The 115,343-nt window shown below is 41.2% G+C and carries 93 protein-coding genes and 2 pseudogenes (1 of these 95 running past the window's edge); 57 read left to right on the top strand and 38 right to left on the bottom strand.

What is annotated here, in order from left to right:
• Nucleotides 1–430 carry the start of an acetate kinase gene (gene ackA / locus HNW13_RS13200; protein WP_192115949.1) on the bottom strand. 773 nt of this gene lie to the left of the window's left edge, so only the first 430 of its 1,203 coding nucleotides appear in the window; its start codon is at nucleotides 428–430; its stop codon lies off the left edge, out of view.
• A gap of 222 nt (nucleotides 431–652) precedes the next feature.
• Here ackA and yfbV point away from each other — a divergent pair, with 222 nt between their 5' ends.
• Nucleotides 653–1,096: a terminus macrodomain insulation protein YfbV gene (gene yfbV / locus HNW13_RS13195; protein WP_124730408.1), complete on the top strand. Its 444-nt coding sequence runs from the start codon at nucleotides 653–655 to the stop codon at nucleotides 1,094–1,096.
• 53 nt (nucleotides 1,097–1,149) lie between these two features.
• On the opposite strand, the gene pflA is transcribed toward yfbV, so the two are convergent.
• From pflA to HNW13_RS13175, 4 genes are all read right to left on the bottom strand, one after another.
• A complete protein-coding gene (gene pflA, locus HNW13_RS13190) occupies nucleotides 1,150–1,887 on the bottom strand; it encodes a pyruvate formate lyase 1-activating protein (RefSeq protein ID WP_101088044.1) in 738 nt (245 codons plus the stop codon).
• Nucleotides 1,888–1,965: 78 nt separating this feature from the next.
• Complete coding sequence (gene pflB, locus HNW13_RS13185; protein WP_101088045.1) at nucleotides 1,966–4,248, bottom strand: formate C-acetyltransferase; 2,283 nt, start codon at nucleotides 4,246–4,248, stop codon at nucleotides 1,966–1,968.
• A gap of 406 nt (nucleotides 4,249–4,654) precedes the next feature.
• Nucleotides 4,655–6,187 carry a DUF3360 family protein gene (locus HNW13_RS13180; RefSeq protein WP_162022783.1) on the bottom strand — a complete coding sequence of 511 codons (1,533 nt, stop codon included), beginning with the start codon at nucleotides 6,185–6,187 and terminating at the stop codon, nucleotides 4,655–4,657.
• A 651-nt stretch (nucleotides 6,188–6,838) separates the two neighbouring features.
• Nucleotides 6,839–9,712 carry a TonB-dependent receptor gene (locus HNW13_RS13175; RefSeq protein WP_101088049.1) on the bottom strand — a complete coding sequence of 958 codons (2,874 nt, stop codon included), beginning with the start codon at nucleotides 9,710–9,712 and terminating at the stop codon, nucleotides 6,839–6,841.
• A gap of 1,593 nt (nucleotides 9,713–11,305) precedes the next feature.
• Here HNW13_RS13175 and focA point away from each other — a divergent pair.
• Nucleotides 11,306–12,913 (top strand): formate transporter FocA, encoded by a 1,608-nt coding sequence (focA, locus tag HNW13_RS13170; RefSeq protein WP_243756298.1) that lies wholly within the window; start codon nucleotides 11,306–11,308, stop codon nucleotides 12,911–12,913.
• Between the two features lie 66 nt (nucleotides 12,914–12,979).
• On the opposite strand, the gene HNW13_RS13165 is transcribed toward focA, so the two are convergent.
• Together HNW13_RS13165 and cysK are read right to left on the bottom strand one after the other, a co-directional pair.
• A complete protein-coding gene (locus HNW13_RS13165) occupies nucleotides 12,980–13,873 on the bottom strand; it encodes a LysR substrate-binding domain-containing protein (protein WP_162022785.1) in 894 nt (297 codons plus the stop codon).
• Nucleotides 13,874–14,187: 314 nt separating this feature from the next.
• Complete coding sequence (gene cysK, locus HNW13_RS13160; RefSeq protein ID WP_101088056.1) at nucleotides 14,188–15,153, bottom strand: cysteine synthase A; 966 nt, start codon at nucleotides 15,151–15,153, stop codon at nucleotides 14,188–14,190.
• A gap of 385 nt (nucleotides 15,154–15,538) precedes the next feature.
• Here cysK and HNW13_RS13155 point away from each other — a divergent pair, with 385 nt between their 5' ends.
• Complete coding sequence (locus HNW13_RS13155; RefSeq protein ID WP_101088058.1) at nucleotides 15,539–16,660, top strand: beta-ketoacyl-ACP synthase III; 1,122 nt, start codon at nucleotides 15,539–15,541, stop codon at nucleotides 16,658–16,660.
• Between the two features lie 37 nt (nucleotides 16,661–16,697).
• The gene (locus HNW13_RS13150; RefSeq protein ID WP_174839635.1) at nucleotides 16,698–17,924 is read left to right on the top strand and encodes a response regulator; all 1,227 of its coding nucleotides are present in this window, start codon (nucleotides 16,698–16,700) and stop codon (nucleotides 17,922–17,924) included.
• Nucleotides 17,925–18,037: 113 nt separating this feature from the next.
• On the opposite strand, the gene HNW13_RS13145 is transcribed toward HNW13_RS13150, so the two are convergent.
• Both HNW13_RS13145 and cysZ read right to left on the bottom strand, forming a co-directional pair.
• Nucleotides 18,038–20,422 carry a DUF5916 domain-containing protein gene (locus tag HNW13_RS13145; RefSeq protein WP_243756297.1) on the bottom strand — a complete coding sequence of 795 codons (2,385 nt, stop codon included), beginning with the start codon at nucleotides 20,420–20,422 and terminating at the stop codon, nucleotides 18,038–18,040.
• 262 nt (nucleotides 20,423–20,684) lie between these two features.
• On the bottom strand, nucleotides 20,685–21,458 hold the full coding sequence (cysZ, locus tag HNW13_RS13140; protein WP_101088060.1) for a sulfate transporter CysZ: 774 nt from the start codon (nucleotides 21,456–21,458) through the stop codon (nucleotides 20,685–20,687).
• A 160-nt stretch (nucleotides 21,459–21,618) separates the two neighbouring features.
• Between cysZ and HNW13_RS13135 the strand changes: the two genes are divergently transcribed.
• From HNW13_RS13135 to HNW13_RS13100, 8 genes are all read left to right on the top strand, one after another.
• A complete protein-coding gene (locus HNW13_RS13135) occupies nucleotides 21,619–25,053 on the top strand; it encodes a chromosome segregation protein SMC (protein WP_192115947.1) in 3,435 nt (1,144 codons plus the stop codon).
• Between the two features lie 21 nt (nucleotides 25,054–25,074).
• Nucleotides 25,075–26,139, top strand: coding sequence for a cell division protein ZipA (zipA, locus tag HNW13_RS13130; RefSeq protein WP_192115946.1), 1,065 nt, complete (start codon nucleotides 25,075–25,077; stop codon nucleotides 26,137–26,139).
• 101 nt (nucleotides 26,140–26,240) lie between these two features.
• The gene (ligA, locus tag HNW13_RS13125) at nucleotides 26,241–28,253 is read left to right on the top strand and encodes an NAD-dependent DNA ligase LigA (protein ID WP_192115945.1); all 2,013 of its coding nucleotides are present in this window, start codon (nucleotides 26,241–26,243) and stop codon (nucleotides 28,251–28,253) included.
• 54 nt (nucleotides 28,254–28,307) lie between these two features.
• The gene (locus HNW13_RS13120) at nucleotides 28,308–28,829 is read left to right on the top strand and encodes a DUF2919 domain-containing protein (protein WP_101088068.1); all 522 of its coding nucleotides are present in this window, start codon (nucleotides 28,308–28,310) and stop codon (nucleotides 28,827–28,829) included.
• Nucleotides 28,830–28,985: 156 nt separating this feature from the next.
• Nucleotides 28,986–30,188: an HD-GYP domain-containing protein gene (locus tag HNW13_RS13115; RefSeq protein WP_192115944.1), complete on the top strand. Its 1,203-nt coding sequence runs from the start codon at nucleotides 28,986–28,988 to the stop codon at nucleotides 30,186–30,188.
• A 27-nt stretch (nucleotides 30,189–30,215) separates the two neighbouring features.
• Entirely contained in the window at nucleotides 30,216–31,022 is an 807-nt protein-coding gene (locus tag HNW13_RS13110; protein ID WP_192115943.1) for an SDR family oxidoreductase, read from the top strand.
• A 50-nt stretch (nucleotides 31,023–31,072) separates the two neighbouring features.
• Nucleotides 31,073–31,306, top strand: a complete 234-nt coding sequence (locus HNW13_RS13105) for an RNA-binding S4 domain-containing protein (RefSeq protein WP_101088074.1) — start codon at nucleotides 31,073–31,075, stop codon at nucleotides 31,304–31,306.
• Nucleotides 31,307–31,316: 10 nt separating this feature from the next.
• Nucleotides 31,317–31,703, top strand: a complete 387-nt coding sequence (locus HNW13_RS13100; protein WP_162022792.1) for a ribonuclease E inhibitor RraB — start codon at nucleotides 31,317–31,319, stop codon at nucleotides 31,701–31,703.
• Nucleotides 31,704–31,811: 108 nt separating this feature from the next.
• Here HNW13_RS13100 and HNW13_RS13095 read toward each other — a convergent pair whose 3' ends face one another.
• Nucleotides 31,812–32,015 carry a hypothetical protein gene (locus HNW13_RS13095; RefSeq protein WP_101088078.1) on the bottom strand — a complete coding sequence of 68 codons (204 nt, stop codon included), beginning with the start codon at nucleotides 32,013–32,015 and terminating at the stop codon, nucleotides 31,812–31,814.
• Between the two features lie 401 nt (nucleotides 32,016–32,416).
• Nucleotides 32,417–33,094 carry an SDR family NAD(P)-dependent oxidoreductase gene (locus tag HNW13_RS13090; protein ID WP_162022793.1) on the bottom strand — a complete coding sequence of 226 codons (678 nt, stop codon included), beginning with the start codon at nucleotides 33,092–33,094 and terminating at the stop codon, nucleotides 32,417–32,419.
• Between the two features lie 297 nt (nucleotides 33,095–33,391).
• Between HNW13_RS13090 and HNW13_RS13085 the strand changes: the two genes are divergently transcribed.
• From HNW13_RS13085 to HNW13_RS13070, 4 genes are all read left to right on the top strand, one after another.
• Nucleotides 33,392–34,153 (top strand): TSUP family transporter, encoded by a 762-nt coding sequence (locus tag HNW13_RS13085; protein WP_192115942.1) that lies wholly within the window; start codon nucleotides 33,392–33,394, stop codon nucleotides 34,151–34,153.
• Nucleotides 34,154–34,259: 106 nt separating this feature from the next.
• Nucleotides 34,260–35,588, top strand: a complete 1,329-nt coding sequence (sbcD, locus tag HNW13_RS13080; protein ID WP_192115941.1) for an exonuclease subunit SbcD — start codon at nucleotides 34,260–34,262, stop codon at nucleotides 35,586–35,588.
• Complete coding sequence (locus HNW13_RS13075; protein ID WP_192115940.1) at nucleotides 35,588–39,286, top strand: SbcC/MukB-like Walker B domain-containing protein; 3,699 nt, start codon at nucleotides 35,588–35,590, stop codon at nucleotides 39,284–39,286. Before sbcD ends, HNW13_RS13075 begins: the two co-directional genes overlap by 1 nt.
• 312 nt (nucleotides 39,287–39,598) lie before the next feature.
• Nucleotides 39,599–40,885: a peptidoglycan DD-metalloendopeptidase family protein gene (locus tag HNW13_RS13070; protein ID WP_101088090.1), complete on the top strand. Its 1,287-nt coding sequence runs from the start codon at nucleotides 39,599–39,601 to the stop codon at nucleotides 40,883–40,885.
• A gap of 127 nt (nucleotides 40,886–41,012) precedes the next feature.
• Here the strand turns inward: HNW13_RS13070 and HNW13_RS13065 are convergent, their stop codons facing one another.
• The gene (locus HNW13_RS13065; RefSeq protein ID WP_101088092.1) at nucleotides 41,013–42,284 is read right to left on the bottom strand and encodes an MFS transporter; all 1,272 of its coding nucleotides are present in this window, start codon (nucleotides 42,282–42,284) and stop codon (nucleotides 41,013–41,015) included.
• A 1,726-nt stretch (nucleotides 42,285–44,010) separates the two neighbouring features.
• Between HNW13_RS13065 and HNW13_RS13060 the strand changes: the two genes are divergently transcribed.
• Nucleotides 44,011–44,595: a carbonic anhydrase gene (locus tag HNW13_RS13060; protein WP_101088094.1), complete on the top strand. Its 585-nt coding sequence runs from the start codon at nucleotides 44,011–44,013 to the stop codon at nucleotides 44,593–44,595.
• 264 nt (nucleotides 44,596–44,859) lie between these two features.
• Here HNW13_RS13060 and HNW13_RS13055 read toward each other — a convergent pair whose 3' ends face one another.
• The 3 genes from HNW13_RS13055 to HNW13_RS13045 all read right to left on the bottom strand — a co-directional run bounded on the left by HNW13_RS13055 (nucleotide 44,860) and on the right by HNW13_RS13045 (nucleotide 47,535).
• On the bottom strand, nucleotides 44,860–45,462 hold the full coding sequence (locus HNW13_RS13055; RefSeq protein WP_243756294.1) for a YgjP-like metallopeptidase domain-containing protein: 603 nt from the start codon (nucleotides 45,460–45,462) through the stop codon (nucleotides 44,860–44,862).
• Between the two features lie 126 nt (nucleotides 45,463–45,588).
• Nucleotides 45,589–46,026 (bottom strand): DUF3010 family protein, encoded by a 438-nt coding sequence (locus HNW13_RS13050; RefSeq protein WP_101088096.1) that lies wholly within the window; start codon nucleotides 46,024–46,026, stop codon nucleotides 45,589–45,591.
• Nucleotides 46,027–46,179: 153 nt separating this feature from the next.
• Complete coding sequence (locus tag HNW13_RS13045; RefSeq protein WP_101088098.1) at nucleotides 46,180–47,535, bottom strand: DEAD/DEAH box helicase; 1,356 nt, start codon at nucleotides 47,533–47,535, stop codon at nucleotides 46,180–46,182.
• Nucleotides 47,536–47,718: 183 nt separating this feature from the next.
• Here HNW13_RS13045 and rssA point away from each other — a divergent pair, with 183 nt between their 5' ends.
• From rssA to nrdG, 3 genes are all read left to right on the top strand, one after another.
• Nucleotides 47,719–48,663 carry a patatin-like phospholipase RssA gene (gene rssA / locus HNW13_RS13040; protein WP_192115939.1) on the top strand — a complete coding sequence of 315 codons (945 nt, stop codon included), beginning with the start codon at nucleotides 47,719–47,721 and terminating at the stop codon, nucleotides 48,661–48,663.
• Nucleotides 48,664–49,358: 695 nt separating this feature from the next.
• On the top strand, nucleotides 49,359–51,476 hold the full coding sequence (nrdD, locus tag HNW13_RS13035) for an anaerobic ribonucleoside-triphosphate reductase (protein ID WP_101088102.1): 2,118 nt from the start codon (nucleotides 49,359–49,361) through the stop codon (nucleotides 51,474–51,476).
• Nucleotides 51,476–51,943 carry an anaerobic ribonucleoside-triphosphate reductase-activating protein gene (gene nrdG / locus HNW13_RS13030; RefSeq protein WP_192115938.1) on the top strand — a complete coding sequence of 156 codons (468 nt, stop codon included), beginning with the start codon at nucleotides 51,476–51,478 and terminating at the stop codon, nucleotides 51,941–51,943. Before nrdD ends, nrdG begins: the two co-directional genes overlap by 1 nt.
• A gap of 121 nt (nucleotides 51,944–52,064) precedes the next feature.
• Here the strand turns inward: nrdG and HNW13_RS13025 are convergent, their stop codons facing one another.
• The 4 genes and pseudogenes from HNW13_RS13025 to HNW13_RS13010 all read right to left on the bottom strand — a co-directional run.
• Nucleotides 52,065–53,303, bottom strand: coding sequence for an NADH:flavin oxidoreductase/NADH oxidase family protein (locus tag HNW13_RS13025; RefSeq protein WP_192115937.1), 1,239 nt, complete (start codon nucleotides 53,301–53,303; stop codon nucleotides 52,065–52,067).
• 206 nt (nucleotides 53,304–53,509) lie between these two features.
• A pseudogene (locus HNW13_RS13020) lies at nucleotides 53,510–54,316 on the bottom strand (TonB-dependent receptor); the annotation flags it as partial.
• Nucleotides 54,317–54,327: 11 nt separating this feature from the next.
• Nucleotides 54,328–55,359: an IS630 family transposase gene (locus tag HNW13_RS13015; protein WP_124013279.1), complete on the bottom strand. Its 1,032-nt coding sequence runs from the start codon at nucleotides 55,357–55,359 to the stop codon at nucleotides 54,328–54,330.
• 57 nt (nucleotides 55,360–55,416) lie between these two features.
• A pseudogene (locus HNW13_RS13010) lies at nucleotides 55,417–57,090 on the bottom strand (TonB-dependent receptor plug domain-containing protein); the annotation flags it as partial.
• 449 nt (nucleotides 57,091–57,539) lie between these two features.
• Here HNW13_RS13010 and HNW13_RS13005 point away from each other — a divergent pair.
• Genes HNW13_RS13005 through HNW13_RS12995 form a run of 3 tightly spaced genes read left to right on the top strand, consistent with a single transcriptional unit; the run spans nucleotide 57,540 to nucleotide 59,496 of the window.
• Nucleotides 57,540–57,896: a YibL family ribosome-associated protein gene (locus tag HNW13_RS13005; protein ID WP_059746680.1), complete on the top strand. Its 357-nt coding sequence runs from the start codon at nucleotides 57,540–57,542 to the stop codon at nucleotides 57,894–57,896.
• 37 nt (nucleotides 57,897–57,933) lie between these two features.
• The gene (gene ribA / locus HNW13_RS13000; protein WP_101088110.1) at nucleotides 57,934–58,542 is read left to right on the top strand and encodes a GTP cyclohydrolase II; all 609 of its coding nucleotides are present in this window, start codon (nucleotides 57,934–57,936) and stop codon (nucleotides 58,540–58,542) included.
• A gap of 21 nt (nucleotides 58,543–58,563) precedes the next feature.
• On the top strand, nucleotides 58,564–59,496 hold the full coding sequence (locus HNW13_RS12995) for a hypothetical protein (RefSeq protein ID WP_192115936.1): 933 nt from the start codon (nucleotides 58,564–58,566) through the stop codon (nucleotides 59,494–59,496).
• A 28-nt stretch (nucleotides 59,497–59,524) separates the two neighbouring features.
• On the opposite strand, the gene HNW13_RS12990 is transcribed toward HNW13_RS12995, so the two are convergent.
• From HNW13_RS12990 to suhB, 9 genes are all read right to left on the bottom strand, one after another.
• Nucleotides 59,525–59,917: a VF530 family protein gene (locus tag HNW13_RS12990; RefSeq protein ID WP_101088114.1), complete on the bottom strand. Its 393-nt coding sequence runs from the start codon at nucleotides 59,915–59,917 to the stop codon at nucleotides 59,525–59,527.
• Nucleotides 59,918–60,026: 109 nt separating this feature from the next.
• Complete coding sequence (locus HNW13_RS12985) at nucleotides 60,027–61,487, bottom strand: carbon starvation protein A (RefSeq protein ID WP_192115935.1); 1,461 nt, start codon at nucleotides 61,485–61,487, stop codon at nucleotides 60,027–60,029.
• 174 nt (nucleotides 61,488–61,661) lie between these two features.
• A complete protein-coding gene (gene btsR, locus HNW13_RS12980; protein ID WP_192115934.1) occupies nucleotides 61,662–62,372 on the bottom strand; it encodes a two-component system response regulator BtsR in 711 nt (236 codons plus the stop codon).
• Entirely contained in the window at nucleotides 62,369–64,045 is a 1,677-nt protein-coding gene (locus tag HNW13_RS12975) for a sensor histidine kinase (protein WP_162022805.1), read from the bottom strand. The genes btsR and HNW13_RS12975 overlap by 4 nt, the downstream gene beginning before the upstream one ends.
• A 402-nt stretch (nucleotides 64,046–64,447) precedes the next feature.
• Nucleotides 64,448–64,798: a replication protein RepA gene (locus HNW13_RS12970; RefSeq protein ID WP_101088122.1), complete on the bottom strand. Its 351-nt coding sequence runs from the start codon at nucleotides 64,796–64,798 to the stop codon at nucleotides 64,448–64,450.
• On the bottom strand, nucleotides 64,785–65,453 hold the full coding sequence (locus HNW13_RS12965) for an AAA family ATPase (protein ID WP_011637885.1): 669 nt from the start codon (nucleotides 65,451–65,453) through the stop codon (nucleotides 64,785–64,787). The genes HNW13_RS12970 and HNW13_RS12965 overlap by 14 nt, the downstream gene beginning before the upstream one ends.
• Before the next feature lie 102 nt (nucleotides 65,454–65,555).
• Nucleotides 65,556–65,858, bottom strand: a complete 303-nt coding sequence (locus HNW13_RS12960) for a PilZ domain-containing protein (protein WP_162022806.1) — start codon at nucleotides 65,856–65,858, stop codon at nucleotides 65,556–65,558.
• Nucleotides 65,859–66,153: 295 nt separating this feature from the next.
• Entirely contained in the window at nucleotides 66,154–66,558 is a 405-nt protein-coding gene (locus tag HNW13_RS12955; protein WP_041413049.1) for a phosphate-starvation-inducible PsiE family protein, read from the bottom strand.
• 291 nt (nucleotides 66,559–66,849) lie between these two features.
• Complete coding sequence (gene suhB / locus HNW13_RS12950; protein WP_011637882.1) at nucleotides 66,850–67,653, bottom strand: inositol-1-monophosphatase; 804 nt, start codon at nucleotides 67,651–67,653, stop codon at nucleotides 66,850–66,852.
• Between the two features lie 150 nt (nucleotides 67,654–67,803).
• Here suhB and trmJ point away from each other — a divergent pair, with 150 nt between their 5' ends.
• The 12 genes from trmJ (at nucleotide 67,804) to HNW13_RS12890 (ending at nucleotide 80,003) form a co-directional block, all read left to right on the top strand.
• Nucleotides 67,804–68,526 carry a tRNA (cytosine(32)/uridine(32)-2'-O)-methyltransferase TrmJ gene (gene trmJ, locus HNW13_RS12945; RefSeq protein WP_182744314.1) on the top strand — a complete coding sequence of 241 codons (723 nt, stop codon included), beginning with the start codon at nucleotides 67,804–67,806 and terminating at the stop codon, nucleotides 68,524–68,526.
• Nucleotides 68,527–68,544: 18 nt separating this feature from the next.
• Nucleotides 68,545–69,366, top strand: a complete 822-nt coding sequence (gene cysE / locus HNW13_RS12940) for a serine O-acetyltransferase (RefSeq protein ID WP_011637880.1) — start codon at nucleotides 68,545–68,547, stop codon at nucleotides 69,364–69,366.
• A gap of 232 nt (nucleotides 69,367–69,598) precedes the next feature.
• Complete coding sequence (gene iscR / locus HNW13_RS12935; protein WP_101088228.1) at nucleotides 69,599–70,060, top strand: Fe-S cluster assembly transcriptional regulator IscR; 462 nt, start codon at nucleotides 69,599–69,601, stop codon at nucleotides 70,058–70,060.
• A gap of 82 nt (nucleotides 70,061–70,142) precedes the next feature.
• Complete coding sequence (locus tag HNW13_RS12930; protein WP_101088128.1) at nucleotides 70,143–71,357, top strand: IscS subfamily cysteine desulfurase; 1,215 nt, start codon at nucleotides 70,143–70,145, stop codon at nucleotides 71,355–71,357.
• Between the two features lie 72 nt (nucleotides 71,358–71,429).
• Complete coding sequence (iscU, locus tag HNW13_RS12925; RefSeq protein WP_011637877.1) at nucleotides 71,430–71,813, top strand: Fe-S cluster assembly scaffold IscU; 384 nt, start codon at nucleotides 71,430–71,432, stop codon at nucleotides 71,811–71,813.
• Nucleotides 71,814–71,827: 14 nt separating this feature from the next.
• On the top strand, nucleotides 71,828–72,151 hold the full coding sequence (gene iscA, locus HNW13_RS12920) for an iron-sulfur cluster assembly protein IscA (RefSeq protein WP_011637876.1): 324 nt from the start codon (nucleotides 71,828–71,830) through the stop codon (nucleotides 72,149–72,151).
• A 56-nt stretch (nucleotides 72,152–72,207) separates the two neighbouring features.
• Nucleotides 72,208–72,732: a co-chaperone HscB gene (gene hscB / locus HNW13_RS12915; protein ID WP_101088130.1), complete on the top strand. Its 525-nt coding sequence runs from the start codon at nucleotides 72,208–72,210 to the stop codon at nucleotides 72,730–72,732.
• 72 nt (nucleotides 72,733–72,804) lie between these two features.
• The gene (gene hscA, locus HNW13_RS12910; RefSeq protein WP_192115933.1) at nucleotides 72,805–74,664 is read left to right on the top strand and encodes a Fe-S protein assembly chaperone HscA; all 1,860 of its coding nucleotides are present in this window, start codon (nucleotides 72,805–72,807) and stop codon (nucleotides 74,662–74,664) included.
• Nucleotides 74,665–74,672: 8 nt separating this feature from the next.
• Nucleotides 74,673–75,008, top strand: a complete 336-nt coding sequence (fdx, locus tag HNW13_RS12905; RefSeq protein ID WP_101088135.1) for an ISC system 2Fe-2S type ferredoxin — start codon at nucleotides 74,673–74,675, stop codon at nucleotides 75,006–75,008.
• A gap of 172 nt (nucleotides 75,009–75,180) precedes the next feature.
• Nucleotides 75,181–76,077 carry a 30S ribosomal protein S6--L-glutamate ligase gene (rimK, locus tag HNW13_RS12900; protein ID WP_101088137.1) on the top strand — a complete coding sequence of 299 codons (897 nt, stop codon included), beginning with the start codon at nucleotides 75,181–75,183 and terminating at the stop codon, nucleotides 76,075–76,077.
• A 164-nt stretch (nucleotides 76,078–76,241) separates the two neighbouring features.
• Nucleotides 76,242–76,673, top strand: coding sequence for a nucleoside-diphosphate kinase (gene ndk / locus HNW13_RS12895; RefSeq protein WP_041413046.1), 432 nt, complete (start codon nucleotides 76,242–76,244; stop codon nucleotides 76,671–76,673).
• Nucleotides 76,674–77,465: 792 nt separating this feature from the next.
• Complete coding sequence (locus HNW13_RS12890; RefSeq protein ID WP_192115932.1) at nucleotides 77,466–80,003, top strand: TonB-dependent receptor; 2,538 nt, start codon at nucleotides 77,466–77,468, stop codon at nucleotides 80,001–80,003.
• A 123-nt stretch (nucleotides 80,004–80,126) separates the two neighbouring features.
• On the opposite strand, the gene HNW13_RS12885 is transcribed toward HNW13_RS12890, so the two are convergent.
• On the bottom strand, nucleotides 80,127–80,609 hold the full coding sequence (locus HNW13_RS12885) for a TraR/DksA C4-type zinc finger protein (protein ID WP_101088141.1): 483 nt from the start codon (nucleotides 80,607–80,609) through the stop codon (nucleotides 80,127–80,129).
• 234 nt (nucleotides 80,610–80,843) lie between these two features.
• Entirely contained in the window at nucleotides 80,844–81,788 is a 945-nt protein-coding gene (gene dusC / locus HNW13_RS12880) for a tRNA dihydrouridine(16) synthase DusC (RefSeq protein WP_192115931.1), read from the bottom strand.
• Between the two features lie 327 nt (nucleotides 81,789–82,115).
• On the opposite strand from dusC, the gene HNW13_RS12875 reads away from it, so the two are divergent.
• The 7 genes from HNW13_RS12875 to HNW13_RS12845 all read left to right on the top strand — a co-directional run bounded on the left by HNW13_RS12875 (nucleotide 82,116) and on the right by HNW13_RS12845 (nucleotide 89,166).
• Entirely contained in the window at nucleotides 82,116–82,538 is a 423-nt protein-coding gene (locus tag HNW13_RS12875) for a hypothetical protein (protein WP_182751156.1), read from the top strand.
• Between the two features lie 100 nt (nucleotides 82,539–82,638).
• The gene (locus HNW13_RS12870; protein ID WP_192115930.1) at nucleotides 82,639–83,502 is read left to right on the top strand and encodes a DUF692 domain-containing protein; all 864 of its coding nucleotides are present in this window, start codon (nucleotides 82,639–82,641) and stop codon (nucleotides 83,500–83,502) included.
• Entirely contained in the window at nucleotides 83,502–84,263 is a 762-nt protein-coding gene (locus tag HNW13_RS12865; protein WP_192115929.1) for a putative DNA-binding domain-containing protein, read from the top strand. The genes HNW13_RS12870 and HNW13_RS12865 overlap by 1 nt, the downstream gene beginning before the upstream one ends.
• Nucleotides 84,264–84,641: 378 nt before the next feature.
• Complete coding sequence (locus HNW13_RS12860) at nucleotides 84,642–85,007, top strand: YbaN family protein (RefSeq protein ID WP_101088151.1); 366 nt, start codon at nucleotides 84,642–84,644, stop codon at nucleotides 85,005–85,007.
• Between the two features lie 134 nt (nucleotides 85,008–85,141).
• Nucleotides 85,142–85,693 carry an adenine phosphoribosyltransferase gene (gene apt, locus HNW13_RS12855; protein WP_101088153.1) on the top strand — a complete coding sequence of 184 codons (552 nt, stop codon included), beginning with the start codon at nucleotides 85,142–85,144 and terminating at the stop codon, nucleotides 85,691–85,693.
• A gap of 150 nt (nucleotides 85,694–85,843) precedes the next feature.
• The gene (gene dnaX / locus HNW13_RS12850) at nucleotides 85,844–88,690 is read left to right on the top strand and encodes a DNA polymerase III subunit gamma/tau (RefSeq protein WP_192115928.1); all 2,847 of its coding nucleotides are present in this window, start codon (nucleotides 85,844–85,846) and stop codon (nucleotides 88,688–88,690) included.
• A 143-nt stretch (nucleotides 88,691–88,833) separates the two neighbouring features.
• Nucleotides 88,834–89,166 carry a YbaB/EbfC family nucleoid-associated protein gene (locus HNW13_RS12845; protein WP_011637860.1) on the top strand — a complete coding sequence of 111 codons (333 nt, stop codon included), beginning with the start codon at nucleotides 88,834–88,836 and terminating at the stop codon, nucleotides 89,164–89,166.
• A gap of 60 nt (nucleotides 89,167–89,226) precedes the next feature.
• On the opposite strand, the gene HNW13_RS12840 is transcribed toward HNW13_RS12845, so the two are convergent.
• A complete protein-coding gene (locus HNW13_RS12840) occupies nucleotides 89,227–89,499 on the bottom strand; it encodes a hypothetical protein (protein WP_162022812.1) in 273 nt (90 codons plus the stop codon).
• A 213-nt stretch (nucleotides 89,500–89,712) separates the two neighbouring features.
• Between HNW13_RS12840 and HNW13_RS12835 the strand changes: the two genes are divergently transcribed.
• Nucleotides 89,713–90,597, top strand: a complete 885-nt coding sequence (locus HNW13_RS12835; RefSeq protein ID WP_192114092.1) for an IS1595 family transposase — start codon at nucleotides 89,713–89,715, stop codon at nucleotides 90,595–90,597.
• A gap of 124 nt (nucleotides 90,598–90,721) precedes the next feature.
• Here HNW13_RS12835 and HNW13_RS12830 read toward each other — a convergent pair whose 3' ends face one another.
• On the bottom strand, nucleotides 90,722–92,149 hold the full coding sequence (locus tag HNW13_RS12830) for an IS4 family transposase (protein ID WP_192114076.1): 1,428 nt from the start codon (nucleotides 92,147–92,149) through the stop codon (nucleotides 90,722–90,724).
• A 211-nt stretch (nucleotides 92,150–92,360) separates the two neighbouring features.
• Between HNW13_RS12830 and HNW13_RS12825 the strand changes: the two genes are divergently transcribed.
• Nucleotides 92,361–92,861, top strand: a complete 501-nt coding sequence (locus HNW13_RS12825; RefSeq protein ID WP_192115927.1) for a hypothetical protein — start codon at nucleotides 92,361–92,363, stop codon at nucleotides 92,859–92,861.
• Nucleotides 92,854–93,087, top strand: coding sequence for a helix-turn-helix transcriptional regulator (locus HNW13_RS12820; protein WP_101088159.1), 234 nt, complete (start codon nucleotides 92,854–92,856; stop codon nucleotides 93,085–93,087). The genes HNW13_RS12825 and HNW13_RS12820 overlap by 8 nt, the downstream gene beginning before the upstream one ends.
• 61 nt (nucleotides 93,088–93,148) lie before the next feature.
• Here HNW13_RS12820 and HNW13_RS12815 read toward each other — a convergent pair whose 3' ends face one another.
• Nucleotides 93,149–93,922 (bottom strand): GGDEF domain-containing protein, encoded by a 774-nt coding sequence (locus HNW13_RS12815; RefSeq protein ID WP_243756281.1) that lies wholly within the window; start codon nucleotides 93,920–93,922, stop codon nucleotides 93,149–93,151.
• 52 nt (nucleotides 93,923–93,974) lie between these two features.
• The gene (locus tag HNW13_RS12810; RefSeq protein ID WP_124011573.1) at nucleotides 93,975–94,724 is read right to left on the bottom strand and encodes an IS5 family transposase; all 750 of its coding nucleotides are present in this window, start codon (nucleotides 94,722–94,724) and stop codon (nucleotides 93,975–93,977) included.
• A gap of 688 nt (nucleotides 94,725–95,412) precedes the next feature.
• Here HNW13_RS12810 and recR point away from each other — a divergent pair.
• The 6 genes from recR to nadE all read left to right on the top strand — a co-directional run bounded on the left by recR (nucleotide 95,413) and on the right by nadE (nucleotide 102,763).
• Nucleotides 95,413–96,012, top strand: coding sequence for a recombination mediator RecR (gene recR / locus HNW13_RS12805; protein ID WP_011637008.1), 600 nt, complete (start codon nucleotides 95,413–95,415; stop codon nucleotides 96,010–96,012).
• 278 nt (nucleotides 96,013–96,290) lie between these two features.
• Nucleotides 96,291–98,204, top strand: coding sequence for a molecular chaperone HtpG (gene htpG / locus HNW13_RS12800; protein ID WP_101088165.1), 1,914 nt, complete (start codon nucleotides 96,291–96,293; stop codon nucleotides 98,202–98,204).
• Nucleotides 98,205–98,270: 66 nt separating this feature from the next.
• Entirely contained in the window at nucleotides 98,271–99,134 is an 864-nt protein-coding gene (locus HNW13_RS12795; protein WP_192115925.1) for a tetratricopeptide repeat protein, read from the top strand.
• Nucleotides 99,135–99,270: 136 nt separating this feature from the next.
• Nucleotides 99,271–99,915 carry an adenylate kinase gene (gene adk / locus HNW13_RS12790; protein WP_101088169.1) on the top strand — a complete coding sequence of 215 codons (645 nt, stop codon included), beginning with the start codon at nucleotides 99,271–99,273 and terminating at the stop codon, nucleotides 99,913–99,915.
• Nucleotides 99,916–100,511: 596 nt separating this feature from the next.
• Entirely contained in the window at nucleotides 100,512–101,816 is a 1,305-nt protein-coding gene (locus tag HNW13_RS12785; RefSeq protein ID WP_101088171.1) for an inosine/guanosine kinase, read from the top strand.
• Between the two features lie 116 nt (nucleotides 101,817–101,932).
• Nucleotides 101,933–102,763 carry an ammonia-dependent NAD(+) synthetase gene (gene nadE / locus HNW13_RS12780; RefSeq protein ID WP_101088172.1) on the top strand — a complete coding sequence of 277 codons (831 nt, stop codon included), beginning with the start codon at nucleotides 101,933–101,935 and terminating at the stop codon, nucleotides 102,761–102,763.
• Between the two features lie 4 nt (nucleotides 102,764–102,767).
• Here the strand turns inward: nadE and HNW13_RS12775 are convergent, their stop codons facing one another.
• Complete coding sequence (locus HNW13_RS12775) at nucleotides 102,768–103,334, bottom strand: hypothetical protein (RefSeq protein WP_243756279.1); 567 nt, start codon at nucleotides 103,332–103,334, stop codon at nucleotides 102,768–102,770.
• 102 nt (nucleotides 103,335–103,436) lie between these two features.
• Between HNW13_RS12775 and HNW13_RS12770 the strand changes: the two genes are divergently transcribed.
• Nucleotides 103,437–104,936, top strand: coding sequence for an alpha/beta fold hydrolase (locus tag HNW13_RS12770; protein ID WP_192115924.1), 1,500 nt, complete (start codon nucleotides 103,437–103,439; stop codon nucleotides 104,934–104,936).
• Here the strand turns inward: HNW13_RS12770 and HNW13_RS12765 are convergent.
• The gene (locus tag HNW13_RS12765; protein WP_243756277.1) at nucleotides 104,926–107,094 is read right to left on the bottom strand and encodes a diguanylate cyclase; all 2,169 of its coding nucleotides are present in this window, start codon (nucleotides 107,092–107,094) and stop codon (nucleotides 104,926–104,928) included. The genes HNW13_RS12770 and HNW13_RS12765 overlap by 11 nt on opposite strands.
• 359 nt (nucleotides 107,095–107,453) lie before the next feature.
• Here HNW13_RS12765 and HNW13_RS12760 point away from each other — a divergent pair, with 359 nt between their 5' ends.
• From HNW13_RS12760 to HNW13_RS12745, 4 genes are all read left to right on the top strand, one after another.
• Entirely contained in the window at nucleotides 107,454–107,720 is a 267-nt protein-coding gene (locus HNW13_RS12760; RefSeq protein ID WP_011637017.1) for a DUF4212 domain-containing protein, read from the top strand.
• An 11-nt stretch (nucleotides 107,721–107,731) separates the two neighbouring features.
• Complete coding sequence (locus HNW13_RS12755) at nucleotides 107,732–109,450, top strand: sodium:solute symporter family protein (RefSeq protein WP_101088178.1); 1,719 nt, start codon at nucleotides 107,732–107,734, stop codon at nucleotides 109,448–109,450.
• Nucleotides 109,451–109,581: 131 nt separating this feature from the next.
• The gene (locus HNW13_RS12750; protein ID WP_192115923.1) at nucleotides 109,582–111,429 is read left to right on the top strand and encodes a DUF294 nucleotidyltransferase-like domain-containing protein; all 1,848 of its coding nucleotides are present in this window, start codon (nucleotides 109,582–109,584) and stop codon (nucleotides 111,427–111,429) included.
• Nucleotides 111,429–112,118 (top strand): exonuclease domain-containing protein, encoded by a 690-nt coding sequence (locus tag HNW13_RS12745; protein WP_182745039.1) that lies wholly within the window; start codon nucleotides 111,429–111,431, stop codon nucleotides 112,116–112,118. The genes HNW13_RS12750 and HNW13_RS12745 overlap by 1 nt, the downstream gene beginning before the upstream one ends.
• A gap of 53 nt (nucleotides 112,119–112,171) precedes the next feature.
• On the opposite strand, the gene HNW13_RS12740 is transcribed toward HNW13_RS12745, so the two are convergent.
• A complete protein-coding gene (locus HNW13_RS12740; RefSeq protein ID WP_101088184.1) occupies nucleotides 112,172–113,254 on the bottom strand; it encodes a ketoacyl-ACP synthase III in 1,083 nt (360 codons plus the stop codon).
• 119 nt (nucleotides 113,255–113,373) lie between these two features.
• A complete protein-coding gene (locus tag HNW13_RS12735; RefSeq protein WP_101088186.1) occupies nucleotides 113,374–114,048 on the bottom strand; it encodes a GntR family transcriptional regulator in 675 nt (224 codons plus the stop codon).
• A gap of 201 nt (nucleotides 114,049–114,249) precedes the next feature.
• Here HNW13_RS12735 and gmhB point away from each other — a divergent pair, with 201 nt between their 5' ends.
• On the top strand, nucleotides 114,250–114,810 hold the full coding sequence (gene gmhB, locus HNW13_RS12730; protein WP_101088188.1) for a D-glycero-beta-D-manno-heptose 1,7-bisphosphate 7-phosphatase: 561 nt from the start codon (nucleotides 114,250–114,252) through the stop codon (nucleotides 114,808–114,810).
• Nucleotides 114,811–115,343: the final 533 nt, after the last annotated feature.

The raw sequence follows: 115,343 nt of genomic DNA, 5'->3' as shown, positions 1-115,343 counted from the left end.
CTTGTGGCAAGTTAGGAAAAGAGGCTATGGCGGCACGAATACCAATTAAATGCGCCGGATTATGCAGTGGTGCTAACGATGCACAATCTTCAATACCCTGAATGACATCCGGTGTAACAATAACCGAGTGGGTAAACTTTTCGCCACCATGGACGATACGGTGACCAACGGCTTTAATTTGTGCCGCAAGTTCTGGATGTTCTGCCAAGATGTTATTAACGATAAATTCTACCGCTTCGCGATGCGCAGTAAAGGCACCTAATTTGGCTTCATTCTTACCGCCATTAAATTTCCACTTAATGCGCGAATCTTCTAAACCAAAACATTCAGCTAATCCAGAAACTTTATCATCGCCTGATTGGGCATCAATGATGGCAAATTTTAATGATGAGCTACCGCAGTTGAGCACGAGTACTAATTTGTCTGACATGTTAACGCCTTTTAAGTCAATGAAACTAAATAAAATAGTAAAATTCCATTTTGATTAAGGTTTATGATGATTTATTCATAAACGCCATACTTCGGTGTTCTTTTTCTGATTTGCACTATAAGTTAAATCATTATAGTGGCCAATCGGCCAGTGCATTTTGGGCCTGACACTGTATTATGTTAACGTTACACTCATGTCCTAAGCAGTAAAGGTAGCCTTATATTGAACATGAATCTGGTTAAATTACTTGGCGATGGTCAACGTTATATGAAGACCTGGCCAATGGTTAGGCAACTGGGTTTTTATTTCCCAGAGTACCGCGTCGTTAAAGCAACTCAATTAGCGATAATTGCTATGCCTGTGTTGGCATTAGTCGTTGCGGCCAGCCAGCTTTATGTATTGGGCTGGGATTATTTACCACAGGCATTAACGATGCTGTTATTTTTTATCAGCTTGCCACTACAAGGCTTGTTATGGTTAGGTTGGCGAGCACGCCATCCACTGCCTTTATCGTTATTTGATTGGGGCAACCAACTCAGTGCAAAACTAACTGAGATGGGTATTTATTGTCAGCCATTAGGCGCTAGTGCCTGTTATTCAGATATGGCCGCTATTTTGAAACTGGCTTTTGAACGTTTAGATCAAAGTTACTGGGACGAATTATAATTCATCTTATGTATAAGCCGATGCTAATTTACATCTGTTTATTGTTATTGTGACTAAAATGTAGCGTTAATACCTCGGTCAACAAACACCTGCTGAATTCTCTGCATAATTTCTGTACTTGGCGGTGAAATATCTGCCAAAGTATACGTTTCGCCAAAAGCTTGCCATTTATGTTCCCCTAACGGGTGATAAGGCAATAATTCAACTTTTTCAACATTGCTCATCGGTTTAATGAACTCAGCTAATGCGATGGCTGATTCGACATCTTCAGTAAATCCAGCGACAACCACATAACGGATCCAGGTTTTAATATTTCGTTTGGTAAGATATTGCGCAAACTGTAGTGTTCGATGGTTACTGACTTTAGTCAGTTCGATGTGTTTGGCATCGTCCATTTGTTTGATATCCAGTAACACTAAGTCGGTATTGTCGAGCAACTCATCTATTACGGGTTCGTATTTACGCACAAAGCCGTTGGTGTCTAAGCAAGTGTGTATACCCTGACTTTTGCAGGCTTTAAACAGTTCGCTGACAAATTGAGCTTGTAAAATTGCTTCACCACCACTGGCTGTAATGCCACCACCGCTGGCGTCTAAAAAGGGTTGATATGAAATGACTTGGCTCATTATTTCATCAACAGAAACTTCCTTACCGCCATCTAGATCCCATGTATCACGATTATGACAATATTGGCAGCGCATAAGGCAACCTTGCATAAAAGCGATGTAGCGAATTCCTGGACCGTCAACGGTTCCGAATGATTCCACTGAATGTATGCGACCTAACGTCATTGTTGTTCCTTAAAATGGGTATAAAAAAGGCTGTATCGATAAGATGTTACACATCGATACAGCCAATTTTAGCAGAGACTACATACTTTTAGTAAATGTACGAGTAATCACGTCTTGCTGCTGCTCAGGGGTGAGCGCATTAAAGCGAACGGCATAACCCGATACACGAATAGTTAATTGTGGATATTTATCCGGATTAACAATCGCATCTTCTAACATTTCACGGTTCATCACGTTAACGTTTAAGTGTTGACCACCTTCACGGTTAGGCTTGCTTAGGAAGTAGCCATCCATCAATGACGCTAAGTTAGTACGACGACCCGTATCATCTTTACCTAATGCATTTGGCACGATAGAGAAAGTATAAGAAACACCATCTTGTGCGTGGGCAAAAGGCAGTTTAGCCACTGATGTTAATGAAGCAATTGCACCATTTTCATCACGACCATGCATTGGGTTAGCACCAGGCGCAAACGGAGCGCCTGAACGACGACCGTCAGGAGTGTTACCGGTTTTCTTACCATAAACCACGTTTGAAGTGATGGTTAAGATTGATTGTGTTGGAATGGCATTACGATACATTTTTTTAGTGCGAATTTTCGCCATAAAACGTTCAACTAAATCGCAAGCAATGTCATCTACACGAGCATCATTGTTACCAAATTTTGGATAGTCACCTTGAATGTCAAAATCAACCGCAATACCATTTTCATCGCGAATAGGCTTAACTTGAGCAAACTTAATCGCTGACAATGAATCGGCAGCAATTGACAAACCTGCAATACCACACGCCATTGTACGGCGCACATCGCGGTCATGTAATGCCATTAACGCAGACTCGTAAGAGTATTTGTCATGCATAAAGTGAATCGCGTTAAGCGCAGACACATACTGCGTTGCAAGCCAGTCCATTAATCCATCAAGACGTGACATAACATCATCAAACTCAAGTACATCAGCAGTGATTGGGTCCGCTTTTGGTGCAATTTGGGTTTTAAGCTTTTCGTCAACACCACCGTTAATGGCGTATAACATGGTTTTGGCTAAGTTAGCGCGAGCACCGAAGAACTGCATATGCTTACCCAAAATCATTGGGCTAACACAACAAGCAATGGCGTAATCGTCTGACTCGAAGTCAGGGCGCATTAAGTCATCGTTTTCGTATTGAATTGAGCTAGTGTCAATTGATACTTTGGCACAGTAACTTTTAAAACCTTGTGGCAATCTTGTAGACCATAACACGGTAATGTTTGGCTCTGGGCTTGGGCCCATGTTGTACAAGGTATGCAAGAAACGGAAGCTTGATTTAGTCACCAATGTGCGACCATCAAGACCCATACCAGCGATAGATTCAGTTGCCCAGATTGGATCGCCTGAGAATAGTTCATCGTATTCAGGTGTACGCAGGAAACGCACCATACGTAGTTTCATCACGAAATGGTCAACCATTTCTTGTGCTTGCTGCTCAGTAAGAACACCATTTTTAATGTCACGTTCAATATAAGCATCAATGAACGTTGAGGTACGACCCAGTGACATTGCCGCGCCATTTTGGCTTTTTACTGCAGCAAGGTAACCAAAGTAAGTCCATTGAATGGCTTCTTTAGCATTTTTGGCGGGTACAGAAATATCACAACCGTATTTAGCTGCCATCACTTTCATTTGGCCTAAAGCACGATGTTGCTCAGAAATCTCTTCACGTAATTGGATCACACTTGATAAGTCTTCACCAGCTTCAAACTGCGCTTGCAGTGAGCTGAATTGGGCAAACTTATCTTTCATTAGGTAATCGATACCGTACAAAGCAATACGGCGGTAGTCACCAATAATACGACCACGACCATAGGCATCAGGTAAACCTGTTAATATACCTGATTTACGGCAAGCCATAATTTCTGGGGTATAAACATCAAACACGCCTTGGTTATGGGTTTTGCGTAACTCAGAGTAAACGTAATTCACATCGCTGTTAAGTTCACGGCCATAAGCTTTACATGAACCTTCAACCATACGAATACCACCGTTGGGCAGCATGGCACGTTTTAATGGCGCTTCAGTTTGTAAACCAACGATAGTTTCAAGGTCTTTATTGATATAGCCAGCATCATGAGAGGTAATGGTTGAAACCATTTCTGTGTCGAAATCGACTGGAGCATGAGTTTGGTTCTCTTGCTTGATGCCTTCCATTACTTTGTCCCACAAAGTTAATGTTGCATCTGTTGCACCTGCTAAGAATGATTCATCACCCTCATATGGTGTGTAATTTTGTTGGATAAAGTCACGTACGTTAACTTCAGTTTTCCAATCGCCAGCTACGAAACCTTCCCACGCGTTGGCAAATAGTTCGGTTTTATCTGTCATTTACTTAACCCTCTGGTTGATTTTCTACGGATGTCATCACAATTAACACAAAGTGTTGGTATCCGTTGAGTGTTTACATTCTGTCGTCTAGGTAGATTCGCTAGACTGAGCCGTTTACATCTTCTGCGACATTGATGGCAGAAATGTTCCGCCTGGCTTGTGTAATGACGCTAATCGATATTGTTTCTGTTAATGATCTAATTGGTAAGACCAATTATCCATGGGTTAATAATAGCACAGCATAATGACGATATCGGCAGCTTTCGCTAACGGATGATCAAAAGTGTTAACTGGCTAACATATCTGTTTATAACTTGGAGTAGCCCGCGGCAATTTTTGGCAAATAAAAAGCGAAACCATTGCCGATCTCGCTTTTATATTGATGGTATTACCGAACATGACTAGATTATAGCAACGCTGGAATCCCTTCGATCATGCCTACTGCTAACATCGCCGCCAAACAAATCACAAAGGCTAGGCTTGGGATAACGATACGGTCTGCAAATGACAAGGTTTTAGGACGCTCTTTATCACCAATTAAGCCATTATTATCAAGTAACATGGTTAACGCCCAAGCTAATACTGGGTTGGCAACAAATGCAGCGAAAATACAGATACCTGCGGCTTGGCTACTCGTCGTGTCTTTAACCATCTGTAAACCTGCCTCTAATAACGGCAGGAATACGCCAACTAAAAGCGCAATCGACATAACAGGGCGCCACACCGTGATATCCATAGGATAACCAATGATAGCCACAATAATACACAAGCTACCGAGTAGGATAGCGCCAGCTGGAATAGGGCGTTTGGCAATAGCCGCTGGGATCATGTAAGTTCCCCATGATGAGGTAATATTACCGCCACCGACGGCAGTACCGACGATCTGTCTTACTGAGCAAGTTGTCATCGTGTCATCAACATCCATCAGTACTTTTTCAGCGCCTTTTGGATAATTTAATTCTTGGAAAATACGATGACCAAGAAAGTCTGGTGACCACATGGCAACAGCCAGAATTGCGAATGGTAATGATGCAATAAAATGAGCTGCATTTGGTAAGCCTAACTGCCAACCATGTTCAGTTGAACCCCACCAATAAACCGGATTGAGATTTGGGATGCCTGGAGCGGTAGTAAATTGTAAATCTAAGCCTGCGCCTAGGCCAAATGCCAGAGTAACTGCTGCAATAGAACACAATGGAATCGCTAACCAGCGTTTACCGTATTTGGCTAATGCTGCATAAATAATGACATTGATTAACAAGATGGTAAATGCAACATAACCGAGTGAATAGTCAAGACTGTGCTTGGCTTGCAGTCCTCCTGCCCAGTCAAATAACGAACCTATCTGACTTTTAGCTCCCATAAATCCTAAGAACACCAATAAACCGCCGGCCACACCGCTACTGGTGAGGTTAACCAGTTTCGAGCCCCCTTTGAAATAACTTAAAATCAAGCCAAATATACCAATGAGGATTGCTAACGCTAATGGATGAGCACCAGCGAGCGCGATGGTACCAATTAACGGGATCATTGGTCCATGGTTGCCGCCAAGGTTTGCTCTTGGATTAATAAAACCAGAGCTAATAATACAGAAGAGTAAAGCTGGGATGAGCATTTCTACACGGACAATCTGGATAGCAAATTCTGCCCCAAGATTGACGTGATCCCATTTTTCACTTAAACCTGCAGCCCAAGCTGCCATTACTGCAGAATACATCACAGTAATACCAATAGTTCCTGCGATGGCTGGGACTAAGTCTTCCCATTCAAAACGAAAATCACGTCCAGGAAGGTTGAGTCCCCAACGTTTGGGCTTCATTATCTTGAGTTCATTTTCTAGATAGGCATCGCGAGTGTCAAACTCGCTAGCAGGACGGTGAAGCTCGCTGTAGCTTGCTTCTTGAGCTTGTGTATCTGAATTACTGACTGTGTCTGACATAATTTCTCATTCTCCGAAAAGAACAGGTTAATCCATCAAATGATGAAGTTTGAGTGTGTTCCTTTGAAGTGATGGCTATGTCCGTAAGAGCAGCTTGCCGGTGAGCCGCAATGGCTCTTATCACTTTGCTCAGCTGCGATGCCTTTATTAGGGAAGCATTACAGTGATGTCCTTATTACGATCTTTTTTGGTAAGACCAATTTACCTTGTGGATTTTAGCATAGCGTTGAGATTGCATCACTTGGTATCAAGAAAGTTGATGTTTTGTTTACTAGAAGTGAGAGCTGGATAACAAGTTAACAGCAAAATTAGATCAGTAAATTTGCCTAATAACTCACCTCGTAAGCAATACTCATTTCAGAATATTGTGTCACATCAATATAATTGATACTGGGTATAATTATTATTCAATTATATTTAAGACTTGTCTACGGGATTATTAAGAATTATAGAGAAATGACCGCTGCAGTAGCTACCATGGTGGTTACAAAATAAATTGGTCGAGTGCTGGCTGAAGGAAAGTAAGATTGGCTTTGGTGGTTGATAATGTCAGTACTTGAGAAGCATGAAATTGATAAACATGAATGGATAAAAAAAACGGCATCCGAAGATGCCGTTGTATCAATAAACCTATCGCTTATAACGAATAGTTTAGAACTTATAAGAGGCTGTAGTATGGAAGAAGCGACCTACGTTGTCATAAGCTGAGCTTGTAGTATCAGTACCTGTATAACCGTATGGTAATTCACGGTTAAACACGTTATCGATACCAAACTTCAAACGAATACCTGAATCGAAGTTGTATGCAACTGCCATGTCGTTGATAAAGTAATCGTCAAATTCCATGTTGCTATTAGGATTCGCGTTTAAGGCTAATTCCTTATCAGTATAAAGGCTTACACCCTCAACATAGCGCGTTCTCCAGCTAACATCCCAGCTATCGATTGAGTAACTTAGGCTCCAGTTTGCTTGCCATTCAGCATAGCCTGCCGTGCCTGCAAGTTCTTCAAACGTATCTGGTTCATCCTGGAATGAAAAGTCTTTACGTTTTAATAGACGAGTCGCAATAAGGTTAGTGCGTACATCACCACTAAAGGCTTCAAAGTTATAACCAATATCAAAGTCGATACCAGCAGCTTCAAGAGATGCAATGTTTAACGAGAACTGTCTAATTTGAGTAATTTCGTGGCTAGTTGAATCACGAGTAATCAAACTACAGTATTCGTTATTCACACCAGATGGAGAATCAACACAACGGTCGATAATATCTTGGGCGCCAACAGCACTGATTGCATTTTCGATCTCGATATTCCAATAATCGGTAGTGATCGATAATCCATCAATAAAATCAGGTTGATAAACAATTCCTAACGTGAAACTTTTCGATTCTTCTGCTTTTAGCTCGCGATTACCACCACTTAATCCTTCAAGGGTTTTATCGTCGTAATCAGCGTCAAAACCAGCAGGGATCCCTAGCGCCGCACAGTTAGCCTGGCGTTGAGTTGGATCAGCTAGATCATTTAAGTTTTTAGCACGACAAGAGTCATCTACAGAGAAGAATGTTTGGCTTGCAGCACCATAAAGCTCACTGATGTTAGGTGCACGAATAGCTTCTGAGTATGTAGTACGAACGCGGATCTGATCATCAACTTCCCAGCTTAAGCCCGTTTTCCATGTTGTTGCATTACCAATGGTGCTGTAATCAGCAAAACGTATTGCAAGATCTAAGTCTAGCTGACGTACCATTGGTAAATCGGCTAGCAAAGGAAGCGTGATTTCAGCAAAAATTTCGCTTACATCAAAATCGCCTTTATCTTCGCCCAATGCATTGAAGAAAGTACCTGCTGCATTTGAAGGTTCAAATATCTCACTTTCTTCTTTACGGTATTCAACACCAGTAGAGAAGCCTGCATAACCGGCAGGTAATTCAAATAAACTAGAGTTAGTTAGTGAGCCACCTAATACGGTTTGCTTAATAATCGATGTACCAGTTGAAGCGGTATTAATATAGTTAATAGCATCTTGACTTGGCGCGCCAAAACCAAAAATGTTGACTGGCACACAGCCTGCATCTCTAGCTGACTGATCACGACATACTGCAATCCCGTTTTCTAATACAGAATCAAGGGCGTTGGTGTAATTGTCATAGATTAAGTTATTTTTATTAACGCGCTCTAAATCAGTTTGACCATAAATAGCATAGGCATCGTAATCCCAATCTTGGAATACTATACCTTCAAGACCGATAACATAACGTTGAGTTTCGCGAGTATCATCTTCAATACGCGCACCCAAGTCCGTCATAAAACGACGAATATTAAGTGTATCTAATGGCGCTGAATTACCGTCGCTATCTTTGTTTGCTTTCATTAAAGCAACCAGCTCAGGATTGATAAAAGCATTATCAATTTTGATATCGTTGACCGGGTTACCAAAGAAAAATGCCGGTTGGCCTTCATCTGTTGATTGGCTGTTAACGTATTTAGCTTCAAAATAAACGTTATGATTATCGTTAAGCTGGTAGTTTGCTTTAAAGTTAATATTGTAACGTTCGAATTCTGGTTGTAATTCGACAAACTGGTTTAAGTTAGTGACATCACAATTTGCACAACGAATACCATCAACATTTTGACCGCTATAAACATCGCTTAATGAGCCATCAGGATTAAAGCTTTTCCAACCATCTAAATTGAAGGTACCGGCATTACTAATCGTGTAGTGACCGGCGTTAGGAGTCCATATTTTGTCTGGATCTGATGGGTCATTGTTATCTTCAGTGCGGTTTTTATTTGCTAGGCTCGAAAAAGCAGTTGAAGTCTGATCGCGATCAAATGCTCTTAATTGCTCTTGAGCGCTGTATTCAACCGCAAAGGCAACATTACCATCACCTTGTGCAAAATCAGAACCATAAGATAATGAGAAACGGTCTTTATTGTGGCCACTATCGTCAGCCCAACCTTTGGTTGCTGATACATCTAAGCCATTAATATCTTTCTTTAAAATGAAGTTTACAACACCGGTTACCGCATCAGCACCGTAAATTGCAGATGCACCGCCGGTAATCACTTCTACTCTATCGATCCATACACTTGGAATGGTATTGACGTCGACTGAAGAAGTACCTGCAGAACTTGATACATGGCGTTTACCGTCCACTAACACGAGTGTTCTGGCGGTACCCATGCTTCTTAAATCGAGCAAGTTAAGACCCGAAGTACCAATAAAGCGGCCTGAGTTGGCAAGTGAGTAGGTGTTACCTAGTGCAGGTAATTGGTTTAGCGCTTCACCAATATTTGTTACACCAGTTGATAATAACTCGTCGCCAGTAATTACTGTAACCGGCGTTGGTGCAACAGCACCTTCACGAATAATACGTGAGCCTGTTACCGATATTCTTTCAACAGTTGATGCTGGATTAGCTTGATCTTCTGCTGCAAAGGTATTGAATGTGGTTGCTGCAGAAACAGCGACACCACTGATTAGCGCAAAGCGAATAGCTTTGGCTAAATGCGAATTAACTTGCATATTTTAACTCCCTAAAATGTTTTTTTATTATGGTGTAATCATTCAGATCATTTTTAATATAAAAATGAAACAAAGTTACACAGCTATCGATATAAGCACACCTAAATAAAAAAACAATATCAGGCCATCAGGTTGGTAATTAGCTGGGTATATACAATTAAGCTCATTTTGATTAACAATTTGATATCACAAGCGCCAATAAGTTGTAATAATGTAAGTATCAAGATTACAATGTTATTTCAAGTAGCTTGCGTTGTTAATAAATGGTTTTTAATATATTGGTTTGTTGTGTTGTTTGTGGCTGCCGAAATTTAATTTGTTAAAAAAATGTTCATAAATTATTTTTAATTTTTATATGAAAAATTATAACCTAGCGTTTTTTTTAGGTAAATTACCGATTTAACATATTATAACTTTTTTTCATGAGTTTAATTAATGTGGTTTTTACGTAAAAAAATCTAGGTTTTGACCTTCGTTGATAATAGATTATTATTCATTATTTGAATATTAATGATTTTTAAGTGATTTTTTATGCGCTTCGTTATTATGTTTAGCATGATGTTGATTGTCATAGATGATTGTCATAGATGAGTTTTTTATAAACAAAAAAGACTAGTAAGAAACATTGCAGATACTTTATCAATAAGCGCTATTCATAAGTACTATCCATAAGTACTATCCACAAGCACCATTAATATTGAACACTATCCATCATTTGTAATGGCTAATAAAATCCTAATTCACTACCGTAGGTTTTTATAATCACAAAATAAATCAGCAAATAACATCGATGATAAAGCCTCATGTAGATAGAACGCTGCGACATAAATTATGGCTACTGCCGTTTTTTATTGGCAAGTGTAGGCATATGATTATCTATCGTAATAGCGGAAACAGAGTAAATACCCATTATGATATCTTGCTCTTCATTAACGGTGAGCAGTATAGATAGACTTTGCACGGGTTACCGTTTTAGCTCAGTCAATAATAGTTAGGTCTAAGATTACAACGATGAACCTGCGACATTACTTTGGGGTAACTGCGGATTAAGTGTATAAAAGCTGACACGATACTGATTTAACAGACTCAACAGCCGCAAACATAATGGTTTACATTGCATCGCGAGATAACTACGAATAACCGTTACTGCACATCAGTGCTGACATCTACATTTACATCAATATCAGTATCAGTCCCAATACCAATACCAATACCAATACCAATACCAGTATCAGTGATCAATCCATCAACTCTTCCATTAACTCTTCCATCAACTTTACCATCGGTATCATTCTATTTTTTCAGATGTTGGTATTACGAATTGTGAATCAATATTATTGATGGTTGCCATCATTATTATCAAATTTTATTCTGATTATTTCAAAGGTAGTCTTATGTTTCGACAAGAAGGCCGCCATGAATAGTAGAGTGATAATACATGTCTCACTGTTCCTACAATATTTATGCTGCAGCCAAAGAATAACCATTAGTTTATTTGGAATGTAGTTTATGACTGCTTTAACAACAAAAACTTCAACAGTGCCGATACAGAGTGCTTACACACAAGACGCTGCGAATAGTGCAGTTATCAACATGTGCCAGCAAGCTGAACAATACGGGCAATCTAAAGTCATTAAGTCGCACCTTGAGTCATTCGGTTTAGCTATTTTTGCCGGTGCTTTTATTGCGTTGGCTTTTGTTTTTTATATTACGGTAACGACTGGAACAATTGGTCCTTGGGGGCAAGTGCGCTTTATTGGCGGTTTAGCGTTTAGCTTAGGGTTAATTCTAGTGGTTATTTGTGGGGGGGAACTTTTTACCAGCACAGTCTTAAGCAGTGTTGCATGGGCTCAAAAACGGGTTACTACTAGAGATTTATTGATGTGTTGGACTCGGGTCTATGTTGGCAATTTCATTGGCGCTATGTTGATGTTGTTGTTGATTTTAGGGGCTAAAATGCACCTGCTCAATGATGGTCAATGGGGCTTGAATGCATTAAATATTGCGCAACACAAAATACATCATGATTGGAGCCAAGCATTTATTTTGGGCATATTATGTAATGTTTTGGTGTGCCTAGGTGTCTGGATGACGTTTTCCAGTAAAGACGTACTAACCAAAGCCTTCTTACTGATGCTACCCGTTGCCATGTTTGTCAGCAGTGGTTTTGAACACAGTATCGCTAACTTGTTTATGGTGCCGCTGGGGATCATGTTGCAACAATTTGCATCGGCGGATTTCTTTAACGCTATTGGTGTACCCGCAAGCCAGTTTGCTGATATCACAATAATGCATTTTCTGTTTAATAATCTTATTCCTGTCACGTTAGGCAACATCGTCGGCGGTGCGTTATTTGTCGGTCTTGCTTATTTAATGATCGAACGATTAAAGCACTCTAATGCTAATCATACAGCGCCTATGGCGTTAGCCACGTTGGCATTAGCTGAATGTATTCCGGCGATTGACGCGCATATGTCAAACCAGGCTATTTCAAATCAGGCTATGTCAAACCAGGCTATGTCAAATAAGTCTGCTTCTAACCAGCCTAATTCAGATAAGCCAATACCTAACGTACCAATATCAAGTCGACCAATGGTCAGTCAATCGACCACAGATTTTTCTAAATCACATTCAGTATTAACCCAAATTCACCATGAATCTAACCTTACACCTTCGCTAAAAACGAATGGGAGAACTGCTATGCCTAAATCAATTATTAATCTTACTGTCAGTGAATTAATGCAAGCGACACCTTTTACATTATCACCAGAACTCTCTATTCATGAAGGACTGATGCAACTCACTGCTGCGCAAGAACGAGGAGCACCAGTTGTCGACAAACAAAATCGCTTATTAGGATTTGTATCTCAACAAGATTTATTAAGATGCTTATGGTCAGAAGAATATAACAAACACATTAACAGTCATGTTGCTGATTTAATGCAGACGCAAGTGATGACCGTATCTGGCAACGATAAAATTGCCGATCTTGTTGAGTTAATGGTTGTCGACAGAGAGAAGTTGTTTCCTGTTACCGCTAGCGGAATGTATACCGGTAGCCGCTTTATGAGTTATGAAGAACGTTTAAGACATGCTTCTGCGAATAAACCGAGTAGTTTTCCTGTTGTAAATGAGGGAATATTGCTTGGAGTTATTACTCGAGAACAGATAGCTACTAAAATTTGTTCGGTGATGGGATAGTCAACTCAATCGATAACGCCTTTCACAAGCCATCTAATGGTTAAGTAAAGGCGTTATCAAATACCATTAAAGCGTTTTACTCATGCGTCTTGCTTCATTTAGGACGCAATCACGAAGCGGATTATCACCCGCATCATTGCGCCATACAAAAGACAATTGACGCTGTAGGTTAAGCTGTGGTGTATCAATAATAACCAGCTTACCTTCAGCAACATCTTGCTCTACGGTAATATGGGGCAGGCAGCTTAAGTAAGACCCATTTCTGACCAATGCCTTTAACAGCAGTACATGTTCGTATTCTTTCCACACATTGAGTTTTTCAAGCACACCGTGGATAGCTCCTTCAAAAATGCGTCTGGTACCAGCACCTTGCTCTCTAAGCACCCATTTTGCTTGTTCCAATTGCGCTAAACTAATTTTTTCAGCATTGGCATAAGGGTGGTGCGGCGCGGCAACTACCACAAGATGATCATCAATCCACTTTTCTTGATGTAAGCGGCTATCGTCGTTACGCCCCTCAATAATACCAAGGTCATAGTCGTAGTTAATTAATCCTTCAACAACGTGTTCGGTGTTTTCAACCTCAAGATCAATCCTTAATTCTGGAAAATCATTATCAATTTTGCTGATTAAGTTTGGCAATAAATATTCTGCTGCAGTTTGGCTCGAACATAACTTAAATTGACCACTAATTATGTGTTGTTCGTGTAAGCCAAATTGAATTTGTTGTGCATCTTGAAGTAATTGGCGTGCTTTGGGCCTTAACCAATTGCCCCAATGGCTTAGGGTTAGTCGGTTGCCTTGTCTAATAAACAGCGGACGGTCTAGTAAATTCTCTAGCTGAGAAAGTGACATACTCACCGCTGATTGGGTCATCGATAGCTTTCTGGCAGCTGCGCTAACACTTTCAAGACTGGCCACAGCATCAAAAACGGTAATTTGTTTAAGCGAGTATTTCATATCAGCGTAATAGCTCCGTTTTATGAATCATTTAAGTATCAATAAAATTGATGTTTACTAGTGTTTACTTCAATAAGTAAAACGGAAGGCTGTTGCATAGGCAAGCGACTTATATCAACTTTGCAACTGAGGTTTAGTTTTTAGTATAAATAAATAAATATTTATCGAAATTAGACAAGGAGTTAGCAATATATGCGATGAGCATGATGCTTTTTAGTTGAACAACGTTTAGGCTTTATTATGGAGATGAAACAAAAAACCAGCCGAAGCTGGTTTTTATAATAGACAAATGTAGAGTCTATTCAAGCAATCTATTACTGTACGTTTTCGCTATCGCTAAACTCACCAGCAAATAACGCCGTTGATAAATAACGTTCAGCAGCTGAAGGCAATATAACCACAATAGTTTTATCAGCAAACTCTGGTAATGCAGCAATACGATTTGCAGCCACAACCGCGGCACCAGAAGAAATACCGACTAAGATACCTTCTTCTTTCATTAAACGACGAGCCATTTCAATAGACTCTTCGTTGGTTACCGCTTCAACGCGGTCAATAATAGATAAATCTAGGTTGCCTGGGATGAAACCTGCGCCAATACCTTGGATTTTGTGTGGACCTGGCTGAATTGGCTGGCCTGCTAATGCTTGCGCAATAACCGGAGAATCAACTGGCTCAACAGCAACAGAGGTAATGGTTTTGCCTTGTGCTTTTAAATAACGGCTTACACCTGTTAAGGTTCCGCCAGTACCAACACCGGCCACAAATACATCAACTTCACCATCGGTATCATTCCAGATTTCTGGACCAGTGGTTTTTTCGTGTATTTCAGGGTTAGCAGGATTATCAAATTGGCCAAGCACTAGGTATTTTTCAGGCGCAGATTGGCGAATTTCTTCAGCCTTATCAATGGCACCTTTCATACCTTTAGCGCCTTCTGTGAGCACTAAGTTTGCACCTAATGCTTTCAGTAGCTTACGACGCTCTAAGCTCATGGTATTTGGCATGGTTAAGGTTAATTTGTAACCACGTGCTGCAGCAACATAAGCAAGTGCAATACCGGTGTTACCTGATGTAGGTTCAATTAACTCGATATCTTTGGTGAGTATACCTTTCTTTTCAGCATCCCAAATCATGTTGGCGCCAATACGACACTTAACACTAAAGCTTGGGTTACGTGCTTCTATTTTTGCTAACACCTTACCGTTGCTAACGCGGTTTAAACGAACTAACGGTGTGTTGCCTAAAGTATATGAATTATCTTCGAAAATTTTGCTCATGGATTATTTGCTCCTATGGTTGCATCGTCTAATCATAATCTGCTCAGCAGGATTTAGAAGTGAAAGTTTGTTCTTCTTTATGCTTTTTAGTTATTAAGGGGTTTATTTTTATTCTAAAAACCCTATAGATGCTGCTATATTAGGCTTTTGGAGTCAATTGTCATCACTCAATGGTCTGACCATCAAACAAATTTAATTTAGTATGACGAGATTAAATCATAAAATACTAGAATAGCGTTAATCAGCAAAATGTTTCTCTGTCGTGCCACGCAATTGATCAGTAAGGTCGTCGATAAGCGATGTTAAAACCTTCAGTGATCCATATCGATGTATTTGGCGCTCAATGAACTTTCGCTAACTCATTCACTAAAAATGGTAGAGTAAAATGAATAAAGTTGTGATTTCAGGCAGTGGTTTATATACACCACCTTACAGTGTCTCTAACGACGAATTAGTTAATAGCTACAATAGTTATGTTGACCAGTTTAATCAACAGCATTCGGCCGAAATTGAGGCCGGGACCACGCTAGCGTTGGCATATTCGTCAAGTGAGTTTATCGAAAAAGCCTCTGGGATTAAAAGCCGTTATGTCATGGTAAAAGACGGTATTCTTGATACCAATATTATGATGCCATTAATTGCAGATAGACCTTCTGAGTCTTTGTCTATGCAAGCCGAGATGGGTATTGAAGCTGCGAACCAAGCATTACAACAAGCAAACTTAACGGCTGAAGATATCGATTTGGTTATTGTGGCGTGTGCTTATACCCAACGAGCTTACCCAGCTATTGCCATTGAAATCCAACAAGCTATGGGCACCAAGGGCTTTGCCTATGACATGTTAGTGGCATGTTCATCGGCTACGTTTGCGATTGTGAATGCCGTTAACGCTATTCGTGGCGGCACAGCTAATAGAGTGTTGGTCATTAATCCTGAGTTAACCTCGCCGCAAATCAACTTTCGCGATCGCGATAGCCATTTTATTTTTGGTGATGTTGCTACTGCAGTCGTGGTTGAACGCGAAGAGTTATCTACATCAAAACTTGCCTTTAACGTGTTGTCTACGCGCTGTGTAACCGAATATTCTAGTAATATTCGCAGTAACTTTGGCTTTGTTAATCGCTGCGACCCTGAAAATGCAACCACGGCAGATAAGCTGTTTCATCAGCAAGGTCGTAAAGTATTTAAAGAACTACTGCCGATGATTTACCAGCATTTGGACGCACAATTTACCGATGAACAAATAAAGCCTGAAGAATTTAAGCGCTTATGGCTTCATCAAGCCAATATAAACATGAATTTGTTTGTAGTGAAGAAGCTTCTTGGTGATAATGTTGAACCAACTCAAGCGCCTATTGTATTAGATGAGTATGCCAATACCGCTTCTGCGGGATCGGTTATTGCTTTTCATAAATTTAACCACGATTTTAAAACAGGTGATTTAGGCTTGTTGTGCTCATTTGGTGCAGGCTACTCTATCGGTAGTATCGTACTTGAAAAGTGTTAGATAGCTCGAGTACGAGACAATAATAAAGGTGACCATATTGCGAGTGTTGATTGTAGAAGATAGCACCACGGTATCGAAAATATTAAAACACATGATTGTTCAGGATCTTGGATACCATGTGGATATCGCACCTGATATGTCGAGTGCATTGGTTTTTTTAGAAAAAAATCAATATTTTGTAGTGGTTGCAGATTTAAATTTACCCGATGCTTCTGACGGCGATATTGTCAAGTTAGTGGCATCGTATTCGACTCCTTGTATCGTACTGACTAGTAATCTAGATGCTGCTCAACGTCGAGAAATCTTGAAACTCAGCATCGTTGACTATATCCCAAAAGATAAACGTCACAGTTATCAATATGTGGTCAAGTTAATTGACAGACTTTATCGCAATCAAGACGTTAAAGTATTGGTTGCAGATGATTCGCTGGTGAGTCGTAAGTTTGTAAAAATGCTACTTGAACAGCATTTGTTCAAAGTTATTGAAGCCAATGATGGTGAAGAAGCATTAGCCGTATTAGAGGCGCAGCCTGATATTCAGTTGCTTATTACTGATTACAACATGCCAAAGGTTGATGGTGTTGAACTTGTTTTGCGGGTACGTGAGCAGTTTAACCGTGAAGATATCGCTATCATTGGTTTGTCTAATGACAATGATGAAAGTTTGTCGGCAAAGTTTATTAAAAACGGCGCTAATGATTTTTTACAAAAACCGTTTGTGCATGAAGAGTTTCATTGTCGAGTGCTTAACACCCTTGATTCACTCGATATGATGCGTAATTTGTGGCGTAAAGCCAATCGTGATTATTTAACTAAAGCCTACACTCGGCGTTATTTTTTTGGTCAATACCAACAAAATGATTCGGAACAGAAACTGCTATCAGTGGCACTATTAGACATTGATTTTTTTAAAAAAATCAATGATACCTATGGCCATGATGTCGGCGATGAAGTGTTAATTGAATTTGTGCAACGCTTAGAAAACGCCTTTGGAGCTAACTTTACTGTAGCGCGTTTTGGTGGAGAAGAATTTGTTGTTGCTTTTAAAGGTTTAGATGCCATTAAAGCTAGCCTACTAGTGAATAAATTTCGGGAACAATGTGAAAGCAACCCGATAATGACCTCGGCAGGGGATTTGTCTGTTTCATTTAGTTGCGGCGTGTCTACCTTGAGTAATGAAACATTAGACCATGCACTGCAACGTGCCGATGAGTTGCTGTATAAAGCTAAAAATGCAGGTCGCAATAAGGTTGTTTCTCAGTAAGTTACTTCATCTGATGAGTTAGCTAATATAAGGCCGTTGATACTTGAGTATCAACGGCTTTTTTGCCTCGATGGCTGTCCCGACAAGGTTAATTGTAAACCTATTGGTTATGCCTAAAGCAGCCAAGCGTAACTGAGTTTCATGAAATAGGTTTTTTCGTCTTGGGTTAACGAGTCGATGTCATCATTAGCAATAAATGCGTCTGAATAACCGAGATAAAACACGCTTTGGGGATTAAGTTTATAGCCATAGAGCAATTCATTACCCATATCTTGATACAGTGTATTTGAACGTTGGTAACGATATAAGTCAGGGTCGCGCTCTATGCGAGTATACACACTGCTTAAGCGGATAAAACTGTTTAGCGTCAGCTGCCAATTGAGGCGCATATCACTGAGATTAGCGGTAAATAAACGACCATCATCGACGTCTAATGTCTGGTAGCGGTGTGATATATCAAGCACTAACGATTCCGTTAATTTCCATTCGATGCCCGGGTTCAACATGGTGATAGTTGCAGGCCTGTCATTAGCGAAATCAATGTCATCACCATAGTTCACATCTAGTTCTAATTTCAGCGATCCAATAGGAGTGAAGTTGGTGTAAAACCAACCTAAGGTTTCATTAAATTCACTAGTGTTATTCTCTATATCAATAATGCTCGGGTTGTGGCGTCTGCCCACTCGTTGTCGTTGCACTATCCCTGTGGCGATAAAACTTTGAAGTCCGCCGTCAAACTCGATATACATTTCTGCTTCTTGCTCAAGTCGTTCATTGTTTTGATTATGGGTAATGTCCCAATCGCCGCCGAGGTTAATTTTGCTGAAGAAATGATTGTCTGGATACCAAATGTAGCCACCGCCAGCGACAAATTTTGCGACATCAATTTTGTCGATAAAGCCAAGATCGGCACGGAAATCATCGCCTGTTGATTCATAGTGAGTACTGGCATACCAATTACGGCGTTCGTGTTGATAACTAACCGCGTACATGTTGTCGTTAAAATTATCGTCTTTATGGGTACGTAAAACGCGTTCGTTAATATTACAATCACCAAATTCGCATCGTTCAGATGGTTGTAAACAATCATCTGTATTGCAAAAGTTAGTGAATAAATCGTCCGGATAAGCTGTTTGTGAATGCGCATACTGTGCGGTGAAAGTATCTTGTTTCGTCGGTTGGTACTTTATATCAACACTGGCAACATAGTTATGATAATCATCCGCTTGTTTTAAGGTCACTAGGCCACCGATTGAAAACTCTCTGCTGGGGTCAAATCGATAACGAGCCGCCATGTTATGACTTTGCTGATCTAATATCGCCACATCAGAACTTAAATTGCCAGGGACTAAAAACTGGGTTTGAGTGTCATTGGCCGCCAATATTGCAACAGTATGGTTGTCGGTTTTGCTGGTCAATTTTAAACCATAATCTGGCGAGCTAATATTGCGGGTGTGTAGCAAATCTAATTGGGTATCAAAGTAATCTTTGTTATCTAAGAAAAAGGCGCGCTTTTCAGGAAAGAAGAGTGCAAATGTGTTGTTAACATCTAGCTGACCCGCATCGGCTTCCACTTGAGAGAAGTCTGGGTTAATGGTGGCGTTAAGTAAGGTAGTCGGTGTGATCCCCCAACGTAAATCTAATCCAACATCGACATTACTGTCATCTCTCCAAGGTTGGGCTTGTGTTACGTCTCGTTGCTGGCTTTGATTTGCCACAATAGAGGGCGTGAGTTGTAAGTCTTTACCCTGAGTTGCGCCGGCTAAACCCGATGCGATACCTAATTGGCATAACTGACATGACACGTTACGGTCGATTTTATGAGTGGATAAGCGATGGGTTTCATTGCGAGGATAAAAGCGAATAAGCTCAATGCCCCAAGTTTGAATTGGATTACTGTCATCAAAATTAAACAGTCTTAAGGGGAGTTGTACCTCAACTTGGAAACCGTTTTTGGTCAGTTTACCTTTGCTATACCAAATCCCGTCCCACGCATCACTTTCTTGGCCTGTGAGTTCATTTTCTATGGAATCACTTTGGACGCCATAAGGGTTAATAAAAAATTGGTAGGCTAAACGAGCATTATTGAAGGTATCCAGTTTAATACCCACCATGTCATCGCCCCAGGATTTGTCTCGATCACGTAGATTTGCCCTAATATTGTCCGGATTAGGATCGTGGGCAGTAAACGCAAAATATAGGCTGGTGTTCGACGCATAGACTTTAGCTGTGGTTGTCACTGGTGCAGCGGTATTCTCTCCAGGAGAGGTTTCATAACGCAGTATTACCTCGGTAGCATGTTGCCATGCAGGCTCGTTAAAGTCGCCATCAAGCTCAATATCTTCATTGATCGTCGGGATGTCGAGATGAAATTGCTGGCTCGACCCCGCAAACGCAGCAAAAGATAATAAACTGCTTAATATTACCAACGCTAACGTGAAGATAACGTCACAGGTGCGGGTTAATCGGTTGATTGGGGGTAAGCTGCTAGTTGGCATTAAGTCGTTGATCACTTTTACTCTTTTTTTATTTTTTGTTATTTGTCTTATTGTCGCAAAAAAGTCCTTAAAACGTAGGTCCGACTTGTACTAAAATCATCACTAAATTGTTACTGAATGTTAAATTAGCTTGCGTGAATGTAATAAAAAAGCCCGATAGTCGCTATCGGGCTTGTCTTGAGGCGCTGTAATCTAAGCTGGTCTCTGTTGGAGCATCCATGCATCCATGCATCCATGCATCTAAGCATTAATTCTCTACAGATTAATCTGGGGCAATACTGCTATTTTTGTAGGCGTCACGATATTTATCGACCCACATAGCGGTTGCACCACAAATGGCTACCGGCATAACGATAAAGTTTACAATCGGTATCATTGAAAACACTGTCACGGTAGCACCGAAGCTAAAACTAGATCCTTTAGTATTTTTGAGGGCGAACTTCATATCATCAAAAGGCACTTTATGATTATCAAATGGATAGTCACAATATTGAATTGCCATCATCCACGCAGTGAATAAAAACCATAAAATGGGCGCTGCAGTTTGGCCGATAATCGGCAACCAAAATAACACTAAAAACAATAATGCTCGTGGTAAATAGTATTTTAGCTTAATCCATTCTCGACCAAAAATTCGCGGCAAATCTTTGATCATATCGACTGAACCGCCGGTGTTTAAGCTTTTTCCGGTGAGATGCTGCTCGACTTTTTCGGCCAACAAACCATTAAACGGCGCTGCAATCCAGTTCATTACGGAACTGAATAAAAATGACATTACCACTAGCATTGTCAGTACGGCTAATGGCCATAATAAAAAATTCAACCAGCTTAGATATTCTGGGAGTTGTCCATCCATCCAGGTAAATAATGCTGTTAATTGTCCTAGTGCAAAATACATCGCTGAGGCGAATAAGACTAAATTGATCATCAGCGGTATAAAGACAAATGAGCGCAAACCCGGTTGTTTAATTAATTGAAACCCTTGGATAAAATAATTCACACCACTTTTCTTGGCGATTATTGAATTGGTAACCATTGAGACTGCCTATTTTGTGACTTATATTGTTGATTTTGACGAGCCAAGCACAATAAAACAAGTGATAAACTGTGTCAAAAGGATAAAAATCGTTACAAAAAGCTGCTCAATTGCTAAAGTGAGCTGCTTTTTCCTTTTAATGCGTACCTGAACTGGCAACATGAGATTAAAACAAATAAAACTTGCTGGATTTAAGTCGTTTGTAGACCCAACTAAAATCCCATTTGATAACGCCTTATCAGCGATTATTGGCCCTAACGGCTGCGGAAAATCCAATGTGATTGATGCCGTGCGCTGGGTGCTGGGCGAAAGTTCGGCAAAGCATTTGCGCGGTGATTCGATGACCGACGTTATTTTTAACGGCTCATCGGCACGCAAACCCATTTCTGTTGCGGGTGTCGAACTGGTATTCGAGAACATTCAGGGAAGGCTCACTGGACAATATGCCAGTTATCAAGAAATCTCGGTAAAGCGACAAGTTAACCGCGACAGTGAATCAAGTTATTTCCTTAATGGTCAAAAATGTCGTCGAAAAGACATAACCGACTTATTCATGGGTACGGGTCTTGGGCCGCGTAGTTATGCCATTATCGAGCAAGGTACTATTTCACGCTTAATCGAATCTAAACCTCAAGAATTAAGAGTGTTTATTGAAGAAGCTGCAGGCATTTCGCGTTATAAAGAACGTCGCCGTGAAACCGAAAACCGTATTCGTCATACCCGTGAAAACCTCGAACGTTTAAACGATATTCGAGTTGAACTCGGTGCTCAATTAGACAAATTATCGCAACAAGCAAAAGCTGCTCTGCAGTACCGCGAATTAAAAAATAGCGAACGAGAGTTGCATAGCCAACTATTAGTGATGCGCTATCAGCAATTGTTGCAGCAAACAGACAGACTTGATGCCGAAACGGCCGAAGGTGAGCTTAAATCTGAAGCGTTAGCCAAAACCGCACAGCAGGGCGACACCAGTGTTATTCAGCTGAAACAGCAATTGGCTGAGCTCAGTGATGCTGAACATAAGCTAGTAGAGCAATATTACCAAGCCGGTAATACCATGACCAAGCTTGAACAGCAGCTTGCTCATCAGCAGCAACAAGACTCTCAGTTACAGCAACAAATTCAAGTATTACAACAGCAAATCAAACAAGCTGACGATAATATTGTCAGCATGACCGATACTCATCAGCAATTGGTTGCGCAATTGGATACTCACCAACCCGCTTATGAACAGGCGAGTATTGTGCTTGAGCAAATCGATGAGCAAGTTTTTGCTATCGAAGAAGCGTGTGATGATCAGCAGCAACAAGTAACCCAATATGCTGAAATCTTAGCGACTCATAAAATGCAGTTGGCACTGAGCCAATCGACGCTCAGCCATCAACAGCAAAGTTTGGTTCAAAACGAACAGTACTTAGCTCAATTACAAACAGAGTTAGCTGTTTTAGCTCAGCAAGACAACCAACAGCAGTTGCACAACAGCACAGCAGAATTAGCTAATGTTGAACAACAACTAAATGATAAACAGCTGCAGTACAGTCAACTTGAGCTTTCCTTACTTGAGCAGCAACAAGCCGTCACTGAAGCGAGTGATGCTTATCAAATCCTTAAGCAAACTGTCACTCGTCATCATTCTCGATTGCAATTTATTGATGAGTTGCTGGCCGATCATACTCAAGATGATGGCCAACAATTATGGCAAGTTATTGAGGTTGTGCCTGGCTGGGAGAAAGCAGTCGATAAAGTGTTACAAGGCTTAAGTCAATTACCTGTTCTAGGGTTGGGGCAAACATCTTCATTGAGCGTTTCTCCGCCTACAGTGGGTTTTGAGCCACAGCATCAAGTGACCTATCCTGCTTTAACAACCCCAGTTAATTTAACGCCATGGTTACAACATGTTGTGTGGGCGTCCAGTCTCAGTGAAGCAAAAGAGTTATTACCAACATTGCTTCCTGAGCAATATATTGCCACTCAAGAAGGTTACTTGATAGGCAATGGTTTTGTGCTCAATCATACTCAGGCAGGGCAATCCGCTATTGTACTGAGCCAAGAGCGAGCAAGCTTAAGCCAGCAATTAATAGAACTTGAGCAACAACAGCTATTGTCTCAACAATCTCTGACATCGTTAACTCAACGGGCCGCGACCACTCAGGTAGAGCTGAATCAATGCCAACAAGCCTGTCATCAGTTGCAAATAGAGCAGACAAAACTGCACTCTTTGGTGACGAGTTTAACTCAACAAGCCGTTGAGAAACGCGATAAGCAACAGCAATGCAGCCAATCAATCGCCAAGCTTGAACAGCAAATGGGTGATAAACAAATGCATGTCGATGCCCTTGAAGAACAAGTGCTGACGCAAGAAGATGTATTGTTGCAAGCGATGAACCAACACGATGTTGCTCAACAAGCTTGGCAAACAAGCCAAGCTAAATTGCGTGAAACCAAAGTTACTCGCACCGATGCTGCAAATAGCGTTAAACAGCTGCAAGCACAAGTGCAACAACATGCTACCCAGCAAGCATTGAGTGAACAAAAATTAAAGCAACAACATGAAAAACAGACAGAATTAGTCAGTCAATTGACTCAGTTACAACAAATGTTGCTCGACAATCAGCAACAACAAGGTCAACATGATTTAAGTCAATTATCAATACAACTGGCGCAAGCACTCGAGCAGCAACAAGCATTACAGCAGCAATTACAGCAAAATCGGTCTCAACAAGCAGAGCTTCAAACAAGTTTAGACCGTTTAGTATTGATGCAAAAACAACAGCTTGTAGTGTTACAAGACTTGACTCAAAAGATAAGCACGTTAAAGTTACGTCGTGAGGGCTTAAAAGGGCAGGCTAATGGGCAGCTGCAATTGCTGCAAGAACAGCAAATTCAGCTACAACAGGTCATTGCCGACATACCTGAACATGCATCTGTTGATGTTTGGTCGCAACAGCTTGAAAAAGTAAAACAGAACATTATACGTTTAGGTGCTATCAACCTTGCAGCCATTGAAGAATTTGAATCGCAACGAGAGCGAAAAGCTTATTTAGACAGTCAAGATGACGACCTAAATAAAGGATTAGCGATTTTAGAAGATGCTATCCGTAAGATAGATAAAGAAACCCGAAGCCGTTTTAAAGCCACATTCGAAACGGTAAACCATGATTTAGGGCTGCTATTTCCTAAAGTTTTTGGTGGGGGAAGGGCTTATTTGGCATTAACCGGTGATGACCTGCTTGAAACGGGTGTTACCATCATGGCGCAACCGCCAGGTAAGAAGAATAGCACCATACATTTACTTAGTGGTGGAGAAAAAGCGTTAACCGCTTTATCATTAGTCTTTGCCATTTTTAGACTGAATCCAGCACCTTTTTGTATGCTAGATGAAGTAGATGCACCTTTGGATGACGCCAACGTCGAACGTTTTTGTCGGTTACTGAAAGAAATGTCACAAAGTGTGCAATTTATTTATATCAGTCATAATAAAATAACAATGGAAATGGCTGATCAACTTATTGGCGTTACTATGCATGAACCTGGCGTTTCAAGAATAGTCGCAGTGGACATTGAAGCCGCCGTCGCCATGGCAGACGCGGTATAAATTTGCAAGACAGGGAATCTAATGAAAGATCTACAACTGGTGTTGTTCGTATTAGGCGCGATCGCAATTATTGCGGTGTTAGTGCACGGTTTTTGGTCGATTCGCAAACAACAACCTAAATCTATGAAACAAAGTCCGATGGCAGGATTTTATAAAGACCAAGCTAAACGTCGAGACTCTGAAGGTTTTGACGCCGATGGCATTGGCAAAGTGCGTGTACGTAAACCCGGTGAGGTTGAAGATGTAGTCATTAAGCCTGTATTAAAGACCAATTTAAGTCAAAAACCACACTCAGGTGCAACTAAGCTCACCGATACTCCTTTACAAGACTCACTGCGTCAGCCTGGTCCGCACCAAACTGAGCCAGAACATATTCAACCTAAAGTAGTACAGCCTGCGCAACAAAGCTTATTTGTTGAAGACGATGTTAAACCTGCTCCTACGGCAAGTACGTCAATGAATACCCCTAAAAAGATATTCAATACTTCAACCAGTACAGCCAAATTAGAAAGTTACACAGGTAAACCTGTCGCCGCCAGACCAGAACCCACTAAGCCAACGGTACAAGCCGCTGTGCCAAAAGTGGATGTTAGCCCTGAAGTAGCGGTTAAAGCTGAAGTAGAGGTTAAATCTGAGGTTATTACCCCTAAAGCAGATGCTCCAGTAAATGAACCTGTAGAGCCGACCGATGTATTAGTACTGCACATTGTTGCTAAAGCAGGCGAGCAAATCCAAGGCGCAGAATTATTGCCAAGTTTGTTGTCGCTCAATTTCAAATTTGGTGATATGGATATTTTTCATCGCCACATCGACAATGCTGGTACTGGCAAAGTGCTATTTTCACTCGCTAACATGTTAAAGCCTGGGATATTTGACCCGGATAATATGGAACAATTTGTCACCCAAGGTGTGGTGTTGTTTATGACCTTACCTGGCTATGGCGATCCATTGATGAACTTCACCATTATGCTTAACTCGGCTTATCAAATTGCCGAGGATCTCGGTGCTGAATTATTGGATGGACAACGCCAACCTTGGTCAGATGCAACCAAAAAAGATTATTTACGACGACTCAATGCGGCGTAGGTTGATGTGTTTATTAAGGCCGCAGCAGCGGCCTTAATTGTTTTATACCTTTACACTTTATCAAGCAAATCACGGTTACAACCTGTATGACGGATGCCACAATGCACGCTATTCAAACTGAAATGGATCAACTTACTCACACCATTAACCAACATAATATTCGTTATTACGTTGATGATGCTCCGTCAATACCCGATGCTGAATACGACAGATTAATTAAGCGCTTAACCGAGTTAGAACGTGACTATCCGCAATTTAAATCGGTAGATTCACCGACACAACGCGTCGGTGGTATAGCATTACAAAAATTTGCTCAAATTACCCACCTTAAACCGATGTTAAGTCTCGACAATGCATTTGAACAAACTGATTTCGCTGCTTTTAATAAGCGTATAACGGATAAAGTCGATAGCGTTGATTATGTTTGCGAACCTAAACTCGACGGTTTGGCCGTGAGTATTACTTATCGTTTCGGCGTTCTTGAACGCGCCGCAACGCGAGGTGATGGTAGCGTTGGCGAAGATATTACTGCAAATGTACGCACTATTCGTTCAATTCCTCTTAAGTTACGCGGTGAAGGATTTCCAGATTTAGTTGAAGTCCGTGGCGAAGTGTTTATGCCTAAAGCGGCATTTGAGGCATTAAACCAGCGTCAAATCAGCAAAGGTGACAAAGTCTTTGTTAATCCTCGTAACGCTGCAGCCGGTAGTTTGCGCCAATTAGACAGTAAAATTACCGCTTCAAGGGCTCTTGGGTTTTATGCTTATGCATTAGGTGTGGTCGAAGGCGAGTCACAACCGATGCAAACAAGCCACTATGGCCAACTAACACAGCTGCAACAATGGGGTGTCCCCGTCAGTAGCGAAGTGAAAGTGACTGATTCATTAGAAAAAGTCTATGCATATTACGCCGATATTATGGCCAGACGAAGTGCGCTTGAATATGAAATCGACGGCGTCGTCATAAAGGTTAATGACATTGCCAAGCAACAAACACTTGGTTTTGTGGCTAAAGCTCCTCGATGGGCCATAGCCTATAAATTTCCAGCCCAGGAAGAAATGACCTTGTTAGAGTCTGTTGACTTTCAGGTTGGCCGAACGGGTGCTGTTACCCCTGTTGCCCGTCTCAAACCGATATTTGTCGGTGGCGTGACCGTGTCTAACGCGACCTTGCACAATGCTGATGAAATTGCCCGTCTTGGAGTGAAAATAGGCGACACAGTGATTATTCGCCGCGCAGGTGATGTTATCCCACAAATTGTTGCTATCGTGCCAGAACAGCGTCCAGATGATGCGCAAGATATTATCTTTCCGCAATATTGTCCGGTGTGTCAAAGCATTGTTGAGCGTTTAGAAGGTGAAGCTGTAGCGCGTTGTAGTGGTGGACTTTTTTGTGAAGCGCAACGTAAAGAGGCGATTAAACATTTTGCATCCCGTAAAGCATTAAATATTGATGGCATGGGCGATAAAATCGTTGAGCAATTAATTGATAAAGAACTTGTCAAAACGCCAGCAGACTTATTTTCCCTGACCGCTTCTAGCATCACGATGTTAGATCGCATGGCGATGAAGTCAGCCACAAATATTGTCGCGGCGATTAAACACGCTAAAGCCACTACATTAGCGCGTTTTTTATATAGTCTTGGGATCCGCGAAGTCGGCGAAGCTACCGCCGCTAATTTAGCCCAACACTTTGCCGAATTTGAGCGTATTCGAACTGCTAGCGTTGAACAACTGCTCGAAGTCGCTGATGTTGGTGACATTGTAGCAAAACACATTCGACAATTTTTTGCACAGCCACATAACATTGAAGTAATAGAGCAATTGCTTGAAGCCGGCATTACTTGGCCTGTTATTGAACAAGCTGACGAATCGCAGCTTAGTCTTAAAGGGCAAACGTGGGTGTTAACTGGTACGCTAACTCAACTTAATCGTAACGATGCCAAAGCCCAATTACAGGCTTTGGGCGCCAAAGTGGCTGGCAGTGTTTCGAAAAATACTGATTGCCTTGTTGCTGGTGAAGTAGCGGGCTCTAAATTAGCAAAAGCTGAAGAGTTGGGCGTTAAGGTGATAGATGAACAAGCTCTGATGGATTTATTAAATGTGGCTAACTAACATGAAAACTAGTATTGCTTTATTTATGCTGGTGCATGCCGATAAGAGTTTATTGTGAATTTTAGTAATATTACTTGGTTAGATGATCGTGGTCATATAAAACCGCCATTATTTTTGTATTTGATTTTGGTCTTTTTAGCCCGTGGCTGGTGTATTTTTATTGCATCCTTAACCCAGTTTAATGACCGTGCTGGTTTAGTAAGGTTATTTTATCCTGAAAAAAGCGATTTTGTATCGGCGCTAATTGCTGGTGTCGGGGCGATACTGATTTATGGACTTATTATTGCCGAGCGTAAACGCAGCTGGCCGATATTAATACCTTTGTTTAGACGTAGTGCTTGGTTTTTGTGGGGATTACTCATTATTGATGGACTATTTTTGTTCCAACGTATGATGCACGATGACTATTTGTTTAAAATTGGCTATTCGATTGATGCACTTTTTCTGTTTTGGTCAGTTATTTATGTCTTCAAATCAAAGCGGCTATATTACTATTTTACCGACTGGACCCCTGATGATAGTACTGTGCAAGTCGAAACCATATCTGATGATGAGATTAAGCCTGATACGAAATAATGTACGACTTGGTATAAATGCACTATTATTTATTGGTTTCCAAAAGCATTAAAATGTATGACTTTGATACACATAGCTCTATTTCAAAAATGTTAGCGTAGAAATGACATTATCATCTCGGCCATAACTTGGCTAATGTGAAAAAGGATCAGTACTTTGGCTAAAACAGAATTAACACAAATACCTGTTTCGCAAATGGTTATCGGGTTAACCGTTAAGCTGCCTTTGTCATGGACAAGCCATCCTTTTTTTCGCAGTAAAGTAAAGCTTGAACAACAAGTGCAAATCGAGATGATCAAAGGTCTCGATGTGTCATTTGTGTACGTGATTGATGGCCATGATTTGCTGCCTAAAGTTGATGAACCCGTTGAAATTGAGCCACCAGAAGAGGTTGTTGAACAAGAAATTGATTATCGACCTTTGGCTAAAAAAAGTATGCGAGTTAGCCAACAGCGCTTTGTAAAATCGGTTAACGATAGTCGAACCGTTTTTGGTAAAATAGTCAGCGATCCTGAAGGTGCTTATCGTGAAGCGGCCACCTTAGTTGAAGATTTAGTCGATCATTTGTATGAAAGTGAAACCCCTCATTTAACGTTAGTGGGCAGTGGTGAAACAGATATTAGTGTGACTCAACATGGTATTTCAGTTGCGGTGATCTCTATGATGATTGCTCACACATTATCACTGTCTAAAAAAGAGGTTCGTGACATTGCATTAGGCAGCTTGTTTCATGACATTGGTAAGTTAAAAGTCCCAGAGGCAATCCGGCGTAAAAAACGTGGTGAGTTAACTGACCATGAAATTAACTTTTTAAAAATGCACCCTAACTTTGGCCACGAGATGCTTAACCGCACCGGATTATTTCCTGAAGCCATGTTAGACATAGTGTTGCATCATCATGAGTTTATTGATGGTAGCGGTTTTCCTAATAATCTGACCGAAGCTAAAATTTTACCCACCACCCAAATAGTGTCATTAGCTAATGACTATGAAACCCTGTTACATCAATACCAGACGCCACAAGTTGCACTGGGTATTTTATTTAAAACTCACAGCAGTAAACACAGTGATAATTTAATTTCGGTTTTAGTTAAAATATTAGGTATTTATCCTCCAGGCACTATAGTGCGCTTAACCGACGAAAGCATCGCTAAGGTGATGATGACAACTGCCGATGTAAAACAGCCACATGTGTGGTCATGTAACCTCAGTGGGGGGGAACCTAGTTTTCGTTTTTTAATTAACGAAGATGTTCAAGTTCAAGAAGTGATGAAATTAGACGAATTATCTGAGGGTGCCATTAAAACATTGCAAGCCAATAGTCCAATTAGTTTTTACTTCAATAACTTCAATCATTAAAATTTAACGTCGTAATATCGAGAATACATGAATACAGTTACTATTATCGGATGTGGTTGGTTCGGTTTGCCGCTCGCGACACAATTAGTTAAACAAGGTATTAAGGTAAAGGCTTCAAAACGTCACCCTGAGGATTTAGTCCAATTACAGCAAGCCGGTATTGATGCTTATCAGTTAGATTTGGCCAATGTGACTAACCAAGCAAAAAACTCGTCTTTATTCGATGCAGACGCTATCGTGATTAACATACCACCGGGACTTAGACGAGGCGAAACTGATTACCTTGGCTATTTAACTCAGTTAATAAACTTGATGGGTGAACGCCAATATCAAAAAATTATTTTCATCAGTACGACTGGGGTTTATCCTTCGCTAGATCAAACTGTAACCGAACAAGATGCTGCTGCTTTTAATGATACCAGTGGTACATTATTACAAGCAGAAGCGATGTTTTCAGCTATGAAAAACAGCTGTGTTGTACGATTTTCAGGCTTGGTTGGACCTAAGCGACATCCCGGACGTTTTTTTGCCGGAAAAATGGATGTCAGCGGCGCCAATGTTGCGGTTAATCTGGTGCATTTAGATGACTGTGTTGCTGCTGTTAGCTTAATTCTTTCTCGCAACGATACTTTAGCTATTTATAATCTTGCTGCAAACGCTCATCCTACTCGTGGTGAGTTTTATGTTGCTGCCGCTGAACATCTTGGGTTAAGTGCGCCAGAATTTAATCAACAACAACAACCCAATAAAACTATCGATGGGCAGTTAATCTGTCATCAGTTAGGGTTTACATATGCGTTTAATAATCCATTCAAAATGCTTGATGCTTGCTAAACTGGCATAGGCTATAATAGCCAGAATATTTTGATTAAAAGGCGATTATTGTGACGACTCAAACTCAAGCGTTTGCATTACTTCAAGGTGATGAATTCGTAGAACTGTACAAAGTACTCAAAGTACTCGGTCTAGTGAACGGTGGTGGCGAAGCAAAGCATGTCATTACCGAAGGTCAAGTTACCGTCAACGGTGAAGTTGATACTCGTAAACGTAAAAAGTGTGTTGTTGGCGATGTCGTTTCGTTCAATGGCGCTACAATTGAAATTGTTCCTGCACAGTAAGGATTGATAAATGCAATTCCCAGAAGATGATAATGGCCAAATGTTGGCTGCAATGGCAGATGCCGGTATTGACCTTACTCAATCAATAGAAGTAGATTTCTTCTTGGTGTTTGACGATCAACGTGATGCCGAGTCAGCCTTAGAAGCATTAAGCCAAAAAGACCTCCAAGGTGAGCTTGAGCTTAACTTTGATGAAGAAAGCACCAAGTGGGAAGTGATTGTTTGCCTACAAATGGTACCTGAATACGCAACGCTTGTGGCTAAAGAAACTGAGTTAAATAACTTTGCCAAAGAGTTTGACGGTATTTCTGATGGTTGGGGCGTGATGCAAAACCAAGCCAGCGATAATGAATTTGCAGATGATGACCATGTTCACACTGAGCATTGTAAGCACTAACATTGCCAGCAACTAACATAGTCTTCACTATAGATTGAATTATTCAATTGAACAAAAGCCGTTAATGCCCAGCATTAACGGCTTTTTGATTATACAAAGCGACGTGGTTTAGTCTTCTTTTATCTCATTAATGACTTCTTTGGTTTCATGTCCAATAGCTTTAACGGTATCGCGCGTCCCGTGACCGATAGCGGTGGTCACTTTTTTTGTGGTGTGACCGATTTCTTTGCCAGTCTGTTTTAATTCAGCACAGGCGGACAAAGATAGAATAAAGCTAAACGATATCAGTATTACGATGATTTTTTTACACATTGTAGTAGCCTTATCAATAATCTAATATGAGATGTATCATCAGCTTAGCGTCGTTGCTATTTCAGCATAACGGGTTTGATGGTTAAAGGGTGTAATCATGGAGTTAAATGGCACATTGATTGGCCAAATTATTTTCGTTTTAACCTTAGTTGTGGTGTTCTTCACCTTAAGATTTGCCAAGGGGAAAACCACAAATTTACCCTTGGTGGGTTTTTACGCTCTTGTGTTAAATCTCATTTTTGCCCCTGCTGGGTGGATATATTGCTGGTACTGGTCAACCAAACCGTTTTTATCCAAATAAATTCAAACTCAAGAAAAAAACGAACTCAAGAAAATCACAAACAACTAGGATGAGATAATAAACTGTTCGTTCTATTTTAGGTTAACTAATTTATGGAATATTAACCTCGGTTAATGGTGATATCAGAGACATATCCATGTTCTGTCGCTATTAAGGCTTGCTTGAGCATGGTGGCGGCTTCTGTTGCCGTCATAAAGCTTGATGTATTAATGTCTTTGCCACTGGTTTGCCAAAAGTCCGTTGCCATTCCTCCTGGATATACCGCAATCAATTTCATCGGGCTGCCTTTCAATTCTAATCGTAACGATTTTACCAATCCCTTTATGGCCCATTTTACGGCACAGTAAGTCGACTCATTTGCTTTGCCAGCTTGCGCAGCGGTCGACATCACGACTACTACAGTAACGTTGTGATCACGATAGCGACTAATAAGTTCACGCAGCACTAGAATGCTTGAAGTGAGATTGTTGTGTATTAACTGATTAATCGCTTCAGGTACTTGTTGTTCGATAGGGCCAAAATAACCACTACCAGCACAATGAATAACCTTGCTTGGCGGCGCTGATAAACGCGAAAATAATGCACTGACATCTTCGGCCACACACAAGTCTGCTGTGTGAGTTTGTACGTTAGCTTGCTCTGGTTGAGTTAGATCAGCCATTACACCTGCTAATTTTTGCTCACTGCGACCTGTCACCAATAACGGTTGATTTTCTGCAGCATACAGTTGTGTTAGTGCAGCACCTAAGCCGCTACTTGCGCCGGTAATAACAATCATAATAAAACCTTCAGCTCAATATTTACTAGGCCGACTACTATAACAATGCCTAAGTGAAGCGCAAAGCGGTTGTAGTTCATTTCTCAAATCGATTTTCAATTCTGATGTTTAAGTCAATATAAGCTTATTAATGGGTAATACGTTATTTGGTCAGTGTTTATTAGCCCAAGCTGAAATTAGTTGGGTAAAGCGGAATAAATTACACAGAACGCTTTGTATTTTGACGATAAAGATTGTCTAATAACGCCTTATATTATGTCAGCCGACTTCACGCTATTCCTAATAACGAGACTCCCCATGCTTGAACTCACGCTCCAACTCGCGGTTATTTTATTTTTTGTTGCTCTGGTTGCGGGGTTTATCGACTCGATTGCTGGCGGCGGAGGCTTACTGACCATTCCCGCATTAATGTGGGCAGGGTTACCTCCAGCAGCAGCATTGGGTACCAATAAGCTGCAAGCGTGCGGTGGCAGCTTTTTTGCGAGCTTATATTTTGTACGTAAAGGGATGGTCGATTTACGCAGTATCAAACTGTCGTTGATATGCGCTTTTATTGGTGCATCAATTGGCACAATATTAGTACAAATGATCGATGCTAAATTATTAGAAGTGGTGCTGCCATTTTTGATTTTGGCCATTGGTTGTTATTTTTTATTCTCTAAAAAAATAAATGAACAAGATCGCCAACAAGTCCTCACCCCAAGTGTGTTTGCTTTTACTGCCGCATTGGGCGTTGGCTTATATGATGGTTTCTTTGGCCCAGGCACCGGCAGTTTTTTTGCTTTAGCATTTGTTTCATTGGCTGGTTTTGGTTTGGCCAAGGCAACCGCGCATGCAAAGCTACTCAATTTTGCCACTAACATTGCGTCGTTAATTTTCTTTTTAATCGGTGGTCAAGTCGCAGTGGTATTGGGATTAATTATGCTGGTAGGCCAAGCAATTGGTGCTACGTTAGGTTCACGTTTAGTGGTGACTAAAGGCGTTAAAATCATTAAACCTTTGGTGGTAGTGATGTCATTGGGCATGAGCGGCAAATTATTGTGGTCGCAATACATGTGATAGCAGTACATGTGATCGCGGTACATGTGATCATAGTAGCGATAATTTGGGTTTATTAACGCCAGCATTATGTGGTGTACGTGTTTGTTTTTATTGAAGGGATGTTATGCGCATTATTCACACATCAGATTGGCATCTTGGCCAATATTTTTATGGTAAAAGTCGCGCAGCTGAGCACCAGGCCTTTATGCAGTGGTTACTTGAGCAAATCAACATCCACCAAGTTGATGCGCTTATTGTTGCGGGCGATATTTTCGATACTGGCACACCGCCAAGTTATGCCCGTACGCTATACAATCAATTTATTGTTCAAATTCAACAAACAGGTTGCCAGCTAATTTTATTGGGCGGTAATCACGACTCTGTGTCGACGTTGAATGAATCTAAAAATCTCCTTGCTTGCCTAAATACTGTGGTTATTCCAGGTGCATTCGAGCATGTTGAAGAGCATGTATTTACCCTCAAAAATCGCCAAGGTGAAGTGGGTGCTATTTTATGTGGTTTACCCTTTTTACGCCCGCGTGATGTGGTGCTAAGTGAATCAGGTGAGTCATCAATTGATAAACAACGTAAATTGGGTGATGCCATTAGCGAGTTGTATCAGCGCTGTTTTGAGCAAGCTGAACAACTCAATAATACATTTACTACGCCAGTACCCATTATTGCGACAGGTCATTTAACCACAGTGGGTGCAAGTACTTCAGAATCCGTGCGTGATATCTATATTGGCAGTTTAGATGCCTTTAATGCAGCGCTGTTTCCTGCCGCAGACTACATTGCATTAGGTCATATTCATCGCCCCCAAGTGGTGGCGAAATCTGAACATATTCGTTACAGCGGTTCACCGATAGCGTTAAGTTTTGATGAACTCGCGGCAGATAATGCCACTAATAAATCGGTGTTTTTGGTCGAATTTAGTGATGCCAAATTATCTCAAATCACAGCATTAATGGTGCCAGTTTTCCAGCCGATGCAGGTGTTAAAAGGCGACTTAGATAGCATTGAGAAGCAGATAAGCGCATTTGCTTTGCAAGCAGAATCCGCAAAAACGACTTGGTTGAGCATTGAGGTGTCACAACAAGATTATTTGTCTGATTTGCAATCGCGCATTGCCGACATGACTCAAGACAAAGCGGTTGAAGTATTGCAGTTAAAGCGTGCCCGTAGTCAACGACAGCAACACATTAAGCAGCTCGATAATGAAACCTTATCTGAGCTCAGCGTCGACGAGGTATTTGGGCGACGTTTGTCGCAAGAAGAGTTTGAGAGTGAATCGCAACAGGCACAGTTAGGACGAATAAAGCAACGCTTTAACCAAGTGTATGCCGAAGTGGAGTCTGAGCGAAACAGTCAAGAAACGGCTGCGAGCCATGTGTTACAAGAAACGTCGACAGAAGCCGTTGCAACAAAAAGTGCTACCGAGGGTGAGCAATAATGAAAATTCTAAGCCTTCGCTTTAAAAATATTAACTCACTTAAAAATGAGTGGAAAATCGACTTCACCCAATCGCCATTTGCTGAAAACGGTTTATTTGCTATTACAGGTCCTACAGGCTCAGGTAAAACCACCATTCTCGATGCGATTTGTTTGGCGCTTTACCATCGTACACCGCGGTTAAGTAATATTTCTAAAACCACCAACGAGTTAATGACTCGTGGCACTGCAGAATGTTTAGCTGAAGTTGAATTTGAAGTTAAAGGTGTCGCTTACCGAGCGTTTTGGAGTCAGCGTCGTTCGCGCGACAAAGCCGATGGCAATTTACAAGATGCGCAAGTCGAATTGGCTAAACTCAGTGACGGTAAAATCCTTGCCAGTCAGATAAAACGTAAAACCGAATTAATTGAAGAAATCACCGGACTCGACTTTGCTCGTTTCACTAAGTCGATGATGTTGTCACAAGGCCAGTTTGCCGCTTTTTTAAATGCCGAAGCCAATGAGCGCGCAGAACTATTGGAAGAGCTAACGGGTACTGAAATTTACAGCTTAATTTCAGCGCGAGTGCATCAGCATTTTTCTGATGCCAAAACTAACCTAAAAGTGCTTGAAGCTAAGCTTGGCAGTGTTGAGTTATTTGATCAACAACAAGTTGTGGCGCAGCAACTACAGATTGAACAACTCAATCAGGCGCTTGTGATCGATCAACAGCAATTAGCTCAATTAAGCCAATTTATTACCTGGGCGGACAATACTGAGCAATCGCAGCAGACATTAGTTAACGTTCAGGCTCAACAGCAACTAGCACTGTCTCGCGTACAGCAACATAGCGATGAACTAACTCGACTTGAACATAGTGAGCCAGCACAGCAAATCCAGCCTCTATTTGAACAGCAACAAAAAGCCCAGTTAAGCACCCGAGTATTATCGGAACAGATTGAACAGTTAACGGAACAGGTTGGTGTAGCTGAACAAACACTGCAACAGCACACCCACAAGCAAACGCAAGCTGAGCAAGGCGTTGATAAAACCAATCAAGCACACAAAGATTTGCTTAATCTTATCGACAAACAGGTGTTGCCGTTAGACCAACACATTAGCCAATTGAACTATCAGTTGTCTCAGGTCAGATTAAGCCATCAGCAAACGGCTGAGCAACAACACAAAACGATTGAGCAACAGCAACAGTTGATGGCGTTGCAACAGCAACTCACGTCGGCAAAGCAAGACATACAGCAACAACTTGATAGTTTGCCACAAGGCCAAGAAGTGGCCAAAAAGTTTGCGGCTTGGCAGACACAATATAGCCAAGTGTTGCAATTAAACCAGCAGTTGAGCCAACTTGACACTCAACGAGTTCAGCAACAACATAATATCGAGCAAACTCAAACAACGTTATCTGAGCTTTCGCCACAAATAGAACTGGCCAAAACGGCGGTCACCCAAGCGTTGGCTCAACAAGCCGACAGCCAGCAAGCAATAACGGCATTATTGGCTGGCCAAGACGAAAGTCAGATTAATCATGTCTACCAACAACTGGTCGAGCAGCAAGCTGGGCGTTATCAGTTAACCCAGCTATTTAGTCACTATGTGCGTCAGCAGCAACAATGCCAGCAATTAAGCAGTCAATCGGTGCAATTTAACACTGATTTACAGGCTTTAGCGCATTCACTTTCGCAGGTAAGAACCCAGTGGAGTGAAAAAAATCAGCAAGTAAAAGATCTGCAAACCATATTGCAGCAAGAACAGCAAATAGCCAATTTAACCTTAGAGCGTGCCAAGCTTAAAGCCGGTGAGCCTTGTGCATTGTGTGGTTCGACAGAGCACCCGTTAGTTGAGCGTTATGAAGCATTGAATGTGTCTGTTACCGAGCAAAGAATGCAGCAACTACAAATTGAACTTGATGCGATTAAACAGCAAGGTGAGCAGCTTAAAAATCAACAAACGGCGTTGCAAGTTAACTATGACAATTCGCTCAAGCAATTGAGCCTAGCGCAAACTGAATTACAATTAACTGAGCAACAGTGGCAACAACACACTCAGGCGCTTGCGGTAACGCTTGAATTACATGAGCAGCAACAACATAAGCTAACTGATTATATTGCCCAGTCAGAAGCCAAACAGCAGCAACTTGCCCAAACGATAAGTCAGCTCAACCAATGCCAAAAAACCTTACATCAACATCAGCACAATGCTACCCAAGCAGAACAAGCGTTGGCAGTGTTGGTTAATCAGCATGGATTATTGCAACAACAGCTTGATAATTTATCCCAAGGTTTAGTGAGTCAGCAGCAGCAAATTGAATCTGTTAACAAGCAACTACAGCAACTGAGTAGCGCACTGGATGCACACATTATTGCCACAGGGTTAACGCCGCCGACACTAGATAATGCCGACGCTTGGCTTCATCACTTACAACAACAACTTGAACGTTGGATTGAAGCGCAGCAGCAGGCTATCGATAACCAACAGCAGCTCAGTGTCACCGCAGAAAAACTCACCGCAAACAATCTACACACCTCTGAAATAGCAACCAAGCTAGCGGAAGTGACTGCGCAAGTGGTTACGCTTAACGAGCAACTCGATTCGGTACTCGCAAAGCGTAAAGTCGTGTTTGCAGAGAAAGTGGTTGAAGATGAAAAGCTGCTTAGCCAACACGCAGTAGATCAAGCTCAGCAGGTATTTGTCTTAATTCAACAACAATTGCAAACGGCGGATAAACATTTTGCTGGCTTACAAGCGCAGCTGCAATCGACAACGCAGCAAGTCACCAAGGCGAATCAAGAGTTACAGCAGATGCAGGCCAAATGGCAAGTGGCATTACAATCAAGTCCATTTACAGATCAACAGTCATTTGAGCAAGCCTTATTGACGCCACAAGAGCGTCACACCTTACAGCAATTAAAACTGCAACTTGATAACGACATTGTCAAAGCCAATACGTTAGTTGAGCAAGCCTTAACAAAACAAACGGATTTAGCGCAGCTGGCAGAGCAACACGGATACGATATTGCTCAACACGGCGATATAATGCTGCAACATCAAACGATTGAAGCTAAGCACCAACAAGACAAGCAAACACTGTGGCGCTTAAGCCATGAGTTGGAGCAAGATACCAATAAGCGGGCAGGGCAACAGCAACTGCTAGCGGAACAAGCTCAAATGCAACAAGATTACGACGATCTTGCGTACCTGCATTCGTTAATTGGCTCACAAAAGGGCGATAAGTTCCGTAAGTTTGCTCAAGGGCTTACTTTAGACCATTTAGTGGCATTGGCGAACAGGCAGCTAGAACGTTTGCAAGGCCGGTACTTACTTGAACGCAAAGAGTCGGTTGATTTAGAGCTACAAGTACTCGATACCTGGCAAGGTGATGCAGTGCGAGACACCCGAACCTTGTCGGGTGGTGAAAGCTTTTTAGTGAGCTTAGCCCTTGCGCTCGCATTATCTGACCTTGTTAGTCATAAAACGAGCATTGACTCACTGTTTTTAGATGAAGGCTTTGGTACGTTGGATAGCCAAACATTAGATACCGCTTTAGACGCATTAGATAATTTAAATGCTTCGGGCAAAATGATTGGTGTCATTAGCCATATTGAAGCCATGAAAGAGCGGATCGACGTACAGATAAAAGTGACTAAAATGAACGGTCTTGGTATCAGTAAATTGCAGGGTGAGTTTGCTGTAAGTGGGTCTTGATCTGCCTCAAACTCCCATGATTACTGTAATCGAGTTCAAATTAATTATTAATTAAATATCATTTTATATTTGTAAAATGATTATTTTTTGATATAAAAGAGCGTTGATATGCAATTTGAGTGCAAAAGTCCGTATTTTTAGCTGTTTATACCGGATGCCGTAGTATCAAATATTGGGTCATATTTACCATAAAAAACGACATTAAGGCATAGAGTTAACTGAATTTATGCCCAATATCGCAATAACAATTTGCAGTAAAAGAAAAATAAAAAATATAAAGCGTCATCTTTTAGGGTGGATTAGACATTGCTAATGAGTAAAATTATGGGCTTCCAAAGGCCAGCGGTAAGTCAATTGAACTTGCCAAACTTGCACAAGAAAGTCTTGCTAGCGAGTGTATTTGTTGTCGGGGCAGCTTTATTATGGCCAACACAACAAGAGTTTTCATCACAACGTATTCCAGTGGCAATCGATATCGATTCGTTATTGCCACACATAGCTCAACAAGATAGCGCTTTGAAGCTGGTAAAGCCTATTTCACCGATTTTAAATCGCGTGATTGAAAGTGGTGATACCTTAAGTCATTTATTTGAATTAGCCGGTATCGACCAACGAACCATGTATAAAGTACTTGAGGCTGATTTAGAAGTCTTAGCACTAGATACACTTCTGCCGGGTAACCGAATCCAATTTTGGGACAACGCTAATGGCGAGCTTGATAAGCTAGAACTGTACTTTAGCCCTGCTCACCAAGTGGTATTCTCCCGTTTTAAAGACGGAACTTACGGTGTTAATGACATTAACATCGATGGCATTTGGCAAAATCGCATCGTTGGCGGAGAAATTAACGGCTCTTTTTATGTATCGGCTAAAAACGCTGGTTTAAGTGCCGCTGAAATTCAAAAAGTTGAAACTCTGTTAAAAACGAAATTAAACTTTTCTCGTGAGTTGCGCGCAGGTGATACTTTTTCGGTTTTGGTTAACGACCAATTTGTTGAAGGTGAACCAACAGGCACAACATCGATTGAAGGCATTCGTATTAATACCGGCCGTCGCGACATTACCGCGTTTCAAAATGTCGATGGCAATTATTACGACATTGAAGGTCAAAGTTTAACGCCTGCTTTTCAACGTATTCCGCTTAATCGAAAAGTTCGTTTAAGTTCGCGCTTTAACCCTAACCGTAAACACCCAATTACTGGTCGTATTCGTCCACATAACGGCACTGATTTTGCTACCCCAATAGGTACGCAAGTCGTAGCACCGGGAGATGGCATAGTTACTATGGTGACTAAACATCCTTATGCAGGCAACTATATTGTGATTCAACACGACAATAAGGTCAGCACACGCTACCTGCATTTATCGAAGTTTTTAGTTAAAAGAGGCCAACGTGTCACTCGCGGTCAACCGATTGGATTGTCGGGTAATACTGGTGCTTCAACAGGTCCTCACTTACATTATGAGTTTATTGTAAATGGTCGTCCTATCGACGCAATGAAAGCCAATATTGCAGAAGCTACTGTATTACCTAAAAAGCAACTACAAGCGTTTCAAGCTTTGGTGCATAGCCGTAGCATGATGATGGATTTAGGCTAATCACAACGCGTGTAAGCGAACTCTGAACGATAAAAATGCAGCCTATATAGGCTGCATTTTTTGTTGTTAAATCACAGTACTTAACGAGTGCTCAATACTAGCGGTAACGGTTGTCCCTTGTTATTACTTATCGTTGCAGTGCTTCCGCTTGTGGATCTATCTCAGTTCTGGGGTCCATTTCATATGCTGTTGGGCTTGCCATATCGGTGACGGCACGAAAACTTTCTTTTGTTGCAAGTGTTGAGGGGGCAATATGGCTGCGGCGTCTTAATAATACTATCACGAAGAAAATCGCCAAACATGAACTGGTAAAGGCATATAGACCCTTGGCGCCAAATAATCCCATCGCAAGTGAAGCCATAGGCGCACCAATAGCCGACGATAACCCAAGAGTGATAAGCATGGCACTGCTTATTTCAACAAAATCTTCAGCGGTGGCGTTGTCATTAGCATGGGCTAAGCATATTGCGTATAGCGTCATACATGTCCCTCCCCAAAAAAAGGCTGATATTGCTGCTGGCCAACCGCCAAAAGTAGTGACTACGTAAGGAAGAGTGACGAAGAGTAATGACACCAAGGAGCCACCTAAGGCAGTAAACATCAAAACACTGCGCCTATCAAACCTATCGGATAACTTACCTAGTGGTACTTGAAAACAAGCTCCGCCAAGGACGGTAGCAGATAAAAATGTACCGAGTTGAATACTGTCAAAACCATTATCTTTAGCGTAAATAGGCGCTAATGCCCAAAATGCACCTGTGACAAAACCAGCAACCACGGCTCCAATCAGTGCAACGTGAGAGTGCCGCCATACCTTGGCCATATTCAACTTAACGTGATTTACCACCGCAGGTGCTGATGAACGTGTCAGTGACACCGGAATGATTGCGATAGAGATAAATATAGCGGCTAGACCGAATAGCATCGATTCGTGCTCGCTGCCTAAATTGAACAGTTGTTGGCCACACATCACCATGATTAAATTTAGCGTGGTATAAATAGACAGTATTGTTCCTCTATTATTCGCTGTTGACGTGCCGTTTAGCCAGCTTTCAATGATCATGTATAAACCAGAAATCATCACCCCGATTAAAAACCTTAATAACATCCAACTATAAAACACGGGTAATAAAGGAAATAGTAAGATGACCACCGAGTAACATGTTGCCAATACAGCAAAGCTACGAATATGCCCAACTCGTTTTAGCATATAGGGTGTGGCTAAACAGCCGGAAACAAATCCTAAAAAGTAACCCGATCCGGTTAAAGCGACTTGAGTATCGCTAAAACCAGATTCACTCGCCGCAATGGGGAGCAGAGTCAGTAATAAACCATGGCCAAGAATTAAGAATGCATTAGATATGAGTAATGCTGAAAGTGGGATTAACGCGTTTAACATGTCACTCCAATAGGTTTTGTGTGTGATACGTCACCAATTCACACAGCTAATAACCAAGATTGATTGTAATGAACTCCGAATTTACCCAGGTATTAAAGCGTGTTTTAGTTTATTAATACCGCGTGTTGACGCTGCTTATAGTGCTCTTTGGGACAGAACTGGGCGATGTTGTTGCAAGAAACGACGTTGGTTAACGCTGATGTAACCTGCGTTTTGCACATTTCACTGACAAACAATATGAAAGGAAGATTTATGCCAAGTGTGGTTATTATTTTTTTATATTATAAATCAGCATGTTGAGAGTGTGGCTTTTGGTTTTGCAGTTTAGATTAGTTTTACAGCGGTACAATGCTGAGCAGCATTGCACTGAAATCGAACAATATTTACTCTAAATATTGTGATAAATGCTTTCAATAAAGATGATATAAATTGAAATGTTTACCAGTCATAACCTTTGTAACAAACTGCTTATTTGAAAAGAGTCATTATGATGAAACTCTCTTAGAATAAATCGAATAAGGAATTGATTTAACAGTGGTTTGCAGCATATACCAGTAGTTACAGTGGTTACAGTTTGTATATATCTTGCCTTGGACTTAGGTGCGAAAATTGTGACTCAGTTATTAATGTTTGAGCATGTTACTAATAAGCGCATAGCGAATAATAAAATGGCGGCATTAGGTTGGTGATAAGGGACTCGTGATAAAAGGGCTAGTATTGGCCGTGATGAAGCCACAAGGCGGATCAAACCACTAGCACTGCTTTGAATCTACTGAATTGGACAGAACTTTCTATCTAACGCTCTGCTTGTGAGTAATTCCTGTTCAATTTATACAGTTGTATCATCTTGAAAGCTATCGTAATTAAAGCTATCGTAATTAAAGCTAAAAGTAGTTATGTTAATTCATTATAGAAATAGGGATCATGGTTAATTTCCTGGCCTGCGGCCACTACGAACGTGGCGCTTCGACCACACCAGACCAAGAGGAAACCAACGGTAGTTCCCTCTTATAGTTTACAAAATAATTGGCCCCGCTGCCCCGCAATATTTTCCTTATTTACTTAAACAACAGAGCGAAAAGGTCGCCATAGGGATTAATTCAGCGTTGAATCTCATTTGAATACGGCTTCGGCCCATTTTGTTGTAAAGAGTGAAAATGCTAACGCTTTCGATTTCGATTGGAATCTGATGTGAATGGATTCACTAATGTCGTGGTGGCATGGATGCCAAATAACGACCTGTACCGCGAAAGCTAAGCTCACAATCATGTGAGCTTCATGCTATTTTTTTCAACAAATACCATAGAAGGCATAGACCTCTAATGCTGTGCATAAACACAGTTATAATTTGCCTTTTGTAAATTAGCCGTTTTGTTTCTCGTTATGTAATCATAAAAATTCTCGGTTTCAATTGAGTTTATAACCCTCATTGAATCAGCCAAGCTTAAAGATGTATGATAGAAAAATACTATGAAAAGTGATTTCAATGAAAACTTACCCACTACTCGATATCAATTGACCAAAAAACGGCTCTGTAGCCCAGAGCCCGCATCAAAAATAGCATTAAGTATGTCAATTAGCTTTGACTAGGCATCGGCTAAGTCCAACAAGCGATTAATGCGTCGCAAATAACACAACGCATAAAGACTAAAATGTTAGGTTTTCATAATCTGTCGTGGAAACTAGCAATAGAGAAAAATTGGCGGCAAAACAAAGGAGAATGATGATGAGTAAAATAGTAGAGGAAGTAACATCTGCAAATGCTAATTACGTGGCTGACTTTGGAGATAAAGGTAATCTACCAATGCCTCCGGGAAGGCAGTTTGCAATACTTACATGCATGGATGCTCGTTTAGATCCTGCAAAATATGCAGGTCTTGCTGAAGGTGATGCCCATGTGATTCGTAATGCGGGTGGCCGAGCAAGTGATGATGCCATCCGTTCCTTGGTAATTTCATATAAGTTACTTGGAACGAAAGAATGGTTTGTAATTCACCATACGGATTGTGGGATGGAAACATTCAACAATGAAATTATGGGTGGTTTGTTGTCTGGTAGTCTCAAAACCGCAAGCGTTGATGCCTCGGGTTGGCACGATAGCAATGCTGGTGGTGGTACAACCGATGGTAAATACATCAATTGGTTAACTATCAGTGATCAAGAAAAAAGTGTTTTGGAGGATGTTCAGCGAATCAGAAGTAACTCAATGGTTCCAGGTGATATTCCAATTTATGGCTATATTTATGACTGTAAATCTGGAAGCCTTGTAGAAGTTCCAGAGGCAACAGAAGCCGGCAAGGCAAAAATCTAACAAGGCAAATTAACTCGGACTGTCAAGAACTGCGCCGCTTCGCGCCATGCGGCTTTTGATATCCGGTTATTTGCGACGTTAGTGGCTGCAGGCCAGATCTTAAACTAACCTTTGTCCATAAATGAGTTACAACACAATCAAACTTGAATATGTCGGTGCTTAACTTATGGATTAATTTGTTCTGTTCAGTATGGAGGGGTCTGTTTGCAAGCCCTCAGTATCTGGGTCTTTTTAAAACAAAATATTGAGCCAATAGCTTATCGATTAATTCGCGTAGGGCGATTGTCCGACTTCTTCAGCTACTAACCATACTCGCATATCAAATTCTAATTGGTGGTAATCCGCTAACATAAAGCTGCATAGTTGATAAAAAGCTTTGTTGTGTTCCTTTTCCCGCAGATGGGCCAATTCGTGCACCACTACCATTTGTAATAGCTCAAACGGAACGTGTTTTAAGTGTGCTGCAATTCTAATTTCATTTTTGGCTTTCACTTTATTACCTTGGCGGCGATTAACATAAGAATGCAAACCCAGGGCATGGTGGCTTAAGCTGATTTTTTCGTCAAAAATGACTTTGGCTAATGGGTCTGACTGACGCATATAGGTATTTTTTAATGTCAGCGCCATATCGTATAAGGCTTTGTCTGTGCGAACGTCGTGTATTTTTGGGTAGCGTGTTAAAAAGTGGGCAGCTAAGGCGTTAGCGTCAACGAGTTGGCGAATTTTCTCGACCACGTCAGGACGATAACCATTCAAATAACGCAATGCACTTTGTTCACTTTGCTGCTTTTTAATGTCGGCACTGGTGACTAACAGGCTGAGATCTGTTTTTGGCTTTAATGATTGGCTTGCCGACTTGACTGGCATTTTAGGTGGGGCTTTAGGTTTTTTAGTTTTAGTATCTGACATGGTTGTAGTTCAACTGATTTTTTGGCGTTACCGTTATCTGAGTCGGTATCGATAACGCCAATATAGAACGGTGAAAGCGGTGGGTTACACTTTACCGAAGATGAGTCGGTTATGCTGAACATAAGCAACATCAAATGCATTAAGCTGCACGCGTTTTAGATCCAATGATTCAAAGTCAACTTGTGGCGGGTTACGCTTTAATTGCTCTTTAATAATCAATGGAGAAATAAGCGAAACTGGAAGGTCCATTAATTGAAGTACCGCTTCAAGTTTGAAGCTGGTGGCACTGCCGGCAAACTTGCCTTTTTGTTCACGTTCAATAATAGCTATTTCATCGACTTTGTAGTCGCTCATTAGTTTTTTAAACGCAAAATCAAACTCACGAATTGAGTCCGTGCTAGCTGATTGTGAAATACTGAATGAAACTTTACGACATGCTGGCACGTTATAGGTTTCGCCTTCATAGGTCAGTAAACAGATAATGGCTTCGCCGCCTTTTAATTCCACACCACAAATTTTCATGTTAATCCTTACTGGTTTATTCATACGAGTGTGCCGTTGGCATGCTCGTTATCGTTCATTTGTTGCAGGGCAGTGTACTGCCCTACATTCATTATTCTGTCATCGCAGTTTGTTGGTCATCTACTTGCAGATTACCTGCGATTTATGGGCTATTTAGTCTTCTGCTGTGCCGTCGTCTTCGATAATGACAATAGGCTTAACTTTACGGCGAACTGGCGCATCACCGACATCGACGCCAGTGATAAAGCGTTTATCACTCTTTGGTGCCGCTTTAGGTTTTTTAGGTGCGCTAACTCTATTGCTGATCACAGCTGCTTTTGCACTGGTACCAGCTTTGCCTGCCTGAGGCTTATCTTTTAGACCGCTAAATTTGGCCTTTAAGCCTTCAATCACCGTGAGGTCGAAATTTTTACGTAAAAACAATTGTACTTTTTTAAAACTGTCCCAATCTTTAGGACCTACAAATGAAACCGCATCACCTTTAGCGCCTGCACGGCCAGTACGACCAATACGGTGGACGTACTCTTCTGCAAACTTTGGCATATCAAAGTTAATCACTAATGATACGTTGATTAAATCAAGGCCGCGTGATGCCACATCGGTTGTCACTAATATTTTTGATTGGCCACGAGCAAATTGATCCATAATTTGGTTACGAGCCGATTGCTTTAAATCACCACTGAGTGCTGAGGTGGCAAAACCTTGCGCAGCCAATAGCGTGGCTAAACGGTCGGTATCTGAACGCGTAGCGGTAAATACAATCACTTGCTTGTGTTGCTCTTGGCTTAAGATATGCTGTAGCAAGGCTTGTTTATGGTCTAAATGGTCAACCAAAATAATTCTTTGCTCAATATCTTTATGTTCAGTGTAAGACTCACCGATAGAGACATGGCTTGGTGTTTTGAGCAATGTTGTTGCAATGTCACCGATGCTTTCATGATCTAACGTAGCTGAAAACATTAACGTTTGGCGACGCTTATGATCAGCTGCATCATTAATGGCTTTTAGCTGTGGCGCAAAACCTAAATCGAGCATACGGTCAGCTTCGTCAAGAACCAGTAATTCTAAGCCATTTAAATATAAGTGGCGCTGTTGTAAGTGATCCGCAATACGTCCCGGTGTGGCAACAATGAAATGTGGATCTCTGGCCAATGCTTTGGCTTGGTCGTTAAAGTTCTCACCGCCGAGTACACTAATGGCTTTATATTGGGTATTGGCGACTAATAAACGTAATTGGCCATAAACTTGCTGGGCTAATTCACGAGTCGGTAACAAGATAAGTACCCGAGGATCTTTTTTCGACAATGCTCTAGTGGATATCACGCGTTGCATTGCGGGCAATAAAAACGCTAAGGTTTTACCTGAGCCGGTTTTAGACGATGCCATTAAATCTTTACCTGATAAGGCAATGGGAAGTGCTTGCGCTTGAACATCGGTAGGCGTAGAAATGCCAAGGTGCTTTAGACTGTCAAGCAGGCGCTTGTCCAACGAAAAATCGGTAAATTGCAAAGGTAAATCCCCTAAAAAATGATAGCCGACGATTATAGCTGTTTCACCTTGCTATAGCCAACAAGAGTCGCTTTAGTTATGCTATTTTTTAGCTTTATATTATTGCCTGAGTTCGACGTCGCTATGGGACGATTCAGGCGGGCGTATCGTAAAATTGAATACCGAGCATGGAAGGAAAGAAAGATGACAAATCTCACCGTGGGATTAGCGCTAGGCAGTGGAGCCGCTAAAGGTTGGGCACATATTGGGGTATTGAATGGTTTAGCCAAGTTAGATATTTATCCTGACAAAGTGGCAGGTTGTTCGGTAGGTGCATTAGTGGGTGCTGCCTATGCCAATAATCATTTGGGTGAACTTGAAACCTGGGTGAGTGGATTTTCAAGTTGGGATGTACTCGGGTTAATGGATTTAGGCTGGCGCAAAGGCGGACTTATCAGTGGTGAAAAAGTATTTGATGTATTGGCTAATCGTATTGGCGACCTTAACATTGAACAGCTGAATCGTCCCTTTGCTGCAGTCGCGACAGATTTATATTCTGGGCAAGAGATTTGGTTTAAAGAAGGTGACTTACGCCATGCGGTTAGAGCTTCATGTTCAATGCCAGGTTTTTTACCCCCAGTACAGCAAGGGCATCGCTGGGTTGTGGACGGTGCGGTAGTGAATCCTGTGCCGGTATCATTAGCTCGCTCTATGGGCGTTGATGTGGTTATTGCGGTGGATTTAAATGGCCATCGTCGTGGCCAAATGCACTTAATCCCAGAGCAAGTAAAAAGCCGCAAAGCCACTAAGTCTGAACCTATTGATGAAAAGCGCGAGCTTGAATCTGGCTTTATGGACCTATGGGGTAAAGGCAAAGATTATATGAATGGCTTAACCGATAAATTCTCTTTAGGAAGTTCAAAATCCCATCCGGGTATGCTGGCGGTGATGTCACAATCGATGGATATTCTAGAACAACGCCATAAACGTTCACGCCTAATGGGCGAGCCACCTGATATTTGCATCGTACCTGATGTGGGTGATATTGGCACCATGGAGTTTCATCGCGCTAAAGAAGCGATTAAAGCCGGTGAGCAGGCAGTAAGTGATATTAAACATTTAATCGAAGCGACCTTAAAGAAATGTTGAAGCAGTATCGAATATAGTGGTGTGTTTATGATAAATACACCCGTTAACCGCCGCTAGGTGAATATTTGCTAGTTAATAGATGTTTTCCATTAATTCTGGGCTGTTACCCCCGCAAGGGTATTGTCTGACCTGCGCAGTCTGATGTGGTTGATAAGATTATTCACTCTCTCATAGTTATCTCATAGTTATCTCATAGTTAACTCATGGTGTTTTAGTCATTATCTAGTAGTTATCGAGTAGTTATCTAGTAGTGACTTGCCCGCAATGATCTATCCGCAATGGTCTACCCGCAATTATCTAACGATAACTACCGAGTCATTAGATACAGTGGGTACGTTATTTATGTTGTTGATCTAGCCATTTAAGGTTCGATCAATGACTTAATACCGTCATTCAGCACCATTTTAAGTTGTCAAATACAACCCTTATGGCGTTTGCACATCAGATTATCGATTCAGCAAAGCATCCCAAATCGCTAAATTGTGTCGATTTTATCCCCTTGTATTAGCCTGTCAAAATTAGTTGTTATTCCTACAATATCTATCGCTGATAGCAAGTGTTTTTTCAATATTAAGTACTGCCGACAATTATGATCTGGATCAAGGTATTACTCCGCGTAAATGTGTCTAATACACTCTATCTTGTGTTGTACGTGTATTAAAGCGCTATATATAGTGCTTGTAAAGGATGGTTGTATGCTTGTAGTAGTGAAAAGGGATGGATGCCGAACTGCTTTTGATGGATGTCGAATCAAAGAGGCTGTTGTGGCAGCAATGGAGTCTGCAGGTATAGCTGACCATCAATATGCACAGCAGTTAGCGCAGACGGTAGAGCAGCAAATGGCTGTGAAGACCGAAGTTGATATTCACGAACTACAAGATGCAGTTGAAAATTTATTAATGTCGGGCCCGTTTAAGTCGGTGGCGCGTCATTACATTGAGTACCGTCACGATAGAGATAAACACCGTGAAACCCAGAGTAAATTAAATTGTGCTATTCGCGGTTTGGTTGAGCAATCGGATAGTGCCATTTTAAACGAAAATGCCAATAAAGATGCCAAAGTCATCCCGACCCAGCGAGACTTATTAGCGGGCATTGTGGCCAAGCATTATGCCAAAACCCATTTACTGCCAAAAGATGTGGTAGCCGCCCATGAAAAAGGCGAAATTCACTATCACGACTTAGATTATGCGCCTTTTTTCCCGATGTTTAACTGCATGCTAATTGATTTAGCCGGCATGTTAACGCATGGTTTTAAAATGGGTAATGCTGAAATAGAACCGCCTAAGTCTATCTCAACTGCCACTGCTGTTACGGCGCAAATTATTGCCCAGGTGGCGAGCCACATTTATGGTGGTACCACAATTAATCGTATCGACGAAGTGTTAGCTGAGTTTGTGCAAATCAGTTACCAAAAGCACCTTAGCGTCGCAAAAAAATGGCAAGTGGCTGACGTAGAAGGTTATGCGATGACACAAACCGAAAAAGAGTGTCATGACGCATTCCAGTCACTTGAATATGAAGTGAATACCCTGCATACCGCCAATGGGCAAACGCCATTTGTCACATTTGGTTTTGGTTTAGGCGTGTCGTGGGAGTCGCGTTTAATTCAGCAATCGATGTTAACTGTACGTATGGCGGGTTTAGGTAAAAATCGTAAAACAGCAGTCTTTCCAAAATTGGTGTTTGCCATTAAAGATGGCGTGAATCATAAAGCGACTGATGTTAATTACGATATCAAAAAGATGGCCTTAACGTGTTCAAGTATGCGCATGTACCCAGATATTCTCAATTATGATCAAGTCGTGAAAGTCACCGGTTCGTTTAAAACCCCAATGGGATGTCGCTCATTTTTGGGCGCCTATGAAGAAAATGGTCAATTGGTCCATGAAGGCCGCAATAATCTAGGTGTTGTCAGTCTTAATTTACCGCGTATAGCGTTGGAAGCAGGTAAAGATGAACAGCGTTTTTATCAAATACTCGATGAGCGTTTGTTAATTGCCCGCAAAGCCTTAGAAACGCGTATTGCCCGTTTAGCCGGAGTCAAAGCACGAGTGGCACCAATCCTTTATATGGAAGGCGCCTGTGGTGTGCGCCTAAATGCGGATGATGATGTGAGCGAAATCTTTAAAAATGGCCGGGCATCAATTTCGTTAGGGTTTATTGGTCTTCACGAAACCATTAATGCTTTATATAGCAATGCTGAACATGTGTTTGATAACACACAATTACGTGATAAAGCTGTCGCCATTATTAGTCATTTAAAGCAAGCCACTGAGTCTTGGAAACAACAAACAGGTTATGGCTTTAGTTTATACAGTACCCCAAGTGAAAATTTATGCAGCCGTTTTTGTCAGCTTGATACTACCCAGTTTGGCGTAGTGGCAGGTGTGACCGACAAAGGCTATTACACCAATAGTTTTCACTTAGATGTCGAAAAGAAAGTAAATCCTTTTGATAAGATTGATTTTGAACAACCTTATCCAGCGATCGCTAATGGTGGGTTTATTTGTTACGGCGAATATCCCAACATGCAGCACAATATTGAAGCGCTCGAAAACGTTTGGGATTACAGTTATAGCCGAGTGCCATATTACGGCACCAATACTCCCATTGATGAGTGTTACGATTGCGGTTTTATTGGTGAATTTAATTGTACTAGTAAGGGCTTTGTGTGTCCTAAATGTGGTAATCATGAGCCAAGCCGAGTGTCTGTTACTCGTCGCGTGTGTGGTTATTTAGGTAGCCCAGATGCACGACCATTTAACTTCGGTAAGCAAGAAGAAGTTAAGCGTAGAGTGAAGCATTTATAATGCATTACAGTGCATATCATAGCGTTGATGTGATCAACGGCGAAGGCACTCGCTGTACGTTATTTGTTAGCGGTTGCGAGCATGGTTGTAAAGGTTGCTATAACCAAAGTACTTGGCGTGTAGATGCTGGCCATGTTTTTAGCCAAACACTAGAAGATCAGATTATTGATGATTTAACCGATACTCGTATTTACCGTCGAGGCTTGTCGTTAAGTGGTGGCGATCCGCTACATCCCGCCAATCTTGAAGTCGTACTAAAATTGGTTACGCGGGTAAAGCTGGAATGTCCCGATAAAGATATTTGGCTGTGGACCGGTTATCAACTGGCTGAACTTACACCGCAGCAACAAGCTGTGGTGAACTTTGTGGATGTGTTGATTGACGGTAAGTATGAGCAAGATAAAGCCGATCCCGCGCTATTATGGCGCGGCAGTAGCAATCAACAGATCCATCGTTTTATGCGCTAGCGTTTTATATGAAGGCGTTAAGACGAGTCGTTTAATGTCCAGCACGTTAACTGTCAGCGCGCTAATCGTTAGCACGTTAATCGTTAGCAAATAAATGTTTAACCCGCTAATCGTTAACTCGTTAATGATTAGAAAGACCCACAATATGGCGATAACGTTTAGTGCGTTGTTTGGTTTTATATTGATCGATTAATAAACTCCACAATGGTGAATCATTAGTGTGTGGCGACTTACCTTGGCTTACACGACGAAGTTGGCGTTTAATGACGGCCATCGTCGCCAGTCCAGCCAAAGGTTTACTCTGCCAATTGACAGTTGGAATTGACGGGACAAACTCTGGCTGAATTTGCCATCTATTGGCTAAGTCAGGATAGAAGGCGAGGGCGCTAGCGATACCACACAATGCAAAACCAGCATCAATAACTTGTTGAGCCACAGGTAGGCGATGAATACCTCCGGTTAACATTAATGGAATAGGGCTACGCTGGACCAATTGCGCTGTTAAACTTAAAAAATAAGCCTCTCGAGCTAACGTTCGCTCATCAGCACTGCGACCTTGCATGGCTGGTGCCTCGTAGCTGCCACCTGATAATTCCACCATTTCAACGTGATACTGTGCCAACATATTAATGACCTTTTCGGCGTCGTCGACATCAAAGCCACCGCGTTGGAAATCGGCAGAGTTGAGTTTTACTGCTACATCGAAATCGGCACCACATTTAAGTCTTACTTGCTTAACCACTTCGAGTAATAACTTGGCACGATTTTCAAGCTTTCCGCCCCATTGATCATTACGTTGATTGGTTAACGGCGATAAAAATTGAGCCAGCAAGTATCCGTGTGCAGCATGAATTTGTACTCCATCAAACCCAGCTCGTTGAGCCAATTGTGCCGTGGTAACAAATCGTTGGATAACCTCTTCAATGTCTGCTGTTGTCATCGCTTTTGGTTGAGAGAACATGGATGAGTGTTTGCCTAAATCGAGTGCGATGGCAGAAGGGGCTAAATTTTTACCGCCCATCGCTTTAAACACCTGACGACCTGGATGATTGATTTGCATCCATATTCTGGCGTTATTTTGCTTAGCTATTTTGGCCCATTGGATGAACGGCTCAAGTGCGCTGTTGGGATCTAATACCACTCCGCCAGGGCCGGTCATGGCTAAGGGATCAATCATCACGTTACCGGTGATCATTAATCCTACGCCGCCTTTTGCCCATGCTTCATACAAGTTGAACAATGCGTCATCAGGTTGTTGTAAGGTGTTAGCAAGGTTTTCTTCCATTGCGGCTTTAACCAATCTATTGGGGATGATGGCACCATTGCTCAAGGTGTATGGTGTGAAAATGGTATTAGCCATGAAATAATATCCTAAGGTAAGCCGCTGAATTAATGTGTTGTTTATCCTACAAGTAGCCTAGATAGTCAATTGTCCTTATTAGAAAGGGATAAAAAAAGCACTGCCACAGGCAGTGCTTTCATCATCTCGTTACTCAATTTAGCGCTAGATTTAACGCTAAATTGAGATCTAGATTTCGAGCAAACAAAATCCAGATTGATATGTTTTTAAATACGATAAGTTAGGGTTAACTTCGCATTACGCTCTTCGCCGGGTAATCCGCCTAAGAACATGGCTTTATCGTAATATGTTTCATTAAATAAGTTATTAATGTTCAATTGAATTTTATAACGTTCAACGTCATAACTAATCGCTGAATCGATTACCGTATAACTTGGCACATAACCATCTGGAATACCAAATGAGCTAGAGTGTGTGCTGCGTTCATCGACATATTTAGCCCCAAGACTGATTGATACCGGTGCTGGTAAGCCAAATTCTGCGGCATAAGTTACCCAAGCGCCCGCTGTGACGTAAGGTACACCTTTTTGGCGTTGGCCATAATCACTGCTATTTGGATTTTGATTGTCTCTAGCATCTTGGTAAACCGCGTTAACGTTGACTTTCCATTGGTCACTTAAATATGCATTCAGATCTAGCTCCACCCCTTTAGTATCTTCGCTGCCGTCGTAAAAATACGGGAAGATATCAGGTGTTGCTTCGCTGCTTTCGTATTCTGGATTGCTATAAGCCACATTAGTACGTGATGTTTTGAAAAAGACCAAAGATGCAAGCAATTGATCATCAAATGCTTTGGCACGAATACCTAAATCATTACTGATAGATTGAGAATCTTCACGGTCTGCTTCATTGCCTTTTACATCGCCTAACACACTGTATGCTGTACGGCCTTTAGAATGATTAACGAAAATAGAGATATCGTCAGTAGGCATATAAGTTAGGCCTAAATTGTAGGTTACACCGTTATCTGTGGTATCCGCTTCTGGTTGAGGGTCAGCTAAGCTACTACTATACTCAAGTGAATTCAAACTGCAGGTTTTAATTTCTGAAAGTTATCATTAATTGTATCACCGAGTGTATCGGCAATATCGGGGAGGGTGATGCTAAAAAAGTCAGTGATTTTTCGTCGGAATTCTTTTGTCGTTGCGAAGTATTGCCCATTCCTCGCATGTTTATTCATTACCTTCCACAATCGTTCTATTGGGTTTAAATTTGGACTATAAGGCGGCAGGTAATGCAATGTTATATTCAGATTTTTAGCCTCTTTAACTACTAAGGCATTTCGATGGTATCCAGCGCCATCAAGCACCAAATGGATAACACCACTTGTTGAGTAACGCGCTCTAATTTGGTTTAAAAAATCGATGATGGATGCACCGTTAACCGTTTTGCTATATTGCTCAATGACCGCTTCTGTTAAGTGACCAAGTCGGATTGCACCAACCACGTTAATACGGGTTCGGCTTCCCGTCGTTTCTATCGGTTTATCAACGCCTTTTTTTATCCAGCCTGCGGTGATTTTTGTGGCTTGGGTCGGATGAACCGCATCCATAAATAATAACGGTTCATCAGGGGTTAACGAGGATTTTAGTTGCTCATAATATTCAATGAAAGCCGTTTGTTTGTCTTCATCAAATTTGTGAGGAACCCCTTTAGGGTTTTTATAGCTGAACTGATGTTTATGCAGCCATTTATTGAGGCCTGACACTGTGTACTTAATCTGAAATTGTTCTGAGATATAAGCGACTATTTGATGGCTATGCAAGTAGGTCACCTCACACAGGTGTGCAATCAATAGTTCAGTTTGCTCTTGACTCAGATAACTTAAGGAGCCGCCACTATTACACGTGAGTTTTTGGTCGTGAGCATAGGCATCAATGTATCGAACTACGGTCGTTTCGTGAATACGTAACGCTTGGGCAATCATTGGCGTTGGCCAATTTTCATCGCGTAGTAAAATGGCTTTAATGCGATCACACTCACGCCTATCACTCGAGCTTTTATGTCGAGTTTCCAATGCTACTTTTTGTTCTGGCGAGAGTGTAATTTGTTTCATGGGGCTATGATGATCCCATTTGGGACAAAATCAAGCATTTTCAATGATCACGGGTATATAACGAGCATCGACACCCAAGTGTTCATAACTTTGTTTAATTTCATTGAATGCGACACCAATACGGCTAGTAAATCCGCCACCTAAATAACCCACATGTTGTAAGCCCAAGCCCCAAGCTGTGACAGATTTATTGTAGTTACTGGTTAATAATGGATCGTAGTCTTCAAATTCACCTTCGCCCCAATTGGGGTTACGGATATCATAAATATACGGTAGCGAACCTTGATATGACAAATTACCATCGGCATCTTTCAAGGTGTAATCTGCGTCGTAAATTGAATACTGTTTAAAGCGAATATCGCGATCTTCAAAGTTAGCATTAACCAATAATTCGTTACTGATATTGCCAATGTCGAAGTCATAACGTAAGTCGGCAAAATACTGCCATGACTTTTCTTCTGCCGAGACTTTACGGTATTCCTGACGACGAGCTGCATACGGATATAGGGTGCCATCTTCAACCAAAGGTGCGCGTGGGTCGGCGTTAATGACGCCACTACGTTGCCAGTAAACATAGTTGTAAGCCCCTGTTTGACGAGCAAAACTGGTTTCGTAGTTACGGTATTGCAGTTGTTGGTTTAAAAATAAGTCATCGGTTAAGTACACATTATGGCTTAGTTTAAAGCGCAACTCTTCGCCTTCATTGTCTTTCGCCATTGGTGAGATAAGACCGTTATGACCAAACTCATACGGTGTTAGGCCATCATTTGCGCTTAACGAGTCGGTTAATTGTTGGCGCTGATCGTCTGTGAGTTGTAAACCATTACTGGTAGGGTCGTTGACTAAGTCTTGCCAGCTGACTTCACCAGCGGTTTTCCCCTCGACTGAAGCTGCGTTATAAATGCGGATAGGATGGCCGATTGAATCAACGGGGATCGCATCGCTAATATATGCTGTTGATAGCATGATATTTTGGTTTTCATTCAATACATATTTAAGCGAGCCATATATTTCATCGCGGTCGGTACCAAGATCTCGATAACCTGTACTACGAGCCGTTTTTGTCACGAGGCGATAGGCTAAATCGTCAGTTATTCCGCCCGTAGAATCAGCCATGAGAGAATAACTATCCCATTGACCCACTTCAGCTTCAAACAACTGTTTACTGTCAAATTGAGGTTTTTTCTCAATAAGGTTAATCACGCCACCCGCGCTGCCCATACCATACAGACCAGTAGCAGGGCCCTTGAGTACTTCAACGGAACTCACGTTGGTTAGTGAACGAGTTGGATTAAAGGTGTTACCTAATCCAGCACCGCCATACATACCATCGTAAGTGTAGTTGGCGCCTAATCCGCGCACGACCAAATTGTCGCCAATACCATAATTATTACCCGCTTGAGTTACGCCGCTGATGTTACGAACCAAATCTTGCATGTTGGTGATGCCTTGGGCATCAATTAATGCTTCATCAACAATCACCACCGCGGCAGGCGTTTCCATCAGCGACATATCAGATTTGGTTGCTAAGCCGGAGTTCATCACTACTTGGTTTTGTCTGCCATAAACTGTTATTCGTTCATAATTGGTAGAGGATGATGCATTGGTCGTATCATCTGCAGGTTGTGTTGTAACCTCAGATTGGGAAGTAGGCGTTTGTGCGTGAGCATAAACGGGAAACAGTACACTTTGACAAGCAAGGGCGAGTAGCGATAAACGTAATGGCGTCATAACGGGTTAGGCTCTTTATTAACAATGTTGCGAATGATAATGATTATCATAAGTATTGCAATGGTGTGTTGTGATAAATGTGGCAAAGAATGGGTTTTGGTGATTTGATTGCTGATCAATTGCACAATTTGAGTGAGGAATGAGCATGGTTAACTTGCCAATAAAGGGCATAAATCATGGTAAATCTTAGGTATTAAGTGGCTTAAGCACACATTAGTATTTGTTATCCAATAAGTGCACCGCATCTCACGCTGATGATTAATTGTAATGCGATAATATCCAGATTGTTTGTACAGGGTGAAAAACTTTGCCTGTACATTCATATATGAAGCGTTTGCTATTCGCATCTTAGGTGGTTTTGGGTATATAATCTGCCTCCGAAACGGTGTTGTGATAAACGTATAAGCGTAAACGATTCACTAACACGCCAAAGCACTTAAGGTAATCAAATGAATTTAAAGCTAGAACTGCAGACATTGAATGATAAATTAGACAAGTTTCGTCGCAAGTTAGCTGCGGCTGAAGCACGTGGCGATGCCACGATTGTCCTGCAGTTTAAGAAAGAAGTGGCGACAGTGACTAAGCGAATCGCCAGCATTAAAGGCCAGCAAACTCGCGAGTTCAGCAAAGAAGGTGTGGCGCTGAAAGCGTTAGGATTTAAGCGCGTGCTGACTAAAGCCGAACAAGCCGATATGGGTAAGTTAAACAAGTCGGTTAAAGGTTTAGTCGTTGTGCATCCTTTAACGGCATTAGGCCGTGAAATGGGCATAAAAGATGTGACGGGTTTTGCGCCTGCTAAGTTCTAATATTTTCTTTTACAGTTAGTTGTCGTAAGGTTAATTCATGTCGGTAAAGTATATCGCAACATCTAAGTTACCCACTCCTTGGGGTGTTTTTGCTATGCACGGTTTTGAAGAAACCGCGACAGGTAAAGAACACGTTGCTTTGACATTTGGTCAACTGGATCCCACAGAGCCCATGTTAGGTCGTATTCATTCTGAATGTTTGACCGGTGATGCATTATTTAGTTTACGTTGTGATTGTGGTTTTCAATTACAAGCAGCAATGCAGAGTATTGCTGAACAAGGGCAGGGGTTTCTTCTGTACTTGCGCCAGGAAGGCCGTGGTATTGGGTTGCTTAATAAAATAAGAGCTTACGAGCTGCAAGATGCTGGTGCCAATACGGTTGAAGCGAATGAGCGTTTAGGCTTTGAAGCTGATATGCGTAAATACGACATGGTTTTGCCGATGTTAACGCAAATTGGCGTGACTAAAGTAAAGTTGATGACCAATAACCCGCGTAAAGTGATGGCGATGCAAAATATGGGTATCGAAGTCGCAGAACGTATTCCGTTACAAGTGGGAAAGAATCGCTATAACGAATCATACTTAAAGACCAAATCAACAGAGTTGGGCCATATGATGTCGGAATACCATTTCCACGATGAATAGTCTGCAACAATAATAGTCTAAATGATGATGAAACAAAGGCAGAACTTACCGCTTATTGAATCATCATTGTTTGATTACCTGCGTTTTATAGATGTAACCTTCCGCTTATCTTTGATGATATTGCTTATTGTTTGTAGCAGTATGAGTCATGCTGCTGAATTAACGCCAACTACACCACCAGAGCTGATCACTGAACCTGACGCGTCTCATTATGCATTTGCCAATTACCTAGGCAGCGGTGTGTATCGAACTTCTGGCCAAAGCGCTGCTGTCGCCAATATTCCTATGGGATTTGTGCTTGACTCAACAGATGACTATTTATTGAAGTTACGCTTTACTGCATCATTTGGTTTTTTTGATTACTCCTTTAATGACCTACCTCAAGGCAGCATTCCTAACAATGTCGGCACAATTACTCTAACCCCTGGGCTTGAATATCACTGGCTAGTGGACGACAAGTTAACGCTTGAGAGCTATGTTGATTTAGGCTATGGACATAATTTTTCAACTTACAGTCATGTGGGTATTTTTTCCACTGGCGTTTCAGCACTCTATAAACTTGATGCGCCTTTGTTTACCCCTGTTTGGGTAAATCGGATTTATTATGCAGGTTACCAAAGTAATCAAAACGACAGCACAGAAGGCTATTCGGTTTTTAAAACAGGTGTAGATTTTGGGGTTAATTATGATTGGCAGTGGCAAGATGTCCGGGTTGAACCGAGATTGTTTATTGCCGGACACTGGTATTTCGATAAACTCAAATTTGTTACCCCAGTTGGGAAAGATGTTCTAACCTCATACACCTATGAAATAGGCGCAACGCTAGCATTCTCTAAACCTATCAACTTGAGTGCGATAGGCTTAGACAGTGTCGAAATTGAACATTTTGGATTAAGTTATCAAGTCGGTGGTGGGCTTAAAGTGTGGCGCTTAATTTTTGAATTTCCGCTATAAGCCCTACCAATGTGAATAGGTGAATACATTAATTTGAGCTAGTTCCCCAAATATTGGCATTCACAGGTTCTGTCGATGCAGTCTCTGAGCTAGCTTTAGCAGAAACGACTTTATTTGCTGCAGGTTTAGCCGCATTCACTTTGGCTTTGGCTGGCCGAGATTTAGCGGAAAATGATCCACGGCTATCTTCTTTAGGCGGCGGTAATGGCAGCTTGTTTGCTTTACGATATAAGTATTCAACTTTGTCACGAGCCCAAGGCGTTTTACGTAAAAACTTCAAGGTTGATTTTACACTCGGGTTATCTTTGAAACACTGAATGTTTATCCTAGATGCGAGCTCTTCCCAGCCGTACTTTTCAACGAGTGAAGTCACGATAGTTTCTAGTTTTATGCCGTGAAGCGGATTGTTTGCTTGTGTCATGAGCCGTGCGAGCTAATTAAGTTTGGCAATATTATACCCACATTGTTGCCAAAGTGATATCAACACAGAAACGGCAGCCGAAGCTGCCGTTTATTGATGATATTAACCTCTATAGCTCGTTGACTAGTTCAACTTTGTCATCTTCGTCAGTGTCAATATCCCCTTTGCCTTTGGTTTTAATAATAATCATTGTCGCAATGATTGCGGTAGTGACTAAACCTGCAATGGTTGACACCGTCATCGGTAGACCTGCACCTAATGTTGATGAGTTCAACATAAAGCTAATCACAACACAGGTCATGAACATAGCCGGTACAGTACAAATCCAATGGAATTTATTGTAGCGCAGTAAGTAAGCTGAAGCGGTCCATAACATTAATACAGCAGTAGTCTGGTTTGTGACACCAAAGTAGCGCCAGATAATACCAAAGTCGACTTGAGTCAATACGGCACCGACGACAAATAATGGTAGTGCTAGCATTAAACGCTTCGGTAACTCAATTTGCTTGATGTTAAAGAACTCTGCCAAAATTAACCGCGCTGAACGAAATGCGGTATCGCCAGAGGTGATAGGCAATACAATGACACCTAAAATAGCCAAGAAGCCACCAAATGTACCCAATAGCCCATTAGATGCTTCGTATACAACATTTGCTGGGTTACCAGCCATACCGACATTCAATCCTTCAACACCACCAAAGAATGATAATGCAATTGCACACCAAATTAATGCAATAACACCTTCACCAATCATGGCGCCAAAAAACACAAAGCGGCCGTTTGATTCATTTTCAACGCAGCGCGCCATTAAAGGTGATTGTGTTGCATGGAATCCCGATACTGCACCACATGCAATCGTGATGAACAAGGCTGGCCATAATGGCATGTCATTTGGGTTTAAGTTGCTAAAGAAGTCACCCATTTCAAAGCCAGGTAACATGGTATGTTCGGTTGATAATGCTAACGCTATAATCAGTCCGAGTGACATAAAGACCAGTAATGCACCAAAGAATGGATATAAGCGACCAATAATCTTGTCGATAGGCACGATGGTAGCAATTAAATAATACACAAAAATGATACCAACAAAGATGGTGACATCTAGTCCGGTAAGTTTGCTTAGTAATCCTGCAGGAGCAGAGATAAACACCACGCCAACTAGCAACAATAAGATAATGGCAAACAAGTTCATAAAGTGTTTGGCATTTTTACCTAAATATTTACCAGCCAAGTTAGGAACTGATTGACCGTTATTGCGTACCGATAACATCCCCGAAAAATAATCGTGAACCGCACCTGCAAAAATACAACCAAATACTATCCATAGCATCGCCGCCGGGCCATAAAGGGCACCTAGGATCGGACCAAAAATTGGACCGACACCAGCAATGTTTAACAGTTGAATTAAATATACTTTCCCTTTAGACATCGGTACGAAGTCGACACCGTCTGTCTGAGTGAAAGCAGGCGTTTGTCTTTGGGTGTTAATGCCGAACACTTTTTCGACAAAAGCCCCATAAATAAAATAGCCGCCAATTAGCAGGCCTACACAAAGTAAAAACCACGTCATTTTGTTATCTCCCCATTTTTATAGTGACATCATTTTAAAACATCAAAATAGGGTATTTGGGACTAACTGAGTGACAGGTTAAAAAGGCTGAGTAAGCGGTAAATAGTCATCCTGAGCGGTGTTGGTGGTTGGGCAAATGTGGTGCATGTCACGCTTTATGTGGCGTATACCTGGTTATTGAAATCCAAGCAACTGCTTTAACTCTTTAAGATAACGACGTGACACAGGTACTTTTGCCCCGCTATGGGTGGTGACTTCTGCACCCGTGTCGGTGATTTCAATTTCTGAAATAGCACTTGTGGCCAGTAAGTATTGTTTATGGCAACGAAATAGCGCGGTTTTTTGCTCTAATACCTTAAGGGTTAATTGGGTGTGACTGAAACCTTTATTGCAGCACACATGAATACCGCCTACATCACTGACTATAAATTCTACATCAGCGGTAGCGACAACTTTGAGTTTATTGCCACTGTAGCAGGGTAAATGGGCTAATTGCATTGGCAGTATCTGCGTCATTAGTTGCGGCGTCATGTTGGTGCGTACTTTGTCTAAAGTTTGGTTAAAGCGTTTTTCATCGATGGGTTTAAGTAAGTAGTCAAATGCATTGTTATCAAATGCTTTGATCGCATATTCATCAAATGCGGTAATAAATACTGCTCGTGGCATTTTTTCAGGATTAAGCATGGCGATTAACTCCATGCCATTTATCCGTGGCATTTGAATATCAACAAAAATCAGATCGGGCTTTAACAGGTTAATTTGTTGTAGTGCTTCAATGGCATTACTACACTGTCCAAGGACTTTGATATCAGGATGTTTGTCGAGTAAATCTGCCACTTCTTGGCGGGCGAAGGGTTCATCATCAATGATTAAGCACGAGATCATTGGTCAATTTCCTTTAACGGTAAACGCACACTAACGCGGGTGAATACATCGGGTTCACACTCAACTTCAATACCGTATTGGCTGCCAAATAAATTTTGAATTCGTTTGTGGACTAAGTTCATGCCTAAACCATCTGTGTTTTTAGAGGGTTGATATAAACCGGCATTATCGGTCACGTTGAGCAATAAGTCATCGCCGTCTAAAGTGGCTTTAACATCAATAACACCAGCATCAAGCATACGCGACGTACCGTGTTTAACTGCATTTTCAATCAAAGGCTGTAAGGTAAATGCAGGCATTTTTTGGTGATGATAAATCATAGCAATATCTATGTTGACGTGCAGTTTGTCGATAAAACGGGCGCGTTCAATGGCTAGGTAAGCGTCTATGTGCTCAAGTTCATCAGCCATTGTCACAAGTCCAGTCGTTCGGGTTAAGTTGATGCGTAAAAATTGCGATAACTGCTGCAATAATTGTTTAGACATTTGCGGGTCACGCTTAATAATTGCACTGATTGTATTGAGTGCATTAAATAAAAAGTGTGGATTAACTTGAGCTTGTAGCAATTTTATCTCTGCTTGCATCAATAAGTTTTGCTGTTGTTCAAAGCGGCCATAAAGAATTTGGTTAGACAGTAACCTGGCAATACCTTCGCCTAAAGTACGATTAATGTTTAAAAACAATTTGTTTTTAGGCTCGTATAATTTAATGGTGCCAATGACTTCGTCGTTACTGCGCAGCGGAATAACTAGGCTTGAGCCTAAACTGCAATTGGGCGATATAGAACAGGAATAAGTGGTATCGACACCATCAGCAAACATCACACTATTTTGTGCGATGGCTTCGAGAGTGATTTTTGAGGAAATAGGCGTATTAGGTATATGGTGATCGGCACCAAGCCCAATAAATGCCAGTAATTTAGTGGTGTCGGTAATGGCGACTGCGCCGACTTGGGTTTCTTCTATTACTATCTGGGCGACTTTTTGGCTCGACTCTAAATCAAACCCTTTAGACAGTAAGCCGACACTGCGCTCAGCTATTTTGAGTGCTTTAGTCGAAAAACTGGAAGAAAGTTTATCAAACATGGCCTTTTGGTCGCGAACAATACTCATAAACATCGCCGCGCCTAATGAGTTAATCAGTAGCATTGGCGGGGCGATGAGTTTGACTAATTCCCAGGCTTGGTCAAAGGGTTTTGCGATTAATACAATTATCGACATCTGCATTATTTCAGCCATAAACGTCACACCAAATACCACAATTGGCTGATAAACCATTTCTGATTTACCGGCTTTTTTGAAGTAATAACTGATCATACCCGCAGATAAGCCTTCTAAGGTGGTGGATATGGCGCAAGCAATATCAGTGAATCCACCCATTGAATAACGGTGTAATCCACCTGTTAACCCAACCAGTAGACCAGTGACTGGTCCACCTAATAATCCGCCCAACACAGCGCCCATAGCACGAGTATTGGCGATGGCTCCAGATGTTTGCTCACCAAAGTAAGTCGCCATAATGCAAAAGCTGGAGAACACCAGATAGATAAAAATTTTGTGCGGTAATCTTTTTGATGTTTCTGCGAAAAGTTTAAACAATGGCGTTTTACTGACTAAGTAAACGATAACTAAGTAAACACACATTTGCTGTGTTAGCAGTATTATTAACGACATATATTCTCTTTGGATTAATTAAACGCAGTCAAATTGTGGTGGATATATTATTGACTCTTGTGAGCGTGTATTAACAGGTTAGTCAAGTCTAGTTCTCAGCATCTGGTTTTCAAAATGTGAATGTAATATAAAACCATACTATTTCAATTTCAGTCTATTGTTAAAAAGCTATCAACAGTAATAATAGGTTATCAACTAAGGTTGTTTTAGAACCGGGATATTGTATTTCGATGCATCGCTGAACTATCACGTTTTGTCACGACTAATGAGTCGACCATGATGAGTTGTCTAAACATATCATTGCTCACAATCGATAATACGCTATAACTTGGGTATTTGGTGCATCACAGGACCGCATCTATGCCAGTATATTCTGAAGATATTAACCAAAAACTGTTGCTGTTAACGTGATGTTTTACGCAATAAATCAGATTGTTTCACACTACTTTGCTGATAAAACTCATCAATGAGTATTCTGAGAATTTTGGATTTGGCAACTTTGCTGGTTTTGGCTATCTCATCCAATTGTGAAATGCTTTTTTCGGTCAGTGTGAAAGTGGCATGACGATAAATTTTAGTGCTTTTTTTATCGAGCCCTTTTAAGAACTCTTGAGTTGTTGAAGTGATATCGGGTTGACCATGCGATGCCCCAAGACCTAACGCATAATTATTAGCATCTTCGATAAAGTCGTCTACAGATACCTTTACTCGGGTATCTTTGGGTTTCTTGCGCTTAAGATCAGTTAAACTCATAACTATTTTCTGGTGGAATGGCAAAAAGCTCATCGGCAATGGCTCTAATTTCATCTGCCGCTTTACCGCTAGGATCGATTTCAAGCACTGAAGAACCGCTTTCTTCGCTGTCATCATAGATGTTACGACTAAACGTCACTGAATTGAGTGCGCGTAAACCAAAAGACTCAACCACTTCCTTAGCTTCTAAAATCCGTTTACCTTGAGATGGCAGTGCAGGGCATTGTGTTATCACAATGGCGGCAATCATTTTAGGATTGACCATTTTACAAGTACTGAGCATGTCTTCCATATGAGGTAAGGTTTTAAGATCGCGTCGCTTAGGACGAAGTGGGATAACAACATAGGTTGCGACAGACATGGCAGCTCGCATTGCTAGATTATCCTGGCCACCACAATCAACAATGACATAGTCAAACCTATCATTAAGACTCAGTAGATCATTACGGATTTTTCCATAAAGCTGAATACAATTGATGGCTTTTAGGCTGGGGTCATTATTACGAGCTTGGATCCAGTCGGATGTGGTTCGTTGCGGATCGCAGTCAACCATAAGTACATTTGCATCGTGTTTTTGGCTAATATGTACAGCAATATTTTGTGCTAAACAGCTTTTGCCACTGCCACCTTTTTCTCCACCAACCAGCAATATCATGTTGTGATCCTTGATGCTAGGCGCTTTGTAGCACCGAAAATATCGATTAGTATTTTATCTTGAGTATAGAGCAGCCATAAAGGACTGCATGAAAATAATCAATTAAATTAGCTGTAAAGCAATATGGTAACTATGAGGTGAGCATTCGGTGCAACGGCAAACTTGGCCTTTAATGGTATTTTGTTTATCGGTGTTTTCATTGAACGTTAAGGCTATCAAATCACCCACTTTAAAAGAGGTTTTAAAGTCAAATAATACCCCTTTGCGAGCAAGATCGATGCAGATACCATGGTCGACACATGATTCACCATGAGTATTAATCCAATCTAGGCGGATCCGCTCAGCTTCCATATCTACACGTAACGAACCGCGTTTTTCTTCGAATCCTGTTGGCTCTTGGCCCATCCTGTTTCTCCTTGAAATGATCCGTCTATCGGCATCTTGAACTGTTGTTTGGCGATAATTCATCATCAAGACTATAGATGCCTAATTACCGCTAGCCTTACAACATTCTATTGTTTAGCTCATTATTGTTATCGTTAACATTCAGTGCTGAGTGTTAACGTTTTACATCGACTTATACATTTACCTTTTTATGCTGTTAGTAATTTTTAGCATAACTGCTTTGTTAAGCAAGACAAAATTATCATTATAATGCTGAGTCATCGATACTCGGTATGTTGAGTGGCAGTTAAGGTGATTAATTATCGTAGTCTTGGTTTTTAGGGTAAGGCATTTTCAACTGACCCCAACGAATCACAATTACCGTGCCAGCCAGTAAAATTGTCGACAGTGAAATGGCTAAAATACGCCAATCTTCCATGCCTTTCATGTCTAAAATCAAGTATCGAGCCAATGCAACAATTGCAATATAAAGCGGCATACGAATAGGTAATTTACCGGACTCAATATAATTAACGACCATCGCTAAAACTTCAAGATAAATAAACAGTAATAGTAAATCGGCCAGCTCGACGGTTCGAATGGCAATCATGTGGAGAATTTCTTCACCAATAGCAAATACCGTTGCCAGTGCGATAATTAATAATACTAAATGTTCGATATTTTTTAAGGATTTTAGTCCTACTTTTCGCAGTAATGGCATAGTCATCTTCATTAATAAAATCAAAACACTATTATTGACGACTTCCGCATAATTTCCCAGTGATCTGGGTCGATTTTTTGAGATAAACTGTGGTTTGCAGAATAAGTGGTTAATATACTCTCCACTCAATATCGATATAGTATGATTTACGCCGTTATGAGTTATTAGTTAGCGTTTTATCTTTACTAGGCTCAGATTAATCCTTCACGAGGCTAGAGTCATGCCATTCAATAGACATAAAAAAACCGCTAAAGCGATGCTCTAGCGGTTTGTCTAAATAAAGGTAAACGATTAACGTTTTAAACCTTCATTTAGTAGGGGACGCATAGTTTTAACTAATTGCGTGGTCACTTTTGGACTACCAGCCACAATGTTTCCTGAAACCATATAGTTGTGTCCGCCCATAAAGTCAGTAACAGTACCGCCAGCTTCACGACAAATTAAGTCGCCCGCAGCAATGTCCCACGGCTTAAGACCAATTTCAAAGAAACCATCTAAACGGCCTGCAGCGACGTAAGCTAAATCTAATGCAGCAGAACCACCACGACGGATATCAGCACATAATGGGAATACTTCACCCAAAATAGCCATATAGCTTTCAGTGTGTTGACGTGCTTTGAATGGGAAACCGGTACCAATCATGGTGCTGCTCAAATCATTTACGTTGGTTACACGTAAACGGAAATCATTGAGCTTAGCGCCTTTGCCGCGAATCGCTGAAAATAATTCTTCACGGACAGGATCGTAAATAACGGCAACTTCAATTTTGCCTTTATATTGTAATGCGATAGATACCGCGAAGTGAGGAATACCACGAACGAAGTTGTTAGTGCCATCCAAAGGATCAACAATCCAAATGTAGTCTTTATCAGTACCACGGTTTTCACCGTTTTCTTCACCAATAATGGTGTGGTCTGGATAAGATTTACGAATTTGATATGTAATAGTTGCTTCTACTTCCTTGTCTACACTAGTCACAAAATCATTAATACCTTTACTGCTTACCTCAACACGGTCAAGTTCAGTATAGGCGCGCATAATAGTTTGGCCCGCGGCGCGAGCAGCGCGCGTGGCAATAGTCAGCATCGGATGCATTGCAATCCCCTGGATGTTAAAGAACGAGTAAAATAGCGCCCGCATTATACTTAATTTGACAGTTATATCAAATGCAGATTTTCATATAACGTAATTTTTAACGATTGTGATAATATACGGATAATATTTTTAGCTAAAAGAAAGTGCTACATGCTCAGTAATATTCGTGTTGTTTTAGTTGGTACCTCACACCCTGGTAATATTGGCTCTACTGCTAGAGCGATGAAAACCATGGGCTTATCAAATTTATATCTTGCAGAGCCAAGAACAGAGCCTGATGGGCAATCGATAGCACTAGCTGCTGGTGCGTCAGACATTCTGAAAAACCTTACGCGAGTTGATTCGTTAGAAGAAGCCATAGCCGATTGTAGTCTAGTCATTGCCACGAGTGCACGCAGCCGTACTCTTGATTGGCCGATGCTTGATCCTCGTGAAGCGGGTTTGAAACTCACTAAAGAAAGCTTAAATGGCCCTGTTGCTATTGTTTTTGGTCGTGAGAATCATGGCTTAAGTAATGAAGAGTTACAAAAATGTACCTACCATGTAGCTATTCCGGCAAACCCAGAATATAGCTCGTTAAACTTGGCTCAAGCAGTACAAATTATTTGTTATGAAACTCGAGTTGCCCATCTAGCGCAAACAGAAACACCCACTGTAACGGATGAATATCCATTAACCTCTGAGCTAGAACGTTTCTTCGTCCATTTAGAGTCGACGTTGTCTAAAACAGGGTTTGTGATTAAGAATCATCCTGGACAAGTGATGACTAAACTTCGTCGTTTATACACTCGTGCACGTATTGAAGCACCAGAGATGAATATTCTTCGTGGTATTTTGACTTCCATTGATAAGAAAATGGATAAACAAGATTAAGCAGTAAAGGAACATACCATGGGCGTCATCGATAGACTAAAAGAAGACATTGAATCGATATATCATCGAGATCCAGCCGCAAACAGTACCTTAGAGATAATATTTAATTATCCCGGTATGCACGCGATTTGGATCCATCGTATTAGTCATAAACTCTGGCTTGCCAACTGGCGCTTTACTGCGCGTTGTTTATCAACATTTTCGCGTTGGTTAACGGGTGTTGAAATTCATCCTGGAGCGACGATTGGTCGACGTTTTTTTATTGACCATGGTATGGGTGTCGTTATTGGTGAAACCGCTGAAATCGGTGATGATTGCACACTTTATCATAGCGTTACTTTGGGTGGGACCACCTGGCAGCCAGGCAAACGTCATCCTACATTAGGTAATAATGTGGTTATTGGTGCAGGGGCCAAAGTACTTGGACCTATCACTATGCATGATGGTGCACGTGTTGGCTCTAATTCTGTGGTTGTTAAAGATGTCGCAAGCGATCATACCGTCGTAGGTATTCCTGGACGTGTAGTGGCTTCGCCGACCAATCAGTCAAAAGAAAAAACTGAACGTCGCACTGAAATGGCCAAAAAGTACGGTTTTGATGCGTACGCTGTGTCACCAGACAATCCAGATCCGGTCGCTAATGCGATTGGGCAAATGCTTGACCATATGCATTTGATGGACTCTAAAGTACAAGAACTGTGTAATGCCATTCAACAAATGGGCGGTGAAGTCTGTACTAAAAAGTTGCCAGAGTTAACCGTTGATGCATTCGATGAAGCTTCTCGAGAAGCGGCCACTAATCGTAAACATGACATTGATAAGTTCGACCCGAGTATTTAATAATCCGTAAGTCATTGTAGATTCAAGTCAAAGAAATGGCCGATAATGCGATTAATTTCCTTGTCGGCATTGAATCTTACAAGATAAAAAGGTTAAATACGCCCTGCGAAAACATGGACCTTTTGGTTATAAGCAATGCCATAATACCCGAGTGTTTTAGTAGGATTAATACTTGACTAAATTACTCGGGTATGTTGAAATTACTGCATACTTTTTGGGAGCAGTACAAGTTATGAAACTTACATCAAAAGGTCGCTATGCAGTGACAGCTATGTTGGATGTTGCGATTCACTCTGCTACTGGTCCTGTACCTTTAGCCGATATTTCTGAAAGACAAGGTATCTCTTTGTCTTATCTTGAACAACTCTTCGCTAAGTTACGCAAACATGGTCTAGTGTCGAGTGTCCGCGGACCCGGTGGTGGTTATCGATTAGGTTTAGAAGCCGTCGATATCTCAGTTGGCATGGTCGTGCATGCTGTTGATGAATCTGTAGATGCCACTCGTTGTCAAGGAAAAGGTAACTGCCAAAGCGGTACTCGTTGCCTAACCCATTCTTTATGGGGTGACTTAAGTAAACAAATTTCAGATTTTTTAAACAGTATTTCTCTTGCAGGTTTAATGCAAAAGCGAGATGTAAGATTTATCTCGTTAAAGCAAGATGAAATACAAAAGGAACATAGAGTGAGTTTGTAACTCAGCTATGTTGATTGATATATAATTATTATTTGTACGTTGTATGTAGCCTCATCTGAGACTGCTAAGTACGGAGTGTGTTATGAAGCTTCCTATCTATTTAGATTATGCCGCAACAACCCCTGTAGATCCGCGTGTCGCAGAAAAAATGATGCAACACATGACAATGGACGGTGTGTTTGGTAATCCAGCATCGCGTTCACATCGTTATGGTTGGCAAGCAGAAGAGGCGGTTGATGTCGCCCGTAATCAAGTTGCCGATTTAATTAATGCTGATCACCGTGAAATTGTTTTCACATCAGGTGCGACAGAGTCAAGTAACCTTGCGATTAAAGGTATTGCCCATTTTTATCATAAAAAGGGCAAGCACATCATCACCAGTAAAACTGAACATAAAGCAACGTTAGACACGTGCCGTCAGTTAGAACGTGAAGGTTATGAAGTCACTTATCTTGTTCCCGATGCTAACGGCATTATCCCAATGGAACGCTTAGAAGCGGCGATGCGTGATGACACTATTTTAGTCAGCATTATGCACGTTAACAACGAGATTGGTGTTATCCATGATATCAACGCAATTGGTGAATTATGTCGTTCAAAAGGCATCTTTTTCCACATGGATGCGGCACAAAGTGCTGGCAAAATACCAATTGACGTTCAAACCACCAAAGTTGATTTGATTTCGATTTCTGGCCATAAAATGTATGGACCAAAAGGTATCGGCGCATTATATGTTCGCCGTAAGCCACGTATTCGTCTTGAATCGCAAATGCACGGTGGTGGACACGAACGCGGTATGCGTAGTGGCACACTAGCAACACATCAAATCGTTGGTTTAGGTGAGGCTGCAGTTGTTGCAAAACAAGACATGGCAGCTGATAGCGCACGTATTACTCATCTACGCGATAAGTTGTGGAACGGTATTAAACACATTGAAGAAACCTATATCAACGGTGATATGGAACAACGCTATAGTGGTATTTTTAACGTGAGCTTCAACTTTGTTGAAGGCGAGTCGTTAATGATGGCCTTGAAAGACTTAGCGGTTTCTTCTGGTTCAGCCTGTACTTCAGCAAGTTTAGAGCCAAGCTACGTATTACGTGCTTTGGGTTTAAATGATGAAATGGCACATAGCTCGATTCGTTTCTCTATTGGTCGCTTTACGACTGATGAAGAAATTGACCACGCTATCAAAACGATAACTGAATCTATCGATAAGTTACGTGAAATGTCTCCATTATGGGAGATGTTCAAAGATGGTATCGATTTAGAGCAAGTCCAATGGGCACATCACTAATTTAATCTTATTAAATGAGTGTAATACCATTAAATCGTAAACTGATAACGACACAGATTTTGGAGCAGTATCATGGCTTATAGCGAAAAAGTAATCGATCATTATGAAAACCCACGTAACGTAGGTTCATTTGATAAGAACGATCCATCAGTAGTAACTGGTATGGTTGGTGCACCCGCCTGTGGTGATGTAATGAAATTGCAACTTAAAATTAATGCTGACGGCATTATTGAAGATGCAAAATTCAAAACCTATGGTTGCGGTAGCGCAATTGCATCTAGCTCATTAGTAACAGAATGGGTCAAAGGCAAAAGCGTTGATGAAGCAGCGACGATTAAGAATGCAGACATCGCCGAAGAGTTAGCATTGCCGCCGGTTAAAATTCATTGCTCAATTTTGGCTGAAGATGCCATTAAAGCAGCAATTGAAGAGTACAAAAGCAGACAAGCTAAGTAATACCTGGAGTTAAGATGGCAATTTCAATGACCCCCGCTGCGGCTGATCGAGTTAGATCGTTTCTTGCTAATCGCGGGAAAGGCCTCGGCTTGCGCCTTGGGTTGAGAACATCAGGTTGTTCAGGAATGGCATACGTCATTGAGTTCGTTGACGATCTCAATGACGATGATGAACTTTATAATATCGAAGGTGTGAATATCATCATCGATGCAAAAAGCTTCATTTATTTGCAAGGTATTGAACTTGATTTTGTCAAAGAAGGCCTAAACGAAGGTTTTCAGTTCAATAACCCTAACGCAAAGGGTGAGTGTGGTTGTGGTGAAAGTTTCACCGTTTAATCATTGTTCACCTAATTAAGCCGTTTTATATCAAACAGTAAGCATGATATCTGCCCATGAATTATTTCGACCTGTTTAATGTAGTACCTGCCTTTGATATCGACACCGCCTTACTTGCAGAGCGCTATCGCGACCTGCAAAGGGCGGTTCATCCCGATAAATTCGCTAATGATACCGAGCAACAAAAGCTCCTTTCAGTACAGCGTACTGCACAAGTTAATGATGGCTATCAAACGTTAAAGAATCCCTTACGCCGTGCTGAACATATGTTGAGCTTGCGCGGAATTGAATTAAGTCATGAAACCACAACATTGAAAGATGGTGCATTTTTGATGCAGCAAATGGAGTGGCGTGAAGCACTTGAAGACATCAAAGATAGTAGTGAACCACAGTCATCAATTGATGAACTGTATGATTCGTTTGCTGAATTTGAGTCAACATTATTCACTAAGCTAGCGACGCTATTGATTAGTGATGAAAGTTCAGATGCTTTATTAGCGGCAGATCAAATTCGTAAGCTAAAATTTATGGCAAAATTACATGATGAGTTAGCCCGTATTGAAGATGGCTTGCTCGACTAATTGGCCCTAAATTCTAAACCTTATTATTTATGATTAGCTTGGCTAATCGATAACACAACAAGTTGGAACACTATGGCACTGTTGCAAATTGCAGAACCTGGCCAAAGCGCCGCACCGCACCAGCATCGTCTTGCGGTTGGAATTGATCTTGGTACCACCAACTCACTTGTTGCTGCGGTAAGAAGTGCTCAAGCATTAACTTTGCCTGATGAGCAAGGTCGTCATTCATTGCCGTCTGTGGTGCATTATGGCGAAACCAATGTGTTAGTGGGCTATGAAGCTCAAGAAAAATCAGCTTTAGATCCACAAAATACCATCGTTTCGGTGAAGCGTTTTATGGGACGTAGCCTCACTGATATTCAGTCTGGTGTACATCGTTTACCCTACGCATTACACGCGAGTGAAAACGGTTTGCCAGTGTTTACTACGCCGATGGGACAAGTTAATCCTATTCAAGTGTCTGCCGAAATTTTAAAACCTTTAATTGCGCGAGCTGAAACCACATTAGGTGGTGTATTAGAAGGCGTGGTGATTACCGTACCTGCGTATTTTGATGATGCACAACGTCAAGGTACCAAAGATGCTGCTGAATTATTGGGTGTTAAAGTATTACGTTTATTGAACGAACCCACTGCTGCAGCCATTGCTTATGGATTAGATTCAAAGCAAGAAGGTGTGATTGCCATATACGACTTGGGCGGCGGTACTTTCGATATCTCGGTTTTACGATTAAACCGTGGCGTATTTGAAGTGTTAGCCACAGGTGGTGATTCTGCATTGGGTGGTGATGATTTCGATCACTTACTCGTGAGCCATTTACAACAGGCATGGCAGATAACAGAACCAGGCAGTCAATTAGCACGTCAATTACTGATTGAAGCTCGCCGAATTAAAGAAGCGTTGACTGACAATGACAGCGTTGAAGCTTCTGTCGTCATGGCTGAAAAGACATTAACCTGCATTGTCGATAAAAGCTTACTTAACGAGTTAATTGGCGCGTTGGTGAAAAAAACCATCGGCAGTTGTCGTCGTACTTTACGTGATGCTGGCGTGAGTGTGGATGAGGTTATTGAAACCGTCATGGTCGGTGGCTCAACTCGCGTGCCATTGGTGCGTGAACAAGTTGAAACTTTTTTCAAAAAGACACCATTGACATCAATCGATCCTGATCGTGTTGTTGCTATTGGTGCCGCGATTCAAGCAGATATTCTTGTTGGTAATAAGCCTGAATCGGATTTGTTACTATTAGATGTGATTCCATTATCCCTAGGTGTTGAAACCATGGGCGGCCTGGTTGAAAAAGTGGTTACTCGTAATACCACTATTCCCGTTGCTCGCGCACAAGAGTTTACCACGTTTAAAGATGGTCAAACGGCCATGGCATTCCATGTGGTGCAAGGTGAGCGTGAACTCGTTGATGATTGTCGCTCATTGGCCCGTTTTACCTTACACGGTATTCCGCCTCTAGCGGCAGGTGCTGCACATATCCGGGTGACATTCCAAGTGGATGCTGATGGCTTGCTTAGTGTTACCGCGATGGAAAAGTCCACCGGGGTTAAGACATCGATTCAAGTTAAACCGTCATTTGGTTTATCTGATACTGAAATAGCAACCATGTTAAAAGATTCGATGAAGTATGCTAAAGATGACATTACTCGTCGTATGCTGGCTGAACAAAAAGTTGAAGCGGCGCGGGTGATCGAATCGCTTAATGCTGCTTTGGCAAAAGATGCAGCGCTTCTAGATGAGCAAGAACGCGAAGAGTTAGTCGTTGCGATTGCCCAACTTGATGCCGTAGCACAGCAAGATGATATTGATGCCATTGAAAAAGCGATTGCAAATCTGGATGATAAAACCCAAGATTTTGCGTCAAGACGTATGGATAATTCTATTAGAGCGGCGCTAAAAGGGCAGTCGGTCGACAACATATAGGTGAAATGATGCCACAGTTAGTATTTTTACCCCATCAAGAACTTTGTCCAGATGGCGCAGTACTTGAAGCAGAAGTGGGTGAGACCATTTTAAACGTTGCGCTGCGTAACGGTATTCATATTGAACATGCGTGCGAAAAGTCATGTGCTTGTACTACATGCCATGTCATTGTGCGTGAAGGTTTTGAACAGCTTGACGAAAGTGATGAGCTAGAAGACGACATGCTAGATAAAGCATGGGGACTTGAGCCTGAAAGTCGTTTATCTTGCCAAGCTAAAGTGGTGGATTGCGATATGATTATCGATATTCCTAAATACACAGTCAATATGGTCAGCGAAGGTTAGTGTTTGCCGAAGTATTAACGTATCAATAATCCCATTTATAGCGGGTAATTGATCACAAAAAAAAGAGCCAATCTTGCTAGATTGGCTCTTTTTTTATCTGTGGTCATTCCAGTCATTGATTTTAAATAAACTCAGCGTATGATGCGCGAAAATTCCAATTTTGGAGCACTCTGTGCGCATCGCAATACTGTCTCAAGGCCCGCAATTATATTCTACTAAACGCTTAGTTGAAGCTGCTGTCGCCCGCGGACACGAAGTCAAAGTTATTAATCCATTAAAGTGCTATATGAATATCAATATGACCAAACCTAGCATTCATATGGCGGGTAAAGATCTGGGGCATTTTGATGCTGTCATCCCTCGTATTGGTGCTTCAGTGACCTTCTACGGTTCTGCAGTATTACGTCAATTTGAAATGATGGGTGTGTATGCGGTTAATGGTTCAATTGGAATAGCGCGTTCACGAGATAAATTGCGTTCAATGCAGCTGTTATCACGTCAAGGTATTGGCTTGCCGATCACTGGTTTTGCCAATAAACCCAGCGATATCCCTGATTTGATTGATATGGTCGGCGGTGCGCCATTAGTGGTTAAATTGTTAGAAGGTACTCAGGGCATTGGCGTGGTATTAGCTGAAACCCGCAAAGCTGCAGAGAGCGTGCTTGAGGCCTTTATGGGACTCAAAGCCAATATTATGGTGCAAGAATATATTGCTGAAGCACAAGGCGCTGATATTCGCTGTTTTGTGCTGGGCGATAAAGTGATTGCTGCGATGAAGCGCCAAGCAAAGCCGGGTGAGTTTCGTTCTAATTTACATCGTGGCGGCAGTGCTACTTTGGTTAAATTAACTCCGGAGGAGCGATCAGTCGCGCTTCGCGCTGCAAAAACAATGGGGTTAAATATTGCTGGGGTTGATTTATTACGTTCTAACCATGGTCCGGTTGTGATGGAAGTTAACTCATCTCCTGGGTTAGAAGGCATTGAAAAAGCGACTCAAAAAGACGTTGCCGACGCCATTATTGGCTTTATGGAAAAGAATGCCAACAAGTCCATCAAGTCAGCACAATAAGATTTAGCGATTACCAAAGAGCAGAAATTGGGTCATGTTAATAAAAATGACTCAATTTAGTGATGAAATATCACCGTAAAAGCGGATAAGGCTAGGAATATATGGCTAAATTACGTATAATCCGCGCGAATTTTTTAAACTTGCTCACATTAAGGAAGCTAGTTATGGCGATCGAACGCACATTTTCTATTATCAAGCCAGATGCAGTTGCTAAAAACCACATTGGCGCTATTTATAACCGTTTTGAATCAGCTGGTCTTAAGATCATTGCTTCTAAAATGGTACAACTATCTAAAGAACAAGCTGAAGGTTTCTACGCTGAACATAGCGCACGTCCTTTCTTTGGTGCTTTAGTTTCTTTCATGACTTCTGGTCCAGTAATGGTTCAAGTGTTAGAAGGCGAAAACGCTGTTCTAGCTAACCGTGAAATCATGGGTGCAACTAACCCAGCTGAAGCTGCTCGTGGCACCTTACGTGCTGACTATGCTGCAAGCATCGACGAAAACGCAGTTCACGGTTCTGATGCAGTTGAATCAGCGGCACGCGAAATTGCTTACTTCTTTAGCGCTGACGAAGTGTGCCCACGCACTCGTTAATCGTTGCTGTAAGTTGATAAAAAAGGAGCTTCGGCTCCTTTTTTGTGTCCGCTCTTCAGATATTGAGCACTTTGTTTGATAACGACTTCTTCGTGCTTAAATCGACTATTTCACCGTATTGCGTTGACTAAAAACACAACATTTAATTAACAATAATATTGCGAATTGGTGTGTTGATATAGTGTTAAATAAGGTATCTGTACTCCGTCAGAAAGTTCCTAATCTTATACGAAATATCACCAAACAGGCTTTTTTGCCGTTTAATAAACAGGACTTCTCAGGACCGATATTAAGGCCGTTTTGAATAGATTTAGTCTATAAAAATGCTAACAAGTTACTTTTCTGAATAAATACTCAGTAATATTGAAATGTCATTCTGACGTTTTTTACGACAAATAATCTATTTTATTTAAAATATTGAAAATTAATTTTTGATGCATTTTGTGATCAATTGTTTTTAAATTGTTATCTGTGTTTAGTTTTTGTATTTCAATATGTATTTATTTGTTTTTTTATGGTCTTTAATTTGTATTTTTATTTGCGGTTTAAAATGTTAACAATCTTGATAAATGCCGTTAAATTCGGTAACTTATTGATTTTAAATGGATCGGTTTAAGTCAAATTAATTATCAATCCACATGTTAAATGTGATGTTGTTCACATGTTGCCCTTATTGACTAAAGGTTTTTTATTCATTAATAATGTTTTTCAATAATTGGCAATGACCAATTATTCATAATTAAAAATATAACGACTTGTTTTATTTTATATCAAGTTATAGGGAGTTTATTCATGAGTTCAGTCACATTAACTGCTAAGGCAATTCGCCGTAGTTTACTAGCAGTAGCAGCAACAAGTGTCGCGACAACAGGCTTATTTTCTTCAGCAGCATTTGCTGCCGATGAGCAGAAAGTTGAAAGAATCGAAGTCACCGGTTCTCGTATTCAGCGTCAAGACATGGAAACGGCTTCTCCAGTTACCATTATCTCTGCAGAAGCTATTCGCGCAGAAGGTTTCACTTCAGTTGACCAACTACTTCAAGCTCAAACGTCAATGGCTGGTGCTGCTGTTGGTTCTAGCACAAACAACGGTGCAGATGGTGTAGCACAAGTTGATTTACGTGGTATGGGAGCAGCGCGTACTTTAGTACTAGTGAATGGCCGCCGTATGGTTAACTCAGGTTCAGGTGCAGATAGCTCTGTTGATTTGAACTCTATTCCAGTAGCAATGATTGCACGTGTTGAGATCTTAAAAGACGGCGCCTCAGCTGTTTATGGTTCAGATGCGATTGCTGGCGTAGTGAACATTATTACCAAGAAAGATTTCGAAGGTTTACAGTTGGACGTTAACGGCAGTGGCACCGATAAAGGTGATGGCGAAAACGGTGACGTAAGTATGCTTTACGGTTTCAATACCGATGGCGGTAACTACACAATTGGTGCAGCTTTCTCTGACCGTCGTGATATTGTGCAGTCAGACCGCGATTGGACTGAATTAGCGACAAGTGGCATTATTCCTACAGGCACGTTGGAAGGCTTATCAAGAGACTCTAGTGGTAACTGGGTTCCTCGCGCTGATCTTTATGAACGTTATGACTATACCCAAGATAGCTACTATCAAACACCGAGTGAGCGTCGTAGCTTGTTTGCGAATATGACACAAGAGTTAGGTAATGATGTCGTATTAACTGCAGATGCTATTTACACTAATCGTCGTTCAAACCAACAATTAGCGGGACAGCCTGCACAGATTTATTTAGATGTGTGCGGTCAACCAGGTGTCGATCCTTTAAACTGTATGACCATTGACAGCCGCATGACTGCGGCTGGCATTGAAGCTAATGATGACGGTCAAGTGTTCTATGCAAGACGTACCAAGGATGTGGGTCCTCGTATATATTCTCAAGATACGAATACATGGCGTATGTCTGCAGGTTTAGCAGGATTACTTGATGTACACACCGGTATGAACTGGGATGTGTCTTACACTTTCGGTAAGAACGAAGCGTCAACGTCAGTTGATAACTCTATCAATGCAAATGATATGATCAACTCAATTTATGCTGATCAAGATTCATGGTTTTCTGGCGCTCCGTTAACTCAAGATCAAAAAGATGCTGTAGGATATTCAGAGAAAGCTAACGGTGGTAACGAGCAACAAACTCTGTCTGCTGGTTTAAATGGTGAGTTATTTGAATTGTCTGCTGGTGCGGTTGGTTTTGCTATCGGTGCTGAGTATCGTCGTGAAAGTGGTTTCTACAATCCAGATCCAATAGTGGTCGCTGGTGAAAGTACTGCTGCACAACAAGATCCAACTGAAGGTGAGTACAACGTTATCTCTTTTTTCCAAGAGGTTAGCGTACCTTTCACTGAAAAGTTAACTGGTGAATTTGCACTGCGTTATGACGATTACTCAACATTCGGTAAAGCGTCTACTTGGAAAGTCGGTTTAACTTATGAAGCAACTGATGATTTGATGCTTCGTACAGTAGCAGCCACTGGTTTCCGTGCTCCAAGTGTATCTGAATTGTATGCAGGTAATTCAGGTTCATTCGATTACCTAACAGATCCTTGGTTATCAGACGCTGATCAACCAGGTCAAATATTAGTTAATCGTACATCAGATCCAGATCTAAAACCTGAAGAGTCAGAATCATACACTGCAGGTTTAGTGTACTCACCAAACTATGTTGAAGGTATGTCTGTAACATTAGATTACTGGCGTTTCAAAGTTGATAACGCAATTGCACGTTTAGACACTCAAGCTGGTTTAGACGATTGTAAAGCTGGTAAAGCGTCTGCTTGTGAAACGTTTAATATCACACAAGAAGGTGATTTACGTAGTTTAACAAATGCGTTAACTAACGTGGGTACTCAAGATACTAGTGGTGTTGACTTTAACTTAGCCTATAACTTTGAAGGTTTAGGTTTAGATTGGAAAATTAACAATGACATGACTTATCTGCTTAATTTCGAGCAAGATGGTCAAGATTATACTGATACCATCGACGGTAACTTTGGTGCTTACGCGAAAGTTCGCAACAACTTTAGCGTTTCAGCTGGTCAAGATTCTTGGAGTGTAATGTACTTCAACCGTTATGTCGGTGAGATGACTGATTTAGCAGAAGGCACAGATGTTGATTCAATTCTGTACCATAATGTTTCAGGTACTTATTATGTTACAGACATGATTACTTTAACCGCTGGTGTTAAAAACTTAAGCGACGAAGAGCCATCACGTGTTTCTAACGGTAGCGATGGCGGTACTGTTCCTGAAGTGTATGACACTATTGGCCGTCAGTACTTCGGTGGCGTAACTGTTAAGTTCTAAATAACGATTTAGTTATTGAGCTACACATCAGACAGTGTGACAGCTACATTGTCTGACATAAAAAGGCCTACATTATTGTAGGCCTTTTTATTACGTTGATTTTTATGTCAATAATATAGAAATCTAGTGATTTAAGCGTAATTCATGTCGATGTTCTCGACGGAATTTTTGTTCACAACCGGTACAACGTTGTTCTGTTGGATCGGCGATTAAGCGGGGCGGTTCTATGTCCATTTCACAATCAGAGCAAAGACCATATAAACCCAGTTCAAGCTGACAATAAGCAGCATCTAGCTTCATGAACTTAGTAAAAATATCAGTATTGATTAGTTTGACTTGTGGTAGGTAATCAATCACTTTCACCAGAGGGGTTTCCATTGAAATATGAGCAACTTCAGTAGCTTTTAATGAATCCTTGATAACCAGCATTAACTCACGCCTCAAAATAAGTTCAAGTTGTTGAAGTTTTTGCTGTATGTCCTGAGTGTTGTGCAACTGAGATAACCTTAACTGACTATGCCAATGTAGGTAATCTATTTTAGGCACAAATAAAGCAGGCGTTATGACGAAGATCAATTCTCGATAAGATTTCTGTGATAAAAACATGAATAATAATTTATCATTTATTCATCTCAGCCAACGTTATGTGTCTGTCTTAGCGATAAGCTAGGATTGATTGTCGCATATATATGGTTAATTAATCGCAGCTGATTGAACACAAAAAAAGATAATTTCGCTATTTTGTGATGACTTAGGATTAATACGGTTTATAACCTTGATGACACATTTTCATCAAGGTTGATTTAATCCGAAATAGTATAGTTGGTGCGTTATTGAAGCTTATATGAGCGATCTATGAGCATGCTGTAGAACCTTAACGATTTCTTCAGTAGTTTTGAATATTCGTAATTCTCTAAACAAAGTATCCGCTTCGGGATATTGACGGTTCAAGTAACTAAACCACTGTTTAATCCGTGAAGGGTAGTAATCGGACTTACGACCGTTGAGTTCTTTATCGGTATAGGCCATAAGTAAGCTTAGGGTTTGTTGCCAACTGAATGGGGCCGCGCCGGTTTTAATCGTATCGCCTAAGTTAGGCAAAGAAATAGCTCCTCGGCCAATCATTATACTGTCACAGCCAGTGACATCCATGCATCGCTGAGCATCAGCGGCATTCCAAATCTCTCCGTTAGCGATAACAGGAATAGGCAGGCGCTGTCTCACCTCAGTAATGTATTCCCAATATGCCGGTGGTTTATAACCGTCGCTTTTACTTCTAGCATGAATAGCAAGCTCTGTAGCGCCAGCCTCATACACCGCTAAAGCGTTTTCCATAAATAACGACTTATCTTCGTAGCCTAAACGGATTTTAGCTGTAACAGGATGCTCAGACGGTACTGCGTCGCGCATGGCTTTGACGATACTGTAAATATTCTCAGGATATTGGAGTAATACTGCGCCGCCTTTGCTTTTATTGACGGTTTTGGCTGGGCAACCAAAATTAGCATCAACGCCATTTGAACCTAGTTCTACAGCTCTTATGGCATTTTGTGCCATCCACTCAGGTTCTTGGCCTAATAACTGAACACGTACAGGTGTTCCTGATGCGGTTAGCCCTTGATGGAGTAGCTCAGGACACAATTTATAGAACACTTTATCTGGTATGAGTTGATTGACGACCCTGACAAATTCCGTCACAACTAGGTCAAATGGATTGATGGCAGATAATATTTCACGCATATGGTCATCAACCACACCTTCCATTGGAGCTAAAATAACGCGCACAGTACACCTTGCTGAAGTCAAAAGTGCGCTATTTTAGCGTGTTTATTATTTGATATCAGTACTAAATTGCTATGCGCGTTTTTTTGTCGATTAACTAAACAAATTCTTGCTAATAATCATATTGATAGCGATCTTGTTGTATTTATGTTAACTATACATGGCATTAGTTTTGAGGCTTGCCTAACAAGTATTTGTGTTAAATAAATAGACAATTTTCACGTTTTTTTAATTTTTTTGCAATAAAATTTACTTACTACAGGTCTCTTTAACCAAGCCGGCAATGATGTTGGTCACCATACACAATCAAGATATAGGAAGATAATTATTATGAATTCAATCAAACAAACTACTTTAGCGGTTGCATTAGGTTCTGTTGTAATGACTGCAGGCTTTTCTGCTCAAGTAGAAGCTAACCCATTTGGTTTTCAACAATTAACTTCTGGTTATCAAATTGATGGCGGAGAAGGCAAGTGTGGTGAAGGTAAATGTGGTGCCGACAAAGCTAAAGAAAAAGCTGTTGAAGGTAAATGTGGCGAAGGAAAGTGCGGCGGCGATAAAATGAAGTCTGCTGAAAAAGCGGCTGAAGGCAAGTGTGGCGAAGGCAAATGCGGCGGCGACATGAAAAAGTCTGCAGAGAAAGCGGCTGAAGGTAAGTGCGGCGAAGGCAAATGTGGCGGTGACATGAAAAAGTCTGCTGAGAAAGCCAAAGAAGGTAAGTGTGGTGAAGGTAAGTGTGGCGGTCAGAAATAATTAATGACTTCTATTTGATAATGCCTTGGCTTATCTGACACAATTAAGGCCTGAGATTCAGGCCTTAGTTTTATCTGTTTTTTATTTTTAAGGACGCATTATGTCTATTCAGCATCGCAACGCACAGGGTCAGGCTAGTGTCGGTTTAGGACTTCGCCGTGAAATGCTGGATGAATTTTGTCAGCAGGTACCATCTGCCATTAATTTTTTCGAAGTGGCGCCTGAAAATTGGATGACATTAGGCGGCAAGTTTGGGCGTCAGTTTAAAACATTAACTGACCAACATGCTTTTTTCTGCCACGGGCTTTCATTATCCATTGGTAGTCCTGCAGCGCTTGATAGTCAATTTGTACAAAATATAAAACGCTTTTTGGATGAGCATAATATTGAAGTGTATTCAGAGCATTTAAGTTATTGCTCTGGTACTGGCCATATGTATGATTTGATGCCAATCCCATTTACTGATGATGCAGTCATCCATACCGCTAAGCGGATAAAGCAAGTCGAAGACATACTCGAGCGTCCATTTATTTTAGAGAATGTGTCATTTTATGCGGCGCCAGGTGCACAAATGACCGAACAAGAGTTTGTTAATGCGGTGCTGCAAGAGGCCGACTGCAAATTACTGCTTGATGTAAATAACATTTACGTTAATTCAATTAACCATCAATACGATGCTGCAGCTTACTTAGCGGCTATGCCTACCAAACGAATCGCTTATCTGCATATTGCAGGGCACTATGAAGAAGAGGCCGACTTAATGGTTGATACTCACGGTGCGGATATTATCGATCCAGTATGGGCCTTATTGCAGCAGTGTTACCAATTACATGGCGTGCACCCGACCTTGCTTGAGCGTGACTTTAATATTCCTAAAACAGATATACTTCTTAATGAGATTAATCAAATTCATCAGTATCAACAAAATGCCTTAACGCAGCAGTCAATATTGAGGAAGGCATAATGGGTTTCATTGAAGTACAACAACAATTTATGGACTATATCCGCGATCCTAGTTTGCCATTGCCCGAGGGGATTGAACCTAGGCGCATGAAAATCTATCGAGAATTATTTTTTAATAATATTGCAGGTTTTGTGTCGAGTGCGTTTCCGGTGTTGAAAAGTGTATATGAGGACGACCAATGGCAGGCCTTAGTACAGCAATTTTTTGTCACCCACGATTGTAAGACACCAATATTTGTTGAAATAGCCGGTGAGTTTTTAGCGTTTTTACAACATGAATACCAGATGACAGAAGATGATCCTGTTTTTATGTTGCCGTTAGCACATTATGAATGGTTAGAATTATGTGTAGCCGTCGCGCCAGATACTCCCGCAGCTCAATCGATCAATACTATCGAACTAAACCAACATAGGTTATGCCTAGCAGCTTGTGCCAAAGTGGCGCAATATGCCTTTGACGTTCAACATATTAGTGTTGACTACCAGCCTATAGAGCCGACAGCACAAGCGAACTTTTTTTGTGTATTTAGAGGTGCTGATGATGACGTCGCATTTTTACAGCTGACACCATTAAGTGCGCAAGTGTTAGCTTACATTGAACAAATGACTCATTCTCAACAGGGTGTAACAGTCGATGCCATTATAAGTTGGTTAAGTGAGCATTATCCACAAATGCCAAATGACACCTTGTTGTCAGGCTGCTTGCCTTTATTGCAACAACTGGCCCAAAAGGGCATTATTATTTCATCAATCGAGTCATAATAGGCTTATTATATTTAAGGTTTTTATTTTGTGAAGATGGGTCTAAAATAAGCCACTTTTTGTGATCCACTTCACGTCTATTGTCCGCTATACTAACTTAGCAGTTGGCATAATATAACAAATGAAAGACGTGAGTTATCGCAGTCACAACATCACCTTAATCTAGGAATAATCATGAGTCAGCCGTTTAAAGACCCGTTTAACATCTTTTATTTTATTGGTTTTATTTTGGTTTTATTAATTCCAACATTACCCGCGAGTCTTTCATGGTTGAAAGCAACAGGATTAATTTAACGCTTACTTCAGGTTAACCTGTCATGATATTGTCTTATTAAACCACTCGGATAGAGTGGTTTTTTTGTTTGTATGAGGGCGCATATGGCAGTGAAACGCGGATTTTTTCTCATTATTGGTTTGTGCAGTCTAGTGTTAGGCATTATTGGCATTGCACTGCCTCTTTTACCTACAGTGCCATTTATTTTATTGGCTGCGTTTTGTTTTGCTCGATCTAGTGATCGCCTTCATCATTGGCTAATCAATCACCCTTGGTTTGCTGAAGGTATCTCTCAGTGGCAATCGAAACGTGCGTTGAGCCGATCGCTCAAGCGAAAAGCCATGTTAATGAGCGGCCTTAGTTTTACGATTAGTATTATGATTGTACCGATAATATGGGTGAAAATTATGTTGTTGTGCATGATGCTTGTTTTATTATTTTTCTTGTGGCGGATCCCAGAGTTAGAATAATAAATAGCCTGGTTAATGCGTGCCTGTTGCAACTGAGATTAAACGGGCATAAGATCACACCAGTATTTTTACCAGAGTCCACCATTGACGTGGACTTTTTTATTGCGTAATCACTTTCAGATAGAGTTAACTACATTATGATGAACCAAGACAGTTTAGCGCTTATTAAGCAGAGCATTAAAACCATTCCTGATTATCCAATACCAGGCATCATGTTCCGTGACGTCACCAGTTTGCTTGAAAATGCAGAAGCTTATAAAGCCACGATTGCGATTCTAGTCGCTCATTATCAATCAAAAGGTTTCACTAAAGTGGTTGGTACTGAAGCGCGTGGTTTTTTATTTGGTGCCCCACTTGCGTTAGAGCTCGGCGTTGGTTTTGTACCTGTACGTAAACCGGGTAAATTACCCCGTAAAACCATAAGCCAAACTTATGACTTAGAATACGGTAAAGACACCTTAGAAATTCATGTTGATGCGATTAATGCTAATGATAAAGTGCTCGTTATTGATGATCTATTAGCCACCGGTGGCACGATTGAAGCGACTGTAAAACTTATTCGTCAATTAGGCGGTGAAGTGAGCCATGCTGCGTTTGTTATCTCATTACCAGAAATTGGTGGCGAGAAGCGCTTACAAGGTATGGGAATTGAAGTGTTAAGTTTATGCGAGTTTGACGGCGAGTAAGTAAAGTAAAATAAACTGCCATTTTATTAAGCAGTTAACTAGACTTTGCTCTATCAAATACTTGCTCAACAATAGCATGCCGGCCCTTGGCATGTTATTGTTAACCCCTTTAAAGGGATTGACTCCCGATAGCTCTCTGTGGGGAATTTCATGTCTTACCAAGTACTCGCCCGCAAATGGCGTCCAGCTAAATTTGAACAAATGGTCGGCCAATCCCATGTATTAATGGCATTAACCAATGCACTGAGCCAACAACGCTTACATCATGCTTACCTGTTTACCGGTACGCGCGGCGTGGGGAAAACCAGTTTGGCACGTTTGTTTGCTAAAGGTCTTAATTGTGAAACAGGCGTTACTGCTACGCCGTGCGGTGAATGCTCTAGTTGTATTGAAATTGCCCAAGGTCGATTTGTCGATTTAATTGAAGTCGATGCTGCTTCGCGCACCAAAGTTGATGATACTCGTGAACTTCTAGACAATGTACAGTATCGCCCATCCCGTGGTCGTTTTAAGGTTTACTTAATCGATGAAGTCCACATGTTATCGCGTAGTAGTTTTAACGCACTCCTAAAGACCTTAGAAGAGCCTCCAGAGCACGTTAAGTTTTTATTAGCGACGACCGATCCGCACAAACTGCCAGTTACTGTGTTATCCCGTTGCTTACAGTTCAATTTGAAAAGTTTATCGCAGGACGAAATTAGCAAGCAACTTGAGTATGTAATTACTCAAGAAAAGTTACCATTTGAGTTACAAGCGCTGAGTTTATTAGCCAAAGCGGCTAATGGCAGTATGCGTGATGCGCTCAGTTTAACGGATCAAGCGATAGCGTTTGGCAGTGGCCAAGTGATGCTTACACAAGTGCAAACCATGTTGGGCAGTATTGATGAGCAACATGTGCTCGCGTTATTGAAAGCCTTGTGTGATGCCGATGTTGGGCCATTAATGCAAACAGTGGCAAAAGTATTGGCATTTGGCGCAGATGCCGAAGAAGTATTGCGTAGCTTATTAGAATTATTACATCAAATCACCTTAACTCAATTTGCCCCAGCTGCTGCACAGCAATCGCTGTTTAGTGAGCAAATTTTGGCATTCGCGCAGCAATTAGCGCCTGAACAAGTACAGCTTTATTACCAAATGTTGCTTAGCGGCCGTAAAGATTTACCCTTTGCTCCCGATCCTAAATCGGGTTTGGAAATGGCACTGCTTCGTGCGGTAGCCTTTACGCCCGAGAAACAAGTAAAACGTTGGGTAACAACGACACCGGCTAATATTGATTTAAGTGTTATTGATTACTCATCAACTTCAGCGCAAGAGGTCATTGAAACAGGCCCAAAGCCTGATGTTCTGCCTCAAACGCATAATGATTTAACGATAGCAGTACCCGCTATTCAGGCTGAAGAGTTGCCGACCCCCGAAGTTGAAGATATTGATGTTCTCGATGATATCGTTGTCGAGCCATCGTTGGTGGCTGAGCAAGCTTTATTGTTGGACCAAGCACAAAGCTTAGGGTTTAACTCATTGCCGCCCAAAAGTGTCGATGTGCAGTCTGACCAGCTTATTAATGATGATGTCGATAAAGCTGCCGAAGCTGATGTTGTTAGTGCAACTTCATCTGATGATGTTGTTCATAATGCTGATACTGAAGCAACGGTTGAATCCAATACTGAAAATTTGGCTAATGATATTACCGAGTCTGAAGAGGTTGCAGAGCAACCTACATTAGTGCCGAGTAAAGCAGACACCAATACAGTAGAAAATAGCCAATCGAGTGATAGTGCAGATAACAGCTCACTTGATGCCTATTCCTTTATGGATTATGACGAAGCAGACGATCCGTCAATGGAATATCAACCCTCGGATCATGACGAATATGTTGCGTTTTCGGTTTCAAACGAGATAACTGAAGCTAACAATGTTACTGAAGCTTCGGAGTCGATGTCTGAACCGAAAACGGTTAATCATCTTGTTGACAATAACAGCGACTTGATGAGTGATAATGCTCGTCAAAACCTCACTAGCGCAGATGATAACTTAGACGACTTTTTAGATGAAGTGTTAGCCAGCCGAGATTCTCTCATTGCAGATGTTGGTGTATTACAGCAACAAGAAGAACTTGCCAAAAAAGAGTCTACAAAAACAATCAGTTCTAGAGTGAGCAAAGCGGCTGCGGCATCAACATCAACAACGGCCGCTAATGAGTCTTCTGATAAGTCAGAACAGGCTGAGTTTAGCGCACCTACAGCCAACGAAGCATCATCTGTAACGCTCAACGGAATAGACAAGTCTAAAGTTGTGGCCGATTATGATAGGCCTCCTTGGGTCGCGCCCAAAGAGGGTGAGATCGTTAATGCGTTTGCAGATATTAATCAAGAGACTAAACCAGCAGTTGAAGCAACATTTCAACCATCGAGTTCAGTCAGTCAGCAAGCTGGTCATCAACATCAAAAACCGGCCAGCGCACAAATAACCCGTTCACTGGCTGCTGATCCGCAAAACATTAATGCAGAGCCGGTGATTCAATCTAATGTGCTCGCCAAATTTGAACCACACAGCATTCAAGGCGATGAAGTTGATTTACATTGGTATAAAATAATGACTAATGTGTCCGTTGGCGGAAGGGTTAGGCAATTAGGGGTGAACTCCGTGTGCCCAACATTGTCAAACCCAATAGTATTGGTGTTAAAACCAGACCAGAAACATTTGTCTGCGCAAACTGCTATCGATCAATTACAAGTAGCGTTATCTGAGTACCTTGAGCGACCAACTGCTGTTGAGATACAGATTGGTGTGGTGCCAAAACGAGAAACACCACTTGAGTTACGCAAACGTTTTCATCGGGAGCTTATTGCGCAAGCGCAACAATCTATTTTGCTTGATGACAACGTTCAGTGGATGATCCAACACTTATCGGCTCAGTTAGACAGTGACACGATTGAATATCCATCGGAGCAACTAGGGCAAATAGCGCAGGATATTGCACTCATCAGCGCTTCATAAGTACACAAATAGGGTGGTTTTACAGAAAATGAATATATCTTCATCTCAAAAATGTATCTGTAATATTGCCAATCGATTTTATTTCAGTAAGATTGTCGCCATTATGACGACTTGCTAACAACCTTAATTAGAGAGAGACGACTATGTTTGGTGGAAAAGGCGGTATGGGCAATTTAATGAAACAAGCCCAAATGATGCAAGACAAAATGGCTAAAGTGCAGGAAGAAATTGCACGCACAGAAATGACGGGTGAAGCGGGTGCTGGCTTGGTTAAAGTAACCATGACAGGTAACCACAATGTGCGTAAAGTTGAAATTGATCCAAGTTTGATGGAAGACGATAAAGAGATGCTAGAAGATCTTATCGCCGCAGCGTGTAATGACGCAGCCCGTCGTATAGAAGAAAATCAAAAGACTAAAATGGCCGAAGTGACTGGTGGTATGCAATTACCTCCTGGAATGAAAATGCCATTTTAATCATGTCGTTAATTAATAAAAAAGCTCAAGCATAATGCTTGAGCTTTTTTATTTACAGCGCTAAACCGCTTTCATCGCAGCTTGTTGGTCAATAATTACATAGCCTTGTGCTTGGTACTCATTAATGCATTGCTGAAATTTATTTTCAAGTTTAACTTTATCAAAAAAACCTAAGGCATAAGAATCACATTTCACTTTCATTTTTTGGTCATTTATCAATAGTGTTTCTTTTTTTAATTCAGCGAAACCTAATGAGTATGCGATTTCAACAAATTTGAGGTTAATAAAGTAACCTAATAAAACTGCAACAATAACAATGATGATTTTTTTCACAATAATGTCCTTAATATTATTCTATAAATCCATGAGTAACTCATCTAGTTATAGCAATTTATACGCCAAAATAAAAACTAAATATAATCAATAAGTTATTTATTCTCTATTCTGTAACTTAGTTATTTTACTCATTAAGTTACATGCCTATGCATCTGAGTCAGTTTTGGCCTATTCTTATAGTATAAATCAAGACTAGAAGTGAGATTTGCTATGAAAATGCCTGAAACGAGTTTTTTTGAATGGCAACGTCAATTCAGCTCTGAAACTGATTGCTTAAATCACATTAAGAAAATGAGATGGCCTAATGGCTTTGTTTGTCCTAGATGCTCTTGTGAGCATGCTTATGAGCTTACAACCCGCAATGTATATGAATGCAGTCAATGTCATAAACAAACATCGGTCACAGCTGACACATTATTCCACGGTAGCCGTATTCCTATCACTAAGTGGTTTTGGGCAATCTACTTTTTAGGCTCAGATAAAGGCAGTATTTCAGCATTAAGATTGAGCAAGCACATTGAAGTTAATTGGCGAACGGCACGTTTGATATTAAGTAAGCTGAGAACGGCTATGGGCCATAGAGACAGCTTATATAGACTGTCAGGCGTTATTGAAATTGATGATGCGTTAGTGGGTGGCAGAAGGAAGGGCAAGCGTGGACGTGGAGCAGAAGGTAAAACACCTGTTTTAGTTGCCGTTGAAAGCAAAGGAAAAAGAGCTGGATTTATTGCTATGCAGGCTGTGAATAGCGTTTGCCATGATAGTGTTGAAAAGTTCGTTGCCAAACACTTAACGAGACAGCAAGAAGTGCATACAGACGGCTTACCTGCGTTGAACATTATAGATAAGACTCAACAACATGAAGCGAGGGTTACCCCCAGTGAGCTTGTTGATGAATGGCTGCCTTGGGTTCATATTGCCATTGGTAACTTAAAGGCATTTTTACTTGGGACATTTCATGGTGTTTCAGGAAAGTACCTGCAAGAATACCTGAGCGAGTTCTGTTATCGGTTCAATCGTAGACAAATGGAAAGAGAAATACCTAACAGATTGTTAAATTTGGCAATGATTCACACGCCAATACATTCTTACTGAGCCAAGTGCATAGGCATGTTAAGTTATGAGTTTGACCAATCTAAGCAATCTATTTAGATAACCAACCTTGTGTCGGTTCATGCAGCCATAGACTTTGCTATTACCCCTGTCTCTTGATCAGATTTCATAAGCTCTCGCCATCAGCAATCATTTCTTTCGCGACTCGGTAGCCTACAACATGAGACTGTAATGTACTCCAACCTTCCCAAACCGCCGTCCAGCTTGCGATCCCTGTTCGTTTGGTATCGGTGAAACCACCCAACTTTGCGATTGATTGATACGCCCATTTCAGACTCGGCGCGCCTTTATCTTTATGCCCTCTAGGCTTATTAAACCGCATTAGCACCTTCCATTCATCTTCTTCGAGTACCGTGTCACAGCGTTGAGCCTCCACTGCTTTGGCCTCCTCAACCAGCCCTTTTTTACGTAAATAATAAGGGATGGTGATGGCTTCTCTGAGTTGCAGTAAACGGACGCCGATAAAAGCTAAGATTGAAACCGCTCTTTCTAAGTTCTTAGGCTCTGTCATTCTTTGGCGCTCAGCTCCTGCACCCGTTTTCCATGCTTTATGAAAATCCTCAATTCGCCATCTTGCGGTGTAAATATCAATAATATGAAGTGCTTGAATTAACGTATCGATTGGCTCTGTTGTTAATAGCACCCAGCGCAACGGCTCAGTAACGCTTTTTGATGTTTTTTCTTGAGCGTACACCACGTTTACTGGCTTAGTCTCACCTTTCGTTTTGAACGTAACCTGTGCCACTTTAATGGTTAGCTTGGCTTTTCTTGCCACGCGGTTTACAGGCTTCCCTTTACTATTTTTTGTCCCCTTCTGGGCGATATCGATAGTGTATTCACCCCGTTCGGCTTGTGATTCAAGATGTTCAAATAACGTAGAGTCAGTCTCTATCAGCGCTCTAGAATGTTTCGCTCGAACGACAAAACGCTCATTATGCTTCTGTTTATCTTGAATATAACTCAGTATGTCTGCTTCTCTATCACACACTGAAATTACCCGTGACATGAGCTTTCCCAAGCGTTGACGGCAGAAATAAGAGGCTTCTGACCACTTACCGCTTTCTTTTTCGTCAGCATCTTCAGGATTATTAGGACGAAGCCAGTATTCTTGATGAATGAGCCCGATAGTCTGAGTCGTGAAGCTGTCTAATAGCAGGGTTGAATGAACCCACCAACCACGTGATTTATCTGTCGTCGTCCCCAGTTTGCCAAGCTCTTCTGCTACTTGATGTTTGTAACTCAGCGCAGTGGTGTCATCAATGGCTAATATCTCAGCATAGGGCTGGGCAAGCTCTGCAGTATGTTGAAAACCAGAAGCTCTAATTACTTCTGGAGAAATGTTGTCGTTACGGATCAATCGATAAGCCCCTTCAACTTTAGCCTCATTACCTTGACATGATAAAGCGATAGACTTACCACTACAACGTGCCATATCTGCAGCGACTTCGATGACACGATCTGTGCGACGCGGGTCACCAAAGAAACCGTTTTTAAAGTGATTGTATGACCATTGCTCTGGGTTGAATATTGACATGGTTTTTCTCTAAGTAACTGAAGTTACTTGATCTGATCACAGTTCACCCCAGAAGTTCAATATTTTTTATACTTGTGTAGAAGAGTCAGCTATTACCCTTATGTAAAGCATTTAAATATTAACTCAAAGTAAAAAATATTTGACATTGATTGACATCAAACTATCATGAGGTGAGTTAAATATTTTTTACTTTGAGTTCGCTGGGGTTAACATGAGTAATAAACAAAAAGTACACCAATGGTTGCAAGAAACCAGCTTTCGCGAGCTAACGCTATCGATAGATTTTTTGGTAACAGGTTATATTTTCTATCTTTATTTGAGCCAGTTGTTTAATGCAACCCCAGAGCAATTTGCATCTATTGAATGGTTATCAAGTTTACTGCTTGAGATCATCATTTACTCAATTGTACTGATGGTTGTCAGTTATGTTTTATTAGCGTTAATTAGCGACGATGAGTTATCACAACCGATGGATGTGAGAGAAAAACAAATCAGTTTAGTCGGTTATAAATATTCGGCTATCATTTTGCAAGTGGGCGTTGTATTTGCCATTTTTCAGTATAATATCGCCGCCCAAGATTTTGATTTTATGCAACAACGGACTGTGCCGTATTTACCACTGCATATTTTAATTGTGGCTTTTCTAACTGCTGAGCTGGCACATTACGGAGTGCAATTGTATAAGGGGCGCACTGGTGATATTTATGGATAATCGGGATGATGTAAAAGTAGGGATTTCAAATACTATCCGTACGTTACGCTTTTTACATAACGAAATGACGCAGAAGCAACTGGCCGAACAAATTGGTGTGACGCGTCAAACGGTGATGGCAATAGAGTCAAATAAATACTCTCCAACACTTGAAGTGGCGTTTAAAATTGCAGAGGTGTTTAATTTACCGTTGGATAAGGTTTTTACTTATCGTTCAGGTAAGTAACCTAAACACGTGATAATAAAATCCCCTCAAACAGCCTTTTGTTACGTTATTTGCGTCCTGTCTAAGCCACTCTCACTTGATTACGGCCATTTTGTTTTGATTGATAGAGTGCTCTGTCTGCATTTTTAATCAGACACTGGTAGTCTTTACATTCAGATGTCATTCCAGCAACACCTACACTCACAGTGACACCAATGGGAAGTATATCTATCTCAGACTCACCAGGCAGTACTAACTGAGTGTTTTCGATAATCGTTCTGAGTCGTTCAGCAAGTGTATAAGATGTGGAGACTTGGGTTAGAGGAAGGATGACGATAAACTCTTCACCACCATAACGAGCCACTATATCTGATTCTCTTAACGACATTTTAATGTTCTGGGCGATATTTTTCAAAACCAAGTCACCAATCTGATGGCCATACTTATCATTAATGTTTTTGAAATGGTCAATATCGATAAGGAAGATGGATAGTGGTTTAGAATAACTTTGCGCCCTTTGTGTTTCCTCTTTGAGGCGACGATCTAAGTATCGACGGTTAAAAATCCCTGTTAGTGAGTCGGTGATGTTTTCTTGTTTAAGGGCATGTATCTGCATAATGTCACTGGTGGTTTTGAGGGATAGGCTACACACAACAAATACAAAAATAGCTCCGCAAAAAAATATCACTGGCACTACTAAATCGAGTGGTTGAGAAAATGTAACCACGCAAAATTTAGCGTAAATGACATAACCTGTGATGAAAAACAGGATCAGCAGAATAAGAAATCCCCAACTGTGGCGCAATTCGCCGGTTGGAAGTCGGCTAAATATCGTCCATACCGGTTTGATAGCCATTGCAAGTATTAGCGCTCCGCAAATAACCAACCCACTAGGGGCTGTTGATCTTTCACATTGGCAGCCAAATTATAGAGCAAGCTAGAGCCAGCAGGCTTTCAAAATTAATTTTCAATTTATCATAGCGGGTAGCTATCGCTCTAAAATGCTTGAGCCGAGCAAAAGCATTTTCAACTAAATGCCGATATTTGTATAAACACCAATCGATATCGCCATTTCCTTGCTTCGAATTTTGTCTTCTAGGGATCACTGGCTTTGAACCACATTCACGCACTTTATCTCTAATCGCTTCACTGTCGTAGCCTTTGTCTGCAATAATAAAATGACTTTGTGGCAATAATTCAATAAGGGCATTAGCTGCTTTGCTATCATGAACTTCTCCACCTGTAACAATGAATTCTATCGGTAAACCATAGCTATCTACCGCGAGATGGATTTTGCTTGTATTACCACCACGACTTAACCCAATTGCTTGATTTTCATCAGATGATGCACCTGAACTGTGTTGATGGGCTTTTACATAACTTCCATCAATAAATTCCCATTCAGTATCACTATTAGTCGATAATGTTTTGAACAGCCTAAGTAAAATACCTTTTCTTGACCACAGTAAAAATCGACGGTAAATGGTATTCCATAAGCCAAAATATTCAGGTAAATCTCGCCAAGGGCAGCCAACACGCAATCGGTAAAGGATACCTTCCATCGTAAATCGATGCTCTTGCTTGTTATAAACTCTATCATCAAGCAGAATAGCTTTTAGCTTCGACCACATCTCATCAGTGAGCATTAATCGGGGCATGGTAATCTCGTTGTATTTGTTTTTGGCGAAGTGAATTATACGAGATTACCTTCTTCGCACAAAATTCAAACAAAGATCAACAGCCCCTAGCTAATAATGGTAAAGTATCTTGCATATTGGGTCCTTGTATAGGTGACACTTTAATTTGAAAACTCATATTTTTGGTGGTGTTTTAAATATTATCGTGAATGACCTCCTTAGGTCCTCACAGGCAATATTAAGTTCTGAATAGTAGAATATCAGATGGATTGAACAAAAAAAGTGATGGCTTTCAAAAGTTAATTAACGCCTTATTTGCGGTTGTGTCTAAAGTAACAAAGATGAGTCAATAGAGTATCTTTAAGCTGGTTTGCTTGGTTTGCTTGGTTTTAAATTGGTGTAGCGACACGTTGTTTAGTTATTAATCTGCTCCCGTAATCGCCGTAACTTTTTTGCTAAAAAGTAGTCGTTGAGCAATTCCCTTATCTATGATGGCTGTGGCCATAGAGTGACAGTATTCAATAAGAACACTGTTAATTCGTCGATTGTGGCTTCATTTATTGCAACAGAGGTTTTAATCTTTGCATTCAAACGCTGCACAGACAATAATCGCACTGCTTTGGTGTTTCCGCATATTGGCTTAGCCGATCACAAGACGGTTTCACCATGACATTACAATGAGTTTAGCTATTAAGGTATTGGCAATTTTATGAAATTTAGTCCTTTGGTCGATGAATTAATTCAATCTTTACGTGCGTTGCCTGGCGTCGGCCCTAAGTCTGCACAGCGTATGGCATTTCAATTACTTGAGCGTGAACGTAAAGTGGGCCTTAAGCTCGCAGATTCGTTGCAAAAAGCCATGTCTGAGGTAGGGCATTGTCAAAGTTGTCGTACGTTTACCGAACAAGATTTATGCCCTATATGCAGTAGCCATCGTCGCATCAATACTGGGATCATTTGCGTGGTTGAAACGCCTGCTGATGTGCTTGCTATTGAAGCTGGTGGTCATTTTAATGGCCGTTATTTTGTGCTGTTAGGGCACTTGTCGCCGTTAGACGGTGTTGGTCCTGAAGAGTTGGGTTTAGCGTTACTTGAACGCCATTTAACGTCGAATGAGGTGAGCGAGCTTATTCTTGCTACCAATCCGACCGTTGAGGGTGATGCCACTGCACATTTTATTGCTGATATGGCCAGAAGACACAATGTGGTGATTAGTCGTATCGCACATGGCGTTCCCGTGGGTGGTGAGCTTGAATACGTTGATAGCACCACCTTAGCGTTATCTTTTAATGGTCGTATTCCGCTGTAATAGCCCCATAGCTGATTAGAAACCAAGATGCCAGCAAGTCAAAAATTAGATTTGTTGGCATTTTTTTATTCCACCATAGATGCGTCATGAGGAATACAGGCTACAAAAATGTGTCATATTGAGCCGATTTGGTCTTATCTGATGATTTATTATTCAACAAGGCGGTGTTGCCCCTTGAAAATATTGTAACGTCCCCCATCTCTTGGTTAACACAGAATTTTAGGCGAGTGGATTTTTCGACTCGTGATTGTTTAAACGTAACACCAAGGGAAATACTCATGTCACAACAAGAAACTCATGGCTTTCAAACCGAAGTAAAACAACTTCTGCAATTGATGATCCACTCTCTGTATTCGAATAAAGAGATTTTCTTACGTGAGCTAGTCTCAAACGCGGCCGATGCAGCAGATAAGCTTCGCTATTTAGCACTAACTGACGATACCTTATATGAAGGTAACGGTGATTTACGCGTTCGTGTAAGTGCGAATAAAGAAAAGGGCACAGTCACCATTTCAGATAATGGTATTGGTATGACCCGCGATAGCGTCATCGAACATTTAGGGACTATCGCCAAGTCTGGCACTAAAGAGTTTTTTAATAATCTTTCAGGCGAAGCGTCAAAAGATTCACAATTAATTGGTCAGTTTGGTGTGGGTTTCTATTCGGCCTTTATCGTGGCGAAAAAAGTTACTGTACGCACTCGCGCTGCCGGCCATGCTGCTAACGAAGGTGTCTTGTGGGAATCTGAAGGCGAAGGTTCATTCAATGTAGAAAGTATCACTAAAAATGAACGTGGTACTGAAATTGTGCTGCATTTACGTGACGAAGAAACTGAATTTGCTGACGATTACCGTTTACGTTCAATTATCACTAAGTACTCTGATCACATCTCTGTTCCAGTACAAATGTGGAATGAAGGTACGCCTGAGTCAGACGGCCCTGATGGCGAAAAAGTCGCGGCAACGGAAGGTGAGTGGAAAGTGATGAACAAAGCGACAGCGCTTTGGACTCGTAATAAGTCAGACATCACGGAAGAAGAATACCAAGAATTTTACAAGCACATTTCTCACGATTACAGCGACGCATTAAAATGGTCTCACAATCGTGTTGAAGGTAAGCAAGAATACACCAGTTTACTGTACATCCCAGCTAAAGCGCCTTGGGATATGTGGAATCGCGACCATAAGCATGGCTTGAAATTGTTTGTTCAACGTGTATTTATCATGGATGAAGCGGAACAGTTTTTACCTACATACTTACGCTTTGTACGTGGATTAATCGATTCAAATGATTTGCCATTAAACGTATCTCGCGAAATTTTACAAGATAATCAAGTAACAACAGCAATGCGCGTGGGTATCACCAAACGTGTGTTAGGCATGCTTGAAAAACTGGCTAAAGATGAGCCAGAACAGTATCAGTCTTTCTGGGCTGAATTTGGGCAAGTATTAAAAGAAGGCCCTGCAGAAGACTTTGCTAATAAAGAACGCATTGCAGGTTTATTGCGTTTTGCTTCTACTCATGACAACTCTGCTGCGACAACAGTGTCATTAGAGGCCTATATTGAGCGCATGAAAGCCGGTCAAGACAAAATATATTATATCGTTGCTGACAGTCATGAAGCTGCTGCTAATAGTCCTCATCTTGAGTTGCTGCGTAAAAAAGGCATCGAAGTATTGTTATTGTCTGAGCGTATCGATGAGTGGTTAGTTAATCACTTAACTGAGTTCAAAGACAAGAAGTTGCATTCAGTGACACGTGGTGATTTAGAGTTAGGTGAACTTGAAGATGCCGCTGATAAAGAAGCGCATGACAAAGTAGCCGAAGAGTCTAAAGGTTTAATTGAGCGTGTTAAAGCTGCGTTAGCAGACAGCGTTTCTGAGGTTCGTGTTACTTCACGTCTAACTGACACGCCAGCGTGTGTGGTAGCGGGCGAAGGTGAAATGTCGACGCAGATGATTAAGCTGATGCAAGCAGCTGGTCAGCCTGTGCCAGAGTCTAAGCCAACATTTGAGATTAACCCAACGCATCCTTTGGTTGAGCATTTGAATAACGAAACTGACGAGCAATTGTTTGCTGATTGGGCTAACTTGTTATTACAACAGGCATTGTTATCCGAGAAAGGCAGTTTGGCTGACCCTTCAGCGTTTATTAAACTGACCAATCAAATGTTATTGGCGAGTGTAAAGTAAACTCGATTTAAGCAGTAAAAGCGGACAATAAGTCCGCTTTTGTTTTTGTCATTCTGCGGAGGCAATATGGACTACCTCATTAATCTTACTAAAGATAATATTCAACAAGTTGTTGATACCTCAATGCAAAAAATGGTGGTATTAGCATTTTGGGCGCAACAACAGCCCGAAAGTGTACAAATGTTGCAGACGCTGGAGCATCTTGCTAATAGCCAAGGTGGGCGATTTATTCTCGCTAAAGTGGATTGTGAAACTGAGTTAGAAATTGCGAATTACTTCCAAATTCAGAACGTACCGACCACATTGATTTTAGATAAAGGTAGACCCATTGATGGTTTTTCTGGGGCGCAAAGCCAAGAACAAATTAGTGATTTGCTCGACAAACATTTACCGCCAATGTGGATACAAGAGTTTGATGATGTTAAGCAGCAATTAGCCCAAGGTGAGTTATCGCCAGAAGATTTAGCTAAAATTTCTGACCAGTTAAAAACAATTTTTATCGATGCACAACAAGCACCTGAAGTTGCATTGGTGATGACTGATGTGGCTTTACAGCAAGGTTTACTCGCAGAAGCCAAAGGGCTACTTGCCCGTATAGGTTTAGCGGATCAAGATAGTTACTATCATAATTTAGTGGCTAAATTAGCGTTAGCGGAAGATGCGGCAGATACTCCAGAAATTCGTCAGCTGCAACAAAATGTCGCAGAGCAACCTGATAATCTAGACGCAGTTGTTATATTAGCCAAAGCATTAAATGTTGCTCAACGTAACGAAGAAGCCCTTGAATTATTGTTTGTTATTTTACAAAAAGATATGAGTGCTGCTGATGGCAAAGTTAAACAAGTCTTCATGGAAATTCTAACCGCGATAGGTCAGGGCAATACGTTAGCCAATCAATATCGCCGTAAATTGTATACCTTGTTGTATTAAACAAATTGAAGCTGTTTTGTTACAACCCTTATTAGATCTTGGTCTAATGTCATAACAAAAGCGCTATTAAAAGTGCGGCAGATGTGCGAAAATCGCCGCCCTAAAAAGAACACAAACTTAAAAGAGGACTTTTGAGATGCGCATTATTTTATTGGGTGCCCCAGGTGCCGGTAAAGGTACCCAAGCTCAGTTCATTATGGAACAGTATGGTATCCCACAGATCTCAACTGGTGATATGTTACGTGCCGCTGTTAAAGCTGGTACGCCATTAGGTTTAGAAGCTAAGAAAGTAATGGATGCAGGTCAATTAGTTTCAGACGATCTTATCATTGGGTTAGTGAAAGAGCGTATTGCTCAAGAAGATTGCGTAAAAGGCTTCTTACTTGACGGTTTCCCTCGCACAATTCCTCAAGCTGATGCTATGGCTGAAAATGGTATTGAGATTGATCATGTTATCGAAATCGATGTGCCTGATGAAGAAATCGTTAAGCGTATGAGCGGACGTCGTGTTCATTCTGGTTCTGGTCGTGTTTACCACGTGGTGTTCAATCCACCGAAAGTGGAAGGTAAAGACGATGTCACTGGCGAAGATTTATCTATCCGCCCAGATGACGAAGAAAGTACCGTACGCAAGCGTTTAAGTATTTACCATGAGCAAACTAAGCCATTAGTTGATTATTATGGCAAAGTTGCTGCTGCCGGTAAGACTCAGTACAACAAGTATGACGGTACTCAATCTGTCGCTAAAGTGAGTGAGCAACTAGCCAGCGTATTAAAATAATCGCTGATTAGCTCCGCCATTAAAAGCCTGCTTTGCAGGCTTTTTTTATACCTAAAGAATAACCTAACCGTTGCTGTATATTAGTGGGAATACTTTTCACTAATATTGAATCACTGATATTTAATCAATGTTTATTTAACCTCCGCTCGAGATTGTAAACACGATTATCAAATTCTAATGCCACCGTTGCATCGGCTCGCTATTGAAGTCTTCATGCGCCTTGATAGTCATACAATGGCAAGTTTCACATGACTGTTGAACAGTCCTTTTACTCGATTTACCCAATCTATCAGCCCAAACTTAAGTTATTCAATACAGCACTATTGAGGCTAATGTGTGATTGAACGAACTAATATTGTCCAGTTGATTTAGCCAGAGGCAATATATCGGCGTAGGTCAAAAACTAATAAAATAAGACTGATGACCTCAACGGAACATATTTAGGCCGTGAATGTGATAAAAGTGATATAGGATTGACGCTTACCTATGATAAAATCTGCCGCCATTTTCGCGGATGACGACTCATATAAAATTGAATGAGTGTCAGTGGTAATTAATTTCACACTTGCACGGACGCCAAGCTATGAGAGCCCAATATGAAGTTTCCTGGTCAACGTAAGTCCAAACACTATTTCCCTGTAAACAGTCGTGATCCGTTATTGGCTCAACTTACGCAGCAGCCTCAACCTTTTTCTACTTACATTTGCGGTATCGATCAAACCTTGGTTGATATCGAGGCTAAAGTAGAAGACGAGTTACTTGAGCGATATGGCTTACCTAAAGGCAACTCTACTCTCATTAATGATGAGCAAGCCCATAATTTGTACCATGAACTTAAATCCAATGAGATGATCAGCGATGAATTTGCCGGTGGCACTATTGGTAACACCGTCCATAATTATTCGATTTTAGCCGATGACCGCTCAGTGCTTTTTGGGGTTATGAGCCAGCATATTATGGTGGGTAGCTATGCATATCGCTATTTATGTAACACTTCCTCAAAGGTTGATCTTAACTTTTTACAACCTGTCGATGGTCCTATCGGTCGCTGCTTTACGTTAATTTCCGATTGTGGTGAACGCACGTTTGCTATCAGTAAAGGCGCGATGGATAAGCTAACACCTGAGTATATCGATAAAGAGGTGATACAAGGCAGTTCGGCGTTAGTATTAACGGCATACCTGATGCGAGCAAGCGAAGGTGATGGCATTACTGATGCGGCAATGACGGCCATTAATTACGCTAAAGAAGCCGATGTACCAGTGGTGTTAACCTTAGGGACACGCTTTTTAATTCAAGAAGATCCGCAATGGTGGCAAAATTTTATTAATGAGCATGTCACTATTTTAGCCATGAATGAAGACGAAGGTGAAGCGTTAACGGGTTTTAAAGACCCGTTGCTTGCCAGTGAAATGGCGCTAGATTGGTGTGACATGGTGCTAACCACGGCGGGTGCGATAGGGCTTTATACTGCGGGTTATACTGAAGATGCTGAAAAACGTGAAACCAGCCATACCTTATTACCGGGCGCCATTCCTGAATTTAACCGTTATGAGTTTTCTCGCCCTAAATTACAAGTGGATTGCGATACGCCAATAAAAGTGTACGCTCACATTGCCCCTTACATGGGTGGACCAGAATTAATTCGTAATACCAATGGTGCTGGTGATGGAGCTTTGTCTGCGTTGCTTCATGATTTATCAGCCAATACGTTCCATAAAACCAATGTGCCTGGGTCGAGTAAACATAAACGAGATGGTTTATGTTATTCGTCGTTTTCACAAGTGTGTAAATACGCTAATCGCGTTGCATACGAAGTGTTAGCGCAGCATAGTCCACGTTTATCTCGTGGTTTACCAGAGCGAGAAGACAGTCTAGAAGAGTCATATTGGGAACGATGATTGGTCATCGATAAAAATAAAACGATAATGATGCATCATTATCGTTTTTTTTTGTGTAGATTTTTATAGAATAGGCACCGAAAGTCAGAATATTAATAAGCAATCAGGAGCGTCACGTGAAAGGACAAATCTTAAGAGAGATGCATGTACTTAAGGCTATTGAGCCTGAGTTTGAGATCCAACGCAGAATTGCTTTTATTAAGGCAAAATTATCAGATGCTCACAGCAAAACTTTAGTCTTGGGGATCAGTGGCGGTGTTGATTCATCACTTGCTGGACGTTTATGCCAACTGGCAGTGAATAGCCTTAATCAAGAAAAAACCAGTGACGAGTATCAGTTTATTGCAGTGCGCTTACCTTACCATGTCCAGCAAGATGAAGCTGAAGCTCAGCTAGCCTGTCAGTTTATTCAGCCTTCAAAACAGGTGACCGTGAATGTTCATGATGGTGTTGTTGGCATCCATAATGCCACTATAGTGGGTCTCACCGCCGCGGGTTTAGCATCAACAGACGCTGCTAAGACTGACTTTCTCAAGGGTAATGTTAAAGCCCGAATGCGCATGATAGTCCAATATGATATCGCAGGTGCTATGGGCGGCCTTGTTGTGGGCACTGATCATAGTGCGGAAAACATTACTGGTTTCTATACAAAATGGGGCGATGGGGCTTGCGATTTAGCGCCGTTATTTGGCTTAAATAAACGTCAAGTACGTCAATTAGCAGCCCATTTAGGCGCGCCAGAGATATTGGTCAAAAAGGCCCCTACGGCGGACTTAGAAGACAATAAGCCTCAACTTGAAGATGAGGTCGCTTTAGGGCTGACCTATGATCAAATTGATGACTTCTTAGAAGGTAAAGATGTTGCTAAGTCTGTGGAAGATAAATTGGTGAGTATCTATAAACGTACCCAACATAAACGTGAGCCTATTCCGACGATTTACGATTAATATCTTACACTTTGCTTAAGGTGATGTGTTGTCGGGTGAGTTCTATTAACGCATTAGCATATTGTCGATAATCTAAATATGGCGTCAGTAACACCGTGTGCTGGTGCTGTATTTTTTGCTTTTCATCTAGTGACGTATACTGCCGAGGATCGGATATTCCCATACGTTGCTGGGCTTCTTTACCACATAAAATATGCCAAAATTCAGGAAGAAATACTACCTCGTCGTGATGTTCAATATTGGGGTTAACAATACGTAATTGGCAATGCAAGCGTGATGGAGTGTTGATGTGTTTTCCGGTTTGTGGATCATGATGTTCATTAAATAATTGGTCACGGATCTGTTTCCAATTAATCCCTTTATTAGCATTAATATCGTGCTCTAAACAGCAAATCTTCGCCATTATGGTGACAATTTTCCGCCAGTGATTACCATTTAATGTGACCAGTTGTGTGATTGCATCGGGATGCGTGGCTTGCCAGTGCGCGGGTAGCTCTGGAGGCGTAGGTAAATAAAAAATGATATCGGGATTCATCGGTCCCCATATATGGCTATATAAACCTGATGACATATTATTTCCAGTATTGTTATGAATAGTAAGTGCCTGACAGTTCAGCAGTAAATGTTACGCTATATTTTTGTTTGTATTCGGTATCTATTTTTTAAGGTAATTATGCGTGCAATCGTGATTGGATCGACAAAACATTTTTTATTTGCCGCATTTTATGGTGCTTTAGGTATTGGGTTAGCGTTAATTATTACTGCTGTTTGGATGCTTAATGCGCGGCCTAATTTATCATTATGGCACACGACACACCTAACCTCTGAATACCATCAACAGTCTGGTTTAACTGATTTTAGCCAATATTTACAATTAGAAGATAAACTTTTTGCTGAAGTAGAACAGCAGGTTTACCGTCAATATCAACCTGAAATAGCATCCCCAATTAATCGTTATGAGCGTAATAGCCTGTCTGATCCTGGGTTATGGCAACAAAATTGGAATCGTTCTTTCGAATGGAAAAACCCCCAAGCTGAGTTTGGCCTTTTATTACTACACGGCATGTCTGACTCACCTTATGTGATGTCGCATTTTGCGCAGCATTATCAACATCAGGCTTATGTTTTAGGGTTGCGCTTGCCAGGACACGGTACCATTCCGTCAGGATTAACCGATATTACTTGGCCTGATCTTGCTGGGGCGGTATCACTTGCTGTTGCCCGCTTGTCTGCCCAATTACCAGGTAAACCGATTTATGTGGTCGGGTTTTCGACAGGTGCTGCTTTAGCATTAAACCATGAACTTGAGAATATCAGTTTAGATAAGCCTACAAGCTTTGCCGGTATGGTCATGTTATCACCAGCCATTGGTCTTGCTCCCATTGCAGCAGGCGCTTATTGGCAAGCTAAACTGGGTAAATTACTCGGCCAAGATAAACTGTATTGGAACAGCATTCAAACGGAATATGATCCCTTTAAATATCGGTCTTTTGCTGTTAATGCTGGCGATGTTGTATATCAGTTAACTCAGCGTAACCAGACCTTATTAGCGTCATTATCGCCGCAACAGTTTGATGCTATTCCTGCAATACTAACGTTTCAGTCAGTTGTTGATGATACGGTCTCTTCACTTGCTGTGGTTGATTTGCTATATCAAAAATTGCCGCTAAACAAAGGCCATCAATTGGTGCTCTTTGATGTCAATAGGACGAAGAGTAACAACCAATTACTGTTTCAAGATCCACTGGCGACTTTTGCTCCATTTTGGCTACCAAAGCAATTACCTTACCGTTTAAGTTTGGTTGAAAATGATCCGCAACGGGATAATCATGTTCAAGTCAGGGAGCTAGCTGATAAATCGATAACCAATGATGTGTTAGCGTTAAGTTTAACTTGGCCTAATGATGTGTATTCTTTATCTCATGTGGCGTTAAGTTTTCCGATTGAAGATACCCTTTACGGGCCTCTACCAGGCATTGATTCGGATAAAATCCAAATTGGGAGAGCAATTTATCAAGGTGAACGGGGCATTTTCAGTGTGACGGCCGATGACATGTTGCGTCAGAAGTGGAATCCATTTTATCCTTATATGATGACTCGCATTGATGAGTTTACTCAAGGGCATCAATTTGAGTCACCATTAGACAGTAAACCAGTAAACATTAGTCGCTAATGATGCTAATAATTGTTTTATTACGTCCCTGTTGTTTTGCTTGGTAGAGATTATCATCAGCGACTTTAATCCACTTATCGAGTTCAGCTTCATAATCAGCACTTGCCGTAATAGCACCAATACTGACCGTCACGTTGAATGACTGTTTATCTTCGGGTGAGGTGATTTCTAATTGCGACAGTGCTTCTCTAAAGCCATTGAGATGGTGTTCAATATGTAAGGTATTGGACAAAGGCAGAATAAGCAAAAATTCTTCTCCGCCGTAGCGGGCCACAATATCAATGTCGCGTTTAAAGTATTTCTGCAATAAATGCGACACGTTCCGTAAGCACTCATCACCAGCTAAATGGCCATAATTGTCATTTACTTTTTTGAAGAAATCTAAATCAAGCAATACAACAGTAATGGCCTGATCGCTTCGCAAACAAAAATCCACTAACTCACCAAATTTACGTTCAGCATAACGGCGATTATATAAGCCAGTTAACGGATCTCTATCAACCAGCTCGGTGAGTTTTTTGTTGGCCTTTTCTAATTCAGCCGTACGATTAGCAACAGTCTCTTCTAATTCGACTTGATGCGCGATGAGTTGTTGCTTACTGGCTGCTAATCGTTGATACAGGTTGAATACTTCTCTGGGTGAACTATCGTCAATTGCCGAGGTTTTTTCTGGACTTGAATATGACTGACTGAATTGATTGGCGACAGCTTCTAATGGCACCGTTAGCAACGCGCTGAGCTTTTTTGAAATATAGAAGGTACACAATAATGCAATCAACAGCATGATAAAACTACTGAACATTTGTTCTTCAGCGAGTTTTAGTAGCGGCGAAAATTCTTTTAAAATATACACTGTCCAACCATTATCGAGCTCCCGGTGAGCATACATATATTCAGGCACAATTGAGGTAGTATTGTGAATATTGATTAACTCAAGATTGGCACGATACACACCTTTATTTATTGCAAAATTAAATTGTGAAAGTGGTTTTAAACCGAGTTTTTTGGAAGCATAAATAATTTGATTTTGTTCATCAACCATCACTACAGATTCATCTTCGGTATATTCATTAACTTGATCAATATGTGAAAAATGAGTTAAATCAAGCGAACCTTCTACTATTCCTGCTACTTGTGTGCGTTGCTCATCGAGATAAAAGGGAGCGCTCATGGCAATAATCGCGTCATTACCAAAACCGCGGCCCAGAAAGGCAGATGATACGAATAGGCGCTGGTTATAGAATGACTCAATAAAATAATCTCTATCGTTAATGTTGATACTTTGTTCTGGTAATTGCTGTGTTAATAGTCTTGATACTGGGCTGGCTGCCACAATATTGGCTGCCGGATTGGCGATCAACATACTGATAAAACCGGGATAGTTTTGATGTGAACTTGATAAAATACCTTGCCATTGCTCTGGTTTATCGGCAACTAAATCTAATTGACTTGCTGTATTTTGGATCACGGTTTGATGGTTTTTGATATAATTTTGTGCAGAGGTCGATAGGTGGGCGACCGCTTCCGTCATGTTTTGTTTTAACATGACTTGTTGACGTTCTAACAAATAAAAATTAAAGATTAACGCTGAAAACAATAATGTTAACGTCACCATTAAGGTGAAGAAATAAGTCAGTTGCGCGCTTAATTGTCTACGGTTGCGGTCTTTAACTTTGTCTTTTAAAAACCATAACTTTGGAATAGCTAAAATAAGTAATGATGCAATACTGGTATATATCAGTCCGTTGATGCCTTGCTTTGAAATAATAAAGCCTAAGTGAGATGGCGGTATATCCATCAATAGAACCACATATAAATACACCATTGGTGCACCTATAAATAACCAATAAGCGGCATCGGCATATAAGGCATAGATATCACGGCGTCTGGCATAGCCTAAAAATAATGCTTCAAGCCCAAAAAATAAGTAAACATGCGGGCTATCCCATATCAACATTAATCCTGTTGATGCCATCATTGCGGTCAAAAATGCATACCAAGGCCCTAATAAAACAGCAGCAATGACAGTCACCGTGTTACCTAATACAAATTGCACGTTAGCAAAAAATTGTATCGGGTAACAATTGATGAACAATCCTATTACTCCCAAGATAATCGAGAATAAAAGGTGTTGTTGATTAATGCGAGGCAATGTCAAAAAAATATCCTTATTATTTGTATTCTAAAAAGATTTATTCCTATCTTAGCATTTATCTCAGGAAATAGAACAGATTTCAACGCAAACGAAGTTTTTTTTACTCACAAATATTCCTTTTTATCTTTTGTGATGCAGATCTCAATCTTTTAATGGCGAAATCTTGTTCGACCTTGGTCTAATTAAATTGAAAAACAAGAAGTTCATTTCAATTCATTATTTCTCAATCATCTGATTTATATGCATTTTAATATTTTACGTTAACGTTTGTTAATCAAGTACGACTAAGGTCTTGATTGTGATGGCCCCCTGAATTGCTAAATTAACAATGGCTTTACAAAAAATAACTTAGGGGAGTCGCAATGAGTTTCGAAAATAACGATAAGGCAGCGGGTTACTGGCGTGAGAATTTACGTTTAGTACTTAGCTTGCTTGCAATTTGGGCTGCAGTGTCATTTGGCTGCGGTATTCTATTAGTAGATGTGTTAAACGAAATTACCTTTATGGGATTCAAACTGGGTTTCTGGTTTGCGCAGCAGGGTGCAATGTATGTATTCGTGGCGCTGATTTTTGTTTATGTGGCGAAAGCTAATACATTAGACAAAAAATACAATGTTCAGGAAGACTAAGGGGCACTAAGATGGATGTTCAAACACTAACATATTTAATTGTCGGCGCGACTTTTGCGCTGTACATCGGGATCGCCATTTGGACTCGTGCTGGTTCAACTAAAGAGTTTTATGTTGCAGGTGGTGGTGTTCACCCTGTTCTAAATGGTATGGCAACTGCAGCCGACTGGATGTCAGCAGCATCGTTTATTTCATTAGCCGGTATTGTATCTTTTACTGGTTATGATGGCTCAGTTTATCTAATGGGTTGGACCGGCGGTTATGTGCTATTAGCATTATGTATGGCGCCTTATTTACGTAAATTTGGTAAATTTACGGTTCCGGACTTTATTGGTGATCGCTACTACTCTCAGACGGCACGTACTGTCGCTGTTATTTGTGCCATCTTTATTTGTTTTACCTACATTGCAGGCCAAATGCGTGGTGTTGGCGTAGTGTTCTCTCGTTTCTTAGAAGTTGACGTAGAAACAGGGGTGTACATTGGTATGGCAGTCGTATTCTTTTATGCTGTATTAGGTGGCATGAAAGGGATTACTTACACACAGGTAGCACAATACTGCGTTCTTATTTTTGCCTTTATGGTTCCTGCTATCTTTATCTCAGTAATGATGACAGGTCACATATTACCGCAAATTGGTTTTGGCGCTGAGATGATTGATGCCGCAGGTAATGGTACGGGGGTGTATTTACTCGATAAGCTCGATGGATTATCGGCAGAACTCGGGTTCTCCCAATATACCGAAGGCTCCAAGTCGATGATAGATGTGTTCTTTATTACCGGTGCATTAATGTTTGGTACAGCAGGCTTACCGCATGTGATTGTACGTTTCTTTACTGTTCCTAAAGTAAAAGACGCGCGTATTTCTGCGGGCTGGGCTTTAGTATTTATCGCTATTATGTACACCACTATTCCTGCATTGTCTGCTTTCTCTCGCGTTAATATGATTGAAACCATCAATGGACCAGAATCAACTGGCGTGCCTTATGAAACTGCGCCAACTTGGATTAAAAACTGGGAAAAAACGGGTTTAATTACATGGGACGATAAGAACAACGATGGCAAGATTTTTTACACCAATGGTGAAAAAAATGAGATGAACATTGACCGCGATATTATGGTTCTTGCCACGCCTGAAATTGCCAATCTTCCAGCATGGGTTATTGCATTAGTTGCCGCGGGTGGTTTAGCTGCAGCATTATCTACCTCTGCGGGTTTATTACTGGTAATTTCAACCTCTGTGTCGCACGATTTACTCAAGAAAAATCTAATGCCGGATATTTCGGATCAGAAAGAGTTAATGTATGCACGAATAGCTGCTGGTTTCGGGGTTGTTATGGCGGGTTACTTTGGTATTAATCCTCCAGGATTCGTAGCCGCGGTGGTGGCCATTGCATTTGGTCTCGCAGCAGCCTCGTTATTCCCTGCTATTATCATGGGGATTTTCTCTAGAACCATGAATAAAGAAGGGGCTATTTCAGGTATGGTGATCGGGCTATTATTTACTGCTAGTTATATCGCCTACTTTAAGTTTATTAATCCTGCATCGAATACATCTGAAAACTGGTTATTTGGTATTTCACCAGAAGGTATTGGTATGGTGGGAATGATGGTTAACTTTGGTGTCGCTTTTGCTGTCAGTAAAGTTACTGCTAAAATTCCTGACGAAATAGTCGCAATGGTTGAGTCTATTCGTTTCCCTAAAGGGTCAGGCGAAGCACACGATCATTAAACTGCTGTAATCAACACTGTTTAAAAAGAGCGCTTAGGCGCTCTTTTTGTTGGGCTTTAGTCCTATAGCAGATAAGCGAAACGCTTTGTTATAGTGATATTGTTCGCCCATGCACAATAGGGAAATGATTAATGGATGCCAGTGAGTTACAACCCGTAGAGCAGTTTTTAGCAGCACATTCGCCTTTCGACACGCTACCTAAAGATAGTATTCAATATTGTGCGAGAAAGATTAGCGTCGGTTATTACAGTAAAGCGTCTGCCTTTGTTGAGTTCGATAAAGACAATCCGAAATTGTACATTGTGCGCAGCGGTGCATTTGAAGTGCGCGATCCTGAAGGTGTATTGGTTGACCGTGTTGGCGAAGGAGAATGTTTTGGTTTTTCCACCTTATTATCGGGTGAAAAGGTCGTTAATAAAGTGGCCATTTTAGAAGATGGTTTGGTTTATCATTTACCACAATCAGTATTTGCCCAATTACGTTCTGAACATCGCAGCTTTGATCAATTTTTTGCTCGTGCTTTTGCTAAACGCTTACGCAATGAAACTAAATTTACCGCTAAAGACTTGACCACGACTAGCCGTATTACTTCAATTATGTCATCTCAGCCAATTATCATCGACGCTCATGCCAGTGTTATGGATGCGGCTAAATTAATGCGTGAACACCGGGTCTCATCGGTACTCGTTATCGATAATCAAAAATTAACCGGTATTTTGACCGATCGAGATTTACGTAATCGAATTATCGCAGAAGGCTTAGATGTCAATACGCTGGTGAGTCAAGCCATGACCATCAATCCCGTGACAACTCATGCCAACGCGCTAGTATTCGAAGCAATGTTGGCGATGAGTGAACATAATATTCACCACTTACCTGTGGTTGATGGAAGCCGTGCGTTAGGGATGATCACTAGTACTGATATTTTGCGTTCGCAAAGCTCACAACCTCTACTGCTTATTGGCGAAATAGGCCGGCAAGCAAATATAGAGAAACTTATTCAAGTGAGTAAGCAAATCCCGCTACTATTACAAAATTTAATCAGTGCCGATGCTAGAGCTGAAGAGATAGGTAGAGTATTAACCTCGGTAACTGATGCATTAACGCGTCGGCTGATTGAATTGAATCAACAGATTTTAGGTCAGGCACCAATGGCGTTTTGTTGGTTGGCTTTTGGTTCCCAAGGCAGGCAAGATCAGGTTGCTTGTTCTGACCAAGATAATGGCTTATTGCTGGCACATGAACCCGATGAATTTGCTGGTGCTTATTTTGAAGCATTAACAAAAGCGGTATGTAAGGGCTTAGATGAATGTGGTTATATTTATTGCCCCGGTGACATTATGGCGCAAAATCCCAAATGGCGCTTGTCACTGGTGAAGTGGAAAGGGCTTTTCTCTAGATGGGTAAACACGCCGGAACCAAAAGCTTTAATGCATGCCAGTATATTTTTCGACATGCGCCCAGTGTTTGGGCCATTGAGTTTATTCAGTGAACTGCAAGATGATGTTTTAGCCGCTACACAAAATAACGATATTTTCCTTGCCGGAATGGCGGGAAACTCGTTAACTGAATCACCGCCATTGGGCTTTTTTAGGAAGTTTGTCCTTGAGCGTGATGGTAGTGAAGTGAAAGGTATGGATTTAAAGCATAAGGGCAGTGCATTAATTAATGACATTGCCAGAGTGTATGCCTTAAGTGCAGGTATCAAAGAGGTTAATACTGCTAAGCGGATCAGAGCGTTAATGGACGCTAATATTATTAATCGTAAAGATGCACTTAATTTGGCGGATGCCCATGAGTTCATTGCGCACATGCGTCTAGCTAATCAAGGTTACCAAGCCACCAATAATTTACCAGTGAACAATTATCTTAAACCACAACATCTTTCTTCATTAATGCGTCATCAGCTTCGTGATGCATTTAAAGTGGTGCACGATGCACAAGCAGGAATAAAGCTTAAGTTCATGAGGAGTTTCTAGTGGTCAATTTTTGGTGGGTAAAAACGGTGTTGTGGCGTAAAAAAATGACCACTTTACCGTCGCCATTAAATACATATTTAGAAGCAATCACGCCGGCATTAACAACCCTATTTCTAGATGCTCCATTGATGGCGATTGATCTTGAAATGACTGGCTTAGATCCAATCCATGATCAAGTCATCAGTATCGGTTTGGTACCAATTGTCAACGGTGTCATTCCGCTTGAAAAAGCACAACATATGATGATATCCATTAGTGGCAGTGTGGGTCATAGCGCGACGGTTCACGGTATTGTCGATAATCAATTGCATATGGCGTTAACGTTAGCCGAGGCAATTGATTGGTTTTTATCACAAACCAAGGGCTGTATTTTAGTGGCGCACCATGCACCATTAGACATACAGTTTATTCAGCAGCAGTTGATACGCTGTTTTGGTCAATCAATTCCGTTGGTATTTATCGATACGTTGGCCATAGAAAAAAAACGTTGTTTAATGCAACAATCGGTATTGAAAGAAGGCTCGTTACGCTTGAATGCAAGCCGTGAACGTTACCGTTTACCCGTTTATTCTGCTCACAATGCGCTTATTGATGCATTATCTTGTGCAGAGTTATTGTTGGCTCAAGTGGCAGCGATGGGCGATATTAAAAAGTTGTCGGTTAAAGACTTAATTAATGTATTTCGCTAGAAAAGAAAAGCCAGTCATCGAGACTGGCTTTTCTATTAAACGCACAATATCGCTTATTCTGCGTTTTTAGCTTTATTGAAAAAATAATCAACCGCAGGTTTAATCAATTCAAGTGCGGTTTTATCGCAAGGCGGTAATGCTGCATCACTGGTGTTAATTGGTGTGGTGCGTTCACCCCATTTTAGCAGTAAGGCAGCCGAGGTTAATCCAGCACCAAACGCGCAAGATAGAATCGTTTGATTGGCTTCAATTCTACCTTGAGATAACGCATCACAAATCGCAATCGGGATAGTGGCAGCCGATGTATTGCCATAATCAGCGATATTGACGAAAGCTTTTTCTTTTGGAATTTTCATTCGGCTTACTAAAGTATCAATAATACGTTCGTTTGCCTGATGCGGAATAACAAAGTCGACATCATCGATGTTGATACCACATTTGTCTAATACCTTATTACTTAAACTTCCCATGCCATGAATCGCACGTTTAAATACGTCTTGACCATTGATATGAATGTAAAAATCCAATGAGTCATTGTCAAATCTATCCATCTGGGTGCCAAAATTAGACTTTAAAATATCGCGACCCTCAGGATCGTTATTTAATTCATAACCTAATACGCCACCAGGTTGGTCACTGGCTTCTAGCACAACAGCACCAGCACCATCACCAAATAACACAGCGGTTTCACGTCGAGACCAATCAAGGTAAAAAGATAAACGTTCAGCGCCAATAATGAGAATTTTCTTACTTTGGCCGCTTTTTATCATTGAGCTAGCCAAGCCAACGCCATACAAAAATCCACTGCAAGCAGCGTTAATATCAAATGCACCGCAGGTAGCGCCAATATTTGCCTGTACCGTAGATGCAATATTTGGGATCAAGGTATCAGGGCTGGCGGTGGCTAGAATAATTAAATCTAATTCACTGCCATCAATCCCTGCAGCGGCAAGTGCATGCTTAGCTGCAACCGACGCCATTTCAGAAGTATTGACGTGACTGATGTTACGCTTACTAATACCAGTACGTGTTTTAATCCATTCATCCGTCGTTTCCATGAATGTGGCTAAATCTTCATTGGTCAATGTTGCGGGCGGAACTGACTTCCCCCAACCGGTAATGTGTGCATACTGCATAAGAAGTTCTCTCAATACGTTTCAATAGTTAATTAAATTTATATACAAAAACAACAGTTTAAAATGTATCTGTTGATATTAAATGCTTAAATGGTCATGACTAAGATTTATTATTGTTATTATGACTTAATCTTTTGTTCTACCAGTTTCGTGATTGAAGCCGAAGCATGCAAGATATGCTCACGCAGTAAAGTAGTGGCTTTTGCGATGTCACGTTTTTTACATAATTCGAGTAACACTCGATGTTCTCTTTCGGCGATAGGGATCCCGCCAGTAAATAACAACTGCAGACGAATATAGCGATCGCAATTGGTGTTTAAACCGTTAACCACTTCCATTGTATGAGGTCGATTAGCCGCTTGGTATAAACGAGTATGGAATCGAGTATTAAGCTCACTCCAACTGGCTACTGATTCTTTCAGTTTAAATGCCAATTCAAGTTTAACCAGTACGGCTTCAGCTTCGGCAATATCATTGTCAGATAGGTTAGGGATGGCCTTAGCCAACAAATCCGATTCGATCATAGCGCGCAATTCAAATAATTCAGTGACTTGCTCAACAGATAACAATGTTGCCGTCGCGCCTTTATGCGGTTCGAAATTAATTAAGCCTTCAGCTTCTAACTGAACTAACGCTTCACGAACGGGAATGCGACTTACATTTAACTGTTCTGCAATAGCAGACTGCCTGAGCGGTTCTCCTCCTTGTATATCACCAGAAAGGATCCGTTCTCTGAGCGCCTCTACAACAAGTTGCGTACGCGTTTTATGAATAATAGGAGGTATATTGCTCATGTATTCTATAATAATCACTAATTTCTTCGAGCAAGGGTAACGCTTAGCCGCCGCTTTATAAAGTGAAACCTATACAATTATGCAGATTAAGCTCATAAAATGGGGGTAAATAAACAAATTAATAAAAATATTCAGATTATCTGGCCCCAAATTCATCTCAATGGGATAATCGACACAAGAAAGAGTTTAAGGAGTGTTAGGTTGAATAAAGCAGTATTTCTCGATCGTGATGGTGTGATCAATAAAGACAATGGTTACGTTCATACAGTGGACGACTTTGAATATATCGACGGTGTATTTGAAGCGTGTCTTGCATTAAAGCAAATGGGTTACCTATTAATAGTGGTGACCAATCAATCCGGCATTGCTCGTGGCATGTACAGTGAAGATGATTTTCATCATTTAACTGAATGGATGGATTGGAACTTTGCCGATAAAGGTGTCGAACTTGATGGTATCTACTATTGCCCGCATCATCCACAAAAAGGCCTAGGTGGATATAAGCAAGATTGCGATTGCAGAAAGCCAAAACCCGGCATGATGCTCGATGCTGCAGAATTCTTGAAAATCGATATGAGCCAGTCTGTAATGGTGGGTGATAAAGCTGATGATATGCGCGCAGCAAAAGCGGCTGGCATTAACACTGCCATTTTGGTTCGTTCAGGTAAAGTAGTAGACGAAGCCGGAGTTGAACTTGCCAGTGCAGTGGTTGACAGTATCGCTGACGTTCCGAGTCTGCTAAGTCAATTACTCACAAAATAATAGAATCGCCAATTCAAAGCTATCATTTCAACTGTTCATATATAAGCTTTCACCGACTTATATATGAACAGAGATTTTCAGTGTAACAATTACTTAGTTTTAGACTTTCTCTTCCTTTATATACTAGTCAGCATATTTTTGTTGCTAACAAACCCCTAATCCAAATAAAGATATGTCATCCATTAAGGCCAAATCGTTCGTGCTACTAAAAGTTGCTACGAAGTTAACATGAAATTAACGCCGTTTCAGTTATGTTTTGGTCTCAACAAGCTAAATTAGCCACTTAAACCACGCTGAGCCGCATAATAAGCCTTATATAGGTAGATAAAATAAATTTGCTGTTCGTTGTAGCGAGCCATTTATGGTTATAAAGTCAGCAAAAACTTCAATAAATATGGCTTTAAGTTCAAATAGTATGCAGTTGGGTCGTAATAGTCATAAAAACCGTAGAAAGCTCTTGCGCTATAAAAAGTTTTCCCTATAATACACCCCACTGACACGGAACGCAGCGTCTAACGCTAGTTACCAGGTCC

This window comes from Shewanella sp. BF02_Schw (genome assembly GCF_014596695.2).
Classification (GTDB): Bacteria; Pseudomonadota; Gammaproteobacteria; order Enterobacterales; family Shewanellaceae; genus Shewanella.
This window is presented reverse-complemented; position numbering and strand designations above follow the sequence as displayed.

Excerpts from the sequence above, each read along its gene's own strand:
- pflA (WP_101088044.1), bottom strand. The coding sequence starts at position 1,887 with ATGACGTTAGGTCGCATACATTCAGTGGAATCATTCGGAACCGTTGAC.
- pflB (WP_101088045.1), bottom strand. The coding sequence starts at position 4,248 with ATGACAGATAAAACCGAACTATTTGCCAACGCGTGGGAAGGTTTCGTA.
- HNW13_RS13180 (WP_162022783.1), bottom strand. The coding sequence starts at position 6,187 with ATGTCAGACACAGTCAGTAATTCAGATACACAAGCTCAAGAAGCAAGC.
- HNW13_RS13175 (WP_101088049.1), bottom strand. The coding sequence starts at position 9,712 with ATGCAAGTTAATTCGCATTTAGCCAAAGCTATTCGCTTTGCGCTAATC.
- focA (WP_243756298.1), top strand. The coding sequence starts at position 11,306 with ATGTGCCAGCAAGCTGAACAATACGGGCAATCTAAAGTCATTAAGTCG.
- HNW13_RS13165 (WP_162022785.1), bottom strand. The coding sequence starts at position 13,873 with ATGAAATACTCGCTTAAACAAATTACCGTTTTTGATGCTGTGGCCAGT.
- cysK (WP_101088056.1), bottom strand. The coding sequence starts at position 15,153 with ATGAGCAAAATTTTCGAAGATAATTCATATACTTTAGGCAACACACCG.
- HNW13_RS13155 (WP_101088058.1), top strand. The coding sequence starts at position 15,539 with ATGAATAAAGTTGTGATTTCAGGCAGTGGTTTATATACACCACCTTAC.
- HNW13_RS13145 (WP_243756297.1), bottom strand. The coding sequence starts at position 20,422 with ATGCCAACTAGCAGCTTACCCCCAATCAACCGATTAACCCGCACCTGT.
- cysZ (WP_101088060.1), bottom strand. The coding sequence starts at position 21,458 with ATGGTTACCAATTCAATAATCGCCAAGAAAAGTGGTGTGAATTATTTT.
- HNW13_RS13135 (WP_192115947.1), top strand. The coding sequence starts at position 21,619 with ATGAGATTAAAACAAATAAAACTTGCTGGATTTAAGTCGTTTGTAGAC.
- zipA (WP_192115946.1), top strand. The coding sequence starts at position 25,075 with ATGAAAGATCTACAACTGGTGTTGTTCGTATTAGGCGCGATCGCAATT.
- ligA (WP_192115945.1), top strand. The coding sequence starts at position 26,241 with ATGCACGCTATTCAAACTGAAATGGATCAACTTACTCACACCATTAAC.
- HNW13_RS13110 (WP_192115943.1), top strand. The coding sequence starts at position 30,216 with ATGAATACAGTTACTATTATCGGATGTGGTTGGTTCGGTTTGCCGCTC.
- HNW13_RS13100 (WP_162022792.1), top strand. The coding sequence starts at position 31,317 with ATGCAATTCCCAGAAGATGATAATGGCCAAATGTTGGCTGCAATGGCA.
- HNW13_RS13095 (WP_101088078.1), bottom strand. The coding sequence starts at position 32,015 with ATGTGTAAAAAAATCATCGTAATACTGATATCGTTTAGCTTTATTCTA.
- HNW13_RS13090 (WP_162022793.1), bottom strand. The coding sequence starts at position 33,094 with ATGATTGTTATTACCGGCGCAAGTAGCGGCTTAGGTGCTGCACTAACA.
- HNW13_RS13085 (WP_192115942.1), top strand. The coding sequence starts at position 33,392 with ATGCTTGAACTCACGCTCCAACTCGCGGTTATTTTATTTTTTGTTGCT.
- sbcD (WP_192115941.1), top strand. The coding sequence starts at position 34,260 with ATGCGCATTATTCACACATCAGATTGGCATCTTGGCCAATATTTTTAT.
- HNW13_RS13075 (WP_192115940.1), top strand. The coding sequence starts at position 35,588 with ATGAAAATTCTAAGCCTTCGCTTTAAAAATATTAACTCACTTAAAAAT.
- HNW13_RS13070 (WP_101088090.1), top strand. The coding sequence starts at position 39,599 with ATGAGTAAAATTATGGGCTTCCAAAGGCCAGCGGTAAGTCAATTGAAC.
- HNW13_RS13065 (WP_101088092.1), bottom strand. The coding sequence starts at position 42,284 with ATGTTAAACGCGTTAATCCCACTTTCAGCATTACTCATATCTAATGCA.
- HNW13_RS13060 (WP_101088094.1), top strand. The coding sequence starts at position 44,011 with ATGAGTAAAATAGTAGAGGAAGTAACATCTGCAAATGCTAATTACGTG.
- HNW13_RS13055 (WP_243756294.1), bottom strand. The coding sequence starts at position 45,462 with ATGCCAGTCAAGTCGGCAAGCCAATCATTAAAGCCAAAAACAGATCTC.
- HNW13_RS13050 (WP_101088096.1), bottom strand. The coding sequence starts at position 46,026 with ATGAAAATTTGTGGTGTGGAATTAAAAGGCGGCGAAGCCATTATCTGT.
- rssA (WP_192115939.1), top strand. The coding sequence starts at position 47,719 with ATGACAAATCTCACCGTGGGATTAGCGCTAGGCAGTGGAGCCGCTAAA.
- nrdD (WP_101088102.1), top strand. The coding sequence starts at position 49,359 with ATGCTTGTAGTAGTGAAAAGGGATGGATGCCGAACTGCTTTTGATGGA.
- nrdG (WP_192115938.1), top strand. The coding sequence starts at position 51,476 with ATGCATTACAGTGCATATCATAGCGTTGATGTGATCAACGGCGAAGGC.
- HNW13_RS13025 (WP_192115937.1), bottom strand. The coding sequence starts at position 53,303 with ATGGCTAATACCATTTTCACACCATACACCTTGAGCAATGGTGCCATC.
- HNW13_RS13015 (WP_124013279.1), bottom strand. The coding sequence starts at position 55,359 with ATGAAACAAATTACACTCTCGCCAGAACAAAAAGTAGCATTGGAAACT.
- HNW13_RS13005 (WP_059746680.1), top strand. The coding sequence starts at position 57,540 with ATGAATTTAAAGCTAGAACTGCAGACATTGAATGATAAATTAGACAAG.
- ribA (WP_101088110.1), top strand. The coding sequence starts at position 57,934 with ATGTCGGTAAAGTATATCGCAACATCTAAGTTACCCACTCCTTGGGGT.
- HNW13_RS12995 (WP_192115936.1), top strand. The coding sequence starts at position 58,564 with ATGATGATGAAACAAAGGCAGAACTTACCGCTTATTGAATCATCATTG.
- HNW13_RS12990 (WP_101088114.1), bottom strand. The coding sequence starts at position 59,917 with ATGACACAAGCAAACAATCCGCTTCACGGCATAAAACTAGAAACTATC.
- HNW13_RS12985 (WP_192115935.1), bottom strand. The coding sequence starts at position 61,487 with ATGACGTGGTTTTTACTTTGTGTAGGCCTGCTAATTGGCGGCTATTTT.
- btsR (WP_192115934.1), bottom strand. The coding sequence starts at position 62,372 with ATGATCTCGTGCTTAATCATTGATGATGAACCCTTCGCCCGCCAAGAA.
- HNW13_RS12975 (WP_162022805.1), bottom strand. The coding sequence starts at position 64,045 with ATGTCGTTAATAATACTGCTAACACAGCAAATGTGTGTTTACTTAGTT.
- HNW13_RS12970 (WP_101088122.1), bottom strand. The coding sequence starts at position 64,798 with ATGAGTTTAACTGATCTTAAGCGCAAGAAACCCAAAGATACCCGAGTA.
- HNW13_RS12965 (WP_011637885.1), bottom strand. The coding sequence starts at position 65,453 with ATGATATTGCTGGTTGGTGGAGAAAAAGGTGGCAGTGGCAAAAGCTGT.
- HNW13_RS12960 (WP_162022806.1), bottom strand. The coding sequence starts at position 65,858 with ATGGGCCAAGAGCCAACAGGATTCGAAGAAAAACGCGGTTCGTTACGT.
- HNW13_RS12955 (WP_041413049.1), bottom strand. The coding sequence starts at position 66,558 with ATGCCATTACTGCGAAAAGTAGGACTAAAATCCTTAAAAAATATCGAA.
- suhB (WP_011637882.1), bottom strand. The coding sequence starts at position 67,653 with ATGCATCCGATGCTGACTATTGCCACGCGCGCTGCTCGCGCCGCGGGC.
- trmJ (WP_182744314.1), top strand. The coding sequence starts at position 67,804 with ATGCTCAGTAATATTCGTGTTGTTTTAGTTGGTACCTCACACCCTGGT.
- cysE (WP_011637880.1), top strand. The coding sequence starts at position 68,545 with ATGGGCGTCATCGATAGACTAAAAGAAGACATTGAATCGATATATCAT.
- iscR (WP_101088228.1), top strand. The coding sequence starts at position 69,599 with ATGAAACTTACATCAAAAGGTCGCTATGCAGTGACAGCTATGTTGGAT.
- HNW13_RS12930 (WP_101088128.1), top strand. The coding sequence starts at position 70,143 with ATGAAGCTTCCTATCTATTTAGATTATGCCGCAACAACCCCTGTAGAT.
- iscU (WP_011637877.1), top strand. The coding sequence starts at position 71,430 with ATGGCTTATAGCGAAAAAGTAATCGATCATTATGAAAACCCACGTAAC.
- iscA (WP_011637876.1), top strand. The coding sequence starts at position 71,828 with ATGGCAATTTCAATGACCCCCGCTGCGGCTGATCGAGTTAGATCGTTT.
- hscB (WP_101088130.1), top strand. The coding sequence starts at position 72,208 with ATGAATTATTTCGACCTGTTTAATGTAGTACCTGCCTTTGATATCGAC.
- hscA (WP_192115933.1), top strand. The coding sequence starts at position 72,805 with ATGGCACTGTTGCAAATTGCAGAACCTGGCCAAAGCGCCGCACCGCAC.
- fdx (WP_101088135.1), top strand. The coding sequence starts at position 74,673 with ATGCCACAGTTAGTATTTTTACCCCATCAAGAACTTTGTCCAGATGGC.
- ndk (WP_041413046.1), top strand. The coding sequence starts at position 76,242 with ATGGCGATCGAACGCACATTTTCTATTATCAAGCCAGATGCAGTTGCT.
- HNW13_RS12890 (WP_192115932.1), top strand. The coding sequence starts at position 77,466 with ATGAGTTCAGTCACATTAACTGCTAAGGCAATTCGCCGTAGTTTACTA.
- HNW13_RS12885 (WP_101088141.1), bottom strand. The coding sequence starts at position 80,609 with ATGTTTTTATCACAGAAATCTTATCGAGAATTGATCTTCGTCATAACG.
- HNW13_RS12875 (WP_182751156.1), top strand. The coding sequence starts at position 82,116 with ATGAATTCAATCAAACAAACTACTTTAGCGGTTGCATTAGGTTCTGTT.
- HNW13_RS12870 (WP_192115930.1), top strand. The coding sequence starts at position 82,639 with ATGTCTATTCAGCATCGCAACGCACAGGGTCAGGCTAGTGTCGGTTTA.
- HNW13_RS12865 (WP_192115929.1), top strand. The coding sequence starts at position 83,502 with ATGGGTTTCATTGAAGTACAACAACAATTTATGGACTATATCCGCGAT.
- HNW13_RS12860 (WP_101088151.1), top strand. The coding sequence starts at position 84,642 with ATGGCAGTGAAACGCGGATTTTTTCTCATTATTGGTTTGTGCAGTCTA.
- dnaX (WP_192115928.1), top strand. The coding sequence starts at position 85,844 with ATGTCTTACCAAGTACTCGCCCGCAAATGGCGTCCAGCTAAATTTGAA.
- HNW13_RS12845 (WP_011637860.1), top strand. The coding sequence starts at position 88,834 with ATGTTTGGTGGAAAAGGCGGTATGGGCAATTTAATGAAACAAGCCCAA.
- HNW13_RS12835 (WP_192114092.1), top strand. The coding sequence starts at position 89,713 with ATGAAAATGCCTGAAACGAGTTTTTTTGAATGGCAACGTCAATTCAGC.
- HNW13_RS12830 (WP_192114076.1), bottom strand. The coding sequence starts at position 92,149 with ATGTCAATATTCAACCCAGAGCAATGGTCATACAATCACTTTAAAAAC.
- HNW13_RS12825 (WP_192115927.1), top strand. The coding sequence starts at position 92,361 with ATGAGTAATAAACAAAAAGTACACCAATGGTTGCAAGAAACCAGCTTT.
- HNW13_RS12820 (WP_101088159.1), top strand. The coding sequence starts at position 92,854 with ATGGATAATCGGGATGATGTAAAAGTAGGGATTTCAAATACTATCCGT.
- HNW13_RS12815 (WP_243756281.1), bottom strand. The coding sequence starts at position 93,922 with ATGGCTATCAAACCGGTATGGACGATATTTAGCCGACTTCCAACCGGC.
- HNW13_RS12810 (WP_124011573.1), bottom strand. The coding sequence starts at position 94,724 with ATGCCCCGATTAATGCTCACTGATGAGATGTGGTCGAAGCTAAAAGCT.
- recR (WP_011637008.1), top strand. The coding sequence starts at position 95,413 with ATGAAATTTAGTCCTTTGGTCGATGAATTAATTCAATCTTTACGTGCG.
- htpG (WP_101088165.1), top strand. The coding sequence starts at position 96,291 with ATGTCACAACAAGAAACTCATGGCTTTCAAACCGAAGTAAAACAACTT.
- HNW13_RS12795 (WP_192115925.1), top strand. The coding sequence starts at position 98,271 with ATGGACTACCTCATTAATCTTACTAAAGATAATATTCAACAAGTTGTT.
- adk (WP_101088169.1), top strand. The coding sequence starts at position 99,271 with ATGCGCATTATTTTATTGGGTGCCCCAGGTGCCGGTAAAGGTACCCAA.
- HNW13_RS12785 (WP_101088171.1), top strand. The coding sequence starts at position 100,512 with ATGAAGTTTCCTGGTCAACGTAAGTCCAAACACTATTTCCCTGTAAAC.
- HNW13_RS12775 (WP_243756279.1), bottom strand. The coding sequence starts at position 103,334 with ATGTCATCAGGTTTATATAGCCATATATGGGGACCGATGAATCCCGAT.
- HNW13_RS12770 (WP_192115924.1), top strand. The coding sequence starts at position 103,437 with ATGCGTGCAATCGTGATTGGATCGACAAAACATTTTTTATTTGCCGCA.
- HNW13_RS12760 (WP_011637017.1), top strand. The coding sequence starts at position 107,454 with ATGAGTTTCGAAAATAACGATAAGGCAGCGGGTTACTGGCGTGAGAAT.
- HNW13_RS12755 (WP_101088178.1), top strand. The coding sequence starts at position 107,732 with ATGGATGTTCAAACACTAACATATTTAATTGTCGGCGCGACTTTTGCG.
- HNW13_RS12750 (WP_192115923.1), top strand. The coding sequence starts at position 109,582 with ATGGATGCCAGTGAGTTACAACCCGTAGAGCAGTTTTTAGCAGCACAT.
- HNW13_RS12740 (WP_101088184.1), bottom strand. The coding sequence starts at position 113,254 with ATGCAGTATGCACACATTACCGGTTGGGGGAAGTCAGTTCCGCCCGCA.
- HNW13_RS12735 (WP_101088186.1), bottom strand. The coding sequence starts at position 114,048 with ATGAGCAATATACCTCCTATTATTCATAAAACGCGTACGCAACTTGTT.